Here is an 86,869-nt window from a genome sequence, read left to right on the forward strand (position 1 = left end):
CCAACAGGTCCGCAAAGGACGCCGGCCTCGTCTGCTTGCGCATCTCATCTCTCCGATACCCAGCGAAGAGAATCACATCCCCAGCTTTATGCAAAGGTCCCGCACAGGCTGGGGTCCCCCGCGGCTCCTGTCCCGAGCCCAACCACGAGATGCCAGCTTGCGCTGGCATGACGCGGGTGGTGGGACGACGTGATTACCGACAGGGCTGACTCTAATCGAGCTCGTCCTGCGCTGCCGCTTCAGGTCGGATGCTTCCCCGACTAGGCTGGACGCCAGCCACATCCCGGAGACCGCCATGATCCATCGCCATCTCTCGATCACCGGCCGGGTGCAGGGCGTCTTCTATCGCGCGTGGATGGGCGAGCAGGCAGCCGCGCTCGGCATCACCGGCTGGGTGCGGAATCGCGCCGACGGCAGCGTCGAGGCGGTGGTCGCCGGCCCTGCCGAGCAGGTCGAGGCGCTGATCGCCCGCGCGCAGGACGGGCCGCCGTCCGCGCACGTCGCCGGCGTCGAGGTGCGCGAGGCGCCGGCGCAGGCGTATCCCGGCTTCGAGAAGCGGCCGACCGCCTGATCGCGGCGGGCGCGCGGCCGCTCAGCGCGGGCGTTTGCGCGGTGCCAGCCGCAGCACCGCGAAGCCGGCGAGCGCCGACAACACCGATCCGGCGAGCACGCCGATCTTGACCTCGTCGACCAGCAGCGCGTTGCCGGGGAACGCCAGGCCGCCGATGAACAGGCTCATGGTGAAGCCGATGCCGGCGAGCAGCGACATGCCCCAGATATGCACCCAGCTCGCGCCTCCCGGCCGGGAGGCGAAGCCGGTACGATCGGCGATCCAGACGCTGCCGAAGATGCCGGCCTGCTTGCCCAGGAGCAGCCCCAGCGCGACGCCGAGCGGCAGCGGATCGAGCAGCACGCCCGCGGTGCTTCCCGCCAGCGACACGCCCGCATTGGCGAAGCCGAACAGCGGCACGATCGCATAGGCGACCCACGGCTGCAGCGCATGCTCCAGCCGGTGGAGCGGCGAATCCACCGACTCGGGCGCGCCGGGGGTCGGCGTCACCGGGATCATCAGCGCGGTCACAACGCCGGCGATGGTGGCGTGCACCCCCGACAGGAAGACGAAGTACCAGAGCGCCGCGCCCAGCAGCAGGTAGATCCACAGCGCCTGCACCTGGCTCTTGTTGAGCACGTACATCGCCACCAGCACCAGCGCAGCAAGCCCCAGCGCCAGCGAATTGATGCTGGCGGTATAGCCGACCGCGATGATCGCGACCGCACCCATGTCGTCGACGATCGCGACCGTCGTCAGGAACAGCTTGAGCGCCGCGGGCGCGCGCGAGCCGAGCAGCGCGAGCACGCCGATCGCGAAGGCGATGTCGGTCGCCGCCGGCACCGCCCAGCCCGCCTGGAGATCGGCGCGGCCGCCGGTCACCGCCAGATAGACCAGCGCCGGCACCGCCATGCCGGCGACCGCGGAGACGACCGGCAGGCGGCGATGCTCCCAGCTCGCCAGCCGGCCATCGACGAACTCGCGTTTGATCTCCAGTCCCACGAGCAGGAAGAAGATCGCCATCAGCCCGTCGTTGATCCACAGCTCGACCGTCATCGGCCCGTATTTGGGGCTGAGCGTGGGGCCGGTGGGTACGTGCAGCAGGTGGAAATAGGTTTCGGACAGCCCCGGCAGGTTCGCCACCAGCATCGCCAGCGCCGCCGCGGCGATCAGCAGGACGCCGCCTGCCGCCTCGCTCCTGAGGAACTCGCGTAGCGCGGAGCGCGGGGGTCTGGCGGTCATAATCACTCCGTTGTCTGCGTCACCCCGATGCCCATCGGGGGCGGTCGGCACGACGGTCGCCAACCTCGCGCGCCGCATGTCCGGATGCCGACGTCCGTCGGCAGGGGCGATGGCGCGGCGCGTGCTCCCGCTTACCCCTGCGCCAGCGCCTCGGCGATCAGCCGGCGGCTGTTGGCGATGCCGTAGAGCGCGATAAAGCTGCCCATGCGCGGTCCCTGGCTGGTGCCGAGCAGCGTCTCGTACAGCGCCTTGAACCAATCGCGCAACGACTCGAACCCGCCGGTCTTGCCGATCTCGTAGACGGCGTCCTGGATCGTCTCGGCACCGGCGTCGGCCGGCATCGCCGCCAGTTCGGCATCGAGCCGCTGGAGCGCTGCGACCTCGACGCCCTGCGGCGCACGGCGCACCGGCTTCTCGGCGACGTCGCGGGTGTAGGCGAGCGCATGGTCGATCAGCCGGTCGAGCGCCGGATACGCCTCGGGCGAAGCATCGGCGACATAGTTGCCGAGATAGCCCCACACCTGCTCCTTGGTGGCATCGCCCATCACGCCCACCAGGTTGAGCAGCAGCCCGAAGGTGACCGGCAGCGTCTCCTGCGGCGGCGGGCCACCGTGGATGTGGTGCACCGGATTGCCCAGCTGCTGCTCGACCGGCTGGTTCGGATAGTTGCCGCGGAACTGCCAATACTCGTCGATCGCCCGCGGGATCACGCCCAGATGGAGCTGCTTGGCCTTCTTGGGCTCGCGATAGGCGTAGAAGGCGAGGCTCTCCTCGGGGCCGTAGGTCAGCCACTGTTCGAGGCTGAGGCCGTTGCCCTTGGACTTGGAGATCTTCTCGCCCTTTTCGTCGAGGAACATCTCGTAGTTGAAGCCTTCGGGAGGCCGGCCGCCGAGCACGCGCGCGATCTTCGACGACTGCACGACCGAATCGATCAGGTCCTTGCCCGCCATCTCGTAATCGACGCCGAGCGCCACCCAGCGCATCGCCCAGTCGACCTTCCACTGGAGCTTCGACAGGCCGCCGAGCGCCGACTGGACGATGCGCTCGCCGCCCGGAACGCTGGTGTCCTCGAACGCGATCAGCCCGGCCTCGGCGTCGACCACCTCGACCGGCACCTGCAGCACCACCCCCGACGTGGGGCTGACCGGCAGCACCGGCGAATAGGTCGCCTGGCGCTCCTTGCGCAGCGTCGGCAGCATCACGTCGAGGATGCCCTGATAGTGGCGCAGCACCTGGCGCAGCGCCTCGTCGAAGCGGCCGGAGGCGTAATAGTCGGTCGACGACGCGAACTCGTAGTCGAAGCCGAAGCGATCGAGGAATTCGCGCAGCCGCGCGTTGTTGTGGTGCGCGAAGCTCTCGTGGGTGCCGAACGGATCGGGCACCTGCGTCAGCGGCTTGCCGAGGTGCTCGGCGAGCATCTCGCGGTTCGGCACGTTGTCCGGCACCTTGCGCAGGCCGTCCATGTCGTCGCTGAACGCGATCAGCCGGGTCGGCGTGTCCGACAGCTCGGCATAGGCCTGGCGGACCATCGTGGTGCGCAGCACTTCGTTGAACGTGCCGATGTGCGGCAGGCCCGAGGGACCGTAGCCGGTCTCGAACAGCACGGGCGCGCCGTCCGCCTTTCCGTCGGGGTAGCGCTTGAGGAGCTTGCGCGCCTCCTCATAGGGCCAGGCCTTGGACGCGAGAGCGGCGGTACGGAGCGCGGGATCGATCATCCCGGCCGTCTAACGCCTCAGCGACGGCTTGGCCAAGCCGGATTGCGCAACCTGCCGCGCTGCAACAAAGCCGCGGCCCAAGCGTCTCCCACCCGCAAGCTCGCAAGAAGGTACCCGTTCCCAGTGATCGTCAGCGCAAGACCCCGCCTCGGTAACCTCTTGCGGGACGTGTGGCGGCCCCTGGCGGTGCTCTTTCTCTGGGACGTGGCGGTCACCGTCTTCTACTTCATTTCGCCGTTCAAGGCGCCGGCACTGCCGCTGACGCTGTTCGGCACCGCGCTGGCGCTGTTCCTCGGCTTCCGGGTCAATTCCGCCTATCAGCGGTGGTGGGAAGGGCGCGTGCTGTGGGGCGCGATGATCAACGCGTCGCGCAGCCTCGCGCGCGGCGCGATGGCGTTCCTGCCGATCGACGACGTCGGTCCGGCGCGGGAACTGAAGCGCAGCATCGTGCTGCGGCACCTCGCCTATGTGCACGGTCTGCGCTGCCAGCTGCGCCGTCAGGATCCGGCCCCTGAAGTGCTGCGCTTCCTGTCGCCTGCGGAGGCCGAGGATCCGCTCGGGCGCACCAATGTCGCCAACGGCCTGCTCGACGGCACCGGTCGCCGCATCGCGCGCGCCACCCGCGAAGGCTGGATCGACACCATCCAGCAGACCCAGCTCGAACGCGTCCTGGTCGACATCGCCAACGCGCAGGGCGGCATGGAGCGGATCAAGAACACGCCGCTCCCCAACCAGTATCGCTTCCTCCCCACGCTGTTCGCGCGGCTGTTCTGCATCCTGCTGCCGATCGGCCTGGTCGAGACGCTGGGCTGGTCGACGCCGATCGGATCGAGCCTAGCCGGCCTCATGTTCCTGACGGTGCTGCACATCGGCGACGATCTGGTCGATCCCTTTGCCAACACCATCCACGACGTGCCGATGACCGGCATGTGCCGCACGATCGAGATCGACCTGCTGCAGGCGATCGGCGACGAGGCGCCGCCGCCGCTCCAGCCCGAACGCGGCGTGCTGTGGTGACCTCGTTCCGCTTCCGTTCACCGGGGACGCGCGTATAGAGGGAGCTATGCTCCCCTACCCCGCGCTGCACGCAAGCCACAGCGGCATCTGGGTCGCGACGCCCGAGGGGGAGACGCGCGCGCTGAGCCGCGGCGAGGCGATCCGGCTCGCCGCCGACACGCCGACCCTGGTCCTCAACGCGCCGCTGGTGGCGCAGCGGCTGGGCTATGCCGAGCTTTCGGGGCTCGACTTGCTCGAGCTGTTCGCCTTCCTGCACCCCGCCCGCTTCATGGTGCCGACCCCTAAGGGACTGGCCGCCGCCACCGGGCTCGCCGCACCGGAGAGCGATGCCGCGGTCGCGCCGTTCCTGCGCGACGCGGCGCTGGCGCTGCTCGCGCGGATCGACGCCGGCAGCGACTGGCCGGAGCGCGAGGGCGCGTGGCATGCCGCACAGTCGCTGTTCCGGCTGCGCTGGCCCTGGGCGCCGGCGGTGACCCAGCGGCTCGCCCGGCCCGACCGCGCCGAGCGCTGGCTGTTCGCGAAGCTGCCGGAATGGGAGGAGCGCGCCCCCCGCCCCGCCCCGCGAACGATCGCGATCGACGGCGACGACGTGGTCGCCCGGCTCGACGCCCTCACCGGCGCCCAGGCCGAACGCCGCCACGGGCAGCGCAGCTATGCCGCCGCCGCCGCCGACGCCTTCGCGCCGCGGGTGGTGCGAGACTCGCCGAATCTGGTGCTGGCGGAGGCGGGCACGGGGATCGGCAAGACGCTCGGCTATCTCGCCCCTGCGTCGCTGTGGTCGGAGCGGGCGGGCGGCGCGGTGTGGGTGTCGACCTATACCAAGGCGCTGCAACGCCAGCTCGCGCGCGAGGGCGAGCGGTTGTTCCCCGACCCGCAGGAGCGCAAGCGGCGGATCGTCACCCGCAAGGGGCGCGAGAACTACGTCTGCCTGCTCAATCTAGAGGATGCGCTGCAGGGCGGGTTCGCCGGGCGCGCGGCGATTCTCGCGCAGTTGGTCGCGCGCTGGGCGGCCTATACCGCCGACGGCGACATGGTCGGCGGCGACCTGCCCGGCTGGTTGCCGACGCTGTTCCGACGCAACGGATCGACCGCGCTCACCGACCGCCGCGGCGAGTGCATCTATGCCGGCTGCCCGCATTATCGGAAGTGCTTCATCGAGCGCGCCGCGCGCGCTTCGGCCGACGCCGACCTGGTGATCGCCAACCACGCGCTGGTGATGGTCAACGCCGCACGCGGGCGCGAGTCGGCGACTCGCCCGACCCGCTATGTGTTCGACGAGGGGCATCACCTGTTCGACGCCGCCGACGCGATGTTCTCGGCCGCGCTCACCGGCGCCGAGTCGATCGAGCTGCGCCGCTGGGTGCTCGGCCCCGAAGCCAAGGCGCGCGGGCGGCGGCGCGGGCTGGCGGCGCGGCTGTCCGACGTGGCGAGCTACGACGAAGGCGGCGCGGACGCGATCGCCGCGGCGGTGGCGGCGGCACAGGCGCTGCCGTCCGACGGATGGCTGGCGCGGATCAACGAGGGTGCGCCGTTCGGGCCGGTCGAGGCGCTGCTCGCCGCGGTGCGCGGGCTGGTCTACGCGCGGGCCCCCGATGCCGGCGAAGCCGGCTATGGGCTGGAGACCGAACTCGCCGAGCCCGACGCGACTCTCGTCGAGGCGGCGGGGCCGGCGAGCGCGGCGCTGGAGACATTGTTGCGGCCGCTGCTTGCGCTCGGCCGCCGGCTGGAGGCGGTGCTCGCCGAAGCGCCCGACTGGATGGACGCGCTGGCGCGCGCGCGGGTCGAGGGCGCGATCGCCTCGCTGGGCTGGCGCGCGGAGACGGTCGCCGCCTGGCTGGCGCTGATCGCGCGGATCGGCGGCCCGAGCGATCCTGATTACGTCGACTGGCTCGCAGTCGACCGGGTGGAAGGGCGCGAATACGACATTGGCCTCCACCGCCACTGGCTCGATCCCAGCCGGCCGTTCGCCGAGACCGTGCTCAAACCTGCGCACGGCGCGCTGGTGACCTCCGCGACGCTCAAGGCCGGCGGCGACTGGTCGGTTGCCGAAGCGCGTGCCGGCGCGCCGCACCTGGAGCGCGCGCCCGCCCGCTTCGAGGCGGCCAGCCCGTTCGACTATGCGGGACAGGCCGAGGTGGTGATCGTCACCGACGTCAAGCGCGGCGACCTGTCGGCGCTCGCCAACGCCTATGCGCGGCTGATCGTCGCGGCGGGCGGCGGCACGCTGGGGCTGTTCACCGCCATCCGCCGGCTGCGCGCGGTGCATGCGCGAATCGCCGACCGGCTGGCGCGCGAGGGGCTGCCGCTGCTGGCACAGCACGTCGATCCGATCGACACCGGCACGCTGGTCGACATCTTCCGCGACGATCCGCGCACGTCGCTGCTCGGCACGGATGCCCTGAGGGACGGCGTCGACGTACCCGGCGAATCGCTGCGTCTGGTGGCGATGGAGGGCGTGCCCTGGACCAAGCCCACCGTGCTCCACGCCGCGCGGCGGCTGGCGGGGGGCGGCAGCGCCTATGACGACCGGCTGGTGCGCGCGCGGCTGGCGCAGGCGTTCGGCCGGCTGATCCGCCGCGCCGACGACCACGGCATGTTCGTGCTGCTGTCGGCGGCGATGCCGTCGCGGCTGCTCACCGCCTTTCCGGAAGGGACGCCGGTGGTGCGCACCACGCTCGACGAAGCGGTGGAACGCGCATCGCGGCTTTCCCTCGCCCGCCCCTTGGGGCATGAGGCGGCGACCGCCTGACGTATCGCCCGACGGGATTGCCATGAAGACGCTGACGCTGCTCCGCCACGCCAAGTCCGGCTGGGACGACCCGGTTTCGCGGGACTTCGACCGGCCGCTCAACGCCAAGGGCGCGCGCGCGGCCGAGACGATGGGACGCCACCTGCGCTCGCTGGGACTCGCCTTCGATCTGGTGGTCGCCTCCCCCGCGGTGCGCGTGCAGGAAACGCTCGACCATTTCGCAACCGGGCTGGGCGAGACGCTCGCGCCCGAATGGGACCGAAGGCTCTATCTTGCGTCGGAGGCGACGCTGCTCGACGTGGTGCGGGCGCTGCCCGACAGCGCCGAGCGGGTGCTGCTGGTCGGCCACAACCCGGGGATGGAGGAACTGGCGCTGGTCCTGGCCGGAGCCGGCGCGCTGCGCGAAGCGGTGGAGGCGAAGTTCCCGACCGCCAGCGTCGCGGTGCTGGAAATCGGCGCCGGCTGGGACACGGCGACGGACGGTACCGCGACCCTCGCCCATTTCATCCGCCCACGCGACGTCGACCCGAGCCTGGGCCCGGACTTCGGCTGACGTGGGGAAACACCGTCGCAGCGGCAAGGCAGCCTGAGGGGCGTCAGGCTCGGCGGGTCGTCAGCGCGCGTCGGCTGCGAGGGCGTCCGCCAGCATCGCGCGGATGCGGCGCAGCGGGTGCTCGGCCGCCGGCTTGCCGCGTTCGGCCGCGAGCAGCGCCTGGACGCCGCGGATCGTATAGCCTTGCTCGCTCAGCAGCTGGTGGATGCGCCGGACGACGGCGATGTCCTCGGGCCGATAGTAGCGGCGCTGCCCGGCGCGCGTCACGGGGCGCAGCTCGGTGAACTTGGTTTCCCAGAAGCGCAGCCGATGCTGCGGCAGGCCCAGTTCGGCCGCGACTTCGCCGATCGTGCGGAACGCCGTCGCCGACTTCTCCGTCACGGCGCCGCCGTTCAGCCCGCTGCGACGATGCGGTCGCGCATCATCTGGCTGGCGCGGAAGGTCAGTACCCGGCGGGGGGCGATCGGCACTTCGACGCCGGTCTTGGGATTGCGTCCGACGCGCTCGCCCTTGTCGCGGAGCACGAAGCTGCCGAAGCTCGAAATCTTGACGTTCTCGCCCTTGTGCAGTGCCTCGCACATGTGGCGGAGGATTTCCTCGACCAGCTTGGCGGAATCGGCGCGCGCCAGACCCACCTCTTTATGCAGCGCCTCGGCGAGATCCGCCCGCGTCAACGTGCCGGCCGCAGTCATGGCAAACCCCCAATACCCCCGATGGATGCCCGATCTTGGCTACCACAGGATTGCTTTAGATCAAACGGTCGGCTGTCGGCCGTGCCCGGTATCGGGTGAATCGCTCTCAAATTGGTTTAATTACGTCCGGCAGCAGCATTGCCCGGCGCCGTCCTCGGTCAGTAGCGCACCACCGCCGCACCCCAAGTGAAGCCGCCGCCCATCGCCTCCAGCACCAGCAGGTCGCCGCGCTGGATGCGCCCGTCGCGCACCGCGACATCGAGGGCGAGCGGGACCGAGGCGGCCGAGGTGTTGGCGTGCTGGTCGACCGTCACCACCACCTTCTCGGGCGCCAGCCCGAGCTTGCGGGCGGTCGCTTCGAGGATGCGGGCGTTGGCCTGGTGCGGCACCACCCAGTCAACGTCGGCCGAGGTCAGCCCGGCGACGCCGAGCGATTCGTCCATCACCTGCGCGAGGTTGGTGACGGCGTGGCGGAACACCTCGCGCCCCTTCATCCGCAGCTTGCCCACCGTGCCGGTCGTCGAGGGACCCCCGTCGACGTAGAGCAGCCCGTTGTGGCGGCCATCGGCGTGGAGCCGGGTGGCGAGAATGCCTGCGCCCTCCGCCTCGTCGCTCTCCCGCGCTTCGAGCACGACCGCCCCGGCGCCGTCGCCGAACAGCACGCAGGTCGCGCGGTCCTCCCAGTCGAGGATGCGGCTGAAGGTCTCGGCACCGATCACCAGCGCGCGGCGGTGGGCGCCGGCGCGGATCATGCTGTCGGCGACCTGCAGCGCGTAGAGGAAGCCCGAGCACACCGCCGCCACGTCGAAGGCGACGCAGTCGTTCGCGCCCAACGCCGCCTGGACGGTGGTGGCGGTCGCGGGGAAGGTCTGGTCGGGAGTCGCCGTCGCTAGGACGATCAGGTCGATCGCATCGGCCTCCAGCCCGGCGGCATCGAGCGCGACGCGAGCGGCATCGATGGCGAGCGAGGAGGTCGTCTCGCCCTCCTCAGCGAGGTGGCGGAAACGGATGCCGGTGCGCTCGACAATCCACTCGTCGCTGGTGTCGACGCGCTCGGCGAGTTCGGCGTTGGAAACGCGGCGCTTCGGAAGCGCGGAGCCGGTGCCGGCGATGACGGAACGAATCATGCGGCCTTTGCCTCGATCGCGGCGAGATCCTGCGCGATGCGGTGGGTGAGATCGTTGCGCACCAGCTTGGCGGCGACCTCGATCGCGTTCGACACGCCGGCGGCGTTGGCGCCGCCGTGGCTCTTCACCACCAGACCGTTGAGGCCGAGGAAGACCGCGCCGTTGTGGTTGTTGGGATCGAGATGGTGGCGCAGCAGGTCGGTCGCCGGCTTGGAGATCAGGAAGCCGAGCTTCGAGCGGACCGAGCTGCGGAACGCGCGCTTGAGCAGGTCCGCGACGAAGCGCGCCGTGCCCTCGGCGGTCTTGAGCGCGATGTTGCCCGAGAAGCCGTCGCACACCACCACGTCGACCTCGCCGCGCGACAGGCGGTCGCCCTCGATATAGCCGGTAAAGGTCATCGGCAGGTGGGTCGAGGCGCGGATCGCCGCGGCGGCGTCGCGCACGCTGTCGATGCCCTTCTGATCCTCGGTGCCGATGTTGAGCAGCGCGACGCGGGGGCTCTCCAGGTCGAGCACGGTGCGCGCATAGGCGGCGCCCATCACCGCGAACTGGACGAGGTTGCGCGCGTCGCACTCGGCATTGGCGCCGAGATCGAGCATCACCAAGTCGTTTTCGCCGAGACTCGGAAGCAGCGCGGCCAGCGCCGGCCGGTCGATTCCCGGCATGGTGCGCAGCGCGAGCTTGGCCATCGCCATCAGCGCGCCGGTATTGCCCGACGACACCGCAGCGGCCGCGCGCCCCTTCTTCACCAGATCGATGGCGATTCCCATCGAGGTGGTGCGGGCGCGACGGATCGCCTGGCTCGGCTTGTCCGAGGAGCCGACCAGTTCCGGCGCGTGGACGACTTCCGACGCGGCGGTGAGATTGGGGTGCGACTGGAGACCGGCGCGAATCGCCGTCTCGTCGCCCACCAGCAGGAAGCGCATGCCGGGATTGCGGCGACGCGCCTGGGCGACGCCGGCAAGCATCACCGCCAGGCCCTCGTCACCGCCCATCGCATCGACGGCGATCCACGAGTCCTCGGCCACCACGCCAGCGCCTCCGTGTACGGTCAGGCTCAGCCTTCGACCGAGACGATCTCGCGCCCGTTATAATGGCCGCACGCGGTGCACAGGTTGTGCGGGCGCTTCAGCTCGCCGCAGTTCGGGCACTCCTGGAACGACTCGATCGAGAGCGAGTCGTGCGCACGCCGCATGCCCCGGCGGGAGGGCGAGGTCTTTCTCTTGGGAACTGCCATGTCGGCACCTTTACCGGTAATCTAAGGATCGTTGGCCGTGAAATGTCCAACGGTCGACCGGGCAAGCAGCGCCGGAGGACCGGCCGCTCGCCGGACCGGCAGCCTTGGCCATGTCACGAAGCGAGCCGCGCCTATAGCCTTTTTGGCCGTGGTTGCAAGCGCGTGGGGGGCGACGCCCCGGTTTGGCGGCGCCGGATCGCGGCGCAGCGGGGCGACTCGGAGACATAGCGACCTTCAATAGGCGTGTCCCGCCATGCCCTTTTTCCGTTCGCCTCGAGGTGCCGTCAAGCTTGTCGAGACGGCGTATCGAGAGGTCGGCGCGCGTGGCTCTCTCGATACGGGCTCTCGACAAGCTCGATCCCTACTCGAGACGAACGGGAAAGGAAGGAAGGCCGATCCGCCCTATCCGCGCGCCAGCACCGAATCGGCCACGAACGGGTTGGTGCGCCGCTCCTGGCCGAAGGTGCCGGGCTGGCCGTGGCCGGGCACGAAGCTGGTGTCGTCGCCCATCGGCCACAGCTTGGTGACGATCGACTCGATCAGCGCCTGATGGTCCGACAGCGGGAAGTCGGTGCGGCCGACCGAGCCCGAGAACAGCACGTCGCCGACCAGCGCGAACCTGGTGCCGGGATGGTGGAAGACGACGTGGCCCGGCGTGTGCCCCGGCGTCTCGTAGACGTCGAGCGCGACCTCCCCCACCGTCACTTGGTCGCCCTCGACCAGCCAGCGATCCGGCTCGAACGGCACGCCGCGCAGGCCCCAGCGCTTGCCGTCCTCGTCCAGCCGCGCGATCCAGAAGCGGTCCGCCTCGTGCGGGCCCTCGATCGGTACGCCGAGCTCGTCGGCAAGCGGCTTGGCCTCGCCGCAATGGTCGATATGCCCGTGGGTGAGCAGGATCTTCTCGATCGTCACGCCGTTCTGCTCGGCCGCGGCGCGCAGCCGGTCGAGGTCGCCGCCGGGATCGACGAAGGCGCCGCGCATCGTCTTCACGCACCACAGCAAGGTGCAATTCTGCTGCAGCGGCGTGACCGGCACGATCGCCGCACGGATCGGGGAAGGGGTCATGCCGTGGGGATAGGCGCGCATCCGGGGTTGCGGCAAGCGCCCTGCCGCTGCAATTCGGCCAAGGATGTTCTCGAACGACGCCACGCCCTTCGTCCTGCTGGACGACGCCCGCCCCGGCGGCGGCGCGCGGCTGTACCGCAACCCGCACGCGGTGGTGCGGGCCGACACGCCCGACGCGGTCGCGCCGCTGCTCGCCGAACTCGACCGGGTGCGGGACGCGGGCAAGGCGGTCGCCGGGTTCCTGAGCTACGAGGCGGGGCGGCTGACGGAGGGGCTGACCACGCCGCGAGAATCGGAATTGCCGCTCGGCTGGTTCGGCGTGTTCGACGGGTGCGAACGGCTCGACGGAGCCGCGCTCGCCGAGGTGCTGCCCGATCCGGCCGGTGCCTGGGTCGGCGCGCCGGAACCGGAGCTCGGCTTCGCCGGCTATGCCGAGGCGTTCGAGCGGGTGCGCGACTGGATCGAGGCGGGCGACATCTACCAGGCCAACCTCACCTTTCGGACGCAGGTGCCGGTCGCGGGCGATCCGCGGGCGCTCTACGCCGCGATCCGACCGCGCGCCGCGGCCGGGCATGGCGCCCTGGTGTGGACCGGTGCCGACTGGCTGCTGTCCTTCTCCCCCGAACTGTTCTTCCGCCTCGACGGCAGCACCCTTTCGGCACGGCCGATGAAGGGCACCGCGCGCCGCGACCCCGATCCCGCCCGCGACGCGGCGGTCGCGGCGGCGCTTGCCGCCGATCCGAAGCAGCGCGCGGAAAACCTGATGATCCTCGACCTGCTGCGCAACGACATCGCCCGGGTGGCGGTGCCGGGCAGCGTCGCGGTGCCTGAGCGCTTCGTGGTCGAGCGCTACCCCACCGTTCACCAGCTCGTGTCGAGCGTCACCGGCACGCTCGCGCCCGGCACCACCCCGGCGCAGGCGCTGGCGGCGCTGTTCCCGTGCGGTTCGGTGACCGGCGCGCCCAAGCGACGGGCGATGGAAGTGATCGACGCGGTCGAACCCTCGCCGCGCGGGATCTACACCGGCGCGATCGGCCGCATCGACGCCGATGGCGATGCGGACTTCAACGTCGCGATCCGGACGCTGCACCTGAAGCCCGGCGACGATTGCGCCACGCTCGGGCTCGGTTCGGGCGTGGTCGCCGATTCGACGGCCGCCGCCGAATGGCGCGAATGCCACGACAAGGCGCGTTTTCTCGGCGCCGGCCAGCGCCGCTTCGACCTCATCGAGACGATGGCGTTCGATCCGCGCGAGGGCATTCCGCTGCTCGAACGCCATCTGGAGCGGATGAAGGCGAGCGCGCGCCGGCTGGGCTTCGCGTTCGATCGCCACGCCGCGCGCAACGAGCTGCAGGCGGCGACCTTCCGCCGCGAGTCGCCGGCACGGGTGCGGCTGCTGCTGTCGCCGAGCGGCGCGATCGCGATCGAGGCGGCGGCGCTGCCTCTCGCTCCGACCGCGCCGGTGGCGGTGACGCTCGCTCCATTGCCGGTTTCGCCCGCCGACGTCCGCCTGTGCCACAAGACCACCGATCGCGGCTTCTACGACGCGGCGCGACGGGCGGCAGGCGAGTTCGAGGTGCTGTTCGTGGCGCCGGGCGGCCAGCTCACCGAAGGCAGCTTCACCTCGCTGTTCGTCGAGCGCGACGGCGTGCTGCACACCCCGCCGCAGTCGGCGGGACTGCTGCCGGGCGTCTTGCGCGCGCAGCTGCTGGCGGAAGGTCGCGCAATCGAGTCGCCGTTGTACCCGGCCGATCTCGCGCAAGGATTGTACGTCGGCAATGCCGTGCGCGGCCTTATTCGTGCGCGCTTGGTTGCGGAGCCCCCCTCCCCCCGCTAAGGCGCCAGCGCCCTTTCTCCAGCGGGAATTCCGATGAAGACCTCTGCCGCGCTCGACCGTATCAGCCCCTCGCCTACGCTCGCCATCACCTCCAAGGTGCTGGAGCTCAAGCGCCAGGGCGTCGACGTGATCGGCCTGGGCGCCGGCGAGCCTGACTTCGACACGCCCGACTTCGTCAAGGAAGCCGCGATCGAGGCGATCCGCCAGGGCAAGACGAAGTACACCAACGTCGACGGCACCGCCGAGCTGAAGGAGGCGATCGTCGCCAAGTTCCAGCGCGACAACAACCTCACCTATGCCGCCAACCAGATCAGCGTGAACGTCGGCGGCAAGCACACTCTGTTCAACGCGATCGTCGCGACGGTGAACCCGGGCGACGAGGTGATCGTGCCCGCGCCCTATTGGGTGAGCTATCCCGACGTCGTCCAGTTCGCCGGCGGCACGCCGGTGGTGGTGCAGGCGGGTGCCGACCAGGGCTATAAGCTGCGCCCCGAGCAGCTGGAGGCGGCGATCACCCAGCGTACCAAGTGGGTGATCCTCAACTCGCCGTCCAACCCGACGGGCGCCGCCTATTCGATCGACGAGCTGCGCGCGCTGGGCAAGGTGCTCGAGCGCCACCCGCAGGTGTGGGTGTTCGCCGACGACATGTACGAGCACATCCTCTACGACGACTTCCGCTTCGCCACGATGGCCGAGGTCTGCCCGTCGCTCTATGACCGGGTGCTGACCGTCAACGGCTGTTCCAAGGCCTATGCCATGACCGGCTGGCGGATCGGCTTCGCCGGCGGTGCGGCCTGGCTGATCAAGGCGATGTCCAAGCTCCAGTCGCAGTCCACGTCCAACCCCTGCTCGATCGCGCAGGCGGCGGCGGTGGCGGCGCTCAACGGCGACCAGAGCTTCCTCAAGGACCGCGCCGCCGCCTTCCAGAAGCGCCGCGACCTGGTGGTCGGCATGCTCAACGAGATCGAGGGCGTGACCTGCCCGACGCCCAAAGGCGCCTTCTACGTCTATCCCGAGTTGTCGGGGCTGATCGGCAAGACCACGCCGGGCGGCCAGACGATCGCCACCGACGAGGACTTCGCCGGCTATCTGCTGTCGGACGCCAAGGTCGCGGTGGTGCATGGTGCCGCCTTCGGCCTGTCGCCGGCGATGCGGATCAGCTATGCGACGTCGGAAGACGTGCTGCGCGAGGCGTGCACCCGCATCCAGACGGCGTGCGCCGCGCTGCGCTGACCGCGTAACAGTCGCGGCTCGGCCCGTCGCGCTCCGGCGCGGCGGGGCTTCGCGGCACCGCATGGTTTCGGTTTGGCGCCTTGCGGCGCCGGGTTCCGCTCGGCAACGGGCGATGAACGGCGAGGCCAGCCCCGGTTCAGCCCCGGCGGCCTATCCCAGCGCCATCGAACGACACCGCATCGCAAGCGCCTGCATCCGGCAGGGGCGAGCCGCGCGGCAATGGAACGACGATCATGACCCACACCCGCCCCGGCTTCTTCCGGCTTTTCCTCAGCGGCTTCGCACTCGGTGCGATCGCGCTGGTCGGCGTGCAGATCGCGCAGCCGGCGCAGGCATCGCCCTGGACCTCGCCGGTCGAGGCCGCTCGCTGATCGCGAACTCGCGCCCCTGTTGATCGGAGAAAACCTCCCCATATCAGGGATATGATCCGTTTTCTCGCGCTGAACCTGCCGTTCGCCGCGCTTGCCGCGACCGGCCTTTCCGCTCCCGCCGGTGCCGAGCGTGCCGTCCGCATCCCCGCCATCCAGCGCGACGTGCCCGCCAGCGGCACCCGCGCCACCGCGGTCTTCGCCGGCGGCTGCTTCTGGGGGCTGGAGGCGGTGTTCGAGCAGGTGAAGGGCGTCAGCGACGTCACCAACGGCTATGCCGGCGGCACCCGCACGACCGCGAGCTACGCCCAGGTCTCGACCGAGACCACCGGCCATGCCGAGGCGGTGCGCATCACCTACGATCCCCGCGTCGTCAGCTACGGTACGCTGCTGCGCGTCTATTTCTCGGTCGCGCACGATCCGACGCAGCGCAATCGCCAGGGTCCCGATCGCGGGCCGAGCTACCGATCGGCGATCTTCCCGCAGGATGCCGCCCAGCGCACGGCGGCGGCGGGCTACATCCGCCAGCTCGGCGCCGCCAAGGCCTTCCCCGCGCCGATTGCGACCACGATCGAGACGGGTCGCTTCTATCCGGCGGAGGCCCACCACCAGAATTTCGCGCGGCGAAATCCGGACTATCCGTACATCGTCCGCTGGGATGCACCGAAGGTGGCGGCGTTCCGTGCGGGGTTCCCGACGCTGGCGCGGTAGCGATCGCTCCCCGCGTCCCTGCCTTACAAAATTCCGTCACCCCAACGAAGGCTGGGGTCTCCCGGTAGCAGCGCGCGCGTGTGCGGCACGAGATCCCAGCTTTCGATGGGATGACGGCGGGAGTGGCGGGAGGTCTGGGCGCCCCCTCGATGCCGCCCCCTCAGATCAGCGCCAGTGCCGACAGTTCGCCGATCAGCCGCGGGGGCAGCGCGGCGAGGCCGGCGGTACCCTGCCCCAGGTCGGGCGGCGCGTCGGCGGCCTCCAGATAGCGCCAGCCCTGGTGCGCGCGCTTCGGGCGGGCTTCGACCAGCACCAGATCGCGGGCGAGATGGATCGCCACGCGACCGCCCTCGGCCTCGCCGAAACCCAGGATCGGCGAGCGCGCGACCAGCTGGTGCTTGAGGATCCAGAACAGCGATCCGCCCTCGATCTCGGCGACGCGCTTGGGCAGGTAGCGGGTGGTCAGCGCGCCCCCCTCGGCGCTACGCACGCGCAGCCGTTCGGCGAGGTGGTCGACGCTGTCGATCGCGAAGGCGACCTTGGTGAGATGGAGCGGCACGGCCATGATCTGGGGATTGGCGTGCCGCCGCTCAAGTCAGCCGGTGAGTCCGGCCGCCGTCGCCAGCCCCAGAAAGACGAGGAATCCCATCGAGTCGGTGGTCATCGTCACGAACACCGACGAGGCGACCGCCGGGTCGGCACCGAAGCGTTCGAGGGTGACTGGCACCAGCACGCCGGCGAGGCCCGCGATCAGGATGTTGGTCATCATCGCCGTGCCGATGACGCCGCCGAGCCAGGGATTGCCGAACACCAGGCTGACGCCGATTCCGATCAGCAGCGCGATGGTCGCGCCGTTCATCAGCGCGACCTGAATCTCGCGCAGGATCGATCGCATGGTGTTCGACTGGGTGAGCTGGTTGGTGGCGAGCGCGCGCACCGTCACCGCCATCGTCTGGGTTCCGGCATTGCCGCCGACGCCCGCCACGATCGGCATCAGCGTCGCCAGCGCGACCATGCGCGCGATCGTGTCCTCGAACAGCGCGATGATGGTGGAGGCGACCAGCGCGGTGAACAGGTTCGCGACGAGCCAGCGCACGCGGGTGCGATAGCTTTCCAGCACCGGCTGGTTGATGTCGCCCTCGCCCGCACCGGACAGCAGCAGCGCGTCCTCGCCCGCCTCTTCCTGGATGATGTGGACGATGTCGTCGACGGTCACCACGCCGACCAGCCGGCCGCTGCCGTCGGTCACCGCGGCGGAGATCAGCGCATATTTCTGGAAGCGCAGCGCCACTTCCTCCTGGTCCATGTCCACCGGGATCAGCGTCTGCTCGCGCTTCATCACGTCGCTGACCGAGACGGTGCGCGGCGTGCGCAGGATCCAGGAAAGCTGGCAGGTGCCGACCGGGCGGTGCGCCGGATCGACGACGAAGATTTCCCAGAAATCGGTCGCGAGCGTTTCGCTGCTGCGCAGGAAGTCGATGACGTCGCCGACGCTCCAGTGCTCGGGCACCGCGATCAGCTCGCGCTGCATCAGGCGGCCGGCGGATTCCTCCGGATAGCTCAGCGCCTCCTCGATCGCGGCGCGGTCGTCGGGCTCCATCGCCCGCAGCACCTCGCGCTGGTCGTCGGCGTCGAGGTCCTCGATGATCGCGACCGCGTCGTCGGTGTCGAGCTCGGCGGCGAGGTTGGCGACCTGATGCGGTTCGAGCGCGTCGATCAGCGCATCGCGAACCCAGTCGTTCATCTCCGCCAGCACGTCGCCGTCGAGGCGATCGGCCACGGCGGCGGCGAGCGCCGCGCGCTGCTCGCCCGGCACCAGCTCGAACAGATCGGCGAGATCCGCCGGGTGCAGCGGCTCGACCAGCGCGCGCACCGTTTCGACATCGTCGACCTCGACCGCATCGAGCACCGCACGCACGAACTCGGGCTTCAGCCGGTCGTCGGCGTCGAGTTCGCTCTCTGCGATGTCGTGGGCGGGAAGCTCCGTCTCGCTCATGGCTCGGCTCCCCTCGTTCGCGTTGCGCGCCCGCTCTAGCGGCGGTGGCCGCGGTTGCAACCTCCCGGCGGCGGCTCTACGGACGGAGCTTCCTTTTTTCCCGCATTCCGGAGCGTTTATGTCCGATCTTCCCAGCACGCTCGTGATGACGCTCGACACGGGCGAGGTGCGTATCCGGCTGCGCCCGGACCTGGCGCCCCAGCACGTCGAGCGTATCACCAAGCTCGCCGACAGCGGCTTCTACGACAACGTCGTGTTCCACCGCGTGATCGCCGGCTTCATGGCGCAGGGCGGCGACCCGACCGGCACCGGCACCAGCGGCTCTAAGGAGCCCAACCTGCCGGCCGAGTTCAGCCGCGAGCCGCACGTCCGCGGCACCTGCTCGATGGCGCGCACGATGGACCCGAACTCGGCCAACAGCCAGTTCTTCATCTGCTTCGACGACGCCCGCTTCCTGGACGGCCAGTACACCGTGTGGGGCGAAGTGACCGACGGCATGGACGCGGTCGACGCGCTGCCCAAGGGCGAGCCGCCGCGCGAGCCGGGCAAGATCCTGAAGGCCCGCAGCGAGGCCTGATTACAAGGAGCCGGTCACCCCAGGGGTGGCCGGCTTTTTCACTCCTGGAACATATTGCGTTCCCGTGTTCCCGCGCAGGCGGGAACCCAGGGCCAGGCAGAACAACGGCCGTTTGCACCCGAAACCCTGGGCTCCTGCCTGCGCAGGAGCACGGCAGCGGGCTGTTAGATATGCTGCGCGCCGAGGGCCTCGATCAGCCAGTCGTGGAACAGCCGCGCCGGCTCCTGCTGCATCATCCGCGGCCGGCAGACGAACCAGTGGCTATAGGTGCTCTCCACCGACATATCGAACAGCCGCACCAGCCGGGTGTCGCGCGCCTCCTCGAAATGCGATTCGAGCATGAAGGCGACGCCGAGGCCCTGCGCCGCCGCCTCCAGCATCAGCGCGCCGGCGTCGAAGAAGTCGGTCGCGGCCGGCTCGAGGAACGGCAGCCCGGCGGCGCGCCGCCAGTCGTCGAAGGTGTCGGGCATGTCGCGGTGGATGAGCGCGGTGAGCTTCGACAGCTGCGCGGGATCGGTGAGCGGCATCTGCTCGACCAGCGCGCGGCCGGCGATCGCATAGACCCGGTTGCGATCGAGCCGGCGCGAATAGAGCGCCGGGTCGATCGTGTGGCCGAGCACGATACCGACATCGATGCCGTCGCCCAGCCGCGCCAGGCTGTGCCCGGCGGTGTCCACGTCCAAATGGAGTTCGGGATGGCGCCGCTTGAGGTCGCCCAGCCGCGGCATCAGCTTCTGGGTCGCGAACAGCGGGAGTACGCCAAGCCGCAGCCGCAGCAGGTCCGACCCTGCCGACATCCGCTCCACCGCGTCCGACAGCGTGTCGAGTGCGTGCGAGATCATCCCGAGCAGCCGTTCGCCGTCATGGTTGAGCCGGAGCGCCTGGTGTCGCCGCTCGAACAGGGGCTTGCCGATGAAGCGTTCGAGCGCCTGCACGCGCCGGCTGAGCGCGGGACTGGACAATGCCAGCTCCTCGGCCGCCGCCTTGATTGATCCGAGCCGGGCGACCTGCACGAATGCCTCGATCGCCGTGAGGGGAGGAAGCCGCCGCATCTGCTCCTACCTTTTGTTGCACCGCGTCATAAGTGGACAAGTGGTAGCGCTAGCACGGTCCACCTTCCCCTTTGCGATCACCACTCTGCCTGTGAGTTGCAGATTCTGCAACCGCTGCAATTCCTTTCGCATTTGCACAAAAAGAGCCTCCGCAGCATATGGAGCAGGCCTTTCAGGCATCCTCTCCTAAACCTTTCACGGCCGGTCCTCGCGACCGGCCTTTTTTTTGCGCCTTGCCCGGGCGAGCCCCGATCCTATCTCCCCCACTCGTTTCGAGAAGGTGAAGAGATGGCCGACGACGACTCGCACACCCACCGGTTGCAGGTGGCGAACTCCCGGCCGGAAGACAGCGGTCGCGGCATCGCCCACCTTCCCCGCTCGCTGATGGCGGCGCTCGGCATCACCGAGGGCGAGGTGATCGAGATCCTCGGCAAGCGCACCACGCCGGCGCGTGCGGTCGGCCCCTATGGCGAGGACGAAGGGCTGGAAATCCTGCGCATCGACGGGTTGCAGCGCGCCAACGCCGGCGTCGGCGCGGGCGACTTCGTCGAGGTGCGCAAGGTCGAGTCGAAGCCGGCGACTCGCGTGGTGTTCGCCCCCGCCCAGCAGAACCTTCGCCTGCAGGGATCGAGCAACGCGCTCAAGCGCACCTTCCTCGGCCGTCCCTTCTGCCAAGGCGACGTGGTTGCGACCGCGGGGCACCAGCGCGTCACCGATCCGGCGATCCAGCGCTTCGTCAACGCGCCGGCCTATGCGCTGCAGGAGATCCGACTCGCGGTCGTCACTTCCACCCCCAAAGGCGTGGTGCACATCGACGAGAACACCGAGATCGAGCTGCGTCCGGAATATGAGGAGCCGCGCGAGGCACGCCGCGCCGACGTCACCTACGACGACATCGGCGGCATGGCGGCGACGATCGACCAGCTGCGCGAGATGGTCGAGCTACCCTTACGCTACCCCGAGCTGTTCCAGCGGCTGGGCGTCGATCCGCCCAAGGGCGTGCTCCTCCACGGCCCGCCCGGCACCGGCAAGACCCGGCTGGCGCGCGCCGTCGCCAACGAGAGCGACGCCGACTTCTTCCTGATCAACGGCCCCGAAATCATGGGCTCGGCCTATGGCGAGTCGGAAAAGCGGCTGCGCGAGGTGTTCGAGGAAGCGAGCCAGAACGCGCCCTCGATCGTGTTCATCGACGAGATCGACTCGATCGCCCCCAAGCGCGGCCAGGTATCGGGCGAGGCCGAGAAGCGGCTGGTTGCACAGCTGCTGACGCTGATGGACGGGCTGGAGGCGCGCGCCAATGTGGTGGTGATCGCCGCCACCAACCGGCCCGAGGCGATCGACGAGGCGCTGCGCCGCCCCGGCCGCTTCGACCGCGAGATCGTCGTCGGCGTGCCCGACGAGCGCGGGCGTCGCGAAATCCTGGGCATCCACACCCGCGGCATGCCGCTGGGTGAAGGCGTCGATCTGCGCGAGCTGGCGCGCACCACCTACGGCTTCGTCGGCGCGGATCTCGCCGCGCTGACCCGCGAGGCGGCGATCGAGGCGGTGCGGCGGATCATGCCGCAGCTCAACCTGTCCGAACAGACGATTCCGGCCGAGGTGCTCGACACGCTGTCGGTATGGCGCGAGGATTTCGTCGAGGCGTTGAAGCGCGTCCAGCCTTCGGCGATGCGCGAGGTGATGGTGCAGGCGCCGCAGGTCCGCTGGGACGATGTCGGCGGGCTCGACGAAGCGCAGATGCGGCTGAGGGAGGGCGTCGAGCTGCCCTTGCGGTCGCCCGACGCGTTCCGGCGGCTAGGCATCCGCCCGGCCAAGGGGTTCCTGCTCTACGGCCCGCCCGGCACCGGCAAGACGCTGCTCGCCAAGGCGGTCGCGCGCGAGGCGGAGGCGAACTTCATCGCCACCAAGTCGAGCGACCTGCTCAGCAAATGGTATGGCGAGAGCGAGCAGCAGATCGCACGGCTGTTCGCCCGCGCCCGCCAGGTAGCGCCCTGCGTGATCTTCATCGACGAGCTCGACAGCCTCGTGCCGGCGCGCGGCGGCGGCATGGGCGAGCCGCAGGTGACCGAGCGGGTGGTCAACACCATCCTCGCCGAGATGGACGGGCTGGAGGAGCTCCAGTCGATCGTGGTGATCGGCGCGACCAACCGCCCCAACCTGATCGACCCGGCGCTGCTGCGGCCCGGGCGCTTCGACGAGTTGGTCTACGTCGGCGTGCCGGACAAGGAAGGGCGCCGACGTATCCTGTCGATCCAGACCGAGAAGATGCCGCTGGCCGACGACGTCGATCTCGACGCGATCGCCGGCGAGACCGATCGCTTCACCGGTGCCGACCTGGAGGACGTGGTGCGCCGCGCCGGACTGATGGCGTTGCGCGAGTCGCTCGACAACGCCGCAGTGACGATGGCGCACTTCCGCCAGGCGCTGGCCGAGTCCCGCGCCTCGGTTACGCCGGAGATGGAGCATGAGTATCGCCAGATGTCGGCGAAGCTGAAGCAGGATGCGGTCGCGATTCAGCCGATCGGCTTCATCGCGCCCGGCATGGTCCAGCCGCGCGGCGAGAAGCACTGACCTGCGCCGGCACCGCTCCGACGGGGGAGCGGTGCCGGTCGCCGTCCGTCGCATCGGGACACCGCACCGCGTCGAGAGGAAACCGTTCGGCTTGCATCTTCGTTGCGCTTTTGCGACGACACCCTCGACGCGGCCACGGCCGCCCCGCCCAAGGATTTCCATGAACACCAGTTCCACCACCGCCAGCCGACGGAGCAGCAAGCGCGTTCCTTCTCCGGCGGGCATGTTCCTGCGTGGCTTCGTCAAGCATCCGGTGATGGTCGGGTCGGTGATCCCCTCGTCGGGCAAGCTGATCCGCAAGATGCTGGCGCCCGTGGACTGGGCCAACACCAAGGTGTTCGTCGAATATGGTCCGGGCGTCGGCACCTTCTGCCGCCCGATCCTGGAGCGGATGGCGCCGGACGCGCAGCTGATCGCGATCGACACCAATCCCGACTTCATCGACTATCTCGACGGCACGATTCTCGACTCGCGCTTCTCGGCGGTGCACGCCTCGGCAGCCGACGTGGTCCAGATCGTCGCCGACCACGGCCATGCCCACGCCGATTACGTGCTGTCGGGCCTGCCCTTCTCCACCCTGCCGCCGGGCATCGGCGATCGCATCGGCGCCGCCACCGCCGAGGTGCTGCGCCCGGGCGGCGCGTTCCTGGTCTATCAGTTCAGCCCGAAGGTGCGCGATTTCCTCGCCCCCAATTTCGAGCGGATCGACCACGACATGGAGTGGTGGAACGTGCCGCCGGCCCAGCTCTATTGGGCGTGGAAGGACTGAGGCCGCTCCCGTGCTCCTGCGCAGGCAGAAGCCTAGGGCGTATCGACATTCATCGTGGAAGTCCTGAACTCCCCTTCATCCGTTCGCCTCGAGTAGCCGTCGAGCTTGTCGAGACGGCGTATCGAGAGGTCGGTCGTTGGGGCTCTCTCGATACGGGCTCTCGACAAGCTCGATCCCTACTCGAGACGAACGGGAAATGGGTGAATGTCGATCCGGCCTAGGGGTGACACCGCATCGCTGCTTGGCTCTAGGCTCCTGCCTGCGTAGGAGCACGGAACCGCGACGCTCGTCGATTCCGCCAGTTGACGCAGCCGCCGGCGCACAACACATCTAGGTTCATGGATTATCTGAACCTTTCCGAATCCGAATGGCGCAAGCGGCTCTCGCCCGAGGCGTTCCACGTGCTGCGCGAGGCGGGGACGGAGCGGGCCTTTGCCGGCCGCTACAACGACAACAAGGCCGACGGCATCTATCGCTGCGCCGGCTGCGGCAGCGAGCTGTTCGACAGCATCGACAAATATGATTCCGGTTCGGGTTGGCCGAGCTTCACCCAGCCGATCGACGCGGATCGCGTCGCCGATCACAGCGACACTAGCCACGGCATGCGCCGGGTCGAGACGCGTTGCGCCCGCTGCGACGGGCATCTCGGCCATGTCTTTCCGGACGGACCGCCGCCCACGGGCCTGCGCTATTGCATGAACTCGGTCGCGCTGGACTTCCGTCCGCGCTCGGCGACCGGCAACTGATCGCAGGAACGGGTTTGCGCGCTTGTCGGCGACGCCGGCTGCGCGTACCCCTGCACGGGTCTCATGGCCACCCGCACCCGTAAACGTCCGGCCGCCCCCAGATGGCGCCGCATCCTCCTCTGGACCCTCGGATCGGGGTTCGCCGTCGCACTGCTCGCCTTCGCGGCGCTGGCCGTTGCGGTGATGAACGCGCGCGCGAGCCTGCCGAGCTTCTCCGAGCTGAAATCCTCGCCCAACGGCCAGATGATCCGGGTGCGCGCCGCCGACGGCACGATCCTGGTGTCGCTGGGGCCGAGCTACGGCGAGTGGGTGCCCTATGCCGACATCCCGCCGGTGATGCGCGAGGCGATGGTCGCGGTCGAGGACCGCCGCTTCCGCTCGCATTGGGGCGTCGATCCGGTCGCGGTCGCGCGCATCGTCAAGTTCGCGTTCGACAACCACGGCACCGGCCGGCGCCTCCAGGGGGCGTCGACGATAACCCAGCAGGTTGCGCGCACCATCTTCCTGTCGAACAGCTACACCGTCAGCCGCAAGCTGCGCGAGGCGGTGCTCGCGCTGGCGCTCGAGCGCAAGTTCACCAAGGACCAGATCCTCGAGCTCTACCTCAACAAGGTGTACTTCGGCGGCGGCGCCTATGGCATCGACGCCGCGTCGCGCCGCTTCTTCGGCCATCCCGCCACCACCCTCGACCTGTCCGAGTCCGCGGTGATCGCCGGGCTGGTTAAGGCGCCGTCGCACTATTCCCCCACCGCCGATGCCGAAGCCGCGGTCGGCCGCGCGGGCGTGGTGCTGCAGCTGATGCAGGAAACCGGCGCGATCAGCGCGAGCGAGGCCGCCGCCGCCAACCCCCATGCCGTCAAGCTCGCGCCCGAGCCCAAGCAGAACAGCGTGCGCTATTTCACCGACTGGGCGCTGCCCCAGCTCGAGACGCTGATCGACGAGACCAGCGCGCCGCTCGACGTGTGGACCACGCTCGACCTGTCGATGCAGCGCGCCGCCGATCAGGCGATCCGCGCCAACGCCCCCGCCGGGGTGCAGGGTGCGCTGGTGTCGGTCGACCGCGACGGCGCGGTGCGCGCGATGGTCGGCGGCAAGGACTATGTCTCGTCGATCTACAACCGCGCGACGCAGGCGACCCGCCAGCCCGGATCGGCGTTCAAGCTGTTCGTCTATCTCGCCGCGCTGGAGGCGGGCTATAAGCCCGAGGACCAGGTCGTCGACGAGCCGGTGACGATCAACGGCTGGAGCCCGCGCAACAGCTCGGGCCGGTTCAGCGGCGCGATGAGCCTGCGCTCCGCCTTCGCCTACTCGATCAACACCGTGGCGGCGAAGCTGGGCCGCGACGTCGGCTACGGCACCGTCGCCGACATGGGCCGCCGCTTCGGCATCACCACGCCGATCGACACGCGCCCGGCGATGGTGCTCGGCACCTCCGACGTGCGGCTGCTCGACATGACCCGCGCCTTCGCCTCGGTGTCGCAGAAGGGCGTGGCGGTGACTCCCTATGGCATCACCCGCGTGACCGCGGAGGGTGCGGTGATCTACCAGCACCAGGTCGACACCTCGCGCGTGCTGGTCGCGCCGTACGTGGCCGCGCAGATGACCGACCTGCTCCAGACCGCGGTGGCGACCGGCACCGGCCGCGCCGCGCAGATCGGACGCCCGGTCGCTGGCAAGACCGGCACCACCTCGTCCAACAAGGACGGCTGGTTCCTCGGCTTCTCCAGCGGGCTCACCACCGGCGTGTGGATGGGCCGCGACGATGCTCATGCGGTCGGCGGGCTGCAGGGCGGCACCGCGCCCGCACGCGCCTTCGCCAGCTTCATGCGCAAGGCCGTCGCGAGCCGCCCGGTCGAGAATTTCGAGACCCAGGTGACGCTGCCGGAATGGCAGGAGGAGCCCGATGCCGAGTCCTACTACGGCGAGCCCGACAACGGCGTGTTCGTCGACCAGGACGGCTATCCGGTGGGAGGGCCGCAGCAGGACGAGGGCTATCTGCCGCCGCAGCCGGAAGGCGGCCAGCCCGAGGATCCGACGCCGCGCGAGACGCTCGACCAGGATTGGCTCGACCGCGCGCTTGGCCGCAATCCGCCGCGCGAGGCGGCACCGCCGCAGCGCACCCCCTATGATCCGCGCCGACCGATGCCGGGCGAGCCGCGTCGCCCGGTCGAGCGGCCGCCCTATGATCCGGAAGGCCGTCCGTACCAGTGAAGCGCCGCGCCGTGCGCGCGCAGCCACGCGCGTGCCGGCGCCGGATCGGAATCCAGCAGCCGGCGCACCGCGGCGTGGAAGGCGGGGCTGTGGTCCATGTGCAGCCGATGTGCGACCTCATGCGCCGCGGTCGCTTCCAGCACGAAGCGGGGCGCGAGGATCAGCCGCCAGCTGTAGCGGATCGCGCCGCTCGCGGTGCAGCTGCCCCAGCGGCCGCGCGGATCGCCGATCGCCACCTGGCTGACGTGCACCCCGGCCCGCGCCGCATAGCGCTGCGTCGCCTCCGACAAGCGCGCCAGCGCCTCGCCGCGTAGCCACCGCTCCACCCGGACGGGCACGCGCTCGACCGGCCCGCCGCAGCACAGCCGTTCGCCGTCGCGCATGGGCGTGCGGGCGCCGCGCTCGGTCCAGTCGATCCGCAGCGTCGTGTCGCCGAATGGGATCGTGGCGTCGGGAACGAACGGCCGCGCCTCCGGCAGGCGCGACTGCTGTGCGTCGATCCAGGCGCGCTTGCTCTCGGCCCAGGCGAGCGCGGGACGCAGCGCCGCGCGCGGCGGCAGTACAAGGCGGACGCGCCCGGTCGCCGGATCGACCGACAGCCGCGCGCGCCGGGCTCTGGCGTGCCGGACGACCTCGATCGGCGCGCCCGTCGGCTCGCTCACAGCGGGCGGTCGACCATATGGTGTTCGAGGTCGCCGGCGTCGTCCTCGGAGATCGTCCAGCCGCGCGTCGATTCGCCCGCGGCGTGCACGGCCTCGCGGTCGCCGCACACCAGATAGTGCCAGCCGGGCAGCGGCTCGTCGTTGGCGCGCAGCCGATAGGCGCAGGTCGAGGGCAGCCATTCGATGTCGGGCACCGATCGCGCGGTCAGCCGAACGCATTCGGCGACATAGGCGTGGCGGTGGCGATAATCGCTGCACTGGCCCGAGCGGCGATCGAGCAGCCGGCAGGCGACGTTGGTGGCGATGAGTTCGCCGGTATCCTCGTCCTCCAGCTTGTGGATGCAGCATTTGCCGCAGCCGTCGCACAGCGCCTCCCACTGTGCGCGGTCGAGCTTCGACAGCGGGGTGTCCTCCCAGAAGCGCTCGCTCATCGCACCCACCGTTCGAGTTCGTGCGCGACCGCGTCCGGCCCCTCGTCGGTCGGCAGCAGCGCGACCGGCTTGCCGTCGGGATCCATCAGATAGGCCTGGGTGCCGTGGTCCATCAGATATTCGCTCGATCCGGGCTCCTCGCGCTTGGCGAAGGGGACGGCATAGGCGCGCGCCACCGCCGCGATCGCCTGCGGACTGCCGGTGAGCCCGACCATCCGCGGGTGGAAGGCGGCGACGTAGCGCCCGACCACCTCCGGCGTGTCGCGTTCGGGATCGATCGTCACGAAGATCGGCACCACCTTGGACCCGAGCGCCGGATGGGCGGACTCGAACGCCTTCAGCCCGGCGGCGATCTTCTGGAGGTCGACCGGGCAGACGTCGGGGCAATAGGTGTAGCCGAAATAGACGATGCGCCAGCGGCCGGCGAAGTCGCTGTCGCGCACCGTCTTGCCCGCGCCGTCGGTGAGCGCGAAGGGGCCGCCGATCCGCGCGCCGGCGAGCGGCGGCTGGGGGGCGGCGTCACCCGTGCCGCCCCCGCAGGCGCCGAGCAGCAGCGCGAGCGACAGCGCCGGGACGGCGGCTAGACGAACCAAGCGTTCCATCCTGCGGCCATGATCCGATCGCCGCCCGCTTGCAAGCAGCCCCGGCGGGCGAGTACATCCCAAACCATGTCGCGTCTCCTCCACCTCAGCCTCGCCGCCCTGCTGGTGGCATCCCCCACCATCGTCTCCGCGCAGCAGCGCTCGCAGAGCTACGAGTTCCTCGAAGCGGTGCGCAAGGGAGAGGGCGACAAGGTCACCGACATCCTCAACCAGCCCGGTCAGTCGCTGATCAACACCAAGGATCGCTCGACCGGCGACGGCGCGCTGCATATCGTGACGCAGCGCAACGATGCCGTCTATCTGCGCTTCCTGCTCGCCAAGGGCGCCGACCCCAACGTCCAGGACGCCAACGGCAACACGCCGGCGATGCTGGCGGTGGAGAAGAGCTTCACCGAAGGACTCGACTCGCTGATCCGCTACAAGGCGAACCTCAACCTCGCCAACGCCAGCGGCGAGACGCCGCTGATCCGCGCGGTGCAGCTGCGCCGCATCGACCTGGTCCGCACGCTGCTCGCCGGCGGCGCCAACCCCGACCAAGCCGACGTGATGGCGGGTATGTCGGCACGCGACTATGCACGACGCGACACGCGGACACCGGCGCTGCTCAAGGTGATGGACGAGGCGCCCAAGGCGAAGAAGCCGGTCGTGGCGGGTCCGCGGCTGTAACGCCCGACGCGCCTTCCGTGCCCGTGCGTCGGCGGGCGTTACCGGAACGTCGTTGATCGTAGTCCCGCTCGGCGGGGAGCGCGCGGCTTGCGACCGCGAACCGGCCGTTACCAGCCCTGCACCGCGTCGGGATCGGTCACGCCGATCAGCCGCCGCGCGGCGCGGCGGCCGAAGGCGAGGGTGCAGCGCTTGCGGGTCGCGGCGGCGAGCGGCACCGTCGCCGCCTCGCGCAGCACCGCCGCGTCGTAGCGGTCGGCGACGATCACGCCGCAACGCTCGGGAAGAAAGCCCTCGCCCTCCAGCGGCGTGGTGTCGAAGCCGGCCGGCACCGCCCAGAAATAGCGGTCGCAGTGCCCGAGATAATCGGTCCACTTGCCGTCGCCGAGCAGGTCGGCGCGCGACACCTTGATCTCGACGATCACGATCCGCCCGCGCGCGTCGAGCGCCATCAGGTCGGCGCGGCGGCCGCCGTCGAGCGGCACTTCCGCCATCGCCGTGCAGTCGTGGCGCAGCAGCAGGCGGGTGACGCCCCGCGCGACGTCCGCCGCCACCAGCGGGTCGGTGTCGACCACCGGCAGCGTGGATTCGGAGAGGGGAACGAGCACGGAAGCCATGCCCGCAATCTAGAACGCTTCGCGAACGCGGGGAACCCCCGCGTCTCGCGGATCAGCGATAGAAGATGTGGTTGCCGACCGAGGCGACGCGCGCCTTGCCCCAGCGCGGCGACAGCCGGCGGGCGTGGAAGAACAGCGCGCCGTCGGCAGGGCTGTCCCACAGCGCGCCCTTCGCGACATGGGCGATGGCGACGGCGGTCCGCCACGCGGCGCTGCCTTCGTTGGCTTCGGGCAGCTTGCCGCCGCGCACGAAGGAGAACTGGCCGGGCTGCTTGATGACGCCGCAGGCCGTGGCGGGGAAGCGGCCGGACTGGGTCCGGTTGAGGATCACCTCGGCAACCGCCAGCTGGCCCGAGAGCGGCTCGCCCTTGGCTTCGTAGTAGATCCCGGTGGCGAGGCAGTTGATCTGCTCGTCCTCACCCACGCTGTCGGGCTGCGCGGCGACCGCGGCGGCGAGCGAAGCGAAGGAAGTGGCAGCGACGGCGGTGCCGATGGGCTGCACGATCGGGACCGAGGGGGCCATGACGACGGCGGCGGGCTGCGGCTTGAGCGCAGGAACGATGGCTGCGGTCGCGGCGACGGAGGCGATCTGGGTCACGGGCGCTGCGGGAACCTTCGCCGCGGCTGCCACGTTGAGAGACTCGAGGGATGCGCGTTCCGCTTCGAACGCAAACCCCGGAGTGGTGACCGCGCCGAGCAGCGCGACACAAAAGTAGAGGGCCGCGGTGCAGGCGGTCCGCTTCTTGGACGACATGGATCAACATAGTCATGCGGTTGGCGCGCGGTTCGATCGGCATGCCGATCGCCCGGGCTCTCCCCCCGACTGCGTCACCGTCCGGTATCGCACCCCGGCGCGGCACAACGCCACAAAACGATGGAAATCCCATTGCCGCAGTGCGGAAACGAGTCAATCGGCGAAGATCGTCTCCGCGGCGAGACGTTGTGCCTCTGCGACACACACCTCGACCACCCATAGATCGGGATCGCTGCGACGACGGCGCTGCCAATAGTCGAGAATCGCAAGCGGGTCCCCGTCCTGCGGTCCGACCGCAACGACTCCGCGGCGCCCCTTCCGATCGAAGCCGCGCTCGAACAAGCGGGTCGGCGCCCCGCGCTCCTCGACGAGCAGCAGCACGCTTCCCGAGTCGCGGTCGCCCCGCGCCAGCACCATCGCGCTGCCCCCCGCCTGATCAACCAGCCGTACCAGCGCGCTCACCGCGATGCCGGTGGGGAGACGATCGTTCATGCCGCGCGGTACCCCGGCAGGCCGGCGAGGGGGATTCGCGAGCGCATGAAGGTGCCGGTGCCGCGCGCCGCCTCCTCGCCGTCGGGGCCGATCAGCCGCGCGTCGGCGACGAAGACGCGGCGCTGGCCGCTGATCCAGCGCCCCTCGGCGATCACCGGGCCGGCGCGCAAGGGGCGGGTGAGCAGCAGGTTGAAGGCGGTGGTGAGCAGGAAGCGGTCGGTCACCAGGCTGTTGGCCGCGTAGAAGGCGGCATCGTCGAGCATCTTGAAATAGCTCGTGCCGTGGGCGGCGCCAGCGGCGTGGTAATGCGCCTCGCCGATCGTGAAATGGATGCGGGCGACGCCGCTCTCCGGGATTTCGAGCCGCGAGTCGAACAGCCGGTTGATCGGCGCGGTCGCGTAGAGCGATTCGAGCGCGCGGAAATGGGCGTCGGCGCCGGTGGGATCAGGCGGCGTCACGCGCCTCCACTCCGGTGAGCAGCGCGTAGAGCGCGTCGGAAGATCCGGCACCGCGCAGCTTGGCACGGAAGTCGGCGTCTCGTAGCGCCCGCGACACCCGCGCCAGCGCCTTGAGGTGCTCGCTCCCCTCGGGCGGAGAAAACAGCGCGAACACCAGGTCGACCGGCAGGTCGTCGACCGCGGCGAAGTCGATCGGCTTCTGCGTGCGCACGAACACCCCCACGACGCGGTCGAGATTCTCGATCCGCGCGTGCGGGGTGGCGATGCCGTTGCCGAAGCCGGTCGATCCCAGCCGCTCGCGCGCGACCAGCAGCTCGCACGCGGCGCGCGGCTCCAGACCGGGCACGGTCGCGACGACCGTGCCCAGCTGCTGGAACAACGCCTTGCGGTTCGCGGCCGACACCCCTGCCAGCACGCGATCCGGCGTCAGAAGATCGCTGAAATCGATCATCGAACGGTCTGGAGGTCCGCGGCGGTCAGGCCGCGCGGTTGGGCTCCACCCAGCCGATCGTGCCGTCGTGGCGGCGATAGACCATGTTGAACGCCCCCGTGCCGCTGTTCTTGAACAGCAGCGCGTTGGTGTTGCGCAGGTCGAGCATCATCACCGCGTCGGACACGCTGGCGTCGGGCACGTCGACGCGCGTCTCGGCGATGATCAGCGGGGCGTCGGCCTGGATCTCTTCCTCGGCCTCGCTGCCGCCGAACACGGTGTAGCCGGCATTGTCGAAATCGTCATAGGCACCGGCCTGGGCGAGCGCGGCGGCCTCACCCGCGTTGCGGTCCTTCAGCCGGCGGGTGTAGCGGCGCAGCTGCTTCTCGATCTTGTCGGCGGCACCCACGAACGCGCCCTGCGCGTCCTGACCCGAGTTGTGCCCCTTGAGCACCAGGCCCTGCGTGACGTGCGCGACGATGTCGCAGGTGAAGCCGTTGTCGTGCGGCCCCTTGCCGAACGTCGCGGTCGCGGAGATCGCCCGCGCGAAATATTTGTCCGCGATGCCCTGGAGGCGCTCCTGGACCAGCTGCTTCAGTGCGTCGCCCGTGTCGACCTGATGCCCTGAAACCCGGATGTCCATACTTCTCTCCACTCACTACTTGAATGCGGCCTAGGCACAGTGCCCAGACCCGTCAACCAGCCGTCCCGGCGTGCCAAAGTGGCTGTTTGACCGTATCTAGAAACGCTGCATGCGCCGCCAGTTCCGCATCGCTGGGCGCGAAAATCCGCGGCGGCCGGACCTTGGCGGGAGCGACCGCCGCCGCCTCCTCCACCACCGGTGCGGCGCTTGCCAGCCCCAGGCCGATCTGGCGGCCGCCCATCAGCTCGACATAGACCTGCGCCAGCAGCTGCGCGTCGAGCAGCGCGCCGTGCAGCACGCGGCGGCTGCGGTCGATTCCGAAGCGGACGCACAGCGCGTCGAGCGTGTGCTTGGCGCCGGGATGGCGGCTGCGCGCGATCACCAGCGTGTCGACCATGCGGCTCATCGCGATCGCCGGTCGCTTGCAAAGCCCCAATTCGCCGTTGAGGAAGCCGAAGTCGAAGGTCGCGTTGTGCGCGATCAGCGGGCTGTCGCCCAGAAACTCGATCAGCGCGTCGACGCCGGTATGGAACCCCGGCTTGTCGGAGAGGAAGGCGTCCGACAGGCCGTGCACCGCCTGCGCCTCCGCCGGCATCGGCCGGCCGGGATTGAAATAGGCGTGGAACACCTGACCGGTCTCGACGCGGTTGAACAGCTCGACGCAGCCGATCTCGACCAGCCGGTCGCCACCGGAAAAGCTGAGGCCGGTGGTTTCGGTATCGAAGACGATTTCACGCATGGCGTCGCTATCCGCGCTCGGGCGCAGCGAGGCAAGCGACGACGCGGCGAACCGCAGCCCGCGTTTCGGCGAGCGGAACGTCGGTGGGGATCACGAAGTCGGCACGCGCGCGCTTTTCCGCGTCGGGAAGCTGCCGTGCGAGGATCGCGTCGAACCGCGCGGCGGTCATCCCCGGCCGGGCAAGCACGCGCCGGCGCTGCACCTCGGCATCCGCGCTCACCACCGCCACCTTGTCGACATAGGACTCGCCCCCCGTCTCGTAGAGCAGGGGAACATCGAACAGCAGCAGCGGCGCATCGCCATGATCGCGAACAAAGGCGGCGCGCTCTTCGGCGACGGCGGGGTGAACGATCGCCTCCAGCCGGGCGAGCGCGGCCGGATCGCCGAGCACCGCCTCGCCGAGCGCGGTGCGGTTCACCCCGTCCGCGCCGGTCGTGTCGGGAAACGCCGCCTCGATCGCGGCAACCAGGCGACCGGCGGGCCCCTGCAGGCGATGCACGGCCGCGTCGGCGTCGAACACCGGCACGCCTTCGTCGGCGAACATCGCCGCCACCGTCGACTTGCCCATGCCGATCGACCCGGTGAGGCCGAGGCGGATCATGCCAGCAGCAGCGCGCGCAATTCCTCGTCGCGGTCGCGCGGCGGCTGGGCGTCGAACAGGATTTCGAACGCGAGCGCCGCCTGGCCGACCAGCATCTCCAGCCCGTCGACCGTCTCCAGCCCGCGCGCGTGGGCGGCGGTGAGCAGCGGCGTCTCGAGCGGCGCATAGACGATGTCGTAGACCACCGCGTCGTCCGGCAGCGGCGCCAAGTCGAGCGCGAGCGGCGGCTGGCCGGCCATGCCGAGCGAACTCGCGTTCACCAGCAGCCGGGCGGCGGGCAGGGGGGCGGTGAGCGGCAGCGCCTCCCCCTTCAACCCGAAGCTCGCGAGCAGCGCGGCACCCTTCAGCGGGCTGCGGTTGAGCAGCGTCACCGGGCCGACGCCGAGCTTCGACAGCGCGAACAGCACCGCGCGCGCCGCGCCGCCGGCGCCGACCACGCAGACCGGCGCATCGGCCAGGTCGAGCCCGGCGATCGGCGCGTAGAAGCCGCCGGCATCGGTGTTGGTGCCGACCAGGCTGCCGTCGCCGTCGCGGAACACGGTGTTGATCGCGCCGATCGACTGGCGCACGCCGCCGCGGTCCGCGACATGATCGAGCGCCGCCGCCTTGTGGGGCAGGGTGATGTTGCACCCGCGCCAGGCCGGATCGGCGCGGCGCCGGTCGAAATAGTCGCCGAGTTCGTCGGCGGCGACGCGGGTGGCGCGATAATCGCCCTCCATGCCGAGCGCGTCGAGCCAGAAGCGGTGGATCTTGGGCGATTTGGAATGGGCGATCGGATCGCCGATCACCTCGGCATAGGGTTGGGTCACGACAACAACACTCCTCGATCGCGCAGATAGGCGGCGAGCGGCAGCAGGGGGAGGCCGAGGACCGTCCAGTGATCCCCCTCGATGCGCTGGAACAGCTGCGCGCCCATCGCCTCCACCCGATAGCAGCCGACGCAGCCGGAAATTGCGGGCCATTCGGCATCCAGATAGGCGTCGATGAACGCATCCGACAGCGGCCGGACGTGAAGTCGCGCATGGCCGATATGGCGCCACACCGGACGGCCGCCCTCGACGATCACCGCCGCGCTGTAGAGGTCGTGGCGCGCACCCGACAGCCGGCGGAGCTGCGCCGCGGCATCGGTGCGGTCGGCCGGCTTGTCGAGCAGCCCGCCGTCGGGCGCCGCCACCACCGAGTCCGCACCGAGCACCAGCCCGCCGCGCACCCGCGTCGCCGCGCGCACCGCCTTCAGCTCGGCGAGCGCATCGGCGAAGTCGCGCGGCGACAGATTCTCGGCGGCGAGCGCGGCCTTGGCGGCGTCCTCGTCGAGGCCGCTCGCTACCGCATCGTGGTCGATCCCGGCCGCCGCGAGCATCGCCCGCCGCGACGCGCTCTGCGACGCCAGTACCAGGCGCATCGAATCGCTCACGGCCGTTCTCCCTTCTTTTCCTGATAGAGGGTGATGATCGCCGCCGCCGTCTCCTCGATCGAGCGGCGGGTGACGTCGATCACCGGCCAGCCATTGTCGGCGAACATCCGCCGCGCGAACGACAGCTCGCGCGCGACCGAATCCTGCTCGACGTAATCGGTGTCGGCAGCCTGGTTGAGCGACAGCAGCCGGTTGCGGCGGATCTGGATCAGCCGGTCGGCGCTGGTGGTGAGGCCGACGATCATCGGATGCCGGAGCGTGTAGAGCGCCTGCGGCGGCGGCGATTCCACGACGATCGGGATGTTGGCGGTCTTGTAGCCGCGGTTCGCGAGATAGATCGAGGTCGGCGTCTTCGACGAGCGCGACACACCCGCGAGCAGGATGTCGGCCTCCTCCCATTCCTCCCACAGCACCCCGTCGTCGTGGGCGATGGTGAACTGAATCGCGTCGACGCGCGCGAAATAGGCGGCGTCGAGCATATGCTGGCGACCGGGGCGCGCCTTCGCCTCCTGTCCCAGCAGGCTGGAGAGGGCGTGGCTCACCCCGTCGAGCGGCGCCACCGCCGGCAGCCCCATCGCCCGGCAGCGCGCCTCCAGGGTGCGGCGGATCTCGGTGTTGACCAGCGTGAACAGCACGATGCCGGGGTTGTGGGCGATTTCCTGCAAGATCCGCTCGAGATGCGTCTGGCTGCGCACCATCGGCCAGAAATGGCGCAGCGGTTCCACCCCGTCGAACTGCGCCAGCGCCGCCTTGGCGATGTTCTCCAGCGTCTCTCCGGTCGAGTCCGACAGCAGGTGCAGGTGCAGCCGCATCGGCTAGCGGGACAAGTCTGTGGACAACATGGGGACAAGCGCTAGCGCAACCCGGATGCGCGGCCAAGCGGTGCGATCTGCCCACATTCCCACCGATTCCTCCACAGCTGCATCGACAACCGCCGGTTCCATCGACAGCCTGTGGATTGTGTGGACAGTTTTTCCGAATCTGGTGGCTGGCCTGAGTCCGCCCGCGTCAAGCTGTTGGCAATTTGGGGACGGCGGCATAAACCCCGGCATCCCCAGACCAACAACCTCCACATCCATTCTTTGAATCTTCTTCTTCAGTAGAGGCATGACGCTGACTCAGATTCCGACGCCCAAGCCGCTGCTCGAAACCCTGCGCGGCACCCGTCAGGCCGTCCCCCCGCTCTGGCTCATGCGCCAGGCCGGACGGTACCTGCCCGAATATCGCGCGCTCCGGGCCGAGAAGGGCGGCTTTCTGGACCTGGTCAACGACGGCGAGGCGGCGGCGGAGGTGACGCTGCAGCCGCTGCGCCGCTTCGGGTTCGACGGCTCGATCCTGTTCTCCGACATCCTGATGGTCCCCAATGCGCTCGGCCAGGACCTGTGGTTCGAGACCGGCGAGGGGCCGCGGCTCGCCCCGCGCATGGATCGGACCACGCTCGACACGCTGGTCCCGGCTCCCGAGCGGCTCGCCCCCGTCTACGACACGGTGCGGCGGGTTCGGGCGGCGCTCGACCCGGCGGTGACCTTCCTGGGGTTCGCAGGCTCGCCGTGGACGGTCGCCACCTACATGATCGCCGGGCAGGGCAGCCGCGAGCAGGCCGAGGCGCGCCGCCTCGCCTATGCCGATCCCGATCTGATGACAGCGCTGATCGATCGCATCGTCGGGCTGACCGTCGACTATCTCTCGGCACAGATCGCTGCCGGGGTGGACGCGGTGCAGCTGTTCGACAGCTGGTCGGGGAGCCTGTCGCCCGAGCAGTTCGATCGCTGGGTGATCGCGCCGACCGCGCGGATCGTCCAGGCGCTCCGGGCGCGACATCCCGACACGCCGATCATCGGCTTTCCGAAGGGCGCGGGCGGCAAGCTCGTCGCCTATGCCGCCGCCACCGGAGTCGACGCGGTCGGGCTGGACGAGACGGTCGATCCGGTCTGGGCGAACGCGGCGCTGCCGCGCGACCTGCCGGTGCAGGGCAACCTCGATCCGCTGGCGCTGATCGCCGGCGGTGAGACGCTCGATCGGGCCGTCGACCGCATCCTGGAGGCGTTCGCCGACCGGCCGCACGTCTTCAACCTCGGCCACGGCATCCAGCAGGACACGCCGATCGCCCATGTCGAGCGGCTGGTCGCCCGCGTGCGCAGGAGCCAAGCATGACCAACTTCCTCGGATCCGCCTATCTGTGGGTGAAGGCGGCGCACATCATCTTCATGGTGTTCTGGATGGCGGGGCTGTTCATCCTGCCGCGCTATCTGGTCCACCACCAGGAGGGGCTCGACGATCCCGCCGAGCGTCCGCGCTGGGTGGCGCGCGAGGCCAAGCTGCGTGGCATGATCCTGACGCCCTCGCTCGTCGCGGTATGGCTGCTCGGGCTCGCGCTCGCCGCCAATGCCGGGCTGTTCGAGGGGCAGCCGGGGCTCGGCTGGCTCCATGCCAAGCTGCTGTTCGTGCTGCTCCTGACCGGCTACCACGGCTGGGCGGTCGCCTATACCCGTAAGCTCGCGGCCGGTCGTCCGACGCTGGCGGCGTCGCGGCTGCGCATGCTCAACGAAGTGCCGGCCCTGCTGCTGGCGGTGATCGTCGCGCTGGCGGTGGTGAAGCCCTTCTGATCGGTTCGCCTGCCGATGCGTGCTGCCGGTCGCAGCGCGCTTCGGCGCCCGCTTGACTTGGACGGGGGGCAACTCTACCTCGCGCGGACGAATGGTTGCCGTCCGGCCACCGTCCCCGTCCTTTCAGCCTCGTGTCGCGCCTTTCCTTCTCGCCGATCGACGCTCTTCCCTTATCCGCTTCAACGCCATTCGGATCAGCTCCATGCACCTCAAGGACCTCAAGAAGCACGCGCCCGCAGACCTCGTCACGATGGCGGAGGAACTGGGCGTCGAAGGCGCGTCGACGCTGCGCAAGCAGGACCTGATGTTCGCGATCCTGAAGGCGCAGGCCGAGAATGGTGAGCAGATCATGGGCCTGGGCACGATCGAGGTGCTGCCCGACGGCTTCGGCTTCCTGCGCTCGCCGGAAGCGAACTATCTCGCCGGCCCCGACGACATCTATGTCTCGCCCAACCAGGTCCGGAAATTCGGGCTGCGCACCGGCGACACCGTCGAGGGCGAGATCCGCAGCCCCAAGGACGGCGAGCGCTATTTCGCGCTGGTGAAGCCCTCCAAGGTCAATTTCGACGATCCCGACGCGGTCCGCCATCGCGTCAACTTCGACAACCTCACCCCGCTCTATCCGGAGTCGAAGCTGACGCTCGACCCCTATGATCCGACGCAGAAGGACAAGTCGGCGCGGGTGATCGACATCGTCTCGCCGCAGGGCAAGGGCCAGCGCACGCTGATCGTCGCGCCGCCGCGCGTCGGCAAGACGGTGATGCTGCAGAACATCGCCAAGGCGATCACCGACAACCATCCGGAAGTGTTCCTGCTGGTTCTGCTGATCGACGAGCGGCCCGAGGAAGTCACCGACATGCAGCGGTCGGTGAAGGGCGAGGTCGTCTCCTCGACCTTCGACGAACCCGCGACCCGCCACGTCCAGGTCGCCGAGATGGTGATCGAAAAGGCCAAGCGTCTGGTCGAGCACAAGAAGGACGTGGTGATCCTGCTCGACTCGATCACCCGCCTGGGCCGCGCATACAACACCGTCGTGCCGAGCTCGGGCAAGGTGCTGACCGGCGGCGTCGACGCCAATGCGCTCCAGCGCCCGAAGCGCTTCTTCGGCGCGGCGCGAAACATCGAGGAGGGCGGCTCGCTCTCGATCATCGCCACCGCGCTGATCGATACCGGCAGCCGCATGGACGAAGTCATCTTCGAAGAGTTCAAGGGCACCGGCAACTCCGAAATCGTGCTCGACCGCAAGGTGGCGGACAAGCGCATCTTCCCGGCGCTCGACGTCGGCAAGTCGGGCACCCGCAAGGAAGAGCTGCTGGTCGACAAGGCCAAGCTGTCGAAGATGTGGGTGCTGCGCCGCATCCTCATGCAGATGGGCACTATCGACGCGATGGAATTCCTGCTCGACAAGATGAAGGATTCGAAGACCAACGAGGATTTCTTCGACTCGATGAACCAGTAAGGTTCGTTTTCGGGGTTTTTATTCGGCCCGTCGGCTGGTGGATCGCGGCACGCGGTCGCCGGTCGCCGGGCCGAGTGCGTTCGGGGCTTTCCGTCAAAATGTTGCCGCCGCGCTGGGCCGCGGTGGTTCGGGCTAGGCGTTGCTCCCCCTCCGCACTAGGGTTTGGCGATGCTAGACCTTCTCACGCACTTGAGCGTCGCCGTATCGGCGGTACCCGCAGGGCCCGGATCCCCCGCCGAGATCTGGGACCATATCGTCGCGGACTTCAGCAACATCGGCTCGCCCGCGGCGCTGTCGGCGTTTCTGCAGGTGCTGATGATCGACGTCGTCCTCGCTGGCGACAATGCGATCGTCGTGGGGGCGCTCGCCGCCGGTCTGCCGGTCGAGCAGCGCAAGAAGGTCATCCTGATCGGCATCGTCGCGGCACTGGTGCTGCGTATCGCCTTTGCTCTCGTCGTCAGTTGGCTGCTCGGCATCGTGGGGCTGATCTTCGCGGGCGGCGTGCTGCTGCTGTGGGTCGCCTGGAAGATGTGGCGCGAGCTGCGACCGGCTGGCGGACCCGGCTCGCCCGAAATCGAGGGTGACGAGTCCGAGTCGATCCGCCCGGCCAAGAGCTTCGCCGCCGCTGCCTGGGCGGTGGCGATCGCCGACGTGTCGATGAGCCTCGACAATGTGCTCGCGGTGGCGGGTGCCGCGCGCGACCATCCCGGCATCCTCATCATCGGCCTGCTGCTGTCGGTGGCGCTGATGGGAATCGCGGCCAACCTGATCGCCAAGTATATCGAGCGGTATCGCTGGATCGCCTATGTCGGCCTGCTGGTGATCCTCTACGTCGCGGCGAAGATGATCTACGAGGGCGTGACCGACCAGCATGTCGGGCTGCTCCAGCTGTTCGCCTGAGCGAACCGCAGCGGTACGAACGAGGGGGGCGGCCGCGGGGCCGCCCCTTTTCGTTTCAGCCGAGCGCCTCGGCCAGGAACGCCGCGGTCCGCGTGTCCGCGAATTCGGCGGCGGCATCCGAGCGGCGCTTGCCGCGCTCGGTGGCGAAGCCGTGATCCTCGCCCGGATAGTCGTGCAGCGTCACCTTCGGGTGATCGTCGAGCCCGGCATGCATCGCCGCCTGTGTTTCGGGCGACACGAAATGATCGGCGCCGGCGATGTGCAGCATCAGCGGATGGGCGATCGCCTTGGCTTCGTCGACCAGCTCGTCGATGCCGACGCCGTAGTAGCCGACGGTCGCGTCCACGTCGGTGCGCGCGGCGGTGAGATAGGCGAGGCGGCCGCCCAGGCAGAAGCCGATCGCTCCCACCTTGCCGCCCGAGACCAGCGGCCGCGCCGCGCGGATCGTCGCTTCGATATCCTCGATCGCGAGCGCCTGGTCGAACCTGCCCATCAGGTCGAGCCCGCGCTGCATCTCCTCCGGCACGTCGGGGTCGAGAACGATGCCGGGCTCGATCCGCCAGAACAGGTCCGGTGCGAGCGCGAGATAGCCCTGCTCGGCGAGCCGATCGCACTTGCCGCGGATGCCGGCGTTCACGCCGAAGATTTCCTGGATGACGATCACCGCGGCGCGCGGCGTGCCGGCGGGATCTGCGCGATAGGCGGCGAACGAGTCCTTTCCATCGAGCGTGGGAATGGGGTGGCTGGTCATGGCGGCTCCTTGGGTTTGCACGAACGCCTGCGTCCGGCGCATAGCAACAACGCCAGGCAGGCGGGCAGGAGCCCTCAAGCGGAGACAGGCCGATGAAGATCAACGTCGAGGTGGACTGCACGCCGGAAGAGGCGCGCCGCGCGATGGGCTTGCCCGACTTCACGCCGGTGCACGAGCGCTATGTTGCGATGCTGAGCGAGACGATCGAGAAGGGGGCGAGCCCCGAGATGCTCAACGAGCTGATGCGCCACTGGGCGCCGATGGGCGAGGCGGGCATGACCTTCTGGCGCAAGATGTTCGAAAGCGCGGGCCGCTCGGGCTGAGCATGGACACGATCTTCGCCGTCTCGAGCGGCCAGCCCCCGGCGGCCATCGCGGTGCTGCGGGTGAGCGGTCCGCGCGCGCGGGTCACGGCCGAGGCGCTGGCGGGAAGCCTGCCGCCGCCGCGACAGGCGGGGGTGCGTGCGCTGCGCGATCCGGCCGACGGCGCGCTGCTCGATCGCGCGCTGCTGCTGTGGTTTCCGGGGCCTCGCACCGCTACCGGCGAGGACCTGGTCGAGGTCCACCTGCACGGGGGGCGCGCCGTCGTCCGCGCGGTCGAGACATGCCTCGCCGCCCAGCCGGAGCTGCGCCCGGCCGAGGCGGGCGAGTTCACCCGGCGGGCACTCGCCCACGGCCGGCTCGATCTCAGCGAGGCGGAGGGCTTGGGCGACCTGCTGATGGCCGAGACCGAGGCCCAGCGACGCGCGGCGCTCGCCAGCGCCGAAGGCGCGGTGCGGCGGCGGGTGGAACACTGGCAGGCGGCGTTGCTGATGCTGGCGGCGCGGATCGAGGCGATGCTCGACCATGCCGACGAGGACGACGTCGCCGACGATGGCGCGGCGCTCGACGCGATCCTTGCGGAGTGCGGGGCGTTGGGGGGCGAGCTCGACGACATTCTCGCGGCGCCTCCGGTCGAGCGGCTGCGTGATGGTATCCGGGTCGTACTCGCCGGCCCACCCAACAGCGGCAAGTCGACGTTGCTCAATGCGCTCGCCGACCGCGAGGCGGCGATTGTCTCGCCGATCGCCGGTACCACGCGCGACCGGATCGAGGTCGCGGTCGTGCGCAACGGCATCGCCTGGCTGCTTACCGACACGGCGGGATTGGCCGAGGCGACCGACGATCCGATCGAGCGGATCGGCATCGCCCGTGCCGAAGACGCGATGCGCAGCGCCGATCTGCTGCTGTGGCTGGCCGATGCGGCACCGCCGGTGATCGCGGGCGTGCACCTGCTGGCGCTCCATTCGCGCGCCGACCTGCCGGGCCGGGAGCAAACACCTGAAGCGCGCATCTCGGTGTCGGCAGCGACGGGGCAGGGGATGGCATCCTTGTGGGCCGCGATGGAAGAAGCGGCGCGGACGCTGCTGCCGCGGGAGGACGCGCTGGCGCTGAACCGGCGGCAACGCGACCTGCTGCGCGATGCTGCGGGCGCGCTGAGCGATGCTGCGTTGCATCACGATCCGTTGCTTGTCGCGGAGGAACTGCGCCGCGCCCGCACGGCATTCGATCGCATCACCGGTCGCGCCGATGTGGAAGGCGTGCTGGACGCGCTGTTCGGGCGGTTTTGCATCGGCAAGTGAGTGTTCCACGTGGAACGCTTTGACGGGCTGGCGGTAGCGGAGTAGCGCCAACCTATGTCCTTCTTCGATGTGATCGTGGTCGGCGGCGGCCACGCCGGCACCGAAGCCGCCGCTGCGGCCGCGCGCCGTGGTGCGCGTACCGCTCTGCTGAGCTTCGATCTTGCCAAGCTCGGAGCGATGTCGTGCAATCCCGCCATTGGCGGGCTGGGGAAGGGCCATATCGTCCGCGAAGTAGATGCGTTCGACGGGCTGATCGCACGCGCCGCCGATGCAGCCGCGATCCACTATCGCATGCTCAACCGCAGCAAGGGAGCTGCGGTGCAGGGGCCGCGCGTCCAGGCCGATCGCGTGCGGTACGCCGCGGCGATCCAGGCGATGTTGCGGACGCACTCAGGGCTCACCCTCGTCGAGGGCGAGGCCGAGCAGCTGCTGGTGGAACAGGGCTCGGTCGCCGGTTTGCTGCTCGCAGACGGAACGCGACTCGATGCGCGTGCGGTTGTGCTGGCGACCGGCACCTTCCTCGGCGGCCGCATCTTCCGTGGCGAGGACCGGGAAGAGGGCGGCCGGGTTGGCGAGCGCGCGGCGACGGCGATGGGTGTACAGCTGCGCGAACTCGGGCTGCCGATGGCGCGACTCAAGACCGGGACGCCGCCGCGGCTCGACGGCCGGACGATCGACTGGGCGGCGCTCGACGAGCAGCCGTCCGACAGCGACCCGTGGACCATGTCGCCGATGAGTGAAGGCCGGGGGCTGCCGCAGCTGTTTTGCGCGGTGACCCGAACGACCGAAGCGACCCACGCGATCATTCGCGGGGGGCTGGATCGGTCGCCGCTGTTCAGCGGCGCGATCGGTGCGCCAGGACCGCGCTATTGCCCGTCGATCGAGGATAAGGTCCATCGCTTCGGCGACCGCGACGGGCACCAGATCTTCCTGGAGCCGGAGGGGCTCGACACGCCGCTGGTCTACCCGAACGGCATCTCCACCTCGCTGCCGGTCGACGTGCAGGACGCGATGATCCGCAGCATCCCCGGCTTGGAGCGGACGCGGATCGTCACCCCCGGCTATGCGGTGGAGTACGACCATATCGATCCGCGCGCGCTCGATCCGCGGCTGGCGCTCGGCGCGATTCCGGGGCTGTTCTGCGCCGGCCAGATCAACGGGACGACGGGCTATGAGGAGGCGGCGGGGCAGGGGCTGGTCGCTGGCGCCAACGCCGCCGCCCACGCCTGCGACGTCGCGCCGCTGATCCTCGATCGCGCCTCCAGCTACCTCGGCGTGATGGTCGACGACCTCGTGCTGCAAGGGGTGAGCGAGCCGTACCGCATGCTCACCGCCCGCGCGGAGTACCGGCTGACGTTGCGCGCCGACAACGCGCAGACTCGGCTGACCGCGATCGCCGACGCGGCCGGACTGTTGGGCAAGGAACGCCAAGCGTGGAATGCTGCGCGCGCGCAGGCACGCGCCGATCTCAACCAGCGGTTCGACATGCGGCTGTCCGTCACCACAGTTGCGGCACGTGGCGGTCAGGTCGCACAGGACGGGGCGGTGCGCAGCGTCCGGGAATGGCTGCGCTTCCCCGGTGTCGCGTTGGACCAGTTGCTGCCCGACGCTTCCGAAACGATCGACCCGGCGCTGCTCGCCGAGGCGGTCGAGGACGCGCGCTACGCACCCTATATCGAGCGACAGCAGCTCGAGCTCGCCGAGATGCGTGCCAACGATCACATCCGTTTGGCCGAAGACTTCGCCTATGCGGCGGTGCCGGGTCTTTCTGCTGAAATGGTGCAGCGGCTCAGCAGCGCCCGACCGACCACGCTCGGCGCGGCGTCGCGCGTCCGCGGCGTTACCCCGGCGGCGCTTGCCGCGGTGCTGGTCCATGCCCGAAAGGCGGCGGCATGACCGAAGACGAAGCCCGGGGCTGGTTCGCCGATCGCTACGACGCGCAGCGCGTCGAGCGGGTTGAGCGCTTTCTTGACCTCGTCCGCAAGGAGAGTGCCCAGCAGAATGTCGTCGCAGCATCGACGTTGCCGCACCTTTGGTTTCGGCATGCGCTCGACTCCGGACAACTGGTCGAGCTGGCCGACAATCGTACCGGGAGTTGGATCGACATCGGCACCGGCGGCGGATTCCCGGGCATGGTCGTAGCGATCCTGCGCGACGCGCCGACGATCCTGGTCGAGCCGCGCCAGAAGCGGGCAAGCTTCCTGCGTGCCGCCGCCGACGCGCTCGGACTGCGCAATGTCACGGTGGAGCAGAAGCGGGTGGAGACCGTCCGCAGCACGGCGCCCGCGGCGATTGTCAGTGCCCGCGCGGTGGCGGCGCTGCCGGCCCTGTTCGCGGGCGCCGGTCATCTCGCCACCCGAGACACGCTCTGGCTGCTGCCAAAGGGCCGATCTGCACGATCCGAGGTGGAAGCCTTAACCGGTTCATGGCAGGGTGTGTTTCACGTGGAACACAGCCTCACCGATCCGGAATCGCTCATCGTGGTCGCACGCGGGATTGCCCCAGCATGATCTGCATCACCATCGCCAACCAGAAGGGCGGCGTCGGAAAGACGACGACGGCGATCAACGTCGGCACGGCGCTCGCGGCGACCGGGCTGCGCGTGCTGCTGCTCGATCTCGATCCGCAAGGTAACGCCTCCACCGGACTGGGCATAGGCCGCAACGATCGCGAGCGCTCGACCTACGACCTGCTGCTCGGCGATACGACGTTGCAGGAAGCCGCGATTCCGACCCAGGTGCCGCGGCTCGACATCGTTCCGGCCACCGTCGACCTGTCGGGAGCCGAGATCGAGCTGATCGAATTCGACGCGCGCACCCATCGCCTGGACCGCGCGATCCAACGGGATGGCGATCGCTGGGACGTGATTCTGGTCGACTGTCCGCCGTCGCTGGGGCTGCTCACCATCAACGCGATGGTCGCCGCACATGCGCTGCTGGTGCCGCTGCAATGCGAGTTCTTCGCGCTGGAGGGGCTCAGCCAGCTGCTCACCACCGTCGAGCAGATCCGCGGCCGCTTCAATCCGGGCTTGTCGATCCTTGGCGTGGTGCTGACCATGTACGATCGCCGCAATCGCCTGACCGACCAGGTGGCGGACGATGTCCGCTCCGTGCTCGGGCGGGTGGTGTTCGACACGGTGATCCCGCGTAACGTTCGGCTGTCGGAAGCCCCCAGCCACGGAATGCCGGCGCTGATCTACGACCATCGCTGCGCCGGGTCCGAAGCCTATATCGCCCTGGCACGCGAAGTGATCGGACGCCTGCCCCAGCTTGCGGAGGCCGCATGACCGATACGCCCGCTCCTGCGCGCAAGCCGCGCCCCGGTCTCGGCCGAGGTCTGAGTTCGCTGCTGGGCGACAGCGCGCGGGAGGCGCCGGTCTCCGGCAGCGAGCGCCAGCCCAGCGGCGTACGGCTGCTGCCGGTCACCGCGATGGCGCCGCATCCGGGACAGCCGCGCCGCCACTTCGACGAAGCGGCACTCGACGACCTCGCCGCTTCGATCGCGGCACGCGGTCTGATCCAGCCGATCGTCGTCCGGCCGCACGGCAAGGAATATCAGATCGTCGCCGGCGAACGTCGGTGGCGGGCGGCGCAGCGGGCGCGGCTGCACGAGGTGCCGGTGCTGGTCCGCGACCTCGACGACGCCGAGACCATGGAAATCGCGCTGGTGGAGAACATCCAGCGCCAGGACCTCAATGCGATCGAAGAGGCGGACGCCTATCGCAAGCTGATCGACGAGTTCGGCCATACCCAGGACGCGCTTGCCAAGCTGGTGCACAAGTCGCGCAGTCACATCGCCAACCTGCTGCGGCTGCTCGACCTGCCCGGCGGAGTGCAGCAGATGGTCGTCACCCAGCAGATCAGCATGGGCCACGCCCGGGCGATCCTGGGCGCACCCGATCCGGAAGCGGCGGCCGAGCGCGTCGTCGCCAAAGGACTGTCGGTGCGCGACACCGAGCGGCTGGTACGCGACACCAAGCCGCAGCCGGTCGGCGCCGGGCAGGGAGGACGCAGCGGTCGTAGCGGGGGCGGGGCGTCCAGCAGCGACGCCGACATTCTCGCGCTCGAACAGCAGCTGGGGGATGCGCTCGGCCTCAACGTCCGCATCGCGCATGGCGACAAGGGCGGAACGCTGACGATCAGCTATTCGACGCTCGATCAGCTCGACATGGTGTGTCAGCGGCTGAGCGGAGACGTGATTTAGGCACTGTCATCCTCACGGAAGCCAGGATCCAGTGCCGCAGCGCGCACGATCGCCGGCGTAGCGTGAATGGATGCCAGCCTCCGCTGGCATGACGAGCAAGGTGGGGTGGTTTACGAGCGCCTAGAGTTGGTGCCCGGTGCGGTCGCGCTTGGTCGCGAGATAGCGCTCGTTGTGCGGATTGGGCGGCAGCGCGTGGCGTACGCGCTCGACGATGGTCACGCCGGCCGCCTCCAGCGCCGCGACCTTGGCGGGATTGTTGGTCAGCAGCCGGATAGCGCGCTGGCCGAGCAGGTCGAGCATCCTCCCTGCGGTGCGGAAATCGCGCGCGTCGATCGCAAAACCCAGACGGGTGTTCGCATCGACCGTGTCGAATCCCTGGTCCTGCAGCGCATAGGCGCGCAGCTTGTTGACCAGCCCGATGCCGCGGCCTTCCTGGCGCAGATAGAGCAGGATTCCCCAGCCACTCTCCGCAATCGCGGCGATCGCGGCGTCGAGCTGCGGCCCGCAGTCGCATTTGAGGCTGCCCAGCGCGTCGCCGGTAAGACACTCGCTGTGGAGCCGCACCAGCGGCGGGCGGCCGTTGGGGGCGCCGATCAGCAGCGCGATGTGCTCGCCCGGTGATTCCGGGGTGCGGAAGGCGACGATCTCGGCGGTTTCCGCACCCGCCACCGGCAGGCGCGCGCGCGTCGCGATCGCCAGCCGGGCCGGGTCCTCGTGCGCATCGACGTCGGCCGGTGTGATCGACTCGGCGGCGCCGCCGTCTCCTTCGCGGACGAAGAAGGCGGGGAGTACGCCGGCGAGCCGCGCGAGGCGCAGCGCGGCGGCGGCCGCATCGGGCGCCGAAAGCGGCACGGCGCGATACGGGCCCTTGAGCGGCGTCGCGAGATCGAGCTGCGGATCGCCGAGCGCGGTGGCGGCGGCGAAATCGAGCCACGGCGCGCGCTCGACCAGCATCGGCGCATCGGGCACCGCCGCGTCGCGCTGGTTGGCGAGCTTGAGTGTCGCCGCCCGCCCGGCCGACAGCAGCACCGCCGCGGCTTCCTCGGCATCGAACGCCGCCAATCGCAGCGGGTCCGCCGTCTCGACCGCGAGCAGAGTCAGCGCGGCCTCGGCACCGGCGATGGTGATCGGCCAGCCGCGGCGCAGCGCATCGATGGCGCGGGCGACCGCACGCGGGCCGGTCACAGGTCGAACTCGGTCAGGATCGGGATATGGTCGGAGGGTTTGAGCCAGCTGCGGCAATGTTCGAACACCGAGTGGCGGGTCGCCTTCGCCGCGACGTCGCGGCTCGCCCACATATGGTCGAGCCGGCGGCCGCGGTCCGACGCCGCCCAGTCCTTTGCGCGATAGCTCCACCAGGTGAACAGCCGCTCGGGTGCCGGTGCGAAGTGGCGGCCGAGATCGACCCAGTCGTTCGCCGCCTGCAGCCGCGCCAGCGCCTCGACCTCGACGGGCGTGTGGCTGACCACGTCGAGCAGCGCCTTGTGGCTCCACACGTCGCTTTCGAGCGGGGCGACGTTGAAGTCGCCGACCAGCAGCATCGGGATGTCCGACAATCCTTCCGACCAGCGCGTCATGCGCTCGAGGAAGTCCAGCTTCTGCCCGAACTTGGGGTTCACCTCGCGATCGGGCACGTCGCCGCCGGCGGGAATGTAGACGTTCTCGATCCTAAGGCCGTTTTCCAGCCGCACGCCGATGTGGCGCGCCTCGCCATTCGCCTGCCAGTCGAGCCGGTCGTCTTCCGCCAGCGGCACTTTGCTGAGGATCGCGACGCCGTGGTGCATGCGCTGGCCGTTGATGGCGATGTGGGTATAGCCGAGCGCGCGCAGCGGCGCGTGCGGGAAGTCCTCGTTCACCACCTTGGTCTCCTGGAGACACAAGACGTCGGGGGCGATTTCGCGCAGGAACCGTTCGACGATTTCCATCCGGAACCGGACCGAGTTGATGTTCCACGAAGCGACGGAGAGACTAGGCATCGCTGGCGATGTAGCGAGGGGCGGGGGGCGGCGCCAGACCATCGCCGGCAGCATCGCGGATATGGAAAGGCCCTCGTTCCGGGGGCATGGAACGAGGGCCGACCTAGCGTTCGTCACGCAGGCAGGAATTGAGAACCCGGGCAACAGGGGGGAAAATCCCGGACGCGCCCCAACTCCGCAACACCGTCTCTAGAGCGGCGATCCTGTCGCCAGAATGAATGGGGCGAGCAGAAACTGTTCAGGTAACCTTTCGCCGCATTGCCGCGGAACATATTGCACCGCGATAGAGCGTTGGCGTCGCGCAGCGTGCGGCAAGGCACGCGGGAAGCGGACGGTGCCGCTTCCCTGCCGTACTCAGCGCCGGTTCTGCGTCCGCCGCGGTTCGTTGAAGCGGAAGGCGTTGTCGGCGACCGACACGTTGAACCGCTGGTTCGACAGGCGGATCGTCGTGCGGTTGTTCTGCGCGTCCAACGCCACCCAGCCCTGCAGCATCAGTCCGGCCGGTGCCGAGGCGTTGCGCGCGAAGATGAGCGTGATCCGGCCATATTCGGGATGCTTGGGATCATAGGCCTCGACGCTGACCACGCGAGGGTCGCCCTCCGGCAGCACGCGGGCGTAGCGCGACGCATCTTTCGAGGGATCGAGCAGGATGCCCAGCGGCGAGTTGCCGATCGGCCAACGCTGCTTCTGTCCGACTTGATAGTCCAGGAAATACAAAGACTTGCCGTCCGATACGACCAGGATCGGCACGCCCTTCTCGTACTGGAAGCGGATCCGGCCCGGCTTCTTGAGCGTCAGCTTGCCGGTCAGCACCTTGCCGGTGCGATCGGTCTGGGTGAAGTCGGCCGTCATCGTATTGGTCTGCGCCAGGTGCTGCTGCACCGTGGCGAGCGTGACGGGCGCCTGCGCGTGCAGCGCGACGGGAGCCGCAAGCGCGATCGCGGCGGCGGGGGCGAGAAGGCGAATGGGGCGTCTCCAGATCATCGCAACGGGATAGGCGGGGCGGATTGAACGCGTCGTGAACCCGGCGGTTTCCCGGCGTTCAGCCGAGGCCGCGCTGCCGTGCCGTTCAGCTCAGCGGCCGCCCGTCGGGATCCATCAGCACTTCGCGGCGGCCGACATGGTCGGGGCGCGAGACGAGCCCGTCCTTCTCCATCCGCTCGATGAGCCGCGCCGCCGAGTTGTAGCCGACGCGCAGCTGGCGCTGGAGCCAGGACGTCGACGCCTTCTGGCTCTCGGCGACCAGCTGGCACGCCTTGCGGTAGAGCTGGTCCTCGGGGCTGTCGTCGCCGGTCGGCGCGCCGTCCAGGCTGAAGCCGCCGTCCTCGCCGGGATCGTTGGTGACCGCGTCGATGTAATCGGGCTCGCCCTGCGCGCGCCAGAAGTCGGCGACCGACTGCACCTCGTCGTCGGACACGAACGGGCCGTGGACGCGCGCCAGCTGCTTGCCGCCGGGCATGTAGAGCATGTCGCCGCGGCCCAGCAGCTGCTCGGCGCCCTGTTCGCCCAGGATGGTACGCGAATCGATCTTGGACGTGACGTGGAAGGAGATTCGGGTCGGCAAGTTCGCCTTGATGACGCCGGTGATGACGTCGACCGACGGGCGCTGCGTCGCCATGATGAGGTGGATGCCGGCGGCGCGCGCCTTTTGCGCCAGCCGCTGGATCAGGAATTCCACTTCCTTGCCGGCGGTCATCATCAGGTCGGCGAGCTCGTCGACGATCACGACGATCTGCGGCAGCGGCTGCAGGTCGAGAGTCTCCTCCTCGTATACCGGCTGGCCGGTCTCGGGGTGGTAGCCGGTCTGCACCTTGCGGCCGAGCTTCTGGCCCTTAGCCTTGGCAGCGCGGACCTTTTCGTTGAACGAGCCCAGCGAGCGGACGTTGACCGACGCCATCATGCGATAGCGGTCCTCCATCGTCTCCACCGCCCATTTGAGGGCGCGCACCGCCTTGGGCGGATCGGTCACCACGTCGGCGAGCAGGTGGGGGATGCCCTTGTACATGCTGAGTTCCAGCATCTTCGGGTCGATCATGATCATGCGGCACTGATTCGGCGTCAGCCGGTAGAGCAGCGACAGGATCATGCAATTCAGGCCCACCGACTTGCCCGAACCGGTGGTGCCGGCGACCAGCAGGTGCGGCATCGGCGCCAGGTCTGCGACGACCGGATCGCCGGCGATGTTCTTGCCCAGCACGATCGGCAGCTGCGCATTCTGGTCGGCGAAGCTCTGGCTCGCCATCAGCTCGTGCAGGTTCACCGTCTCGCGCCGCTGGTTGGGCAGCTCGATGCCGATCACGGTGCGGCCGGGGATGGTCGCGACGCGCGCGGAGATCGCCGACATGTTGCGGGCGATGTCGTCGGCAAGCTGGATGACTCGGCTCGCCTTGATGCCGGGGGCGGGCTCCAGCTCGTACATGGTGACGACGGGGCCGGGCGAGACCTTCACGATCGCACCCTTGACGTTGAAGTCGTCGAGCACGCTTTCGAGGAGGCGCGCGTTGCGCTCCAGCGCCGCCTTGTCGACCGACGGACCGCTGTTGGGGGGCGGCGGCGCGAGCAGGTCGAGCGTCGGCAGGTCGAAATTGTCGCGCAGGTCGAGCGACTGCTGCGCCGGCTTGGGCTGGTTCGCGGGGGACGGCGGCGCGCTGCGATCCTCGATCGTCGGCGGCGGACGGCGCTCGGGCTCGGCGAGCTTGCGCGGCTTGGGGTCGAACGGCAGGTCGTCGGCGTCGTCGGGATCGATCGCGACGCGGCGGTTGCCCGGCACCGGCGCCGCATCGAGGAGATCCTCTTCGTCGTCGATACCGTCCGCCGACCCGGCGCGGCGCGGCAGCCGCAGGCCGCCCGCCGGCAGGGAGATCGTCATGCCGCGACCCCACAGCACCACGCCGGCGATGCCGACCAGTGCGCCGACGACGCGCTGGGTCCACAGCACGGCGACGGCATCGGGAATCATCCGGATCAACCCCTGGAGGAGCGACGCGAGCGACCAGCCGACGATACCGCCCCAGCCGCCCGGCAGCGTCGTCACCGCCTCGTGGGACACGAAGGACAGCGCGGTCCCCATCAGCGCGACGCCGATCGTGCAGTCGCGCAGCATCGCGCCCCAGCGGCCGACCGGCACGTCGCGCCACAGCCGCACCGCGAAGACGAGCCCGAGCGGCAGCAACAGCCCCACCGCGACCCCGAACACCGCCAGCAGCAGGTCGGCGACATAGGCGCCGGGCGCGCCCAGCCGGTTGTCGATCATGGCGCCCGCGGCGGTGTTCAGCGACGGATCGCCCGGATGATAGGTGATCAGCGCCACCGCCAGCAGCAGCATCAGCAGGAACAGCGCCACCGCGCCCAGCATCGCGCCGCTGCGTACCGCCCCCGCGCGCATCGCGTCGCGCCACACCATCGGTTGCGCCTGGCTGGCCATGACCTTCTTCCCGCTTAAAAACTTCGAAAAATGCAAGCGGATGCATCGCGCGCGCCGACTCCGCCGTCAAGGCGAAGGCATTCGGTCCAGCCCTTTGCGCGGGCGCCGTTCCGCACTACACCGGCGGCCATGCAGCAAGCGGACGTCCTCATCCTCGGCGGCGGACTGGTGGGCAGCACGCTCGCCGTCGCGCTCGCCGCCCACGGCCTCAGCACGATCGTGATCGATCCCGCCGACCCGGCGGTGACCCTCGCGCCCGGCTTCGACGGGCGGGCATCCGCGATCGCGAGCGCCAGCCATCGCATGTTCGAGGCGTTGGGCATCGTCGACCGGCTGGCCGGACAAGGCTGCCCGATCCGCGCGATCCGCGCCACCGACGGACTGGCGCCGGGCGGGCTGGACTTCGTGCCGGAGGCCGACGCGCCACCGCTGGGCGTCATGTACGAGAACAAGGCGATTCGCCGTGCACTGCTCGAAGCGGCGGAGGAGGCGCCGACCGTCGACCTGCGGATGCGCACCCGCGCGGTGTCCGTCGATCGCGGCCCGAACGGCGTGACGGTGGTGACGGACAAGGGCGACACGCTGACCGCGCCGCTGCTGATCGCCGCCGAAGGGCGCAACTCGCCGACGCGCGAGGCCGCGCGGATCCGCATCGCGCGCTGGCGCTACGATCATGTCGCGATGATCGCGACGCTCAACCACGAGCACCCCCACGAAAACGTCGCCTACGAAATCTTCTATCCGGCAGGGCCCTTCGCGATCCTGCCGATGAACGACGATGCCAACGGCCATCGCTCGGCGATCGTCTGGACGGTCGATGCCAAGGATGCGCCGGGGCTGCTCAAGCTGTCCGACCGCGGCTGGCTGGCCGAGGCGTCGAAGCGGATGGGCGGCTTCCTGGGCGAGCTCGGGCCCTTGTCGACGCGGTCGAGCTACCCGCTCGGCTTCCACCATGCCGCGACGATCACCGCGGACCGGCTCGCGCTGGTCGGCGATTCGGCCCACGGCATCCACCCGATTGCCGGCCAGGGGCTCAACCTGGGGCTGCGCGACGTCGCGGCGCTGGTCGAGGTGCTCGTCGAGGGCAAGCGGCTCGGCATGGACCTGGGCGACCCGCACCTGCTCAAGCGCTACGGCCGCTGGCGCGGGCTCGACACGCTGGCGGTGGCGACCGCGACCGACGGGCTCACCCGGCTGTTCGGCATCCCCGGCAAGACCGCCAGCGCGGTGCGCCGGTTCGGCCTCTCTGCGGTCGACCGGATCCCGCCGCTCAAGGCGCGCTTCATGGCCGAGGCGCGCGGCGAGACCGGCCAGCTGCCCAAGCTGCTCCAGGGCGAACTGGCGTAAAACGCCGTGCTCCTGCGCAGGCAGGAGCACGGATAGCGTCCTCGCGACGCTAGCGCTCCGCCACGTCCTGCCGCTCCGCCTCGACCCCCGCGGCGCGAGGGCGGGTCATGATGAAGCTGCCGTTCCAGGCGCCGGGCACCTGCCATTCGCCGACGATCTCATCGCCCTCGGCATTCACCTGGCCGCGATATTCGACGATGTCGTAGGAGTCGCTCGCCGGCGCGTAGAATTTGGTGAACCGTACCGAGCGCCCGTCGCGCGTCCCGTCGATCGCGGCACGAAGGTGCCGGCCGACGACCTCGATCGTGTCGATCTCCTCGATCGTGCCGCCCAGCCGCCCGTCCGAATCGGTGACCGTCGCGCGAAAGCTCGCGGCGGGCAGGTCCTCGGGATAGTTGAAGATGCCGAGCCATACGCCGCTCAGCGCGAGATCGCTCATGCGTTGAGCCGGCGCGCTTCCTCGACCAGCATCACCGGCACGCCGTCGCGCACGGGATAGGCGAGCCCCGCCGCCTCCGACACCAACTCCTGCGCGGCCTCGTCCCAGCGTAGCGGGGTGCGGGTCACCGGGCACACCAGGATCGACAGCAGCCAGAGATCGATCGGTCGGGTCATTGCAGCGTGCCTCCTTCCTCGTCGCCGTGCCGGCTGAAGAACTGCATCAGCTGTACGATCAGCTCGGCGCGGGCCGACAATGTCTCCGCCTCCAGCAGCGCCTGTTTGGAGGCCGGATCGAACGGCGCGATCTGCGCGACGCCGTTGACCAGCGTCTCGTCGTCGAGCCGCGCGACCGACTCCCAGTCGACCGAATAGCCCTGCACCTCGGCGAAGCGCCGCGATTCCATCTCCAGCGACGCGCGTTCCGCCATCGCGAGCGTCGCGGCGGGCGCGTTCTCGAGCAGCTCGGCCTCGACCTGGCGAAACGGCGTCGCCACGTCGAGCTCGCGCAGCACCCGGAAACGGGCCAACCCTTCCAGCACGATGTCGTAGCGGCCGTCGGGCAGCGCCTCGACGTCGATGATCTGGCCGATGCAGCCCATGCCGAACAGCGCCGGACGATCGCCTTCCCCGCGCGGCTGGATCATGCCGATCCGGCGGTCGCGGGCGAGTGCGTCCGACACCATCGCCCGGTAGCGCGGCTCGAAAACGTGCAGCGGCAGGTGCATGCCCGGAAACAGCAGCGCGCCCGACAGCGGAAAGATCGAGACGCGGCTCGCCATGCGGTCAGCCGAACAGGACGGCGGAGAGCTTGCGGCGCTGGGCCGACACCCACGGATCTTCCAGCCCGACCGCTTCGAACAGCTTGAGCAGCTGCTGGCGTGCGGCGCCGTCGTTCCACTCGCGATCGGCGGCGACGATCGACAGCAGCGTCGCCGCGGCCGCATCGCGGTCGCCTGTCGCCATCTGCCCGCCCGCAAGGCGGAAGCGCGCGTCGAGATCGTCCGGGTTGGCCGCAACCTCGGCAGCGAGGCCAGCGAGATCGTCGACCGGCTGCGCCTCGCGCGCCAGCGCTAGCGAGGCGCGGGCGCGTTCGATGTCCGGATTCTTCGCGGCTTCGGGCGGCAGCGCCGCGATCGCCGCCTCGGCGTCCTCGTCGCGGCCGAGCAGCATCAGCGCGCGGACGCGGCCGACGGCGACACCGGCGTGATCGGGGGCGATCTCGGCGACCTGGTCGAAGATGGACAGCGCGCGCTCGGCATCGCCGCCGGCGAGCACGTCCTCGCCCATCTGCACCAGCGGCGCGATGTCGGCGGCGGGATCGGCGTCTGCGGCCCCGGGCTCGACCGGCAGCTGCGCCAGGATCTGGTCGAGCGTGCTCTTGAGCTGCCCTTCGGTGCGCGCCTGGGTCAGGTCGGCGACCAGCTGCCCCTGGAACATCGCATAGACGGTGGGGATCGACCGCACCTGGAATTGCGAGGCGATGAACTGGTTCTTGTCGGTGTCGACCTTGGCCAGCACCACGCCCTTGTCGGCATAGGCGGCGGCGACCTTTTCCAGCACCGGCGCCAGCGCCTTGCACGGGCCGCACCATTCCGCCCAGAAATCGATGATCACCAGCTTGGTCATCGACGGTTCGACGACGTCGCGGCGGAAGGCTTCCACGGCCTCCTTCTCGGCGGCGGACAGTCCTAGCGTGGCCAAGGCGGGCTCCTGTTGCGATTGCGCTGTGCGTTGGGCGCCTATGTGGGCGCTGGGATGCGGCAGGCCAAGTCTTTTCGAAAATGTGCAACAAGCCGCTTGCCGGACCCGAAACTCGCTGCTAATGCCCGCCACCTCGCCGGGACACACCGGCGAAACGCCAGAGAGCGGGCGTAGCTCAGGGGTAGAGCACAACCTTGCCAAGGTTGGGGTCGAGGGTTCGAATCCCTTCGCCCGCTCCAGTCGCCGGGATGATTTGGCGACGCCAGATCATCCTTCCATCGGCGACATCGGCCGGCGCCGCACAGCGGCGACCGACGACGTGGCTCCGCCACGGAGCTCACCAAACTTCTCCAATATCAATCGACTTGCACCCCGCTGCACCCGCGTCCTAGCTGCGCGCAAGCGATACGGGAGAGCGGCATGACGGACGTGCGGGTCGGGATCGGCGGCTGGAGCTTTCCGCCGTGGCGCGGCACCTTCTACCCGGAGGGGCTGGCGCAGAAGCGCGAGTTGGAATTCGCGTCGCGTGCGGTGACCGCGATCGAGATCAACGCCACCTACCACGGCAGCCAGAAGCCGGCGAGCTTCGCCAACTGGGCCAAGACGGCGCCGGAGGACTTCGTGTTCGCCGTGAAAGGCTCGCGCTACGTCACGAATCGCAAGGTGCTGCGCGAGGCGGGCGAATCGGTTCAGCGCTTCCTCGATCAGGGGCTCGTCGAACTGGGTGACAAGCTCGGTCCGATCCTGTGGCAGTTCATGGCGACCAAGAAGTTCGAGCCCGAGGATTTCGCCGCCTTCCTGCGGCTGCTGCCAGCCAAGCACGATGGAATCGCGCTGCGCCATGCGGTGCAGGTCCGCCACGAAAGCTTCGCTGTGCCCGAGTTCGTCGCCCTGGCGCGCGACGCGGGGGTGGCGATCGTGTTCGCCGATTCGGCACGCTATCCGGCGATCGCCGACGTCACTGCCGACTTCGTCTATGCGCGGCTGGAGGCGGCCGAGGAAGCCGAGCCGCAGGGCTATGCCCCCGCCGCGCTCGATCGCTGGGCGGAGGCCGCGAAGACCTGGGCCGCAGGCAGCGTGCCCGAGGGGCTGCCCTATGTCGACGCGACGCCGCCGCCGCGGGTGCCGCGCGAGACCTTCGTCTTCTGCATCAACGGCGCCAAGGTCCGTGCACCCGCCGCAGCACAGGCGCTGATCGCCCGCCTCGGCTGAGCGGGCTTGCGTCGGGCGGGGCGGTTGCGGCAAGCGGGGAACGCCTCCCCCGGACCCGAGCCCCGTCAGGGGTGTAGCGATGCATGGAGGCACTAGCATGAACGACCGGATCGAACGCGCGGGGCTGCAGGTCGCGGCGCCGCTGGCGCAGCTGATCGAGGAGCGGGTGCTGCCGGGAACGGGGCTCGATCCCGATGCCTTCTGGACGAGAACGGCCGCGATCTTCGCGGCGCTGGCGCCCGAGAATCGCGCGCTGCTCGCCCGGCGCGACACGCTCCAGCAGGCGATCGACGGCTGGCACGATGCGCATCCGGCGCCGATCGACCCGGCGGCCTATCGCGGCTTTCTCGGATCGATCGGCTATCTGGTGCCGCCGCCGGCGCCTTTCACCATCGATCCGGGCGCGGTCGACGACGAGGTGGCGCGGATCGCGGGGCCGCAGCTGGTGGTGCCGGTGCTCAACGCGCGCTTCCTGCTCAACGCCGCCAATGCGCGCTGGGGCAGCCTCTACGATGCGCTCTACGGCACCGATGCGCTGCCCGGGACGCCGGCGGGGCCAGGCTATGATCCGGAGCGCGGCGCGGCGGCGATCGCCTGGGGTCGCGACTTCCTCGACCGCGCGCTGCCGCTCGCCCAAGGCAGCTGGCGCGACGCGCGCTGGCCGGTGACGCTCGCCGACCCAGGGCAATGGGTCGGCAGCCGCGGCGAGTCGCAGCTCTACCGCCACCACGGGCTGCACATCGAGCTGGTGGTCGATGCGGACCACCCGATCGGGCGCGACGATCCGCTCAATCTCGCCGACATCCTGCTCGAATCGGCACTCACCACCATCGTCGACCTAGAGGATTCGGTGGCGGCCGTGGATGCCGAGGACAAGGTCGCGGCCTATGCCAACTGGCTGGGGCTGATGCAGGGAACGCTGGAGGCGCGCTTCGACAAGGGCGGCGAGCGTGTGACCCGGCGCATGGCCGAGGACCGCCGCTACCGCGACGGCGACGGCTGCGAGACCATCCTGCCCGGCCGTGCGCTGCTGTTCGTGCGCAATGTCGGCCATCTCATGACCACGCCGGCGGTGCTGCTGCCCGACGGCTCGCAAGCGCCAGAAGGAATCCTAGACGCGATTGTCACCAGCCTGATCGGGCTGCACGATTTGAAAGGCTTGGGGACCCTACGCAACAGCCGCGCCGGCGCGATCTACATCGTGAAGCCCAAGATGCACGGGCCGGAGGAAGTCGCCTTCACCGAGCGGCTGTTCGCGGCGGTGGAGGATCTGCTCGGCCTGGCGCGCAACACGATCAAGCTGGGAGTGATGGACGAGGAGCGGCGCACCTCGGCCAATCTGGCGGCGTGCATCCATGCGGTGAAGGACCGCATCGTGTTCATCAACACCGGCTTCCTCGACCGCACCGGCGACGAGCTGCACACGTCGATGCGGGCAGGCGCGATGGTGCGCAAGGGCGCGATGAAGGCGCAGCCGTGGATCGGGGCCTATGAAGATCGCAACGTCCAGATCGGGCTCGCCTGCGGCTTTTCCGGGCGCGCGCAGATCGGCAAAGGGATGTGGGCGGCGCCCGACCGCATGGCGGCGATGCTGGCGGAGAAGGGCGCGCATCCCGCAAGCGGCGCCACCACCGCCTGGGTGCCGTCGCCGACCGCGGCGACGCTGCACGCGACGCACTATCACGCCGTCGACGTCTTCGCCCGCCACGCCGCGCAGGCCGACGAGCCGGTGGCGTTGCTCGACGCGCTGCTCACCGTACCGGTCGCGCAAGGAGACTGGTCGCGCGAGGAGATCCGGGCGGAGATTGACACCAATGCCCAGGGGATCCTCGGCTATGTCGTGCGCTGGATCGATCAGGGGGTCGGCTGTTCGAAGGTGCCCGATCTGGCCGACGTGGGGCTGATGGAGGACCGCGCGACGCTGCGGATCTCGTCGCAGCACCTCGCCAACTGGCTGCTGCACGGCGTCGTCACGCGCGAGGAGGTGGAGGCGTCGCTGCGGCGGATGGCGGCAAAGGTCGACGCGCAGAATGCGGGCGATCCGCACTACCGGCCGATGGCGGAACGCGAGGCGGAGAGCCTGGCGTTCCAGGCGGCGCGCGCGCTGGTGTTCGAGGGGGTGGACCAGCCCAACGGCTATACCGAGCCGCTGCTCCACGCCTATCGCGCCCGCGCCAAGCAGGAGCGACGCTGATGCCGCTCTACGCGCTCGACGGGGTGGCGCCGCAGCTGCCGGCGGACGGTTCGGCCTGGGTCGCGCCTTCGGCCGATCTGATCGGCGACGTGCGGCTGGGACGCGACGCGAGCATCTGGTTCGGGGCGGTGATCCGCGCCGACAACACGCCGATCCGGGGCGGCGATCGCACCAACATCCAGGACGGCGCGATGCTCCACTCCGACGTCGGCAGCCCGCTGACGGTGGGCGCAGGGGTGACGGTGGGGCACCACGCCATCCTTCATGGCTGCACGGTCGAGGACGGCGCGCTGATCGGCATGGGTGCGACCGTGCTCAACGGTGCGGTGATCGGCGCCGGATCGCTGGTGGGGGCAGGGGCGCTGGTGACCGAAGGCAAGGTGTTCCCGCCCGGAAGCCTGATCGTCGGCAGCCCGGCGCGGGTGGTGCGCAGCCTCGACGAGAAGGCGCTCGCGGGGTTGCGCGCGTCAGCGGACGGCTATGTCGAACGCCAGCGGCGGTTCGCGCAGGAGCTGGTGCGGGTTGGGTAGCCCTTTCGATACGGGCTTTCGGCAAGCGCGAACCCATTCGAGACGAATGGAGAGGAGGGGCTAAACCCCGCCTTCTTCGTCATCCTGACGGAAGTCAGGATCCATTGACGCACCGGTCAAGAGTCGCGGAAGTCGCGTGTCTAGATGCTGACTTCCGTCAGCATGACGGGTAACTCGCTACCCGCTGCGCTTCGGGCTCGGCGTGTCCGCGGCCATGCGTTCGCCGTCGATCACGATCGGGCTCGCGACGCCGGGAATGCCGCCGGGATCGATCCGCATCCCGCGCGCGACGACCTGCGGGTCGGCGAAGGTCTCCGCGACGCTGTTGATCGGGCCGGCGGGAATCCCGGCGGCCTCCAGCGCCTCGTAGAGCGCCGCCTTGCGCCAGCGGCGGATCGCTGCCGCCAGCATCGGCAGCAGCCGCACTCGCCCGGCGACGCGCCCGGCGTTCGTGGCGAAGTCCGGGTCGACGGCGAGCCCGACCACCTCGCACAGCCGGCGGAACTGCGCGTCGTTGCCGACCGCGACGATCAGCGCGCCGTCGGCGGTCTCAAACGGCTGGTAGGGAACGAGGTTGGGGTGGCCGTTGCCCATCCGCCCGGGCGCGGCGCCGCTCGCCAGAAAGTTCATCGCCTGGTTGGCGAGCACCGCCACCTGCGTGTCGAGCAGCGCCATGTCGATGTGCGCGCCGGCCCCGGTTTCGTCGCGCCGGCGCAGCGCCGCCAGGATCGCCACCGCCGAATAGACGCCGGTGAACAGGTCGACATAGGCGACGCCGGCCTTCTGCGGCGGGCCGTCCGGGGCGCCGGTCAGCGACATGAACCCGCCCATCCCCTGGATGATCGCGTCGTAGCCGGCGCGTCCGGCATAGGGTCCGGTCTGGCCGAATCCAGTGATCGAGCAGGTGACCAGCCCCGGCCGCACGGCGGACAGGCTGGCATGGTCGAGGCCGTAGCGGGCGAGCGCACCGACCTTGTAATTCTCGATGACGACGTCGGCGTCGGCGACGAGCGCGCGGACCGCCGCCTGGCCCGCGGGCGTGGCGATGTCGATCGCGACGCTGCGCTTGCCGCGGTTGGTGGCGTGGAAATAGGCGGCGTCGCGCGGCTTCCCCTCGGCGTCGTGGAGGAAGGGCGGACCCCAATGGCGCGTGTCGTCGCCTCCGCCCGGCCGCTCGACCTTCACCACCTCGGCGCCCAGGTCGGCGAGCAGCTGCCCGCACCACGGCCCGGCGAGGATGCGCGCGAGCTCGACCACGCGGATGCCGGCAAGGGGTTTCACGATACATCCCCCAGTGTTCCCGCGAAGGCGGGAACACTGGGCCAGGCAGAGCCAGCAGCGGCGGTGTTCGGAACCCTGGGCTCCTGCCTGCGCAGGAGCACGTCGAAGGGGCGGGGGGGCATCGTCATCCGCTCCTCAAGCTGCCGCTCCGTCAGAACGCGGGAATGCCGGTGATCGCGCGGCCCAGGATCAGCCCGTGGACGTCGTGCGTCCCCTCATAGGTGTTGACCGTTTCGAGGTTGATGGCGTGGCGCAGCACGTGGAATTCGGCCGAAATGCCGTTGCCGCCGTGCATGTCGCGCGCGACGCGGGCGATCGCCAGCGCCTTGCCGCAGTTGTTGCGCTTAACGATCGAGATCGCCTCGGGCGCGAGCGTGCCGTCGTCGAACATGCGGCCGCAGCGCAGCGCCGCCTGCAACCCCAGCGCGATCTCGGTTTCCATGTCGGCGAGCTTGATCTGCACCAGCTGCTTGGAGGCGAGCGGCACGCCGAACTGCTGGCGGTCGAGCGTGTAGCCGCGCGCCGCCGCGAAGCACGCTTCCGCCGCGCCCATCGTGCCCCAGGCGATGCCGTAGCGCGCGCGGTTGAGGCACCCGAACGGACCCTTCAGCCCTTCGACCTCCGGCAGCAGCGCGTCCTCGCCGACCTCGACGCCCTCCATCACGATCTCGCCGGTGATCGAGGCGCGCAGCGACAGCTTGCCCTCGATCTTGGGCGCGGACAGCCCCTTGGTGCCCTTGTCCAGGATGAAGCCGCGAATCTTGCCGCCGTGCGCGTCGGACTTGGCCCACACCACGAACACGTCGGCGATCGGCGCGTTGGTGATCCAGGTCTTGGTGCCGGTAAGGCGATAGCCGCCGTCGATCGCCTCGGCGCGGGTGCGCATGCCGCCGGGATCGGAGCCCGCGTCGGGCTCGGTCAGGCCGAAGCAGCCGACCCATTCGCCGCTCGCCAGCTTGGGCAGGTATTTCCGCCGCTGCGCTTCCGATCCATAGGCGTGGATCGGGTGCATCACGAGGCTCGACTGAACGCTCATCGCCGAGCGATAGCCCGAGTCCACCGCCTCCACTGCGCGGGCGACCAGTCCATAGGCGACATAGCCGAGCCCGGCGCCGCCGTATTCGGCCGGGATCGTCGGCCCGAGCAGGCCGAGTTCCCCCATCTCGTGGAGAATCTCGCGGTCGAAGTCTTCGTTCAGATAGGCCTGGGTAACGCGCGGCAGCAGCTTGTCCTGCGCATAGCCCTGCGCGGTGTCGCGGACCAACCGCTCCTCGTCGGTCAGCTGCGCGTCGAGCGCGAACGGGTCCTGCCAGTCGAACCGCGCCATCCCGGCCATCGGCTATCCTCTTCTCATGCGCCGGTCTGGTTGGTGCCGGCCTGTTCGTCCTGTGGGGCTTCCGTTGGAGCGCCTGCATCCGCACCGGCATCGCCCTCCGGCAGCGGCGCGGCTGCGGGAGCGACCGGCATCGGCGGCGGCGGCAGCGCCCCGCCGCCCTGGATCGCCACCGTCTCGATCGCGTTGAGCGCCTGGCGCGCGGCGATGTAGCGGCGCGCCGCATCCATCCAGCTCTGCGCGTCGGCGGCACCGGGCATGCGCGCCACCTCGGCGAGCGCGCCCTCGACCTGCCCGGCGTCGAGCCGGCGGCGCGCACGGGCGAGCCGGTCGGCGGGCAGCATGCTGGGGCTCGAATCCTGGCGGACGATCACCAGCTGCGAGAGCTCGCGGCGAAGCCCGCCCCACCAGCTCTCCTGCGGACCGCCGCCGGACAGCTTGGGCGCGATCGTATCCAGCGCGAGCCGCAGATCCTCCAGCGTCACCGGCTGGCGCGCGGCCGCGATTACCGTCGCGACGGCCTCGGGCTCGGCGGTGTCGAAGCGCAGGCGCAGCTGGTCCTCGACATAGCCGAGCCCCAACCCGCGATCGAGCGCGCGCCGCGCCGCAAAGGCGATCAGCAGCCCTTCGGCGCGGGTCGCGAAGCCCGAGGCGACGCGCGAGCTGGAATCGACGTTGGCGAGCCGCGCCTCGAGCTCGGCGATGTGCGCGGCGAGCACGGTTTCGCGCTGCGAGATCGTCGCCAGGTCGGGCGGGCGTTGGGCGGGGGGCGGGGCGAGCGCCGTCGCCGGGACCGCGACCGTCCGCACCGTCGTCGTGTTGCGCGCCGGTCCCCAGCCGATCCGGTCGCCGAAGCGATGCAGGAGCCCGGCCATCGCCGCCAGTCCGAGGACAAAGGCGACGAGCGCGACCCACAACATGGTATTTCCGCGCCGGCTGCGCGGCGCCGGGTCGGCGGACGCCGTTTCCATCGTCATGCCGCCCTTATCCCTGTGCCGGCGGGCGCGGTCAATCGGCGAGCCCGATCGCCGTCGCCACCAGCGCGGTGTCGCTGGGGGAGGGAGCGACGGCGATGCGATCCCAGCCGTCGCCCGCGGCTGCCGCAGCGGCGGGGCTGATCGCGGCGAGGCGCAGCGCGGCGGGCGGGATGCGGTGTGCGTCGAGCGCGGCGCGCAACGTGGCGGCGGCGCGGGGGGAATGGACCAGCGCGACGCTGCCGGCGAGCGCCTGCACCGCCTGCGGCTGGAGCGGTGCGGGGACGCTGGCATAGACGCGGACGATCCGCCGTACCGCGCGATGGTGGTCGAGCCGCAGCGCCTCGCCGCCCAGCCACAGCGCGCGGCCCACCCCGGCCTGCGCCGCGCGATCGAGCAGCGCCTCGGCACCCGCATCGCCGATCGCGACCACGCGACAACCCGCGGCCGTAGCGGCACGGGCGGTCGCCTTTCCCACCGCCCAGACTGGCAGCGCGAGCAGCGTGGAGAGCTTCGCGCCCGCGCAGCGCAGCGCGTTGGCGCTGGTCAGCACCAGGGCATCGTGGTCGGCCGGGTCGATCTCCGGCCACGGGCGACGCTCCACGTGGAACAACGGCAGCCGCAGCGCCCGATGACCGGCTGTCTCGATCCGCGCGATCGTTGCGCTCGCCCCCGGCTCGGGGCGGAGCACCGCGAGCGCCCGGCTCATTCGCCCGCGAACAGCCGCCGCACGCTGTCGGGCGCGCGCGCGAGCAGGTCCGCGGCCAGTGCCGGCGCGAGCGCGAGGTCGCCGACCGGACCCTCGATCGATCCGGCGACATGGGCGCTGCCGTCCTGCGCATAGAGCTCGGCGCGCAGCGTCAGCCGGGTACCCGCGACGGTGGCATGTGCCGCGACCGCCGAGTGGCAGTCGGCGCCCAGCGCCTCGAGCAGCCCGCGTTCGGCCGACACGGCCGCGCAGGTGTCGGCATGGGCAATCGCGCCGACGCGTTGGCGGGCGTCGGCGTCCTCCGCGCGAACCTCGATGCCGACCGCACCCTGCGACGCCGCCGGCAGCATCAGCTCCAGCGGCACGGGCGTGCCGACGTCGTCGCGGCCGAGGCGCGTCAGCCCGGCCGCGGCGAGCAGCGTCGCATCGGCCTCGCCGCTCGCCAGCTTGGCCAGCCGGGTGGCGACGTTGCCGCGGAACAGCACGATCTTCGCGTCGGGCCGATGGCGCAGCACCTGTGCGGCGCGGCGCGGCGAGCTGGTGCCGACGACGGCACCTGGCGGCAGCTCGGCGAGCGAGGCGGCGCCGACGAGGCGATCGCGAACGTCGGCGCGGGGCAGCATCGCGGCGATGGCGATCCGCGTCGGGCGGATCGTCTCGACGTCCTTCATCGAATGCACCGCGGCGTCGATCTCGCCGTCCAGAAGTGCGCGGTCGAGCTCCTTGGTCCACAGCGCCTTGCCGCCTATCTCGGCGAGCGCGCGGTCCTGCACCCGATCGCCGGTGGTGCGGATGGTGACGATCTCGATGCGCTCGGGCGCCCAGCCGTGCGCCGCGGCGAGCGCGTCGCGGGTCATGTGCGCCTGCGCCAGCGCCAGCGGCGACCCGCGCGAACCGAGTTTGAAAAGTGGGGCGGTGTCCATGCCCCTCGGCCTAGGCAAGCCGCCGCGCTTCGACAAGCGCGGCGTCTTCGCCCCTTCGACAAGGCCGGTGCGAGCGGGTAGGAGGGGCGCCATGTCCGCCCCCCTGATCCTCGGGCTCGAATCGAGCTGCGACGAGACCGCTGCCGCCCTGGTCCGCGGCGACCGCACCATCGTCGCGCACAAGCTCGCCGGGCAGGAGGCGCACCACGCCCCGTTCGGCGGGGTGGTGCCCGAAATCGCCGCGCGCGCGCATGTCGAGGTGCTGGGGCCGCTGGTCGAGACGGCGCTCGCCGACGCCGGGGTAACGCTGGCCGAGGTCGACGCGATCGCCGCGACGGCCGGGCCGGGCCTCATCGGCGGGGTGATGGTCGGGCTGGTCACCGGCAAGGCGCTGGCGCTGTCGGCGGGCAAGCCGCTGGTCGCGGTGAACCATCTTGAAGGGCATGCGCTCAGTCCCCGGCTCGCCGATCCGGGCCTGAAATTTCCCTATCTGTTGCTGCTGGTGTCGGGCGGCCACTGCCAACTGCTGCTGGTCGAGGGGGTGGGGGCCTATCGCCGGCTCGCCACCACCATCGACGATGCGGCGGGCGAGGCGTTCGACAAGACCGCCAAGCTGCTGGGACTCGGCTTCCCCGGCGGCCCCGCGGTCGAGCGGGCGGCGGCCGAGGGCGACCCGCGGTCGGTGCCGTTGCCGCGGCCGCTGGTCGGCTCGGGCGAGCCGCATTTCTCCTTCGCCGGATTGAAGAGCGCGGTGCTGCGCGCGCGCGACGCCGGCATCCACGCCACGCCCGATATCGCCGCGTCCTTCCAGCAGGCGGTGGTCGACTGCCTGGTCGACCGCACCCGCCGCGCGCTGGGGGGGATCGCCCCGCCGACCGCGCTGGTGGTGGCAGGCGGCGTCGCCGCCAATCGCGCGGTGCGCAGCGCGCTCGAAACGCTCGCGGCCGAGCACGACCTGCGCTTCGTCGCGCCGCCGCTGTGGCTGTGCACGGACAATGCCGCGATGATCGCCTGGGCCGGTGCCGAGCGCTTTGCCGCCGGGCTGACCGATCCGCTCGACGTGCCCGCCCGCGCGCGCTGGCCATTGGATCCCGAAGGCGAACGCGTGCGCGGGGCGGGGGTGAAGGCATGAGCGTGCTTGGCGTTCTCGGTGGCGGGGCCTGGGGCACCGCACTTGCGCAGGTGCTCGCCAGTGGTGGCGGCGACGTCCGGCTGTGGGTGCGCGAGGCGGAGGTGATCGAGGCGATCAACACCACCCACCAGAACCCGGTGTTCCTGCCGGGGCGCCCGCTCTCCGACCGGATCGTCGCCACCGACGACGCGTGCTGGGTGGCGGAGGCGGAGGCGGTGCTGGTGGTGACGCCGGCGCAGCATATGCGCGCGGTGCTCGCCGAGCTGCCGTGCCACGGCCAGCCGCTGATCCTGTGTTCCAAGGGGATCGAGGCGGGCAGCCTCAAGTTCCTGCACGAGGTGGCGCGCGAGGTGGTCGACGGATCGCCGGTCGCGGTGCTGTCGGGGCCGACGTTCGCGCACGAGGTCGCGGCCGGATTGCCGACCGCGGTGACGCTGGCGGCGGAGGACCCCGCGCTCGCACACCGGCTGGCGGGCCGGATCGCCCAGCCGACGCTCAGGCCCTATGTCTCGACCGACGTCGTCGGCGCCGAGATCGGCGGCGCGGTGAAGAACGTGCTGGCGATCGCGTGCGGCGTGGTCGAGGGTGCCGGACTCGGCCAGAACGCGCGCGCCGCGGTGATCGCGCGCGGCTTCGCGGAAATGACCCGCTTCGGCCTGGCGCGCGGCGCCCGCGCTGAGACGCTGTCGGGGCTGTCGGGGCTGGGCGACCTGGTGCTGACCTGCTCGTCGACCAGCTCGCGCAACTATTCGCTGGGCGTGGGGCTGGGCCAGGGCCGTCCGGCCCAGGAAATGCTCGCCGATCGTCGCACCGTTGCCGAGGGTGCGCATACCGCGCCGGTGTTGGCCCAGGCCGCTGCCGCCGCCGGGGTCGACATGCCGGTGACCGAGGGCGTGTGCCGGCTGCTTGCCGGCGCCGATGTCGGCCGTGTGGTCGAGGCGCTGCTCACCCGCCCACTGCGCGAAGAGGGCGTCTGACGCGATGCCGGAGGTGCCGCCCGTCTCCGGCCTGCTCGAAACCGCGCTCTACGTCGCCGACATGCCGCGCTCGGCGCGGTTCTTTCGCGAGGTTCTGCAGCTGCGCCCGATGATCGAGGGCGATCGGCTGACCGCGTTCGATGCAGGCCGCTCGGGGGTGCTGCTGCTGTTCCTCGCCGGCGCCTCGCTAGAGGACATGCCCGGCAGCGGCGGCGTCATCCCCGGCCACGACGGCAGCGGCCCGGTCCATATGGCTTTCGCGATTCCGGTCGGTAGCGAGGATGCGTGGCGCGCGCACCTCGCGGCGCAGGGCGTGCCGCTCCGCAGCGAGGTGGCGTGGCCGCGCGGCGGGCGCAGCCTCTATTTCGACGATCCCGACGGGCACGTGCTCGAACTCGCCACGCCGGGGCTCTGGCCGAACTATTGAAGCGCGCGGCCCGTCGAGCGTCTGTCTGAACGAGCATCGTTCCCCGGCGGAGGCCGGGGCCCAGGTGGGAAGGCCGTGGTTTTCGCCTCAGCCCGCGCCGCAACTGGGCCCCGGCCTCCGCCGGGGAACACGCTGAAAAAAGGGCGATCGCTTCTTCCCGAACCGCGGGGTCGTCAGTCGCCCTTCTCGGCGGCCTGTTCGGCGGCGGCGGGGTCGACCGACGGGGCGCCCGATGCCGGGGTGGCGGCGTTCGCGATATCCGCGGTCGGCGCGCCTTCGGCGACGTTGGTCTCCGCCTCGGTGGGGGCGTCGGGTGCCGGCGCGGCCGGCAGCGGCAGGTTGGAACCCTGCGCGTTCAGATAGGCGACGACGTTGGCGCGATCCTCCGCGTTGCCGAGGCCGGCGAAGGTCATCTTGGTGCCCGGCGCGTATTTGCGCGGCGAGGTCAGCCAGGCGTCGAGCGCGTCGAAATCCCAGTTGCCCGGCACCGACTTCAGCGCGTCCGAATAGGCGAAGCCCGCCAGATGGCCGTGCGGCTTGCCGACGACGCCCCACAGGTTCGGGCCGATGCCGTTGGCGCCGCCCTGGTTGACGGTGTGGCAGGCGGCGCACTTCTTGAACACCTCTGCGCCCTTCGCGGGATCGGCCGAGGCGAGCAGCGTCGCGAACGGCACCGCCGCCGCACCGCCCGCGCCTTCGCCTTCGACGCCTTCGATCGGATAGCCCATCTTTTCGGGGCGGCCGCCCTCGAAGATCATGCCGCTGACGACGGTCAGCCCCAGCGCAGCAGCCAGACCCGCCAAAGTCCAGCCAGCGATCGTGTTGATCCGATTGTCCATGCCGCTGCCGATTTCTCGCAAAAAGGGAAGATTGTCACGCTGTACGTCGGCTGGCCCATGCGTCGCAAGCCGCGCTTGCGTCGTTGACTTCGCGCAACTAATCGCCTGCCCCCATGCAAAGCTATGCCGGACCGGCGCGAGAACTGGTCGCTCGCATGACCGAAGCGGCCCGCGCCGCGCCCGAACGCGCCGTCGCCTACCAAGGCGCGCCCGGCGCGAATTCGCACGTCGCGGCCGGTCAGGCGCTGCCCGAAAGCCTGCCGCTCCCGTGCTTCAGCTTCGCCGATGCGATCGACGCGGTGCAGAGCGGCCGCGCGGGCTGCGCCATCATCCCGATCGAGAATTCGCTCCACGGCCGCGTCGCCGACATGCATTTCCTGCTGCCCGAATCGGGGCTGACGATCGTCGGCGAGCATTTTCTGCCGATCCGCCACACGCTGATGGGCATCGGCACGCTCGACCGGATCACCCAGGCGACCAGCCACGAGCAGGCGCTCGGCCAGTGCCGCCGCTGGCTCGCCGAACGGGGCATCGCGCCGGTCGCGTACGCCGACACCGCCGGCGCCGCGGCGCTGGTGGCGGAAACCGGCGACCCGACGCTCGCCGCGCTCGCCCCGCCGGGCGCGGCCGAGCTGTACGGCCTCGACGTGCTGGCGAGCGACATCGCCGATGCTGCGCACAATACGACGCGATTCGTGATCCTGGCACGCGAGGCCCCGGCGGCGCGGGTCGAAGGCCCGGCGATGACCAGCCTGGTGTTCGCGGTGAAGAACGTGCCCGCCGCGCTGTTCAAGGCGCTGGGCGGCTTCGCCACCAACGGCGTCAACATGACCAAGCTGGAAAGCTACCAGCGCGGCGGCAGCTTCACCGCGTCGGAGTTCTTCGCCGATATCGAGGGGCAGCCGGGCGACCTAGGCGTCGACCGCGCGCTCGACGAGCTGCGGTACCACAGCAAATGGGTGCGGCTGCTGGGTAGCTATCCGCGGGCGCGCGAGGGGCGGTAGGCCCGGGCCCCACCCCGTCATGCTGACGAAAGTCAGCATCCATACGCGCACCGCTTCCGGATTTGGCGGAGCGGCAATGGATCCTGACTTTCGTCAGGATGACGAAGCCCAGTGCGCCAGCAGGCTGTGGGCAATCGCATAGGCGGGCGGCGCGTCGAAGCGGGCGCTCTCCACGCGAGCGAGCGCACCGGCGACCTCTTCGCGGGTGGCCCAGAAGGCGTGTTCCAGCTCGTGCGTGTCGAGCGTGATGGCGTCGTCCAGCGCCTCGCCGATGCAGGCGAGCATCAGCTGCGACGGGAAGGGCCAGGGCTGGCTGGCGACGTAGCGGACCGCGCCTACCGCCACGCCCGCTTCCTCCAGCACCTCGCGCCGCACCGCGTCCTCCAGCGATTCGCCGACCTCCACGAAGCCGGCGAGTGCCGAATAGCGGCCGGGTGCCCAGGAGGGCTGACGGCCGAGTAGCACGCGGCCTTCGTGCTCGGCGAGCATGATGACGACCGGGTCGGTGCGCGGGAAATGCTGCGCAGCACAGCTGGGGCAGCGGCGCGCCCAGCCGGCGCGAAACGGCTCGGTCGGGGTGCCGCAGTTGGCGCAGAAGCGGTGGCGGCGATGCCAGTCGGTGAGGCTGCGCGCGGCCGCATAGATCGCCGCGTCGCCGCCCGGCATCGCGGCGAGCGCGCCCATCAGCGTCGGCGAGCGGCTGGTGGGCGATCCGTCCGAATCGATCGCGGCGACGAAGCGGGGGACGCCGGCGTCGTAGCCCAGGAACAGCGGCGCGACGCCGGCGGGAAGCGTATCGAGCGAGTCCCACACCAGCGCTCCGGCGTCGTCGACCTCCGGCTCCAGCGCCCGCAGGCGCAGCAGTCGCGCGTCGGGATGGGCGAGGGCAGCGGCGAACGCCTGCGGATCGTCGCGCTCGCGGTCGGCGCGGTCGAGCGTGCCGCCGGTGAAGCCGATCATCGCGCCAGATCCGCGGACAGTGCGCGGGTGAGGTCGGCGCGCAGCGGCCAGCGATCGGCGGGGAAATAATTGACCATCGCCGTGCCGCGCAGTTGGCGGGCGGGATCGACGAAGGCAAGCGTGCCGGCGGCGCCGCCCCAGCCATAGGTGCCCTTGCCCAGCCCGCCGGGCGTGTCCTCCAGGTACACCGAGCCGCCTGCACCGAAGCCCATCTTCGGCGCGTTGGTGCCGCCGGTGCTGCCGTCGACGCCGGTGAAGGCGACGCCGGTGGGCAGCAGGTTCGACATGGCGAGCGCGGCCGTCTCCGCCTTTATCACCCGCGTGCCGTCGAGGCTGCCGCGGTTCTGGAGCATGTGGAGAAATCGGTCGTAGTCGCGCGCCGACATGACGAGGCCGGCACCGCCATAGGGGAAGCTCGGCGCCTTCAGGAAAATCGAGGTCGCGGCGGGATCGAACGGCACTGCGCGGTCGCCGAGAAAGACATAGTTGGTCGCGAGCCGCCCGGCCTGGTCGGAGGACACCTGCCAAAAGGTCGAGCGCATGCCGAGCGGGCCGAACATCCGCGTCTGGAGGAAGCGTTCGAACGGCATTCCGCCTGCGACCTCGATCACCCGCGCGAGCACGTCGAGGCTGATCGAATAGCTCCATGTGCTGCCCGGATCGGCGATCAGCGGCAGCGTGGCGACGCGATCGGCGAAGGCGGCGAGCGACTGCGGCCGTACCCGGGCCATCTCCGCCTCGACCTTGGGGTTGATCGCGCCGGGAAGGATGCCGAGGCGTTCGTATTCGTGGAGCAGCGGCCCCTTGGTGACGACGGAATAGCCCAGCCCTGCTGTGTGGGTGAGCAGGTGGCGGATGGTGATCGGCCGCGCGGCGGGGCGGCTGGCGAGGCTGTGCTCGGGATCGGTCAGCACGCGCATCTTGGCGAAGGCGGGAAGGATCTCCGCCACCGGCTGGTCGAGCCGCAGCTTGCCGTCCTCGACCAGCATCATCGCCGCCATCGCCGTGATCGGCTTGGTCATCGAATAGACGCGCCACAGCGAATCGGGGGTGACGGGGCCGCCGCCCTCCGACAGCCGGCCGCGGGAAACGAAGCGGGTGTCGCCGGCGCCGCCGATCGCGATCGCGATGCCGGGTGCGCGGCCCTGCGCGACATAGCGGTCGGCGAGCTCCTCGACGCTGGGGAGGGCGGGCGCCTGGCCCGGGCGGGTGGGGGCGGCTTGCGCGAACGCAACCGGTGGTGCGACCGACGGGGCGACCAGCGCCAGTGCCGCGAGCCCCGCCATCCAGCGTCGTGCCGTCATCGCAATCCCTCCATCAGCCGCTGCGCGCGGACGAACACCGTCGGCATGCCGGCTTCGTCGAGCGCGTCGATCGGCCACCATTCGCCGTCCGGCACCGGCATGTGGGCCGGAAGCGTGGCAGCCGCAACCGCGCAGGCGAGCCGGAAATGGGTGAAACCGTGGGTGACCGCGCCCATCATCTGCCACTCGGCCTCGGCCGGCGCCTCGGCAAGACCGGGCGGCGCCTCCACCCACGGGCCGGTCGGCAGCGCGCGCATGCCGCCGAGCAGCCCCTTGGCCGGGCGGCGCACCAGCAGCACCCGGCCATCGCGCTCCAGCCAGAAGATCGTGCCGTGGCGCTGCGGCTTTTCGCGCTTGGGCGCCTTGAGCGGAAACGCCTCCGGATCGCCGGTGGCGAAGCCGTCGCACTGGGTGCGCAGGGGGCAGAGCAGGCAGCGCAGCGTGCGCGGGGTGCAGATGCCGGAGCCCAGATCCATCATCGCCTGGGCGAAGTCGCCGGCGCGCGCGTCGGGGGTGATCCTGTCGGTGGCAGCGCGGATCGCGGGGCGACCGGCGGGGAGCGGCTGGGGGAGGGCGAACAGCCGCGCCACCACCCGCTCGACATTGGCGTCGACCACCACCGCACGCCGACCGAAGGCGATCGCGGCCACCGCGGCGGCGGTGTAGGCGCCCAGGCCCGGCAGCGCGCGCAGGCCCTCCTCGGTATCGGGCAGCACGCCGCCGTGCTCGTGGGCGACGGTACGGGCGCAGGCGAGCAGGTTGCGGGCGCGGGCGTAGTAGCCGAGCCCTGCCCAGGCGGCCATCAGCTCGGCGTCCTCGGCGGCGGCGAGGCTCGCGAAGTCGGGCCAGCGCGCGACGAATTTCTCGAAGTACGGGCGCACGGTCGTGACCTGGGTCTGCTGGAGCATCACCTCCGACAGCCAGACGCGATACGGGTCCGGCGCGGGGGTGCCGGGCGGCGCGCGCCACGGCAGGCTGCGCGCGTTGGCGTCGTACCAGGTGAGCAGGGCGGGAGCGATTGCAGAAAGGTTGGCGGGCACCCCGCGCCTATGGCATGGGTGGCCTGCGATGACGACGCCCTCCAAAGCCCCCGCTGTCACCAAGGTCCGGCCTCCCAAGGAGGAGCCGAAGCGCCACGGCTATGCGCGCGCGGTGGCGGACCTGCTGCCCGACATCGGCCGGGCGGCGTTCCGCAAATTCGGCTTCGTCCAGAGCGCGGTGGTGAGCCGCTGGCCCGAGATCGTCGGCGAACGCTATGCGCGCGTTTCCGCGCCCGAATCGATCCGCTTCCCGCAGGGGCAGCGCGCCGACGGGGTGCTGACGCTGGTGGTGCATGGCGCCCACGTCACCATGATGCAGCATATCGGCCCGGAGATCGTCGAGCGGGTCAACCGCTTCTTCGGCTATGCCGCGGTCGGCCGGATCGCGTTCCGACAGGGCGACGTGCGCCGCACGCAGCGGGTCGCGCCGCCGCGCCCGCAGCCGACGCACGTGCCCGCCGAACTGGGCGACAGCCTGCGCACCATCGCCGATCCCGAGCTCAAGGCGGTGCTGTCTGCCTTGGCGGCCGGGGTCGCGGCGCCGCCGACGCCGCTTTCGATTCCGGTGCTGGGAAAGGTGCGTTGATGCGGGTGCTGGGGATGGTCGCGGGGCTGCTCGCCGGGCTGGTGGTGGCGGGGCCTGCGAACGCACAGCAAGCGCGCGACTGGCGGACGGCCGCGGTCAAGACGCCGAGCGGCGCCTATCAAATCGGCAATCCCAAGGCGAAGGTCACGCTGGTCGAATATGTCAGCTACACCTGCCCGCACTGCGGTCATTTCGAGGAGGAATCGAAGGCGCCGCTCCACGACGGGCTGGTGCGCAACGGCCAAGTCCGCGTCGAGGTGCGCAGCTTCGTGCGCGATCCGCTCGACCTCGCCAGCGCGCTGCTCGCGCGCTGCGGCGGCGCCGCCCGCTTCGCGCGCCAGCACGCGCTGATCTTCGCCAATCAGAAGGCGCTGCTCGACAAGGCGGTGGCGTTCCAGGGGCAGCCGGACGCGTTCAAGGGCGCGACCACGCTCGAGGCGCGGCTGCGGCGGATGGCCGCCGGCTCCGGGCTCGCCGCGCTGATGCAGCGCAGCGGCTTGAGCGCCCAGCAGGTCGACCGCTGCCTGGTCGATCCCGCCGCGCGGCAGGAACTGATCGCGCTCACCGAATCGATGCAGGGCCGCATCCAGGCGACCCCCAGCTTCGAGATCGACGGCAACCTCCTGGCCGCCAACAGCTGGCCCGAGGTCGAGCCGCCGCTGCGCGAAGCGCTGCAGCGCTGACCCCTCTTCATTCGACGGAGCCTTCCATGCGTATCGCCTTCTCCCTGCTGCCGTTCCTCCTGCTCGCCGGGTGTGGCGGCGATGCCGGCTCCGGCAACGGCGCGGCGCCTGCCGCCAAGGTCGCGGCGGTTCCGGCGCCCGCGGGCACCAGCTGGGTCGAGACGGTGTCGGTGACGCCGGAGGGCGGCTATCGCATGGGCAACCCCGATGCCGCGATCAAGCTGGTCGAATACGGCTCGCGCACCTGCCCGACCTGCGGCCAGTTCGGTCGCGATTCGGTGCCGAAGCTCGCCGACACCTATGTCGCGAGCGGCAAGGTTTCGTACGAGTTCCGCGACTTCGCGGTGCACGGCGCGCCCGATCTCGCCGCCGGGCTGCTCGGCCGCTGCGGCGGAACCGGGCCGTTCTTCCCGATCCTCGACCAGATGTACGCCAACCAGAATGCGGTGCTGGAAAAGCTCCAGGCGCTGCCCGAGAGCTTCCAGGCGCGGGTGCAGCAGATGCCGCCCGCGCAGTCGCTAGCGCTGTGGGCCGAGCAGCTGGGCTACCTCGACTTCGTCAAGCAGCGCGGCATCCCGGAAGCCAAGGCGCGCCAGTGCCTGGCCGACCAGAAGGGGCTGGAGGCGCTCGCCAAGATCACCGAGGACGCCGCCGACAAGGTGACCGGCACGCCGAGCTTCTTCCTGAACGACAGCAAGGTCGACGCGGTGAGCTGGACGCAGGTCGAGGCGGCGCTGCGCGACGCCGGCGCCTGATCGCCCTCTGACCGGGCGCGTGCGGCGATGCGGATCCGGCGGCTGCGCCTGTCCGGCTTCAAGAGCTTCGTCGACGCGTCCGACCTGGTGATCGAACAGGGGCTGACCGGCGTGGTCGGCCCCAATGGCTGCGGCAAGTCGAACCTCCTCGAAGCATTGCGCTGGACGATGGGCGAGAACTCCGCCCGGTCGATGCGCGGTGCGGCGATGGAGGACGTGATCTTCGCCGGCACCGCGACGCGCCCGCCGCGCGACTTCGCCGAGGTGTCGATCCTCGCCGACGAGGTCGGGCCCGACGCCGAGGAGGTCGAGGTGGTGCGCCGGATCGAGCGCGGCGCCGGCTCCGCCTATCGCATCAACGGCCGCGACGTGCGCGCGAAGGACGTGGCGCTGCTGTTCGCGGACGCCGCCACCGGCGCGCATTCGCCCGCGCTCGTCAGCCAGAACCGGATCAGCGCCGTCATCTCCGCCAAGCCTGCCGAGCGCCGGGCGATGCTGGAGGAGGCGGCGGGGATCGCCGGGCTCCATGTCCGCCGTCGCGATGCCGAGAACCGGCTGCGCGCGACTGAGGCCAATCTGGCGCGGCTGGCCGAGGTGCTGGCCGACCAGGACGGGCGCATCGCCCAGCTCAGGCGGCAGGCGCGGCAGGCGGAACGCTATCGCGAGCTTTCCGAACGGATCCGCGTCGCCGAGGCGCGGCTGATCTTTGCGCGCTGGCGCGATGCGGCGGCGGCGGCGGATGCGGCGCGCGCGGAAGCCCGGGATGCGGAGGCGCTGGTCACGACCCGCACCGCCGAGCAGGCGGCGGCCGAAGCCGGACAGGCCGCGGCGGTGGCGGCGCTCGCCCGGCATCGCGGCACCGCCCAGGCGGCGCGCGACGCGCTGTCCGAGGCGACGCATCGCCGCGAATCACTGGTGGCGCAGCGCGGGGCTGCCGAACGGCGCTTGCGCGAACTGGAGGCGGCGGTCGCGCGCATCGCCGAGGATCGCGGCCGCGAAGGCGCGCTGGCGAGCGATGCCGCCGACGCGCTCGCCCGGCTGGCGGCGGAAAGCAAGGCGCTGGAGGCGGAGGTCGCGGCCGCCGACGCGGCGCTGCCGGGGCTCGCTGCGGCACTGGCGGCGGCCGAGCAGGCGAGCCGCGATGCCGAGGTAGCGCTCGCCCAGGCACTGGCGCGGCAGGCGAGCGAATTGGCCGACGTCCGCGTCGCGCGGGCGGCGCTGCAGGCGGCCGAGGCGCGGCTGGATCGCGCCACGCGGGACGAGCGGCGGATCGCGGGCGAGCTGGCGGGGCTGGCGGATGCGGTGCCGCTCCACGCCGCACGGGCAGCGGCAGTGGCGGCGCGCGAGGCGGCGCTTGCCGGCATCGATCGCGCGCGAACCGAACTCTCGGCAGCGGAAGCCGAGGAGCGAACCCAGGGCGCCCAGCGCGACGCAGCGCAGGCGGCGCGCGCGGCGGCGGCGGCCGAACTCGCCGCGCTCGACGGCGAGGCGGCGGCGCTGGAGCGCGCGCAGCGGCGCGGCGGGCGCGAGCGGCTGCTCGACCGGCTGACGGTGGCGCCGGGTTATGAGCGCGCGCTGGCGGCGGCGCTGGGCGACGATGTCGAGGCCGGGCTCGACCCCGCCGACGATCGCTTCTGGGCGGGCGCCGAGCCGACGGCGGCCGATCCGTCGCCGCCGCCCGTCGTCGCGGCGCTGTCGGCGCAGGTGGAGGCGCCGCCGGCGCTCGCACGACGGCTCGCCCAGGTGTTCGTGTGCGAGGACGACACTGGCGTCGCACTGGCGGTGGGGCAGCGCCTGGTGACGCTCGAGGGAGCGCTGCGGCGCTGGGACGGCTATCGCGCCAAGGCGGGCGGCGGTGCGGCGGCGGCCGAGCGGCTCCAGCGCGCCAACCGGCTGCGCGCGCTCGCGGCGGCACGGCCACAGGCGGCGGCGGCGGTCGAGGCGGCGGCGGCTGAGCTCGCCCAGGCAGAGGCGGCGATCCGCACCGCCAAGGCGCGAGGCGCCGAGGCACGGCGCAGCGTCGACTCGCACGAAAGCGCCGCGCGCGAGGCGGCGCGGGCGGAGGATCGCGCGACCGCGGCGATCGAGCGCGCCGAATCGCAGCGGGCGGACCTGGCCGCGCGCCAGCGTCGCGCCGCGGTCGACCTGGAGGAAGCGGCGGGGGAAGCCGCGCGGGCGCAGGCGACGGTGGCGGCGCTACCCGACGGCAGCGCAACCCAGGCCGAGGTCGCGCGGCTGTCGGCGGCGGCCGAGGCCGGGCGCGGGGCGGTGGCGGATGCGCGAGCGGCGGCGTCCGAGCGCGAGCGCGCCGCCGGTGCCGCCCGCTCGCGGATCGCCGCGGCCGCTGCGGAGAGCCGCGGCTGGAAACAGCGCGCGGGCGAGGCGGTGCGGCGGATCGCCGATCTCGACAGACGCGCGGCCGAAGGCGCGCGCGAGCGCGACGCGATCGCCGGGCGGCCGGACGCGCTGTCGGCGGAGATCGATGCGGTGACCGCGACGCTGCTCGGCGCGCGCGAGGCGGTCGATTCCGCGCAGGCGCAGGAACAGGCGGCCGACCGCGCCTTGCGCGAGGCCGAGGCGACGCTGCGTACCGTTGGCGAGGCGCTCGCCGCCGCGCGCGAGGCGCGGGCCGGGGCGGCGGCGCGTGCGGAGAACCAGGACCAGCGCCGCGTCGAGACGGCGCGGCTGTCGGGCGAGCGCTTCGAATGCCCGCCGCCGATCCTGCCGCAGCGGCTGGGGTTCGACAGCGCCGAGGTCGGCACGCCGGACGCCGAGGCGGCGCAGCACGACCGGCTGACGATGGAGCGCGAGCGGATCGGGCCGGTCAACCTGGTGGCGGAGCGCGAGCTCGCCGAACTCGACGCCGCGCGCACGAGCAGCGATCGTGAGCGCGCGGAACTGGAGCTGGCGGTGAATCGCCTGCGCGGCTCGATCGGCATCCTGAACCGCGAAGGGCGGCAGCGGCTGCTCGCCGCCTTTCATGCGGTGAACGCGCATTTCCAGCGGCTGTTCGGCACGCTGTTCAACGGCGGCCAGGCGCATCTGGCGCTGGTCGATTCGGACGATCCGCTGGAGGCGGGGCTGGAAATCCTCGCCCAGCCGCCGGGCAAGCGGCTCCAGTCGCTGACTTTGCTGTCGGGTGGCGAGCAGGCGCTGACCGCGGTGGCGCTGATCTTCGGGCTGTTCCTGACCAGCCCGGCGCCTATCTGCGTTCTCGACGAAGTCGACGCGCCGCTCGATGACGCCAACATCGACCGATTCTGCGATCTGCTCGAACGGATGACCGAGGAGACCGAGACGCGCTACCTGATCGTCACCCACAATGCCGCGACGATGAGCCGGATGCACCGGCTGTTCGGCGTGACGATGGTCGAGCAGGGGGTCAGCCGCCTGGTCTCGGTCGATCTGCGCGGCGCCGAGACGTTGCTGGCTGCGGAGTAGAAGAATGAATCGCCTGTTGCTGTGGATCGCCGCGCTGCTGATGGTGCCCGTAGCGGCGCTCGCCGAGCCCGAGGGTCTCGCCGGCCATTATTATCTCTCGGGCATGACCGAGGTCGGCTCGGAACTGCTGCTGCGGGACGACGGCCGCTACCAGTGGATGCTCGCCTATGGGGCGTTGGACGTCGCCGCGGAGGGGCGGTGGAGCCGCAGCGGCGACACGCTGACGCTGGTGGCCGATCCCGGGACGTTGCCCGAAGACGGGATGGCATCGATCTTCGCGAGGATGGAGCTGAAGATCGAGGAGGACGGCACGCTGGTGCCGACGGAGAACCTGCGCGGGGCGTATCGGAAGGCGGAGTAGGCGCTCCCGTGCTCCCGTGTTGAGAACCGACATGCTCGCACCGCCGTACCCCGGCGGAGGCCGGGGCCCAGTTGCGGCGCCGTCGGTGAGGCTCGGAACCCAACCGCCGTCCTCCCAACTGGGCCCCGGCCTTCGCCGGGGCACGATATCCTTGTCGGTTCAGTCCAGCCGCGCCTTCGGAATCCGCGTCAGGCGGCAGGCGAGATCCGCTTCGCCCGACGCGACGAGCCAGCTGTCGGCCGCGTCGACGATGCCGGTGGTGAACACCACCGGCTGCGGCAGATAGGCCTGGTGTGCGAAGGGGGCGATGAGCTCGGGCGCGGATTCCAGCACCGGCGCCGCTTCCTCGCGCTCGAGGATGCGCGTGGGATCGTCGCCATCGAGCAGCGCGCGATAGGTGCGATACACGCCGACCGCGCCCTGCTTCTCGACGCCGTGGTAGAGCAGCATCCAGCCGCGCGGCGTGCGAACCGGCGGGGTGCCGCCGCCGAGCTTGGAGGCGGCCGCGGCCTTCAGCGGCCGGATCGCGAATTCGGCGACCGGGCGCCAGTGCAGCATGTCGGGCGAGGTCGCGAGGTTGATCGAGGGGCCGCCGGCGTCGTCGTCGCCGGGCGGCATCGCGAACCACGCGTCGGACAGCGGCCGGGTGAGCGCGAGATGGCGGTCGCCCACCGTTCCCTCGAACGGAATCATGTCCTTGTTGCCGTGGTCGAGCACCATACCGCACGGGCGCCAGTCGAGTCCGTTGTCGGAATCGTACATCACCGTGCACAGCCGCCCGCCCGACACCGCGCACACCGTCATCCACCAGCGATCGCCGATGCGGACGATGCGCGGGTCCTCGATGCCGTACTCGCCGTGGCGCGCGTCGGGCTCGATCGCGCGATCGTAATGGACGGCGACGATCCGCTCGCCTTCTAAGTCGAGCTCGACCGGCAGCAGCCACGACAGCGAGGTCAGCCCCAGGAACGGATAGGCGCCGCCCGCCAGCACGAAGAAGCGCGGGTCGGCGGTGTCGGCGCCAGCGGCATCGAAGCCGTCGAGGCGATAGCCGGCCGGCGTCCAGCGGATCGAGCGCACCTGACCGTCGCGGATCGGCTCGGCCAGCGCCTCCGCCACGCGCACCATCAGCAGCAGGTTGCCGTTGGCGAGGCGGGTGAGACCGGGGTTGAACGCGCCGAGCACGAAGGTCGGCTCGGCGATGCCGCGGCGCAGCGGCGAGCGGCTAAGATCGACGTCGTCGGGGGCGAAGACGATCCGGTCGTCCGCCACGGCTCAGCCCGCCTGGAGCTGCGCGTGGTGGCGGATCACTTCTTCGATGATGAAGCGCAGGAACTTCTCGGAGAACTCGGGGTCGAGATCGGCGTCGCGGGCAAGCGCACGCAGCCGCGCGATCTGCCGGTCCTCGCGCCCCGGATCGGCGGGGGGAAGCCCGGTCTCCGCCTTGTAGCGGCCGACCGCCTGGGTCACCTTGAACCGCTCGGCGAGCATGAAGACCAGCGCCGCGTCGATGTTGTCGATGCTCTGGCGATAGCGGGCCAGCGTGTCGTCGGTCATCCCAGTCCTTCCCTCGCCCGTTCTTGCCTCGGACGCGTGCGGGCGCTTTTCGCGTCGCTTTCCGCATCGCGCAAGCCTGCGCAGCCTTGCGTTCGTCCTGCGATGCAGCCACATCGGCGGGGCATGAGTGCCACCGTACACCGCCTCACCCCGACCGGTCGCGTGAAGGACCCGTCGCTCGATCCGATGATGACGCTCGTCGCCGGGGATATGGCGGCCGTCAACGCGGTGATCGTCGATCGCATGCAGTCCAAGATCCCGCTGATCCCGGAACTCGCCGGCCACCTGATCTCGGGCGGCGGCAAGCGGCTGCGGCCGATGCTGACGCTCGCGAGCGGGCAGCTGCTGGGGTACCAGGGCACGCGCCACCATCTGCTGGCGGCGGCGGTCGAGTTCATCCACACCGCCACGCTGCTCCACGACGACGTGGTCGACGGATCGGACCTGCGCCGCGGCAAGCGCACCGCCAACATCATCTGGGGCAATCCGGCGAGCGTGCTGGTCGGCGACTTCCTGTTCAGCCGCTCGTTCGAGCTGATGGTGGAGGCCGACAGCCTGGCCGCGCTCAAGATCCTGTCGAACGCCTCGGCGGTGATCGCGGAAGGCGAGGTCAACCAGCTGACCGCGGTGCGCCGGGTCGATCTGCACGAGGACCGCTACCTCGACATCATCGGCGCCAAGACCGCCGCGCTGTTTGCCGCCGCGTGCCGCATCGCCGCGGTGGTCGCCGACCGGCCGCAGGCGGAGGAGCTGGCGCTCGACGCCTATGGCCGCAACCTCGGCATCGCGTTCCAGCTGGTCGACGATGCGATCGACTATGTCTCGGACGCCTCCACCATGGGCAAGGACGCGGGCGACGACTTCCGCGAGGGCAAGATGACGCTGCCGGTGATCCTCGCCTATGCGCGCGGCGACGAGGCAGCGCGCGGCTTCTGGCGCGACGCGGTCTCGGGCCGGCGGGCGACCGACGCGGACTTCGCGCATGCGGTGGAGCTGGTGCGCAGCAGCCGGGCGGTCGAGGACACGATGGCGCGGGCGCGGCATTACGGGCAGCGGGCGATCGAGTCGCTCACGCCGTTCGCCGACGGCGCCGCCAAGGACGCGATGGTCGAGGCGGTCGAGTTCGCGGTGGCGCGGGCGTACTAACTTATACCCCGGCGGAGGCCGGGGCCCAGGTGGGATAGCGGCCGATGCAGGCGCTTCATCCGCCAAGTTTTCCCAACTGGACCCCGGCCTCCGCCGGGGTACGAGAGGGCTTCGCATCCATCCCACCTCGTCATGCTGACGAAAGTCAGCATCCATTCGCGCAACGATCCTGCTTCGAGAATGGATCCTGACTTCCGTCAGGATGACGAAGCGTGGCTTCCCGTCAGGCGGCCCGCTTGTCGAGGGCGGCGGCAGCTTCTTCCATCAGCGTGGCGAGGATCGCCGCAACCGGTTCCTCGCTCTTGACCATCCCGACCGACTGGCCGGCCATGACGCTGCCGTGCTCGACGTCGCCGTCGATCACCGCGCGGCGCAGCGCCCCCGCCCAGTAATGCTCGATCTGGAGCTGCGCCTCGGCCATCGCCAGCGTACCCTCGTCGAGCGACTGGGCGACTTCGCGCTGCTTGGCGGTGAACAGCTCCGAACCGGCGTTCTTGAGCGCGCGCACCGGGATCACCGGCAGGCGCGGGTCGATCTGGACGCTGGCGACCGCATCGCGGGCGGAGGCGCGGAAGAATGCCTTCTTGAAATTGGGGTGGGCGATCGACTCGGTTGCGCAGGCGAAGCGCGTGCCGAGCTGGACGCCGGCGGCGCCCATGTCGAGATAGCCGGCGATCGCCTCGCCGCGGCCGATCCCGCCGGCGACGAACACGGGCAGCGCCTCGGCGATCTCGGGCAGCATTTCCTGCGCTAGCACGCTGGTGGAGACCGGGCCGATGTGGCCGCCGGCCTCCATCCCCTCGATCACCAGCGCGTCGACGCCGGAGCGGATCAGCTTCTTGGCGAGCGCGAGCGCGGGCGCGAAGCAGATCACCTTGGCGCCCGACGCCTTGATCGCGTCGAGGCTGCCGGCAGGCGGGAGTCCGCCCGCAAGCACGACATGGCCGACCTGGTGCTTGGCGCACACCGCGATCAGATCCATCAGCTGCGGGTGCATGGTGATGAGGTTGACGCCGAACGGCTTGTTCGTGAGCGCCTTGGTGGCGGCGATCTCGCCATCGAGCAGTTCGGGCGTCATCGCGCCGCACGCGATCACGCCGAAGCCGCCGGCGTTGGAGATCGCGGCGACGAGGTTGCGCTCGGACACCCAGGACATGGCGCCGCACAGGATCGCGGTCTCGGTGCCGAGGAAGGCGGCGCCGCGAGCCATGCGGCGGGCGAGGCGCTCGGCGCCGACGGAGGAAGCGGTGGTCATTGCAAGGCCCTAGAGCGGTTTCGAGGAAGGTGGAACACCTGCCGGTTCGGAAGCACGACAAAACCACCAGGTCAGGTCGTGAACCCATAACAGACAGTTCTAAATCAAGCGCTCAACGTACGGGCTGGGCAAAAATCGGAGTGGCCGCTTTCGGCGATCAGGCATCTAAGCAGGCGTTTGTTGATGAAATAAGCAGTGGCGTCTAGCGCTGTCCACATCTGCATACTGGTTAGAATTTCTTACGGCTTTGCTTCCATCGGTCGCCGGACGCAGATATCGATCACTTCGGTCAGTCCAATAATACGATTGTTTGCCTTTTGGAGTTGCCCGCTGTCTTCGACGGCGAACATTAGCCAACCCTTCACGCCGTCCTTCTCCTTAGGAAGGTCGGGCACCAGCGCAGGCTTGGCCATGCTGCTTTCCAGCACCGGCTTGAAGCAGCTCATTATCGTTGCCCGTGTCGCGTTCGGGTCGAGCTCGGAAGGCAGCACAGAGCGGCCTGTAGCGAGGCCAGCGGCTAGCTCTGGAGGTATCTCAACGGGCGACAGCCTTGAGACGATTGCAACTGCCCACCTGCGGCTTGGCACTGAGCTTGATTTGTCGGACAGGATATTCATCGCGAGCGCGACATAGTCTTTGTCAGTCGAGCTACGTGAGGCGTTCCAGGAGATGAGCGCGACAACGATCGTGGCAATCGCCGCTCCAATGGCAGTTATTGCTGGCAGCCATCTAAAAAGCATCATGCCAACGCCTCGTTCGGTCAAAGCTTGTTCGATTTCTGCTGGTTCTGTCATGGCCCATCCCCCCAAATAAAGAACGTATAAGGCTGTCGAATAATGTCAGCTATCGGGAAGCGCAGATGCCGACGCGAACGCCGGCTTTTGGAGCGTTTGCCGTCGGTCCGCTTTGATGAGGCTACGGCTCAGGGCGATCCGGTGCAAAGAGGTCGAAAGACGCTCTACGGCTAGCAGGTGGCGTTGCGCAAAGGAGACAAGACGATGCGGCAGGCGATCGGCGAGCTGGAAGTGCCCACGCGCGGGCAGGGGCTGGTGGAGGTGACGCGCGACGTGTGCGGCTGGGTGGCCGAACAGGGCATGGCGACCGGGCTGCTGACGCTGTTCTGCCGGCACACCTCGGCCTCGCTGCTGGTGCAGGAGAATGCGGCGCCGGAGGTGCAGGACGACCTGGTCGCCTATTTCCGTCGCATCGCCCCGGAGGATCGCACCGCCTACGCCCACGACGACGAGGGGCCGGACGACATGCCCGCGCACCTGCGCACCTGCGCACGGCGCTGACCGGCGTGCAGCTGTCGATCCCGGTCGCGAGCGGCCGGCCGGTGCTCGGCACCTGGCAGGGCATCTATCTGTTCGAGCACCGCCGCGCGCCTCACCGGCGCCGGATCGCGCTGCACCTGCTGGGGGAATAGCGCCGCCGCCCGATCAGGCGGCGGTGTCCTCCGCGTCCAGGCCATAGGCGGTATGGAGCACGCGCACCGCGAGCTCGGTATAGTCTTCCTCGATCAGCACGCTGACCTTGATCTCCGAGGTGGTGATCGCCTGCACGTTGATGCCGCGATCGCCCAGCGTCTTGAACATGGTGGAGGCGACGCCCGCATGGCTGCGCATGCCGACGCCGACCACCGAGATCTTGGCGACGCGGGTGTCGTGCACCAGCCGGTCGTAGCCGATGGTCGCCCTTTCGCGATCGAGCACGTCGAGCACGCGCGGCAGCTCGGCCTGGTTGATCGTGAAGGTGACGTCGGTCGACCCGGTCGAATGCGCGACGTTCTGCACGATCATGTCGACGTTGATGCCGCCGTCGGCGAGCGGGCCGAAGATCGCCGCCACCGCACCCGGACGATCCGGCACTTCGGTCAGCGTGATCTTGGCCTCGTTCTTGTCGTGCGCGATGCCGGTAATGAGCTGGCGTTCCATGTCGTCCACTTCCTCTTCGCCCACGATCATCGTGCCCGGTTCCGCCGCCGCATCCGCGTCCGCAAAGGACGAGAGCACCTGGACGCGGACCCCTTCCTTCATCGCGAGCCCGACCGAGCGCGTCTGCAGCACCTTGGCGCCGACGCTGGCGAGCTCCAGCATTTCCTCGTACGTCACGCGCTTGAGCTTGCGTGCGCGGGGCACGATGCGCGGATCGGTGGTGTAGACGCCGTCGACGTCGGTGTAGATGTCGCAGCGATCCGCCTGCATCGCCGCCGCCACCGCCACCGCCGAGGTATCCGATCCGCCGCGGCCGAGCGTGGTGACGCGGCCGCCCTCGGCCAGCCCCTGGAAGCCCGGGATCACCGCGACCTCGCCGCCCGCCGTCGCGGCGAGCAGCGCCTGCGTATCGATCTCGCCGATGCGAGCGGAGGCGTGCGCGTCGGAGGTGTGGATGGGGAGCTGCCAGCCGAGCCAGCTGCGCGCGGGCACGCCGATCGCCTGGAGCGCGATCGCGAGCAGCCCGCTCGTCACCTGCTCGCCCGAGGCGACCACCACGTCATATTCGCGCGGATCGTAGAGCGACGAGGCTTCGCGGCAGAAGCCCACCAGCCGGTCGGTCTCGCCCGCCATCGCCGAGACGACGACCGCGACCTGGTTGCCGGCCTCCCACTCGCGTTTGACGCGCTGGGCGACGCTCCGGATGCGCTCGATCCCGGCCATGGAGGTGCCGCCGAACTTCATCACGATGCGAGCCATTGACCGAGCGCCTCACCCCCTTGGGAACATCGGGTTGCGCTGATAGGGAGGGGATATGGGAATGGCAAGCGAAGCACCTGCGGCGAACGGCAGCGTGGTGGCGGCGGAGGCCGCGCATTTTGGCACGCTGGCGGCCGACTGGTGGAATCCGCACGGCTCCTCGGCGATGCTGCACCGGCTGAACCCCGCACGGCTCGGCTTCCTGCGGCAGGCGATCGACGCGCATTGGAGCGGCGACGGGCAGGGCTTTACGCCGCTCGCCGGCAAGACCGCGCTCGACGTCGGCTGCGGCGCCGGGCTGCTCGCCGAGCCGCTCGCGCGGCTGGGCGCGGCGGTGACGGGCGTCGATGCCGCGCCGGAGAACATCGGCGCGGCGAGGGCCCATGCCGACAGCCAGGGCCTGGCGATCGACTACATCGCCGGCGGCGTCGAGACGGTGGCGGGGCGGCAGTTCGACCTGGTCACCTCGCTGGAGGTGATCGAGCATGTCGCCGATCCCGCCAGCTTCGTCGCCGGACTGGCGGCGGCGCTGGCGCCCAGCGGATTGATGGTGGTGTCGACGCCCAACCGCACGCCGCTGTCGCGGCTGGCGATGATCACGCTGGCGGAAGGCGTCGGCGCGATCCCGCGCGGCACGCACGACTGGGACAAGTTCCTGAGCCCCGACGAACTCACCGCGCTGCTGCGGGCCGAGGGGCTGACGGTGGGCGAAGTCCGCGGGTTGTCGTTTTCGCCCGCGCGCGGCTTCACCATCTCCGACGACACGCGGCTCGACTATCTCGTCACAGCCTGGCGGGCCTAACATGGCGGCGCTCGATCGCTTCGTCGCGGCGCAGGACGGGGTGTGGCCGCAGGCGCTCGCCGAACTGAAGGCCGGGCGCAAAACCAGCCACTGGATGTGGTTCGTCTTCCCGCAGATCGCCGGGCTCGGCCGCAGCGAGACCGCGCGCTTCTATGCCATCGCCGATGCGGCCGAGGCGCAGGCGTACCGCGCGCATCCGGTGCTGGGCGCGCGACTGGTAGAGGCGGCGCAGGCGCTGCTCGCGCACCGCGGGCGCTCGGCCGAGGCGGTGCTGGGCGGCATCGACGCGATCAAGCTGCGCTCGTCGATGACGTTGTTCGAGGCGGCGGCACCGGGCGAGCCGGTGTTCGGCGCGGTGCTAGACGGATTCTACGATGGAGAGCGCGATGCGGAGACGCTGCGGCTGCTGAACTTGGGCGCAGTCTCGTAGACGAACGGCCGACCGTGGGTGGTACCTGCCGTTGCAGTTCAGCGGTATCGCCTCGGTACAGGTTAGCGGTTGCGGCTCTTACATCCAAGTTTTCTGCGGTATTTGCTTGAATGCGGCGAAGGGTCTTTCCGCAGTGCGCCAGGAATTCTGTTTAACTGGCGTTTCGGTCCGCGCTTGGGGAAGGAGCCTCTCGTGAACAGACGCGTGCCGCTTTCTGCTTCTCCATGCCGACAAGGCGAGTGTCATCAACGTCGGACGCGAGTTGCGCAATCGCCACTTCCGAACGATGGTCGAGCAACTCGACCAGATGGCACCCGGCACTCGCTTCGCCACGACGCTTCCGAAATGAGAACGGTGCTGCCGCTCTTGCTCGCCACACTGCTGGCGGCCTGCGACGGGACGCCCGGCAACGGGGCCGCCTTGGACGACGCCGTTGCGTCGCCTGGCGCTGTACCCAGTAATACCGTGATGCCGGCGACAGCGCCCTCTCGTCCCGTACCGCCGTGGGACGCGAGCCAGTGCGGCGACGACGAGTATCAGAATGCCCGCATGGAGCGCCACCCGGCCCTCATCGAACGCAGTGCTGACGATCTGCTCGCCGCCTACGGCAAACCGCACGCCGAGAGCCGCTTCCGCGCTGGCGATGGCGTCGGCACCTACAGTGGCGGGGTAGCCAGCCAATTGCCCGGCGGTGCCGCGCACAACGCGCGCACACCGGTACGAGAAATTATTTGGCAGCGCGGCGGTTGCAACTTCGTCGTCCGTTTTCGCGAGGATCAAGGTGCTTGGCGGGTGTTCGATGCGTTCGAGGCATTGGCAGATGCGGACTTCTGAATGGTAAATGCCGAAGGCGGCTGGTTGGCGTCTGTATTGACGTGACCAGACAAGGGGGAGGGCAATATAGGCCGTCGTCATGTCGTCGAAGTCGACTGTCCCCGGCTGGGGGGCTTCTTGCGGTTGCCGTTCGGGGGTATCGGCCGGCAGTAGCTGCCTTTGAACCCACCGTTTTTGTGGTCTCTGGTGAGCAGGGCGGAGGGTGTCTCCGCCACCGATGACTGGAACTGGTAGCAAGCGGACTGACTGCTTTAGGGAAACCGCAGGCGAGCGCTGCCATCCCGAAAACGATGGTGAAATGGGAACGGCCGGAACTAATTGTGGGTTCAACCGGTGGTCGCAACGGCTTGGGCGAAGGTCTCAGCCGGCGTCTTGTAGAGCAAGGTTTTTCTGGGCCGCTCGTTGAGCTGGCGGGCGATGGCGCTGAGCTTGGCCTGGCTGAAGGTGGCGAGGTCGAGGCCCTTGGGGAGGTACTGACGCAGCAAGCGGTTGGTGTTCTCGTTGGTGCCGCGCTGCCACGGGCTCTGCGGATCG

90 protein-coding genes, 1 tRNA gene and 1 pseudogene are annotated in these 86,869 nt (G+C 70.2%); 43 read left to right on the forward strand and 49 right to left on the reverse strand.

Annotated features, from left to right (window positions below):
• Window positions 1–295: 295 nt before the first annotated feature.
• A complete protein-coding gene (locus ACBY01_RS09120; RefSeq protein ID WP_416460497.1) occupies window positions 296–571 on the forward strand; it encodes an acylphosphatase in 276 nt (91 codons plus the stop codon).
• 21 nt (window positions 572–592) lie between these two features.
• On the opposite strand, the gene nhaA is transcribed toward ACBY01_RS09120, so the two are convergent.
• Together nhaA and ACBY01_RS09130 are read right to left on the reverse strand one after the other, a co-directional pair.
• Window positions 593–1,792 (reverse strand): Na+/H+ antiporter NhaA, encoded by a 1,200-nt coding sequence (nhaA, locus tag ACBY01_RS09125; RefSeq protein WP_416460498.1) that lies wholly within the window; start codon window positions 1,790–1,792, stop codon window positions 593–595.
• A gap of 131 nt (window positions 1,793–1,923) precedes the next feature.
• The gene (locus ACBY01_RS09130) at window positions 1,924–3,507 is read right to left on the reverse strand and encodes a lysine--tRNA ligase (RefSeq protein WP_416460499.1); all 1,584 of its coding nucleotides are present in this window, start codon (window positions 3,505–3,507) and stop codon (window positions 1,924–1,926) included.
• Between the two features lie 123 nt (window positions 3,508–3,630).
• On the opposite strand from ACBY01_RS09130, the gene ACBY01_RS09135 reads away from it, so the two are divergent.
• Genes ACBY01_RS09135 through ACBY01_RS09145 form a run of 3 tightly spaced genes read left to right on the forward strand, consistent with a single transcriptional unit; the run spans window position 3,631 to window position 7,826 of the window.
• Complete coding sequence (locus ACBY01_RS09135; protein ID WP_416460500.1) at window positions 3,631–4,524, forward strand: bestrophin family protein; 894 nt, start codon at window positions 3,631–3,633, stop codon at window positions 4,522–4,524.
• A 46-nt stretch (window positions 4,525–4,570) separates the two neighbouring features.
• Window positions 4,571–7,273 carry an ATP-dependent DNA helicase gene (locus tag ACBY01_RS09140; protein ID WP_416460501.1) on the forward strand — a complete coding sequence of 901 codons (2,703 nt, stop codon included), beginning with the start codon at window positions 4,571–4,573 and terminating at the stop codon, window positions 7,271–7,273.
• A 22-nt stretch (window positions 7,274–7,295) separates the two neighbouring features.
• Complete coding sequence (locus tag ACBY01_RS09145; RefSeq protein ID WP_416460502.1) at window positions 7,296–7,826, forward strand: SixA phosphatase family protein; 531 nt, start codon at window positions 7,296–7,298, stop codon at window positions 7,824–7,826.
• 60 nt (window positions 7,827–7,886) lie between these two features.
• Here ACBY01_RS09145 and ACBY01_RS09150 read toward each other — a convergent pair whose 3' ends face one another.
• The 6 genes from ACBY01_RS09150 to ACBY01_RS09175 form a co-directional block, all read right to left on the reverse strand.
• A complete protein-coding gene (locus tag ACBY01_RS09150; RefSeq protein WP_416460503.1) occupies window positions 7,887–8,207 on the reverse strand; it encodes a MerR family transcriptional regulator in 321 nt (106 codons plus the stop codon).
• An 11-nt stretch (window positions 8,208–8,218) separates the two neighbouring features.
• The gene (locus tag ACBY01_RS09155; RefSeq protein ID WP_416460504.1) at window positions 8,219–8,518 is read right to left on the reverse strand and encodes an integration host factor subunit alpha; all 300 of its coding nucleotides are present in this window, start codon (window positions 8,516–8,518) and stop codon (window positions 8,219–8,221) included.
• Between the two features lie 158 nt (window positions 8,519–8,676).
• Window positions 8,677–9,645 (reverse strand): beta-ketoacyl-ACP synthase III, encoded by a 969-nt coding sequence (locus ACBY01_RS09160; RefSeq protein WP_416460505.1) that lies wholly within the window; start codon window positions 9,643–9,645, stop codon window positions 8,677–8,679.
• A complete protein-coding gene (gene plsX / locus ACBY01_RS09165) occupies window positions 9,642–10,673 on the reverse strand; it encodes a phosphate acyltransferase PlsX (RefSeq protein WP_416460584.1) in 1,032 nt (343 codons plus the stop codon). Before plsX ends, ACBY01_RS09160 begins: the two co-directional genes overlap by 4 nt.
• A 29-nt stretch (window positions 10,674–10,702) precedes the next feature.
• Complete coding sequence (gene rpmF, locus ACBY01_RS09170) at window positions 10,703–10,882, reverse strand: 50S ribosomal protein L32 (RefSeq protein WP_416460506.1); 180 nt, start codon at window positions 10,880–10,882, stop codon at window positions 10,703–10,705.
• A 402-nt stretch (window positions 10,883–11,284) separates the two neighbouring features.
• A complete protein-coding gene (locus ACBY01_RS09175) occupies window positions 11,285–11,947 on the reverse strand; it encodes an MBL fold metallo-hydrolase (RefSeq protein ID WP_416460507.1) in 663 nt (220 codons plus the stop codon).
• 64 nt (window positions 11,948–12,011) lie between these two features.
• Here ACBY01_RS09175 and pabB point away from each other — a divergent pair, with 64 nt between their 5' ends.
• The 4 genes from pabB to msrA all read left to right on the forward strand — a co-directional run bounded on the left by pabB (window position 12,012) and on the right by msrA (window position 16,096).
• The gene (gene pabB, locus ACBY01_RS09180; protein WP_416460508.1) at window positions 12,012–13,784 is read left to right on the forward strand and encodes an aminodeoxychorismate synthase component I; all 1,773 of its coding nucleotides are present in this window, start codon (window positions 12,012–12,014) and stop codon (window positions 13,782–13,784) included.
• 33 nt (window positions 13,785–13,817) lie between these two features.
• Window positions 13,818–15,017: a pyridoxal phosphate-dependent aminotransferase gene (locus ACBY01_RS09185; protein WP_416460509.1), complete on the forward strand. Its 1,200-nt coding sequence runs from the start codon at window positions 13,818–13,820 to the stop codon at window positions 15,015–15,017.
• Window positions 15,018–15,250: 233 nt separating this feature from the next.
• Window positions 15,251–15,388, forward strand: a complete 138-nt coding sequence (locus ACBY01_RS09190) for a hypothetical protein (RefSeq protein WP_416460510.1) — start codon at window positions 15,251–15,253, stop codon at window positions 15,386–15,388.
• A gap of 51 nt (window positions 15,389–15,439) precedes the next feature.
• Entirely contained in the window at window positions 15,440–16,096 is a 657-nt protein-coding gene (gene msrA / locus ACBY01_RS09195; protein ID WP_416460511.1) for a peptide-methionine (S)-S-oxide reductase MsrA, read from the forward strand.
• Window positions 16,097–16,256: 160 nt separating this feature from the next.
• Here the strand turns inward: msrA and ACBY01_RS09200 are convergent, their stop codons facing one another.
• Window positions 16,257–16,661: a DUF1489 family protein gene (locus ACBY01_RS09200; RefSeq protein WP_416460512.1), complete on the reverse strand. Its 405-nt coding sequence runs from the start codon at window positions 16,659–16,661 to the stop codon at window positions 16,257–16,259.
• Between the two features lie 30 nt (window positions 16,662–16,691).
• Window positions 16,692–18,092: a magnesium transporter gene (mgtE, locus tag ACBY01_RS09205; RefSeq protein ID WP_416460513.1), complete on the reverse strand. Its 1,401-nt coding sequence runs from the start codon at window positions 18,090–18,092 to the stop codon at window positions 16,692–16,694.
• A gap of 118 nt (window positions 18,093–18,210) precedes the next feature.
• Between mgtE and ACBY01_RS09210 the strand changes: the two genes are divergently transcribed.
• Window positions 18,211–18,669 carry a peptidylprolyl isomerase gene (locus ACBY01_RS09210; RefSeq protein WP_416460514.1) on the forward strand — a complete coding sequence of 153 codons (459 nt, stop codon included), beginning with the start codon at window positions 18,211–18,213 and terminating at the stop codon, window positions 18,667–18,669.
• A 164-nt stretch (window positions 18,670–18,833) separates the two neighbouring features.
• Here the strand turns inward: ACBY01_RS09210 and ACBY01_RS09215 are convergent, their stop codons facing one another.
• Window positions 18,834–19,721 (reverse strand): LysR substrate-binding domain-containing protein, encoded by an 888-nt coding sequence (locus tag ACBY01_RS09215; protein WP_416460515.1) that lies wholly within the window; start codon window positions 19,719–19,721, stop codon window positions 18,834–18,836.
• 288 nt (window positions 19,722–20,009) lie between these two features.
• Between ACBY01_RS09215 and ACBY01_RS09220 the strand changes: the two genes are divergently transcribed.
• The 4 genes from ACBY01_RS09220 (at window position 20,010) to ACBY01_RS09235 (ending at window position 26,018) form a co-directional block, all read left to right on the forward strand.
• Entirely contained in the window at window positions 20,010–22,292 is a 2,283-nt protein-coding gene (locus tag ACBY01_RS09220) for a CDC48 family AAA ATPase (protein ID WP_416460516.1), read from the forward strand.
• 160 nt (window positions 22,293–22,452) lie between these two features.
• A complete protein-coding gene (locus ACBY01_RS09225; RefSeq protein WP_416460517.1) occupies window positions 22,453–23,061 on the forward strand; it encodes a class I SAM-dependent methyltransferase in 609 nt (202 codons plus the stop codon).
• Window positions 23,062–23,399: 338 nt separating this feature from the next.
• A complete protein-coding gene (gene msrB / locus ACBY01_RS09230; RefSeq protein WP_416460518.1) occupies window positions 23,400–23,807 on the forward strand; it encodes a peptide-methionine (R)-S-oxide reductase MsrB in 408 nt (135 codons plus the stop codon).
• A gap of 63 nt (window positions 23,808–23,870) precedes the next feature.
• Window positions 23,871–26,018, forward strand: a complete 2,148-nt coding sequence (locus ACBY01_RS09235) for a transglycosylase domain-containing protein (RefSeq protein ID WP_416460519.1) — start codon at window positions 23,871–23,873, stop codon at window positions 26,016–26,018.
• Here ACBY01_RS09235 and ACBY01_RS09240 read toward each other — a convergent pair.
• Genes ACBY01_RS09240 through ACBY01_RS09250 form a run of 3 tightly spaced genes read right to left on the reverse strand, consistent with a single transcriptional unit; the run spans window position 25,988 to window position 27,713 of the window.
• A complete protein-coding gene (locus tag ACBY01_RS09240; protein ID WP_416460520.1) occupies window positions 25,988–26,680 on the reverse strand; it encodes a M48 family metallopeptidase in 693 nt (230 codons plus the stop codon). The two genes, ACBY01_RS09235 and ACBY01_RS09240, sit on opposite strands and share 31 nt — an antisense overlap.
• On the reverse strand, window positions 26,677–27,111 hold the full coding sequence (locus ACBY01_RS09245; RefSeq protein ID WP_416460521.1) for a YcgN family cysteine cluster protein: 435 nt from the start codon (window positions 27,109–27,111) through the stop codon (window positions 26,677–26,679). Before ACBY01_RS09245 ends, ACBY01_RS09240 begins: the two co-directional genes overlap by 4 nt.
• The gene (locus tag ACBY01_RS09250) at window positions 27,108–27,713 is read right to left on the reverse strand and encodes an SCO family protein (RefSeq protein WP_416460522.1); all 606 of its coding nucleotides are present in this window, start codon (window positions 27,711–27,713) and stop codon (window positions 27,108–27,110) included. Before ACBY01_RS09250 ends, ACBY01_RS09245 begins: the two co-directional genes overlap by 4 nt.
• Before the next feature lie 66 nt (window positions 27,714–27,779).
• On the opposite strand from ACBY01_RS09250, the gene ACBY01_RS09255 reads away from it, so the two are divergent.
• Window positions 27,780–28,379, forward strand: a complete 600-nt coding sequence (locus ACBY01_RS09255) for an ankyrin repeat domain-containing protein (RefSeq protein ID WP_416460523.1) — start codon at window positions 27,780–27,782, stop codon at window positions 28,377–28,379.
• Window positions 28,380–28,486: 107 nt separating this feature from the next.
• On the opposite strand, the gene ACBY01_RS09260 is transcribed toward ACBY01_RS09255, so the two are convergent.
• The 11 genes from ACBY01_RS09260 to ACBY01_RS09310 form a co-directional block, all read right to left on the reverse strand.
• Window positions 28,487–28,993, reverse strand: a complete 507-nt coding sequence (locus tag ACBY01_RS09260) for an MmcB family DNA repair protein (protein ID WP_416460524.1) — start codon at window positions 28,991–28,993, stop codon at window positions 28,487–28,489.
• Window positions 28,994–29,045: 52 nt separating this feature from the next.
• Window positions 29,046–29,747 carry a cell wall hydrolase gene (locus ACBY01_RS09265; RefSeq protein WP_416460525.1) on the reverse strand — a complete coding sequence of 234 codons (702 nt, stop codon included), beginning with the start codon at window positions 29,745–29,747 and terminating at the stop codon, window positions 29,046–29,048.
• 153 nt (window positions 29,748–29,900) lie between these two features.
• Complete coding sequence (locus ACBY01_RS09270; RefSeq protein ID WP_416460526.1) at window positions 29,901–30,239, reverse strand: DUF1491 family protein; 339 nt, start codon at window positions 30,237–30,239, stop codon at window positions 29,901–29,903.
• Window positions 30,236–30,697, reverse strand: a complete 462-nt coding sequence (locus tag ACBY01_RS09275) for a PaaI family thioesterase (RefSeq protein ID WP_416460527.1) — start codon at window positions 30,695–30,697, stop codon at window positions 30,236–30,238. Before ACBY01_RS09275 ends, ACBY01_RS09270 begins: the two co-directional genes overlap by 4 nt.
• A complete protein-coding gene (locus tag ACBY01_RS09280) occupies window positions 30,684–31,148 on the reverse strand; it encodes a PTS sugar transporter subunit IIA (protein WP_416460528.1) in 465 nt (154 codons plus the stop codon). The genes ACBY01_RS09275 and ACBY01_RS09280 overlap by 14 nt, the downstream gene beginning before the upstream one ends.
• Before the next feature lie 25 nt (window positions 31,149–31,173).
• Window positions 31,174–31,770 (reverse strand): ribosome hibernation-promoting factor, HPF/YfiA family, encoded by a 597-nt coding sequence (gene hpf, locus ACBY01_RS09285; RefSeq protein WP_416460529.1) that lies wholly within the window; start codon window positions 31,768–31,770, stop codon window positions 31,174–31,176.
• Between the two features lie 52 nt (window positions 31,771–31,822).
• Window positions 31,823–32,509, reverse strand: a complete 687-nt coding sequence (gene dnaQ, locus ACBY01_RS09290) for a DNA polymerase III subunit epsilon (protein ID WP_416460530.1) — start codon at window positions 32,507–32,509, stop codon at window positions 31,823–31,825.
• A 7-nt stretch (window positions 32,510–32,516) separates the two neighbouring features.
• A complete protein-coding gene (gene coaE / locus ACBY01_RS09295; protein ID WP_416460531.1) occupies window positions 32,517–33,110 on the reverse strand; it encodes a dephospho-CoA kinase in 594 nt (197 codons plus the stop codon).
• Window positions 33,107–33,919, reverse strand: a complete 813-nt coding sequence (locus ACBY01_RS09300) for a shikimate dehydrogenase family protein (RefSeq protein ID WP_416460532.1) — start codon at window positions 33,917–33,919, stop codon at window positions 33,107–33,109. Before ACBY01_RS09300 ends, coaE begins: the two co-directional genes overlap by 4 nt.
• The gene (locus tag ACBY01_RS09305; protein WP_416460585.1) at window positions 33,916–34,470 is read right to left on the reverse strand and encodes a Maf family protein; all 555 of its coding nucleotides are present in this window, start codon (window positions 34,468–34,470) and stop codon (window positions 33,916–33,918) included. The genes ACBY01_RS09300 and ACBY01_RS09305 overlap by 4 nt, the downstream gene beginning before the upstream one ends.
• A 50-nt stretch (window positions 34,471–34,520) precedes the next feature.
• A complete protein-coding gene (locus ACBY01_RS09310; RefSeq protein ID WP_416460533.1) occupies window positions 34,521–35,336 on the reverse strand; it encodes a pyruvate, water dikinase regulatory protein in 816 nt (271 codons plus the stop codon).
• Window positions 35,337–35,631: 295 nt separating this feature from the next.
• On the opposite strand from ACBY01_RS09310, the gene hemE reads away from it, so the two are divergent.
• From hemE to ACBY01_RS09330, 4 genes are all read left to right on the forward strand, one after another.
• Window positions 35,632–36,678 carry a uroporphyrinogen decarboxylase gene (gene hemE / locus ACBY01_RS09315; RefSeq protein WP_416460534.1) on the forward strand — a complete coding sequence of 349 codons (1,047 nt, stop codon included), beginning with the start codon at window positions 35,632–35,634 and terminating at the stop codon, window positions 36,676–36,678.
• Window positions 36,675–37,130: a CopD family protein gene (locus ACBY01_RS09320; protein WP_416460535.1), complete on the forward strand. Its 456-nt coding sequence runs from the start codon at window positions 36,675–36,677 to the stop codon at window positions 37,128–37,130. Before hemE ends, ACBY01_RS09320 begins: the two co-directional genes overlap by 4 nt.
• 202 nt (window positions 37,131–37,332) lie before the next feature.
• Window positions 37,333–38,589: a transcription termination factor Rho gene (gene rho / locus ACBY01_RS09325; protein WP_416460536.1), complete on the forward strand. Its 1,257-nt coding sequence runs from the start codon at window positions 37,333–37,335 to the stop codon at window positions 38,587–38,589.
• Between the two features lie 168 nt (window positions 38,590–38,757).
• Window positions 38,758–39,489: a TerC family protein gene (locus tag ACBY01_RS09330; protein WP_416460537.1), complete on the forward strand. Its 732-nt coding sequence runs from the start codon at window positions 38,758–38,760 to the stop codon at window positions 39,487–39,489.
• Between the two features lie 55 nt (window positions 39,490–39,544).
• Here the strand turns inward: ACBY01_RS09330 and ACBY01_RS09335 are convergent, their stop codons facing one another.
• Window positions 39,545–40,240 (reverse strand): dienelactone hydrolase family protein, encoded by a 696-nt coding sequence (locus tag ACBY01_RS09335; protein WP_416460538.1) that lies wholly within the window; start codon window positions 40,238–40,240, stop codon window positions 39,545–39,547.
• A gap of 92 nt (window positions 40,241–40,332) precedes the next feature.
• Here ACBY01_RS09335 and ACBY01_RS09340 point away from each other — a divergent pair, with 92 nt between their 5' ends.
• Genes ACBY01_RS09340 through ACBY01_RS09365 form a run of 6 tightly spaced genes read left to right on the forward strand, consistent with a single transcriptional unit; the run spans window position 40,333 to window position 46,064 of the window.
• Complete coding sequence (locus tag ACBY01_RS09340; RefSeq protein ID WP_416460539.1) at window positions 40,333–40,563, forward strand: DUF6489 family protein; 231 nt, start codon at window positions 40,333–40,335, stop codon at window positions 40,561–40,563.
• Between the two features lie 2 nt (window positions 40,564–40,565).
• On the forward strand, window positions 40,566–41,861 hold the full coding sequence (mnmE, locus tag ACBY01_RS09345; protein ID WP_416460540.1) for a tRNA uridine-5-carboxymethylaminomethyl(34) synthesis GTPase MnmE: 1,296 nt from the start codon (window positions 40,566–40,568) through the stop codon (window positions 41,859–41,861).
• Window positions 41,862–41,915: 54 nt separating this feature from the next.
• Complete coding sequence (gene mnmG / locus ACBY01_RS09350) at window positions 41,916–43,757, forward strand: tRNA uridine-5-carboxymethylaminomethyl(34) synthesis enzyme MnmG (protein ID WP_416460541.1); 1,842 nt, start codon at window positions 41,916–41,918, stop codon at window positions 43,755–43,757.
• Entirely contained in the window at window positions 43,754–44,371 is a 618-nt protein-coding gene (gene rsmG, locus ACBY01_RS09355; RefSeq protein ID WP_416460542.1) for a 16S rRNA (guanine(527)-N(7))-methyltransferase RsmG, read from the forward strand. The genes mnmG and rsmG overlap by 4 nt, the downstream gene beginning before the upstream one ends.
• On the forward strand, window positions 44,368–45,147 hold the full coding sequence (locus tag ACBY01_RS09360; RefSeq protein WP_416460543.1) for a ParA family protein: 780 nt from the start codon (window positions 44,368–44,370) through the stop codon (window positions 45,145–45,147). Before rsmG ends, ACBY01_RS09360 begins: the two co-directional genes overlap by 4 nt.
• Complete coding sequence (locus tag ACBY01_RS09365) at window positions 45,144–46,064, forward strand: ParB/RepB/Spo0J family partition protein (RefSeq protein ID WP_416460544.1); 921 nt, start codon at window positions 45,144–45,146, stop codon at window positions 46,062–46,064. The genes ACBY01_RS09360 and ACBY01_RS09365 overlap by 4 nt, the downstream gene beginning before the upstream one ends.
• A 120-nt stretch (window positions 46,065–46,184) precedes the next feature.
• Here ACBY01_RS09365 and ribA read toward each other — a convergent pair whose 3' ends face one another.
• The 4 genes from ribA to ACBY01_RS09385 form a co-directional block, all read right to left on the reverse strand.
• Window positions 46,185–47,249 (reverse strand): GTP cyclohydrolase II, encoded by a 1,065-nt coding sequence (gene ribA / locus ACBY01_RS09370; protein ID WP_416460545.1) that lies wholly within the window; start codon window positions 47,247–47,249, stop codon window positions 46,185–46,187.
• Window positions 47,246–48,040, reverse strand: coding sequence for an exodeoxyribonuclease III (locus ACBY01_RS09375; protein ID WP_416460546.1), 795 nt, complete (start codon window positions 48,038–48,040; stop codon window positions 47,246–47,248). The genes ribA and ACBY01_RS09375 overlap by 4 nt, the downstream gene beginning before the upstream one ends.
• A 354-nt stretch (window positions 48,041–48,394) precedes the next feature.
• Window positions 48,395–49,024 carry a LolA family protein gene (locus ACBY01_RS09380; protein WP_416460547.1) on the reverse strand — a complete coding sequence of 210 codons (630 nt, stop codon included), beginning with the start codon at window positions 49,022–49,024 and terminating at the stop codon, window positions 48,395–48,397.
• 85 nt (window positions 49,025–49,109) lie between these two features.
• Window positions 49,110–51,464: an FtsK/SpoIIIE family DNA translocase gene (locus ACBY01_RS09385; protein WP_416460548.1), complete on the reverse strand. Its 2,355-nt coding sequence runs from the start codon at window positions 51,462–51,464 to the stop codon at window positions 49,110–49,112.
• A 129-nt stretch (window positions 51,465–51,593) separates the two neighbouring features.
• On the opposite strand from ACBY01_RS09385, the gene ACBY01_RS09390 reads away from it, so the two are divergent.
• Window positions 51,594–52,811 carry a UbiH/UbiF/VisC/COQ6 family ubiquinone biosynthesis hydroxylase gene (locus ACBY01_RS09390; RefSeq protein ID WP_416460549.1) on the forward strand — a complete coding sequence of 406 codons (1,218 nt, stop codon included), beginning with the start codon at window positions 51,594–51,596 and terminating at the stop codon, window positions 52,809–52,811.
• Between the two features lie 49 nt (window positions 52,812–52,860).
• On the opposite strand, the gene ACBY01_RS09395 is transcribed toward ACBY01_RS09390, so the two are convergent.
• From ACBY01_RS09395 to ACBY01_RS09410, 4 genes are read right to left on the reverse strand one after another with little or no spacing between them, the layout of a single operon-like run.
• Window positions 52,861–53,250 (reverse strand): hypothetical protein, encoded by a 390-nt coding sequence (locus ACBY01_RS09395; protein WP_416460550.1) that lies wholly within the window; start codon window positions 53,248–53,250, stop codon window positions 52,861–52,863.
• Window positions 53,247–53,426 carry a Trm112 family protein gene (locus ACBY01_RS09400; protein WP_416460551.1) on the reverse strand — a complete coding sequence of 60 codons (180 nt, stop codon included), beginning with the start codon at window positions 53,424–53,426 and terminating at the stop codon, window positions 53,247–53,249. The genes ACBY01_RS09395 and ACBY01_RS09400 overlap by 4 nt, the downstream gene beginning before the upstream one ends.
• The gene (locus tag ACBY01_RS09405; RefSeq protein ID WP_416460552.1) at window positions 53,423–54,031 is read right to left on the reverse strand and encodes an LON peptidase substrate-binding domain-containing protein; all 609 of its coding nucleotides are present in this window, start codon (window positions 54,029–54,031) and stop codon (window positions 53,423–53,425) included. The genes ACBY01_RS09400 and ACBY01_RS09405 overlap by 4 nt, the downstream gene beginning before the upstream one ends.
• Before the next feature lie 4 nt (window positions 54,032–54,035).
• Window positions 54,036–54,938 carry a tetratricopeptide repeat protein gene (locus tag ACBY01_RS09410; RefSeq protein ID WP_416460586.1) on the reverse strand — a complete coding sequence of 301 codons (903 nt, stop codon included), beginning with the start codon at window positions 54,936–54,938 and terminating at the stop codon, window positions 54,036–54,038.
• 179 nt (window positions 54,939–55,117) lie between these two features.
• Here ACBY01_RS09410 and ACBY01_RS09415 point away from each other — a divergent pair.
• From ACBY01_RS09415 to ACBY01_RS09430, 4 genes are all read left to right on the forward strand, one after another.
• A tRNA-Gly gene (locus ACBY01_RS09415) sits at window positions 55,118–55,192 on the forward strand.
• Window positions 55,193–55,373: 181 nt separating this feature from the next.
• Window positions 55,374–56,165, forward strand: coding sequence for a DUF72 domain-containing protein (locus tag ACBY01_RS09420; RefSeq protein ID WP_416460553.1), 792 nt, complete (start codon window positions 55,374–55,376; stop codon window positions 56,163–56,165).
• Between the two features lie 97 nt (window positions 56,166–56,262).
• Window positions 56,263–58,359 (forward strand): malate synthase G, encoded by a 2,097-nt coding sequence (locus tag ACBY01_RS09425; RefSeq protein ID WP_416460554.1) that lies wholly within the window; start codon window positions 56,263–56,265, stop codon window positions 58,357–58,359.
• On the forward strand, window positions 58,359–58,889 hold the full coding sequence (locus tag ACBY01_RS09430; RefSeq protein WP_416460555.1) for a gamma carbonic anhydrase family protein: 531 nt from the start codon (window positions 58,359–58,361) through the stop codon (window positions 58,887–58,889). Before ACBY01_RS09425 ends, ACBY01_RS09430 begins: the two co-directional genes overlap by 1 nt.
• Window positions 58,890–59,066: 177 nt before the next feature.
• On the opposite strand, the gene ACBY01_RS09435 is transcribed toward ACBY01_RS09430, so the two are convergent.
• The 5 genes from ACBY01_RS09435 to hemC all read right to left on the reverse strand — a co-directional run bounded on the left by ACBY01_RS09435 (window position 59,067) and on the right by hemC (window position 64,109).
• Window positions 59,067–60,170 (reverse strand): CaiB/BaiF CoA transferase family protein, encoded by a 1,104-nt coding sequence (locus ACBY01_RS09435; RefSeq protein WP_416460556.1) that lies wholly within the window; start codon window positions 60,168–60,170, stop codon window positions 59,067–59,069.
• A 151-nt stretch (window positions 60,171–60,321) separates the two neighbouring features.
• Window positions 60,322–61,506, reverse strand: coding sequence for an acyl-CoA dehydrogenase (locus ACBY01_RS09440; protein ID WP_416460557.1), 1,185 nt, complete (start codon window positions 61,504–61,506; stop codon window positions 60,322–60,324).
• A 14-nt stretch (window positions 61,507–61,520) separates the two neighbouring features.
• Window positions 61,521–62,480: a hypothetical protein gene (locus tag ACBY01_RS09445; protein WP_416460558.1), complete on the reverse strand. Its 960-nt coding sequence runs from the start codon at window positions 62,478–62,480 to the stop codon at window positions 61,521–61,523.
• Window positions 62,481–62,511: 31 nt separating this feature from the next.
• Window positions 62,512–63,186 carry a uroporphyrinogen-III synthase gene (locus ACBY01_RS09450; RefSeq protein ID WP_416460559.1) on the reverse strand — a complete coding sequence of 225 codons (675 nt, stop codon included), beginning with the start codon at window positions 63,184–63,186 and terminating at the stop codon, window positions 62,512–62,514.
• On the reverse strand, window positions 63,183–64,109 hold the full coding sequence (hemC, locus tag ACBY01_RS09455) for a hydroxymethylbilane synthase (RefSeq protein WP_416460560.1): 927 nt from the start codon (window positions 64,107–64,109) through the stop codon (window positions 63,183–63,185). Before hemC ends, ACBY01_RS09450 begins: the two co-directional genes overlap by 4 nt.
• 91 nt (window positions 64,110–64,200) lie before the next feature.
• On the opposite strand from hemC, the gene tsaD reads away from it, so the two are divergent.
• Genes tsaD through ACBY01_RS09470 form a run of 3 tightly spaced genes read left to right on the forward strand, consistent with a single transcriptional unit; the run spans window position 64,201 to window position 66,645 of the window.
• Window positions 64,201–65,241: a tRNA (adenosine(37)-N6)-threonylcarbamoyltransferase complex transferase subunit TsaD gene (gene tsaD, locus ACBY01_RS09460; protein WP_416460561.1), complete on the forward strand. Its 1,041-nt coding sequence runs from the start codon at window positions 64,201–64,203 to the stop codon at window positions 65,239–65,241.
• Window positions 65,238–66,218: an NAD(P)H-dependent glycerol-3-phosphate dehydrogenase gene (locus ACBY01_RS09465; protein ID WP_416460562.1), complete on the forward strand. Its 981-nt coding sequence runs from the start codon at window positions 65,238–65,240 to the stop codon at window positions 66,216–66,218. The genes tsaD and ACBY01_RS09465 overlap by 4 nt, the downstream gene beginning before the upstream one ends.
• A 4-nt stretch (window positions 66,219–66,222) precedes the next feature.
• Entirely contained in the window at window positions 66,223–66,645 is a 423-nt protein-coding gene (locus tag ACBY01_RS09470) for a VOC family protein (protein WP_416460563.1), read from the forward strand.
• Between the two features lie 173 nt (window positions 66,646–66,818).
• Here the strand turns inward: ACBY01_RS09470 and ACBY01_RS09475 are convergent, their stop codons facing one another.
• Entirely contained in the window at window positions 66,819–67,484 is a 666-nt protein-coding gene (locus tag ACBY01_RS09475; protein ID WP_416460564.1) for a c-type cytochrome, read from the reverse strand.
• Between the two features lie 113 nt (window positions 67,485–67,597).
• Here ACBY01_RS09475 and ACBY01_RS09480 point away from each other — a divergent pair, with 113 nt between their 5' ends.
• Window positions 67,598–68,488, forward strand: a complete 891-nt coding sequence (locus ACBY01_RS09480) for a prephenate dehydratase (protein WP_416460565.1) — start codon at window positions 67,598–67,600, stop codon at window positions 68,486–68,488.
• Between the two features lie 93 nt (window positions 68,489–68,581).
• Here the strand turns inward: ACBY01_RS09480 and nudC are convergent, their stop codons facing one another.
• Genes nudC through ACBY01_RS09495 form a run of 3 tightly spaced genes read right to left on the reverse strand, consistent with a single transcriptional unit; the run spans window position 68,582 to window position 71,792 of the window.
• Window positions 68,582–69,448 carry an NAD(+) diphosphatase gene (gene nudC / locus ACBY01_RS09485; protein ID WP_416460566.1) on the reverse strand — a complete coding sequence of 289 codons (867 nt, stop codon included), beginning with the start codon at window positions 69,446–69,448 and terminating at the stop codon, window positions 68,582–68,584.
• Window positions 69,445–70,752, reverse strand: coding sequence for a serine hydrolase domain-containing protein (locus tag ACBY01_RS09490; protein ID WP_416460567.1), 1,308 nt, complete (start codon window positions 70,750–70,752; stop codon window positions 69,445–69,447). The genes nudC and ACBY01_RS09490 overlap by 4 nt, the downstream gene beginning before the upstream one ends.
• Window positions 70,749–71,792: an A/G-specific adenine glycosylase gene (locus tag ACBY01_RS09495; protein ID WP_416460568.1), complete on the reverse strand. Its 1,044-nt coding sequence runs from the start codon at window positions 71,790–71,792 to the stop codon at window positions 70,749–70,751. Before ACBY01_RS09495 ends, ACBY01_RS09490 begins: the two co-directional genes overlap by 4 nt.
• 28 nt (window positions 71,793–71,820) lie before the next feature.
• On the opposite strand from ACBY01_RS09495, the gene ACBY01_RS09500 reads away from it, so the two are divergent.
• The 5 genes from ACBY01_RS09500 to ACBY01_RS09520 are packed head-to-tail and all read left to right on the forward strand — an operon-like array spanning window position 71,821 to window position 77,618.
• The gene (locus ACBY01_RS09500; protein ID WP_416460569.1) at window positions 71,821–72,378 is read left to right on the forward strand and encodes a DUF721 domain-containing protein; all 558 of its coding nucleotides are present in this window, start codon (window positions 71,821–71,823) and stop codon (window positions 72,376–72,378) included.
• Window positions 72,378–73,061: a DsbA family protein gene (locus ACBY01_RS09505; protein WP_416460570.1), complete on the forward strand. Its 684-nt coding sequence runs from the start codon at window positions 72,378–72,380 to the stop codon at window positions 73,059–73,061. The genes ACBY01_RS09500 and ACBY01_RS09505 overlap by 1 nt, the downstream gene beginning before the upstream one ends.
• A 26-nt stretch (window positions 73,062–73,087) precedes the next feature.
• Window positions 73,088–73,816 carry a thioredoxin domain-containing protein gene (locus tag ACBY01_RS09510; protein WP_416460571.1) on the forward strand — a complete coding sequence of 243 codons (729 nt, stop codon included), beginning with the start codon at window positions 73,088–73,090 and terminating at the stop codon, window positions 73,814–73,816.
• Window positions 73,817–73,843: 27 nt separating this feature from the next.
• Entirely contained in the window at window positions 73,844–77,257 is a 3,414-nt protein-coding gene (gene smc / locus ACBY01_RS09515; protein ID WP_416460572.1) for a chromosome segregation protein SMC, read from the forward strand.
• A gap of 4 nt (window positions 77,258–77,261) precedes the next feature.
• Complete coding sequence (locus ACBY01_RS09520; protein WP_416460573.1) at window positions 77,262–77,618, forward strand: hypothetical protein; 357 nt, start codon at window positions 77,262–77,264, stop codon at window positions 77,616–77,618.
• Between the two features lie 159 nt (window positions 77,619–77,777).
• Here the strand turns inward: ACBY01_RS09520 and ACBY01_RS09525 are convergent, their stop codons facing one another.
• A complete protein-coding gene (locus ACBY01_RS09525) occupies window positions 77,778–78,890 on the reverse strand; it encodes a glycoside hydrolase family 130 protein (RefSeq protein WP_416460574.1) in 1,113 nt (370 codons plus the stop codon).
• Between the two features lie 3 nt (window positions 78,891–78,893).
• Window positions 78,894–79,175, reverse strand: coding sequence for a chorismate mutase (locus ACBY01_RS09530; protein ID WP_416460575.1), 282 nt, complete (start codon window positions 79,173–79,175; stop codon window positions 78,894–78,896).
• 123 nt (window positions 79,176–79,298) lie between these two features.
• On the opposite strand from ACBY01_RS09530, the gene ACBY01_RS09535 reads away from it, so the two are divergent.
• Complete coding sequence (locus tag ACBY01_RS09535) at window positions 79,299–80,321, forward strand: polyprenyl synthetase family protein (RefSeq protein ID WP_416460576.1); 1,023 nt, start codon at window positions 79,299–79,301, stop codon at window positions 80,319–80,321.
• 223 nt (window positions 80,322–80,544) lie between these two features.
• Here the strand turns inward: ACBY01_RS09535 and ACBY01_RS09540 are convergent, their stop codons facing one another.
• The gene (locus tag ACBY01_RS09540; protein WP_416460577.1) at window positions 80,545–81,576 is read right to left on the reverse strand and encodes an NAD(P)H-dependent flavin oxidoreductase; all 1,032 of its coding nucleotides are present in this window, start codon (window positions 81,574–81,576) and stop codon (window positions 80,545–80,547) included.
• Between the two features lie 239 nt (window positions 81,577–81,815).
• The gene (locus ACBY01_RS09545) at window positions 81,816–82,370 is read right to left on the reverse strand and encodes a hypothetical protein (RefSeq protein WP_416460578.1); all 555 of its coding nucleotides are present in this window, start codon (window positions 82,368–82,370) and stop codon (window positions 81,816–81,818) included.
• A gap of 204 nt (window positions 82,371–82,574) precedes the next feature.
• On the opposite strand from ACBY01_RS09545, the pseudogene ACBY01_RS09550 reads away from it, so the two are divergent.
• A pseudogene (locus tag ACBY01_RS09550) lies at window positions 82,575–83,002 on the forward strand (secondary thiamine-phosphate synthase enzyme YjbQ).
• A gap of 13 nt (window positions 83,003–83,015) precedes the next feature.
• On the opposite strand, the gene ACBY01_RS09555 reads toward ACBY01_RS09550, so the two are convergent.
• Window positions 83,016–84,269, reverse strand: coding sequence for an aspartate kinase (locus ACBY01_RS09555; protein ID WP_416460579.1), 1,254 nt, complete (start codon window positions 84,267–84,269; stop codon window positions 83,016–83,018).
• Between the two features lie 61 nt (window positions 84,270–84,330).
• Here ACBY01_RS09555 and ubiG point away from each other — a divergent pair, with 61 nt between their 5' ends.
• The 3 genes from ubiG to ACBY01_RS09570 all read left to right on the forward strand — a co-directional run bounded on the left by ubiG (window position 84,331) and on the right by ACBY01_RS09570 (window position 86,335).
• Complete coding sequence (ubiG, locus tag ACBY01_RS09560; protein ID WP_416460580.1) at window positions 84,331–85,071, forward strand: bifunctional 2-polyprenyl-6-hydroxyphenol methylase/3-demethylubiquinol 3-O-methyltransferase UbiG; 741 nt, start codon at window positions 84,331–84,333, stop codon at window positions 85,069–85,071.
• 1 nt (window position 85,072) lies between these two features.
• Complete coding sequence (locus ACBY01_RS09565; RefSeq protein ID WP_416460581.1) at window positions 85,073–85,501, forward strand: DUF1810 domain-containing protein; 429 nt, start codon at window positions 85,073–85,075, stop codon at window positions 85,499–85,501.
• A 354-nt stretch (window positions 85,502–85,855) separates the two neighbouring features.
• On the forward strand, window positions 85,856–86,335 hold the full coding sequence (locus ACBY01_RS09570; protein WP_416460582.1) for a hypothetical protein: 480 nt from the start codon (window positions 85,856–85,858) through the stop codon (window positions 86,333–86,335).
• Between the two features lie 326 nt (window positions 86,336–86,661).
• Here ACBY01_RS09570 and ACBY01_RS09575 read toward each other — a convergent pair.
• On the reverse strand, window positions 86,662–86,869 hold a 208-nt coding region (locus ACBY01_RS09575; protein ID WP_416460583.1), incomplete at its 5' end, for a transposase.

This window comes from Sphingomonas mangrovi, assembly GCF_047975845.1.
Taxonomy (GTDB): Bacteria; Pseudomonadota; Alphaproteobacteria; order Sphingomonadales; family Sphingomonadaceae; genus Sphingomonas.

What these genes read in the sequence shown, in the direction of transcription:
- ACBY01_RS09505 (WP_416460570.1), top strand. Translation starts at nt 72,378, where the DNA reads ATGCGGGTGCTGGGGATGGTCGCGGGGCTGCTCGCCGGGCTGGTGGTG.
- ACBY01_RS09320 (WP_416460535.1), top strand. Translation starts at nt 36,675, where the DNA reads ATGACCAACTTCCTCGGATCCGCCTATCTGTGGGTGAAGGCGGCGCAC.
- ACBY01_RS09490 (WP_416460567.1), bottom strand. Translation starts at nt 70,752, where the DNA reads ATGACGGCACGACGCTGGATGGCGGGGCTCGCGGCACTGGCGCTGGTC.
- ACBY01_RS09270 (WP_416460526.1), bottom strand. Translation starts at nt 30,239, where the DNA reads ATGAACGATCGTCTCCCCACCGGCATCGCGGTGAGCGCGCTGGTACGG.
- msrA (WP_416460511.1), top strand. Translation starts at nt 15,440, where the DNA reads ATGATCCGTTTTCTCGCGCTGAACCTGCCGTTCGCCGCGCTTGCCGCG.
- ubiG (WP_416460580.1), top strand. Translation starts at nt 84,331, where the DNA reads ATGGCAAGCGAAGCACCTGCGGCGAACGGCAGCGTGGTGGCGGCGGAG.
- ACBY01_RS09395 (WP_416460550.1), bottom strand. Translation starts at nt 53,250, where the DNA reads ATGAGCGATCTCGCGCTGAGCGGCGTATGGCTCGGCATCTTCAACTAT.
- coaE (WP_416460531.1), bottom strand. Translation starts at nt 33,110, where the DNA reads ATGATCCGCCTCGGCCTCACCGGGTCGATCGGCATGGGCAAGTCGACG.
- smc (WP_416460572.1), top strand. Translation starts at nt 73,844, where the DNA reads ATGCGGATCCGGCGGCTGCGCCTGTCCGGCTTCAAGAGCTTCGTCGAC.
- ACBY01_RS09545 (WP_416460578.1), bottom strand. Translation starts at nt 82,370, where the DNA reads ATGACAGAACCAGCAGAAATCGAACAAGCTTTGACCGAACGAGGCGTT.
- ACBY01_RS09130 (WP_416460499.1), bottom strand. Translation starts at nt 3,507, where the DNA reads ATGATCGATCCCGCGCTCCGTACCGCCGCTCTCGCGTCCAAGGCCTGG.
- ACBY01_RS09445 (WP_416460558.1), bottom strand. Translation starts at nt 62,480, where the DNA reads ATGACGATGGAAACGGCGTCCGCCGACCCGGCGCCGCGCAGCCGGCGC.
- ACBY01_RS09340 (WP_416460539.1), top strand. Translation starts at nt 40,333, where the DNA reads ATGAAGATCAACGTCGAGGTGGACTGCACGCCGGAAGAGGCGCGCCGC.
- ACBY01_RS09215 (WP_416460515.1), bottom strand. Translation starts at nt 19,721, where the DNA reads ATGCGGCGGCTTCCTCCCCTCACGGCGATCGAGGCATTCGTGCAGGTC.
- ACBY01_RS09375 (WP_416460546.1), bottom strand. Translation starts at nt 48,040, where the DNA reads ATGCCTAGTCTCTCCGTCGCTTCGTGGAACATCAACTCGGTCCGGTTC.
- ACBY01_RS09175 (WP_416460507.1), bottom strand. Translation starts at nt 11,947, where the DNA reads ATGACCCCTTCCCCGATCCGTGCGGCGATCGTGCCGGTCACGCCGCTG.
- ACBY01_RS09140 (WP_416460501.1), top strand. Translation starts at nt 4,571, where the DNA reads ATGCTCCCCTACCCCGCGCTGCACGCAAGCCACAGCGGCATCTGGGTC.
- hemC (WP_416460560.1), bottom strand. Translation starts at nt 64,109, where the DNA reads ATGGACACCGCCCCACTTTTCAAACTCGGTTCGCGCGGGTCGCCGCTG.
- ACBY01_RS09265 (WP_416460525.1), bottom strand. Translation starts at nt 29,747, where the DNA reads ATGTCGTCCAAGAAGCGGACCGCCTGCACCGCGGCCCTCTACTTTTGT.
- ACBY01_RS09330 (WP_416460537.1), top strand. Translation starts at nt 38,758, where the DNA reads ATGCTAGACCTTCTCACGCACTTGAGCGTCGCCGTATCGGCGGTACCC.
- ACBY01_RS09310 (WP_416460533.1), bottom strand. Translation starts at nt 35,336, where the DNA reads ATGCGGCTGCACCTGCACCTGCTGTCGGACTCGACCGGAGAGACGCTG.
- ACBY01_RS09400 (WP_416460551.1), bottom strand. Translation starts at nt 53,426, where the DNA reads ATGACCCGACCGATCGATCTCTGGCTGCTGTCGATCCTGGTGTGCCCG.
- ACBY01_RS09210 (WP_416460514.1), top strand. Translation starts at nt 18,211, where the DNA reads ATGTCCGATCTTCCCAGCACGCTCGTGATGACGCTCGACACGGGCGAG.
- ACBY01_RS09555 (WP_416460579.1), bottom strand. Translation starts at nt 84,269, where the DNA reads ATGGCTCGCATCGTGATGAAGTTCGGCGGCACCTCCATGGCCGGGATC.
- ACBY01_RS09535 (WP_416460576.1), top strand. Translation starts at nt 79,299, where the DNA reads ATGAGTGCCACCGTACACCGCCTCACCCCGACCGGTCGCGTGAAGGAC.
- ACBY01_RS09425 (WP_416460554.1), top strand. Translation starts at nt 56,263, where the DNA reads ATGAACGACCGGATCGAACGCGCGGGGCTGCAGGTCGCGGCGCCGCTG.
- ACBY01_RS09465 (WP_416460562.1), top strand. Translation starts at nt 65,238, where the DNA reads ATGAGCGTGCTTGGCGTTCTCGGTGGCGGGGCCTGGGGCACCGCACTT.
- ACBY01_RS09245 (WP_416460521.1), bottom strand. Translation starts at nt 27,111, where the DNA reads ATGAGCGAGCGCTTCTGGGAGGACACCCCGCTGTCGAAGCTCGACCGC.
- pabB (WP_416460508.1), top strand. Translation starts at nt 12,012, where the DNA reads ATGTTCTCGAACGACGCCACGCCCTTCGTCCTGCTGGACGACGCCCGC.
- ACBY01_RS09235 (WP_416460519.1), top strand. Translation starts at nt 23,871, where the DNA reads ATGGCCACCCGCACCCGTAAACGTCCGGCCGCCCCCAGATGGCGCCGC.
- ACBY01_RS09510 (WP_416460571.1), top strand. Translation starts at nt 73,088, where the DNA reads ATGCGTATCGCCTTCTCCCTGCTGCCGTTCCTCCTGCTCGCCGGGTGT.
- hpf (WP_416460529.1), bottom strand. Translation starts at nt 31,770, where the DNA reads ATGGACATCCGGGTTTCAGGGCATCAGGTCGACACGGGCGACGCACTG.
- tsaD (WP_416460561.1), top strand. Translation starts at nt 64,201, where the DNA reads ATGTCCGCCCCCCTGATCCTCGGGCTCGAATCGAGCTGCGACGAGACC.
- ACBY01_RS09475 (WP_416460564.1), bottom strand. Translation starts at nt 67,484, where the DNA reads ATGGACAATCGGATCAACACGATCGCTGGCTGGACTTTGGCGGGTCTG.
- rho (WP_416460536.1), top strand. Translation starts at nt 37,333, where the DNA reads ATGCACCTCAAGGACCTCAAGAAGCACGCGCCCGCAGACCTCGTCACG.
- ACBY01_RS09220 (WP_416460516.1), top strand. Translation starts at nt 20,010, where the DNA reads ATGGCCGACGACGACTCGCACACCCACCGGTTGCAGGTGGCGAACTCC.
- ACBY01_RS09250 (WP_416460522.1), bottom strand. Translation starts at nt 27,713, where the DNA reads ATGGAACGCTTGGTTCGTCTAGCCGCCGTCCCGGCGCTGTCGCTCGCG.
- ACBY01_RS09155 (WP_416460504.1), bottom strand. Translation starts at nt 8,518, where the DNA reads ATGACTGCGGCCGGCACGTTGACGCGGGCGGATCTCGCCGAGGCGCTG.
- dnaQ (WP_416460530.1), bottom strand. Translation starts at nt 32,509, where the DNA reads ATGCGTGAAATCGTCTTCGATACCGAAACCACCGGCCTCAGCTTTTCC.
- rsmG (WP_416460542.1), top strand. Translation starts at nt 43,754, where the DNA reads ATGACCGAAGACGAAGCCCGGGGCTGGTTCGCCGATCGCTACGACGCG.
- ACBY01_RS09225 (WP_416460517.1), top strand. Translation starts at nt 22,453, where the DNA reads ATGAACACCAGTTCCACCACCGCCAGCCGACGGAGCAGCAAGCGCGTT.
- mnmG (WP_416460541.1), top strand. Translation starts at nt 41,916, where the DNA reads ATGTCCTTCTTCGATGTGATCGTGGTCGGCGGCGGCCACGCCGGCACC.
- ACBY01_RS09185 (WP_416460509.1), top strand. Translation starts at nt 13,818, where the DNA reads ATGAAGACCTCTGCCGCGCTCGACCGTATCAGCCCCTCGCCTACGCTC.
- mgtE (WP_416460513.1), bottom strand. Translation starts at nt 18,092, where the DNA reads ATGAGCGAGACGGAGCTTCCCGCCCACGACATCGCAGAGAGCGAACTC.
- ACBY01_RS09380 (WP_416460547.1), bottom strand. Translation starts at nt 49,024, where the DNA reads ATGATCTGGAGACGCCCCATTCGCCTTCTCGCCCCCGCCGCCGCGATC.
- ACBY01_RS09190 (WP_416460510.1), top strand. Translation starts at nt 15,251, where the DNA reads ATGACCCACACCCGCCCCGGCTTCTTCCGGCTTTTCCTCAGCGGCTTC.
- ACBY01_RS09440 (WP_416460557.1), bottom strand. Translation starts at nt 61,506, where the DNA reads ATGGCCGGGATGGCGCGGTTCGACTGGCAGGACCCGTTCGCGCTCGAC.
- ACBY01_RS09145 (WP_416460502.1), top strand. Translation starts at nt 7,296, where the DNA reads ATGAAGACGCTGACGCTGCTCCGCCACGCCAAGTCCGGCTGGGACGAC.
- ACBY01_RS09365 (WP_416460544.1), top strand. Translation starts at nt 45,144, where the DNA reads ATGACCGATACGCCCGCTCCTGCGCGCAAGCCGCGCCCCGGTCTCGGC.
- ACBY01_RS09260 (WP_416460524.1), bottom strand. Translation starts at nt 28,993, where the DNA reads ATGGCTTCCGTGCTCGTTCCCCTCTCCGAATCCACGCTGCCGGTGGTC.
- ACBY01_RS09255 (WP_416460523.1), top strand. Translation starts at nt 27,780, where the DNA reads ATGTCGCGTCTCCTCCACCTCAGCCTCGCCGCCCTGCTGGTGGCATCC.
- ACBY01_RS09430 (WP_416460555.1), top strand. Translation starts at nt 58,359, where the DNA reads ATGCCGCTCTACGCGCTCGACGGGGTGGCGCCGCAGCTGCCGGCGGAC.
- ACBY01_RS09500 (WP_416460569.1), top strand. Translation starts at nt 71,821, where the DNA reads ATGACGACGCCCTCCAAAGCCCCCGCTGTCACCAAGGTCCGGCCTCCC.
- ACBY01_RS09360 (WP_416460543.1), top strand. Translation starts at nt 44,368, where the DNA reads ATGATCTGCATCACCATCGCCAACCAGAAGGGCGGCGTCGGAAAGACG.
- nhaA (WP_416460498.1), bottom strand. Translation starts at nt 1,792, where the DNA reads ATGACCGCCAGACCCCCGCGCTCCGCGCTACGCGAGTTCCTCAGGAGC.
- ACBY01_RS09120 (WP_416460497.1), top strand. Translation starts at nt 296, where the DNA reads ATGATCCATCGCCATCTCTCGATCACCGGCCGGGTGCAGGGCGTCTTC.
- ACBY01_RS09480 (WP_416460565.1), top strand. Translation starts at nt 67,598, where the DNA reads ATGCAAAGCTATGCCGGACCGGCGCGAGAACTGGTCGCTCGCATGACC.
- rpmF (WP_416460506.1), bottom strand. Translation starts at nt 10,882, where the DNA reads ATGGCAGTTCCCAAGAGAAAGACCTCGCCCTCCCGCCGGGGCATGCGG.
- ACBY01_RS09530 (WP_416460575.1), bottom strand. Translation starts at nt 79,175, where the DNA reads ATGACCGACGACACGCTGGCCCGCTATCGCCAGAGCATCGACAACATC.
- ACBY01_RS09520 (WP_416460573.1), top strand. Translation starts at nt 77,262, where the DNA reads ATGAATCGCCTGTTGCTGTGGATCGCCGCGCTGCTGATGGTGCCCGTA.
- ACBY01_RS09200 (WP_416460512.1), bottom strand. Translation starts at nt 16,661, where the DNA reads ATGGCCGTGCCGCTCCATCTCACCAAGGTCGCCTTCGCGATCGACAGC.
- ACBY01_RS09420 (WP_416460553.1), top strand. Translation starts at nt 55,374, where the DNA reads ATGACGGACGTGCGGGTCGGGATCGGCGGCTGGAGCTTTCCGCCGTGG.
- ACBY01_RS09385 (WP_416460548.1), bottom strand. Translation starts at nt 51,464, where the DNA reads ATGGCCAGCCAGGCGCAACCGATGGTGTGGCGCGACGCGATGCGCGCG.
- ACBY01_RS09160 (WP_416460505.1), bottom strand. Translation starts at nt 9,645, where the DNA reads ATGATTCGTTCCGTCATCGCCGGCACCGGCTCCGCGCTTCCGAAGCGC.
- ACBY01_RS09450 (WP_416460559.1), bottom strand. Translation starts at nt 63,186, where the DNA reads ATGAGCCGGGCGCTCGCGGTGCTCCGCCCCGAGCCGGGGGCGAGCGCA.
- nudC (WP_416460566.1), bottom strand. Translation starts at nt 69,448, where the DNA reads ATGATCGGCTTCACCGGCGGCACGCTCGACCGCGCCGACCGCGAGCGC.
- ACBY01_RS09540 (WP_416460577.1), bottom strand. Translation starts at nt 81,576, where the DNA reads ATGACCACCGCTTCCTCCGTCGGCGCCGAGCGCCTCGCCCGCCGCATG.
- ACBY01_RS09280 (WP_416460528.1), bottom strand. Translation starts at nt 31,148, where the DNA reads ATGATCGATTTCAGCGATCTTCTGACGCCGGATCGCGTGCTGGCAGGG.
- ACBY01_RS09470 (WP_416460563.1), top strand. Translation starts at nt 66,223, where the DNA reads ATGCCGGAGGTGCCGCCCGTCTCCGGCCTGCTCGAAACCGCGCTCTAC.
- msrB (WP_416460518.1), top strand. Translation starts at nt 23,400, where the DNA reads ATGGATTATCTGAACCTTTCCGAATCCGAATGGCGCAAGCGGCTCTCG.
- ACBY01_RS09335 (WP_416460538.1), bottom strand. Translation starts at nt 40,240, where the DNA reads ATGACCAGCCACCCCATTCCCACGCTCGATGGAAAGGACTCGTTCGCC.
- ACBY01_RS09390 (WP_416460549.1), top strand. Translation starts at nt 51,594, where the DNA reads ATGCAGCAAGCGGACGTCCTCATCCTCGGCGGCGGACTGGTGGGCAGC.
- ACBY01_RS09305 (WP_416460585.1), bottom strand. Translation starts at nt 34,470, where the DNA reads ATGCTCGCGGCGGCCGGGATCGACCACGATGCGGTAGCGAGCGGCCTC.
- ACBY01_RS09405 (WP_416460552.1), bottom strand. Translation starts at nt 54,031, where the DNA reads ATGGCGAGCCGCGTCTCGATCTTTCCGCTGTCGGGCGCGCTGCTGTTT.
- mnmE (WP_416460540.1), top strand. Translation starts at nt 40,566, where the DNA reads ATGGACACGATCTTCGCCGTCTCGAGCGGCCAGCCCCCGGCGGCCATC.
- ACBY01_RS09565 (WP_416460581.1), top strand. Translation starts at nt 85,073, where the DNA reads ATGGCGGCGCTCGATCGCTTCGTCGCGGCGCAGGACGGGGTGTGGCCG.
- hemE (WP_416460534.1), top strand. Translation starts at nt 35,632, where the DNA reads ATGACGCTGACTCAGATTCCGACGCCCAAGCCGCTGCTCGAAACCCTG.